We start from the raw sequence: 98,437 nt of genomic DNA, 5'->3' as shown, positions 1-98,437 counted from the left end.
TTAAAATGGCCGCCACTCCGCCTTCCAGCTTGCAGATCTTGTCCGCAACCGCATCATTTGTCGGATTGGCAAGCCTTGTATAGAAATACCCCGACTCCTTTAAGTCAAAGAGGTCACCCATCTGCTTCGACGACTCGTACTTGTAAGTTGTCGACTGCACAATGGGAAGGACCCTGGGTTCTCCATTTTTCGGCTCATAGCCTCCCTGTACACAGATTGTATTGATATGATAATTTTCCATTCACGTTTCCTCCTTATCCCAATACATATACTCCTTCTTCTTGCCCTGTCAAGCGAAGGAGCCGGCTTCCTGTTCCGATAAAGCGGGGTTACCCATCTATGTTTCATCACACCATATTTTTACCTTACGATATTCTTTGCTTTTGGCGTAGGCAAAGGCTTTTGAATTTCGAATATAGTCAAATATATTTTCGCTTAAATCCTCATCCCATATTGACTCACTCATCTTTTTATTCTCATCATCCGTTTCATAGAAAATATCGACATGGACTTGATAAAATTCTTCATCTTCATTTGGAAATTGTCTGACTAGGGAAATTTGAAACATGGACGCATCTGCAAAGGATGTAAATGTTCCTGTTTCAAACAAAATCATATCCTCCTCAAGCGGTATGCTGCACATCCGCTCAAATACATTGACGATTTCCTCTAATGAACTTCTCTCCCTTATTTTATTTTTCAAAAAACCAATCAGCTTATCCATTCGTCTCCTCTTTTTGTCCCTGTAAACCTGGATTTATTTCTTCTCTCGTCGCTGTGTTATATTCCGACTATCGTCTAACGTTATCGATGCTCTTCTAATCTTATTAACAACTCCTCATCCGGTTCTGTGATACCGCTTGTATCTTTTGAATCATATCTGCTCCCCCATACTGTCGCCATTTATATCATGGAATGGCTGTAGACAAAGCTCGTAAAATACCGTCTCTGTCAACCGTTTTGGCATAACTTATTTCCCTGCGATTTCTAAAATATCTCCCGAGAGAATAATTTGATACTGAAACTCTGGGTACTCCCGCTCTATTTCTTTCAGTTCTTTTTGAATCTCTTTTTCCTTGCGATGAGCTGTATTCAATAATACACCGGGAATGCCACAAGATGCCGCAACCTGCATATCACTGGCAACCTCATTGCCAATCATGACACAATTACTTGCATTCAACGCATTGTCATCAAGCAATTTTTGCATAAACGCCTTCTCCGGCTTACGCATTCCATAATCAGCAGAGATATACATATCATCAAAATACGGTGTCAATCCACAGATTCCCATCTCGACTATGACGAAGGAACGCTGGGCATTGGACAGTAAGATCACTTGATTTCCCTCTTCCTTCAACATTTGCAACGCACGTACTGTATTTTTATATGGTTTGCAGCGAACTCTTGTCAGACGTCTGAACTCTGTCTCTACAAATAAAAGCCATGTATCAAAATCCCGGATTGCCAATCGGTCTCCTTCGCGCCTAGGAGCTTCATCATACAGACGTTGAAATACATTTTTAAACTGAATATCAACATATGTGCCGGGATGAATCGCTTCAACACGTTCCCATTCCTCTTGATCAAACTTCAAATATGCTTGTTTGAACTCTTCCGGTGTATAGATGGCGCCATAGCATGCATACATATCTGATAGTGTTTTCCATATCTTATCATTCTGTAATTCGGTATGAATATCAATCAAAGTTCCATACAAGTCAAATATATATGTTTTCATCTGTTTCCTTCCGGGATATCCCTATGCGTCTCTCCTCCCTCCATGCCTTCCTATCATAGCAGATTGCCGACAGACCATCAGACAGCGCTCCGTATTTTCATGCCCAGTGATAATAAAGTTTCCATGTCGCTTGAACTGCTTGTACCAAAGGGATTGAACGATGAAAATCCGTTGATTGTCCTATACTCTTTTGGTCTGGCTCGAAAAGATATCTTGCCAACATCAGAAAATATATCTATTCTAATCACCCTGTCCCGGACGGTATTCATTCTGCAATGCAAAATCGGTCCGGACACAATTTGCCTTCCATTCTCCCAAATCTTAATATCGGCACCGACAAGTTCAACTATATAGTCTTTCACCAGGTGATTTCGCATTCTTTTCATAAGAAAACATGTCACAAATAATCCCGGTAAAAACGCAATAAGCCCTGACAGTCTGTGTTCCGAAAACATATTCCCTCTTGTGTAAAACAAGATGAGGTATGTTATCAAAGCCGGCATCCCAACAATTGCCGGAAGCCCTAATCCCATGATCATGTCAGATTTTGACGTTCCTGATTTGAATTTATAAGTTAACACGCTCGACCTCTATACCAACAAATCAAATATCTCTGCACAGGACGAACGATGCCATTATTTTTATCCGCAACTGTTTGCAATCATCTATTCTATGCAGCATCTATGCCGGACCTTCTTAAATTCGTCCGCACCTATAATTTATCATATCATTTCTCAACTCCCAAGATCGTTTTGGGGAACATGTGCTCATCTATATTAAAGTTGTCTGCAAGCAGATGCAGAAGGGGGGGTGCTGGAAGTCACTGCTTCAAACTGGAAGTTCGTTTTGCAATCGACCTCACTAATCTTCAGCACTTTTACTTCTCGGACAACATCTAAGATTCGTTTCACACAGTAATGATATTATCAATATTGGCGACCAGTAATTTTCACATCAAAGCACCTTCCAGTATCCGTTTTTCTTTGCGCCTACACGTTCTACATATCCATTTGCCTTCAGGAAAGTAATATTGTTTTCTACTGCCGTCTCGCTTATCCCAAGCATTTTATGAAGCTCAGCTGTCGTCACATTGGGGTTATCCCGCATCTCGGCGATAATTTTCTTTCTTCTGGCATTGAGCGGTTTTTTATTCCCAACATCATTCACAACTTTATTACCAACCTGCTGATCACCAACACGAGTGAAGGGAATCGTTACAACGATTGAGTTTTCCCTAAAGGTAAAAGCATCCTTGCCATAAACCTCAGTAATTTTCGGTACACCTCGTCCTGACTTCTCACTGATATGCAATTGAAGGAATATTTCGGAAAGCTTCTCGTTTACTGGAACAGATTCACCAAGATAAAATCCTTCCACCGTTTGAGCAGGAGGAATCGTCCCTCTCGACAATATTTCTATCCTGTCGGAAAAGACTGATATCATTAAATGCAGTCGGAAGTTCTGTAGCTAATGCATTGGGAATAAAGTTGGGAATAATTTTCAATCGAGTAGGAGGCGGTGATTAGCCGCCGTCCTCTCACACCACCGTGCGTACCGTTCGGTACACGGCGGTTTCAACAGTTGACGTGCATGCATACCTACAAACTGGGATTTATTTCATCATCTTATATCCTCGCGACTAACAAACTCCTTTTCAATTTCTTCCACTGTCATTTCTGTGTGCTTATCTGATTCTTTATCATATACCGCTGTCAACATTTTTTTAGCATGCAATTGGAACTCCACCACTTTTTTATCATACTCAAAATGATTATAAATTCCGGAATTACATTCTCCCCAGTCTGATAAATATCCTATAATCTCAAAGAAAGAATCATTGTATGGTTCAAATTTCTTGGTTGATCTTGCGGTCAGATATTGAGCGATACAGTTGTTAAAGCAATAATAGAACTTAGCACGCCATGGATCGGAGTTCTGTTCGGCATTATGAAAATTGTGATCTATGATGTATGACTTAAGTACATCATTCATAGTAGGTTTATCTATCGTCTTCACGGTCGTTTGCACAAAAGCATAATGAGTTTCTTTATCGAAAAATTTTCCGTTTAATGCAATTAAACTCCCCCACATACCGTCTTGATATTGAAAGACCATAACCGCTCCATTTCTGTACTTGCTCTCTACAGGAACAGGTGGAGCAACTCGTTTTTTCGGTCTGGGCTTTTTCACACTGATTTTCTCTAAAAATTTTGTCAAAGCAAGCTTTCTTTCCTTCAAAAAAACATCATCCGCACCAAGTCCTTTTGCGATGTATAGATCCTCTCCACTTTGAATCGCTTGTTTCACCTCAATAAGAAAATCATCACCTAAACTGCCTGTTTCCCACATGCAATACGCCAGACTGAACATCACGTCAAATCTATCCTCATCATCTATATCCAACATCAAATCATTCTTGATATCGTTCGGCTCTTCGCCTTGATTATATCTTTCAAAGAATTCATCTTTTGTATCACACGAAGTATCGTTACCAAAAATGGTCGCATTCCAAGTTCCCATAAACCTTCCTCCACAAAATTCAAATTTGCTCACATCATATAGCGATTGCTTCTTTGTCATCTACTCAAATTACTTTTTCAGCCTTTCAAGAATGCCTTTTATTGTATCAGAATCCTGTAGTTTGGTAACTCCAAAGCATTTCTTCCCTGCATCTTTAAGTGATGCTCCTATCAGATATCCTTCTTTCTTGTCAAGGATGATAAATCGATCATGGAAAATGTTCATATAGTTCAATGTGAGGTCAGGATATTGCGCATTAAATTTATCAATATCCCCTTTTGTAAGCTTTGTATTTTTGAAAGTATAGAGATCAACTTTTATGCCTTTCTGTTTCTTTGCCAGGATATTCAGTGTTCCCAGATCCACGTACCCGTCAACAAGCACTATTTCTTTTTTTGCTCTGGTTCCGAATGGCCAGAAATATATTCAAATACCTCGTCAAACCGCTCATCAGTCTTTTTTTGATATTCAATCTGCCTCAATTCTATAGCATTAAGGTGCTCAAACATCAAACCATTGCTTGCAATAAACCGTCGCATCGCCACAAACGAATTCATAATACGAATGCTTACTTCCACTGCGGTATCGCTGTTTAAAACTGCTGACAGCATTGCTATACCTTGTTCTGTAAAAGCATATGGAAGATATCTGCGCCCACCATATTCACTTGAGGTCGCAAATTGCGACCTCAAACGGCTGCGACCTCAAGAAGGCTATACCATATTCCCCCAGAACTTCCAACATCAAAATCAGAATTACACTCAGACCATATCAAAATCACGTTCATATCTGAGATTGCTATCACCGTCAGAAAACAAAAAACAGGTGCTGCATGAGAAGTGAATTCTTCATGCGATACCTGCTCTTTTGCTGTAAACTTAAATTTAATGTTGACATCCATCTCCTATACTCAAATTCATGACATCTAACTCACAGCCTCGAGTCTCTGACATATATCTGCCAGTCCCAACCTTAGGAAGTATAGGATTGGATGTATGTTGGATCAGTTCTGATAGAGCGATTGCCTTTTTTCCGGAACTGATCTATACAAAGGCTAATATTCTTTAAAAAGCCCGCAATTCAGTTGTTTCCGACTACTTCACTCCTTAACCCTTGACATCAAACACACCGTCTCCACATGCCCCGTCGCCGGAAACATATCCACCCCCCGCATCCGCCGAACCTCATAGCCTCTGGCCATGAGAATCTCCAGATCTCTTACTAGGCTGGTTGGCTTGCAGGAGATGTAGATCATGGATTCAACTCCATAGTCGATGATTTTATCCAGAGCCTTGGGGTGAATTCCGTCCCTGGGGGGATCCAGGACAATGAAGTCCGGCTTGTCCTCAATATCGTCAATGACCTTTAAGACATCACCGGCAATAAACTCGCAGTTATCAAGGCCGTTTTTCTTCGCATTGGCCCTGGCGGCCGCAACCGCTTCTTCTACAATCTCAACTCCAATCACATGACCTGCTGCCGGAGCCAGAATCTGGGCGATGGTTCCGGTACCGGAGTATAAGTCAAAGACGGTCTTTCCTTCAATGCAGTCAAGGTTATTTCGATTCTTCTTCTGACCGTCAAAATGGTCTCGCTTCTTCGCTTTGCCGTCGGAGTGACTTTGTTCCTGCTCTTCATCTGCCCCCTCCGGGAGGCTCAGAACCGTCGACAAGTCGATATTCTCCCTTCCCCTTTCGTTCCCGCCGATAAATTCTCTCACTGTTTCATAGAGAACTTCCGCCCCAAGCGAATTGGTCTGAAAGAAGGAGAATGGTGTAATGTCAAAGCGCAGGCCCAGGATCTCTTCCGTCAGGAAATCTCTGCCATAGAGAAGCTCCGTCCCCTGGTCTTCTATGGCATCCGCCATAGAATCATTTTTTGTGTGTAGGATGCCCGCCAGTTCATCATCCCAGTTGTGACCGAGCAAAAGCTGCTTCCAGTCACCAAGCAGCTTCTTCTCCTCCTCTTCTGTGAAAGGCCTGCCCTCCCGATCAACCCGGTCTGTTGAAGTCACAAGATCGACCATCAGCATACCGGTTCTCTGCGCCCGGCGAACCAAAAGGTGACGCAGGTAGCCTTCATGGTGTATCTTGTGGTAAAAACCCAGTCTCCTCTCCGTAAAGAAATCCAGAGTCAAACGCAGAAGATCCCGCATATCCTGGCTGATGATACGACACCGGTCTACGGTAACAATATCATAGAAGGATCCCCGCTTGTGCATCCCCAGTGCCAGCTGGCCTCCCTTTGTTTGATCTCCAAAGGAGAATTCCATCTTATTACGATATTCCTGACGGGCCGGTGAAGCTGTCACCCCCTCGAAAATCCGATCGACTCCCTCTCCGAAAAGAGGCTGCATCAGATGCCGTATCTGATCCTCCTTGAGCTTCCGCTGATCCTCATAAGGCAGATTCTGATAGCTGCAGCCCCCACACCCTGCAAAATGCGGGCAGGCCGCCTGCTCTAACTCGTTGGGAGCCTTCTTTAGAACTTCAAGCAGAATTCCCTGCCTCTTGCTGCGGCCGGCTTTCTTAAGGCGAAGGCGGATCTTCTGCCCGGGGAGAACATGCTTCACAGTTACCATGCGGCTGGGCTTTACCCCCTGGCCAACGGACTCCTCAGACTCTGCCAGCTCCACCTGCCCCTTATTGGGAAAATCGACTCTCCTTACGATTCCCTCTGCTTCCTGTCCTCTCTTCACTGCGCAATCCTCTTACACACAAACACAAAATACCATTGTCTTCTATAATCCATGGCTTCTTTGAACGGATCCTTCCGGAGGATTTTGCTGAAACAGGCATCCCTCCTGCATCAAAGAACGCTCAGAAAAACACAAATGAGGCTATGCTCTCTGACGAAGATACCGGCCTGTTCCTGCTGAAAAAGTGAAATTCAGCGTTTGCCTTCTTCTTATCTTATCGAACCGGATCGGTCAGAAGCTCGAATCTGGTCATAAAATTCAACTCATCAAAACGGATATAAGAGTAAAAATTATTGAAAAAGAAATTATCGGACCTGCAAGTCCACTGTATTCCATAGACCAAACTCGTAACATCGGCATTCTTGCGGTCACCGGGCTGAAGCCATAGCTTCTTCCCGAAAACACGAGCCAGTTCTCCCTGATCCAAAGACCGCATCAGATTAATCCCCTCAAGTTCAATCTGCAGGCCCTTCTCTCGATCAGACTGACTTCCGTCTTCTTCAATGCCAAAACCGATTACTGTGCTGTTCTCCAGAATCTTATCCTCTTTCCTGCCCGCATAGAAAATCAGACTCCCGATAATCTGGCCGTTTTTAACCAGCAGGTAATCCGGATAAGCCCCATCAATATCTCTGTGCTCATATCCCCTGGGGATCGTACGGCTTTGATCCCAGGCATATCTCTGATAATCCCCACTGGTCAGATAGTCCCGGTACTCGGCTCTGCCCGCATTTTTCCGTCTGCAGTAGATGTCATAGCCCTCCGTGTGCAGATCCTCTGCCGTCGTCTGGTCCATGACAATCTGTGTCTGATTGATCTTAAGTCCCGGCGCCTTGGGAGGCAGACCAATAAAGAAAAAGAGCAGCATAAAGTAAAAGACTATAAAGAAAGCGGCCAGAAGAGCCATCAGAGAACGGCCTGTTCTCTTTCTCGCATTGAAGATGGAGACGGCAATCGGAATGATCACCGCCCTGCCGATATAGGAGAGTTTATCTCCCCCCCGATAGACGGCATCGTAGATGATGAGACCTGCGATGACAATCATTCCCCCGTAGATCAGGATCTCCGCAACCGATGGTCTTCCTGTCTTTGTCTGGTCATTGACCGCGTCATCAATCGCCCTCGTTCCATCCGCCCGTTTTCGTTTCATCTGGTAGACTAAAAACAGATAAATGGCGATATAAAAAAGGGCCAGACCTACATAGCTGGCGATCAAGACACTTCTTGCATCCATCTTTTCCCCCTCCTCCGGTGTTCGCGCGCTTCCTTGTCCTTGGCCGCAGGTCAAATCTTTCCTGACCGATCGTCATCGGGTCCTCATCCTGCTCATGCACCGAATTCGCCCCTTATTAACATGGAAAAAGGATTTCCCATCCCATGGATCGGAAATCCCTCAGTATAACATATACTGTGATCCGTTTCTCACACGCCCTGCCCTGTGAGCTTACAGATAGTATACATCGGAATGCAGGCTCCGCAGGGATTTTGGTGCCGACATTCCACTGTCACAAATCAAAGTCGGATCAGTCAGCGAAGCTGCTCTCATCCTTGAGTTCCTCTTCTGCCTCCTTCTCGAGCTTCTCATCAGCATCATTCTTGGCGGCGAACTCCTCGCTGTCCTCATCCTCGAAGAAATCATCGTCATCGAACTCATCATCGATGTCATCCATGAACTCTTCTTCATAATCGGGCTTGAAATACTTATACACTGCATAACCGACACCGGCAACAAGAGCTGCTAATGCGGTCAAACCAAACAGAGTCTTAAATGCCTTCTTCATAGCGATATACCTCCTGTATACGTGCACAACTTTTTCTTATTCCTGATTATAGCACATTGCCTGATAAAGCAATGATTTTCAGAAAAATTTAAGATTCCATCCGAATCTGAGTCTACATCAAACCCATAGGAACATTCTCCGAATCCATATCTGAGTCTGTTTCAAATCCCTATCGCTTCTATCTCCATCTCCATCATCACATCCCCCTTGCGTTCCTCCCCGCTCATATCCTCTGCAATTTCGCAAAGGTCGCGAACATCTTCTTGCTTCCGACCCGGTCGAAGTCGACGGTCACCTCATAGTCACGTCCACCATCCACAAGAGAAGTGACCTGTCCCTCCCCGAACTTCAGGTGAAAAACACGGTCTCCCACCTGGTAATCCAAAGGCTCCTTGCCGCCATCTCCGAAATTCTTCGCGGCGGCCGCGTACTTCTGAGCCGATGTTTTCTTGTGAACCTCCGCCGCGTTGCCGCGGGCATAAGCGACGGAACCGTAACAGGGGCCCTCGGCGTTCTCCCACGCAAAAGCGTCTGCCCGATTCCTGTCAGGCAGATTTCCGTCAATGGCCTCGGCAGGGATCTCCTCGACGAATCGACTCAAAGACGCGTACTGCATCTCTCCCCGCACCATGCGCATGCGGGCCGCTGTCACCGTCAGATGTTCTTTGGCCCGTGTAATTCCCACATAGGCCAGGCGACGTTCCTCCTCAATCTCCTCATCCGCATTCTCTGCTGTGATTGACATATAACTGGGAAAGAGTCCGTCCTCCATACCGACCAGGTAGACATTGGGAAATTCCAGGCCCTTGGCGGAGTGCAGAGTCATCAGGGACACATAGTCGGCGGCTTCGTCCAGCTGATCAATATCAGCGACCAGAGAAACCTGCTCTAAAAAGTCATTTAAGCTCGGCTCTTCTGTCTCCTGCTCGTAGAGAATGACCTTATTGATCAGCTCATCGATATTATCGATTCTGGCTCGGGCCTCATCCGTCCCCTCCGCTTTCAGCCCTTCCACATACCCGGTCTGATCGATGATATAGAGAAGACTCTTGCTGATGCCCTCCTGCGCCAGAACCTGTCTGGCGCGCTCAATCAGAGATATGAAGGCAAGAATCTTAGCGGCCGCTCTGGCCAGTCCCTGGATCTGTCCGGCCCTGCTCATAGCCTGGTAGAAGTCGAGGCCATTGGAATTGGCATAGGCCTGCACCCGATCCATGGATGTGGCCCCGATGCCACGGCGGGGAACATTTAAAACCCGCCGCACCGCAAGGTCATCCTGCGCATTGTCAATGACTTTGAGATAGCTGACCAGGTCTTTGACCTCCCGCCGGGCATAGAAGTTGACGCCGCCGAAGATCTTGTATGGAATGTTGTCGGCCACCAGCTTCTCCTCCAGGAGGCGGGACTGGGCGTTGGTCCGGTAGAGAATAGCGCAGTCCCTGTAGCTGTATTCCCTGCGGCGGACTAGGGATGCAATACTGTCGGCCACAAATTCCGCCTCCTCATAGGCGGAGTCAAACTGCTTGAGAAGAACCTTCTCTCCCTCCCCCGAATCCGTCCAGAGGGACTTGTCCTTGCGGCCGGTATTATTGGCGATCACTCCATTGGCCGCTGTTAGAATGTTCTGGGTAGACCGATAATTCTGCTCCAGTTTGATGACCTTGGCGTCCGGATAATGCTCTTCAAAGTGAAGGATATTATAGATATTCGCGCCGCGAAACCTGTAGATGGACTGGTCGTCATCTCCAACCACACAGAGATTGCGGTAGCCGTCCGCGAGGAGCCTGACCAGTTCAAACTGAGCGGTATTGGTATCCTGATATTCATCCACCATAATATAGTGAAAACGGCGCTGATAGTACTCTCTGACCGTGGAATCCCCTCGCAGAAGCTCGACTGTCTTCATGATCAGGTCATCGAAGTCCAGGGCGTTGTTGGCCCTCAATCTGGCCTGATACTCCCGATAGACCTGTCCCTGACGGGTCCGGTTGAAATCTCCCGCGGCCTCCTGCAAAAAAGCCTCCGGTCCGATCAAATTCTCCTTGGCATGTGAGATCACAGAGAGGAAGGACCGCTCCTTGTGGATCTTCGTGTCGATGTCCAGATACTTACAGACATCCTTTATCAGAGACTTCTGATCATCTCCGTCGTAAATGGTAAAGCGACTGTCATAACCGACCCGATCGGCAAAGCGGCGCAGGATCTTCACACAGGAGGAGTGAAAGGTTGCCACCCAGACAGCTTCTCCTCCAAAAGAAACCAGCTTGTTAATCCTTTCCCTCATCTCCTCAGCCGCCTTATTGGTAAAGGTAATGGCCATGATCTGGTAGGGGGCCACGCCCTTTTCATCAATCAGGTAGGCCGCCCGATGGGTCAGAACCCGGGTCTTTCCGGACCCCGCCCCGGCCAAAATAAGGACGGGGCCCTCCGTAGTGAGGACTCCGTCTCTCTGCTGTTCATTTAGTAAGTCCAATATCTTTGACATCTGATCTCCCCATCGACCATAGGATCCAGAATTCGCGGTGATCCTATCGTCCCGAGCAATGAAAGGCCCTCTCACAGATCAGAGCTGACTCTCTCCAACACTGTGTTATAGCCGCCGTCTCCATAGTTGAGAGCCCGGTTCACCCGGCTGATCGTCGCCGTAGACGCCCCGGTCTTCTCGGCAATATCCATGTAGGTATAGTTCCTGCGCAGCATGCCCGCGACCTCAAAGCGCTGGCTCAGAGAAAGCATCTCGTTGACGGTGCACAGGTCCTCGAAAAATAAATAGGCCTCTTCTCTGTCCTTCAGAGTCAGAATTCCGTCGATCAGGCGATCCGTATTTTCATCTCTCATCTTCTTACTCATGCTTATCCCCTTGTATTCCTGTCGCCCGGTTTTCTTTTTCGATAGAAAATCCCGGCGGTTGCCTTAAAACAACTACCGAGATTTTAGCACGCTAATACGTGACATTCAATCTGTTCGGCCGATCCGCCCTTAATCGCAGGACATCTCAGCGGAGAGCAACGTCCCTGTCAACTCTTAACCGAGCCCCCTGCTTGTAGTCACAGACTATTTCAGAGGAGAACCACTCCCCTGTCAGCCGCCGCCTTCAGGTCCTCCTGGGGCCAGATGGAGACCTGAACCTCGCCGATATGGCATTTGCGCAGGAAGAACATGCAGATACGGGACTGCCCGATCCCGCCGCCGATCGTATAGGGCAGCTTTTTCTCGAGAATCGCCTTCTGGAAAGGCAGCTCTGCTCTTTCCGGGCACCCCGCCTTAAGAAGCTGGCTTCTGAGAGCTTCCTCATCAACACGAATTCCCATAGAGCTCAATTCCAGAGCAATGTCATCGACAGGATAATAGACGATGATATCTCCGTTCAGACTCCAGTCGTCGTAATCAGGGGAGCGGCCATCATGCCTATCGCCGCTCTTTAGCTGATCGCCGATCTGCTCGATAAAGACAGCGCCGTGCAGCCTGGCAATCTTGTACTCCCGCTCCTTTGGCGTGCAGTCAGGGTACCTGTCCTCCAGCTCCTGCGTTGTCACGAAGCTGATGTCATCAGGCAGAAAGCATTTCACATAGTCATATTTATTGGCCACATACTTCTCCGTGACATGAAGGGCCTCATAGACATTTTTGACAATCTTATGCAGAAATTCCGCATTGCGATCCGACTTCTCAATCACCCGCTCCCAATCCCACTGATCCACATAGATGGAGTGAATATTATCGGTGTCCTCATCCCGGCGGATGGCGTTCATGTCGGTGTAGAGCCCCTGACCCGGGGCAAAACCATAGCGTCCAAGAGCATATCTCTTCCACTTAGCCAGAGAGTGAACGATCTCCACCTCGTGATCATTCTGCTCCTTGATTCCGAAGGCTACCGGGCGCTCCGTACCATTTAAATTGTCATTGAGACCGGAGGACGGCTCCACGAAAAGGGGCGCCGTCACACGCTGCAGGTTCAGCTCAGCGGCCAGCTGGTTCTGGAAGAAATCCTTGACCTTCTTAATTGCAATCTGTGTGTCCTTGAGACCAAGGGCTGACTTGTAGCCCTCGGGGATCTGAATACTGCTCATGTTTCCTCCTCCGCCGATTTGCTCAATTGATATGCCATATCATCCTGGACTTATAACTCACAGTTCCCAACGGTTCTCGGGAAGGGCAAAACATCCCTGATATTGGCTATCCCGGTCAGATACATCACCAGGCGTTCAAAGCCCAGACCAAAACCCGCATGACGAGTCGATCCGTACTTGCGCAGATCCAGGTAGTATCCGTAGGTCGACTCGTCCATTCCGTTCTCTCGGATGCGGGATAAGAGCTTGTCGTAATCATCCTCGCGCTGAGAGCCGCCGATAATCTCCCCGATCTCGGGAACCAGGCAGTCGACAGCGGCGACTGTTCTGCCATCCTCATTCAGCTTCATATAAAAGGCCTTGATCTCCTTGGGATAGTCTGTGACGAAGACCGGGCGCTTGAAGATCTTCTCTGTCAGGTAGCGCTCGTGCTCCGTCTGCAGATCACAGCCCCAGAAGACCTTGTATTCGAACTCATCATTGTGTTTCTCAAGCTCCGCAACCGCGTCCGTATAAGAAATGCTCCCGAAGTTTGACCTGACCACATGGTCCAGGCGGTCGATAAGCCCCTTGTCCACAAAGCTGTTAAAGAAGGCAATTTCTTCCGGACAATGCTCCATCACATAAGCGATGACATACTTGAGCATGGCCTCCGCCAGCTCCATAGCATCCTCCAGATCGGCGAAGGCGATCTCCGGCTCGATCATCCAGAATTCGGCCGCATGCCTCGTCGTATTGGAGTTCTCCGCGCGGAAGGTGGGTCCGAAGGTATAGATCTTCTTAAATGCCTGGGCGAAGGTCTCCCCCTGCAGCTGCCCTGAGACAGTCAGGTTGACGGGCCTGCCATAGAAATCCTGCGTGAAATCAACATTGCCCTTTTCATCCAAAGGCACGTCCTTTAAGTCCAGGGTCGTCGCCTGAAACATTTCTCCGGCTCCCTCGGCATCCGAAGAAGTCAGGATAGGAGTATGGGTATAGACAAAATCCCTCTCCTGGAAGAATTTATGAATGGCGTATGCCGCCACGCTTCTCACCCGAAAAGCCGCTTCAAAGGTATTGGTTCTGGCCCTGAGATGGGGCAGGGTGCGCAAATACTCTAAGGTATGGCGCTTCTTCTGCAAAGGATAGTCCGGAGTGGACGACCCCTCGACCTCGATCTCAGTCGCCTGAATCTCAAAGGGCTGCTTCATCTCAGGAGTCAGGATCACCAGACCGGTCACCCAGACGGCCGCCCCGACATTCTGGTGAGAGATCTCCTCGTAATTGGTAAGCTTATCCGCAGAAAAAACCACCTGTACAGGGGTAAAGAAGCTTCCGTCATTTAAGACCATGAAGGAGAAATTCTTGGAATTTCGGATGCTTCTGACCCATCCTCCGACGGTCACTTCTTTTTCTCCGTAATCCTCATAGTTCCGCTGCAGCGTACGGACATCCAACTTTTCAGCCATCTTCCTCTCCTTCATCTTGGAAAACATAAAAATTAAGCTATAGTTTAGACCATACCGGCTCCCATTTCAACCAAAGCCAAGCCCGCTTGCTCCCTTGCTCCGGCCTCGGTACTTTCTTCTCTCTGCCCCGGCCATTTCTTCTATACTCCGACCTCTGTCATACACCCTTGCTCAGATCCCTGTCGGCTCTGCTATTTTCTCTGCAGATTTCTATCCTTTTCCTTTCTGGTTCTTGTCTCTTCCTTTCTGGCTATTGCCATTCTCCCTTTCTGGCTCTTGCCATTCCCCCTTCCTGGTTCCTGTCACTTCCTTTTCCGACTCCTGCCATTTCCCCTTGACAATCCTCCCTTATGTGGTAGCCTGATTGATGTAAATATATCGCTGGGGGTGCCCTGTGGCTGAGAGAAGCATATGCTTCGACCCTTATTACTTGATCCGGATCATACCGGCGTAAGGAAGCAAGATTCCCACCCCCCGCGAAGCAGTCAAGGGAGGTTTTTTTATGTCTTTACTCGCAAATGTCGGCGCCGACGGAACTTATTCTCTCACGGTCTGGGGCTATACCGCCCTGGTCATCGCTCTGATTGCCATTCTTCTGCTGGGCAATCTTCTCTTTGGAAGAAAGAGAGCCTTTTCTGCCAGAGAGATCTCCTTTGCGGCCATGGCCATCGCCCTTGGCACGGTTGCATCCATGATCAAGATCTTCAATATGCCCATGGGCGGTTCCGTCACCTTACTCTCCATGCTCTTCATCGTCCTGGTCGGTAACTGGTATGGCATTGGCATGGGACTGTCCGCGGCTTTTGCCTACGGGATCCTCCAGCTGCTCTTAGGCCCTTACATCATCAGCCTTCCCCAGATGATCTGTGACTACATTCTGGCCTTCGGTGCCCTTGGACTCTCCGGGCTCTTCTCCAGGTCCAAAAATGGTCTCATCAAGGGTTATATCCTCGCTGTTCTCGGCCGCTATTTCTTCGCCGTGCTCTCCGGCGTCATCTTTTTCGGCGTCTACGCGGAGGGGGTCAGCTTCGCCGGACATGATTTCTCCGGGCAGCCCCTGCTCTACTCTCTGTCCTATAACGGTCTCTATCTCTTCACCGAAGCTGTCATTACCCTTCTGATCATCGCGATCCCGCCGGTTCGCAAGGGACTGATCCGAATCCGCGAGATGGCTCTCGGAGAGGCATAAGGCAAACGCGGGCCTCTTTTCCAAAAGCTTTTTCAGGCGGCCCGCCTTCTCAAAAGCTTTTCTCAGGCAAGCCGCCTTCTTAAAAGCTCTTCTCAGACAAGCCGATTCCCAAGGATCTTCTTAAAAGAGATAGTCCTCGCCGTTTAGTGTAGCCCGATCATCCGCTTCCAGAGGGATGATCAGGCATTTTCGTCCATCCACAAAGCTGGTCTCCACCTCGTCCAGACGCTCATCCGGCAGCTTGACGACAACGTCGATGGACTTGCCGTCCCTCGCAATGACGCCGGCGGCCTCCAGCTGATCGGTCAGTTCGACTACCTTTTTCTGCAGGCTCTTCTTCTCCTTGCGAACCTCATTGTCCTTGAGAAGCTTCGTATCCAGCAGGTCCTCTGCATTCGGCGTCTCCTCCTTAAAGAAGTCCTCAAACCTGGCGCCGACTTTCTCGGACCTGTCCTCTTCCATGCCGGACTCCTTTAAGATATCAAGCAGATCCTCTTTTGTCAGCGGCAGGGGCTCCTCATCTCCCCTGCGATCCTCCTCGATCGCAATGAAGTCACTCAGATTGGACTGAACATCTAAGAGCATGTCCTCCGCGGCATCCTGGTCAGCGGACAGATCGCGGCAGACCATATGACCGAAGGCGTCCCTCTTCTCAGCTGCCGTCAGCCTGGGCTGACATCCCATTCCATTCTCCCAGAATTCCTTATGTGGTTCTCTGGCCTTCTTGGCGTACATGAGGACATGGTGAATATCTGTCGCCCTATCATCAAAGGCCGGAAAGAGAAATCCGGTATCCACCGGCCCGACAACCCAGTCGCGAACTCTGGCGGCGATGGAATTGTCCTCCTCCCGGTAGCCTAAGCCCGGCTTGGACAGAGCTACCGGACAGATTGCGCAGAGAATGTAGTCAAAGGCCTCTGCGGACTCGTCCAGATCAATATTGTCAGAGCTTCTGCTCATCACATCATAGACGTCGTGAAAGAGCAGGATCAGATAGTTGCCGACAAAATCATAGGTCTCTATGACATGATCATAGAAGCGATCCAGGACGGTCTCCTCTTCGATTGCGGTATTGCGAAGAGCCATCAGCAGATGCTGACGACCACCCTCCTCTTCTTCCTCCAAAGGGAATTCCAATTCCAGCAGCTGATTTCCCAGTTTCCCGGACAGGACCTTGTTGGCGATCTCCAGGTACTTGGAGAACTCATCATCCTCCAAATTAAGAAAGGACTGGTTGAAGCTGGTCACCTTATTTTTCTGAGCATCGACATAACAGCCGGCCATACGGGAAAAGGACACCGTCTCCCTCTTTAATCTTCTCTTCAGCTCTGTGACTTCCTTCTGAATCATCTTGCATACACCTCAATTCTTATCTGCCAATCCCTATCCTGCTGTCACACTCCCAGTGACTGAAAGCAATTACTGAGTGTATACGCAAAACTTTTCCATCACAAGACTTGAAAAATACACTGAAATTCGCTAGTAAAAATATTCTGCTATTCGCCAGGGTTCCCATCGCCCGCGTTCTATCATTCTCCAAACAGAGTCGCGAGCAGAATTGCAGTAAATAAGACGGCGCAGCCCAAAATCTCTATGGCCGACAGGGCCTGATGGAGAAAAAACCAGCCGGCGACCGCGGAAATCACTGATTCAAAGCACATGAGAATCGATGCCAGGGTCGGATTCATTCCTCTCTGCCCTATGATCTGCAGGGTGAAGGCGACTCCACTGGAAAGAACTCCCGCATAGAGCAGGGGAAAGATAGCCAGACCGATATCTTCGATCCTGGGATGCTCCAGCGCCAGAGCAAAGACAAAACTGAGCGCGGACGACACGGCAAACTGAATCATGGCAAAGACCGCCCCATCACAGTAGGAAGAGCGGTGACCCACATACATGATATGAACCGCGAAACAAAGTCCCGAGACCAGCTCCAGTCCATCACTGACATTCAAAGAGAGATGTCCGCCCTTTATGGACAAGAGATAGAGACCAAGAACAGAAAGAAGCACACAGCCCCAAATCATCTTCCTGACTCTCTTGCCGAGGAAAATGCCGAGAACGGGCACAAAAATCACATACATGGCCGTAAAGAAACCGGCCTTAGCCGTTGTTGTGCCGGCAATGCCCAACTGCTGCACATTGGACGCGACAAAGACAATCACTCCCAGGATGGATCCGCTGATCAGCTCCCTCTTCGTCACGAGCGCCCTCTGTCCTCTTCGGCCTGGAATAAATACATTATCCGGCCGGTTCTCCCGCTCAGGGCGGACAGAAATGCCCCTGGCCCGAAAGAGAAGGGTCACAGGAATCAGAAAGAGAAAGCCAATCAGATTACGGACTGCCGTGAAACTGAAGGCGGCCAGATGATTTGCGCCAAGACTCTGCGCGACGAAAGCAGTTCCCCAAATCAGAGTCGCGGTAAAAATCAAGGACGCATTCCCAAATTCCGATTTTCTGACGGTCTGTGCGCCCGCTGTCTGTATTCCCGCCATTTGGATTCCAGCTTCCTGCATAGGTCCTCCTTTCATTTCCTGCCGCTTTAGCAGACTAAAATCTCCCTAAAACCACACGAAACGCATTCCCCGGATCGGAAATGCGTTTCGCTCTTATCATATGTCAGCCCCGTGGGGCTTTCGCTTTTCTATATCCTAACACAGGATTTGGCGCAGGGTAAGCCCTATTTTGCTTTTTGACAAATTTCCGGCAGATTTTCCCACTCAGCCTCTGGTCAGATTTTTAAGCCACTGATACTTCTGAAAGTGATAGCAGACCCACGGAATCTTACCCAGTTCATCCAGGCAGGTGCAGGCATAGACGGCAAGAACAGGCCAGTGGAAATAAAACGCACCAAAGAGCGCCACTGGAATTGAAATCCCCCACATGGCAACGACCAGAGAATACAGATCAAAAATGGTATCTCCGCCCGAATCAAAAATGCCATTGATCATGACGGTGTTGACGGTTCTCCCGATCATGTAGAAGGCCTGCACAAGCATCATCCCTGTCAGATAGGACTGAGCAAGCGGCGTCAGCTTGAGCCCCGCGACAACAGGGATGGTCAAAAGGAGAACCATTCCCATGGAAACAAAGCCGATGAAAAAGGAAATATCCCTCAGGCGAATTCCGATCCTCCGGGCCTCTTCCTGATTGCCCGCTCCCAATTCCTGTCCGAGAAGAATCCCTCCCGCGGCCGCGATCCCGTTGCAGAGACAGCAGATCAGATCCCTCACGACCGACGCGACCGAGTTGGCCGCGGCGGCATCCGCTCCCAGATGACCCACGATCGCTGTATAGGCGCTGAAGCCTGCTCCCCAGAGCAGGGAGGCTCCCAGAAGGGGCAGGCTGACTCTGATGAAATCTCTGCTGAGAACGGAATCCACTTTCAGGAGATTGGCGGTTCTCGGGTGCAGATATCCCGGTCGACAGGACAAAAACAGACAGATCACAAGCTCAGCCAGCCTTGAAATCACGGTGGCAATCGCGGCCCCCTCCGCTCTCAGCTGCGGAATCGGACCGATCCCAAAGATAAAGACCGCGTTAAAGGCAATATTCATGAGAACCGCCGCGCTTGATACATAGAGGGCAGATCTGGCATGATCTGATATTTTCATGAAGACCTGATAGCACTGGGAAATCCCCATCAGCAGATAAGACCAGGCGGCAATCCGCAGATATCTTCCCCCCAGTTCAATCAACAGCCCGTCAGAGCTGTAAATCATCATCAGCTGCCGGGGGATGAAAAAAGAGGCCAAAAAAAGACAAGGTCCACCAGAGCCATGATTCGCAGCATGATATGAAAGATGTGATCCAGGCTCTCCGGATCTTTCTTGCCCCAGTACTGCGCTGCCAGGACACTGCCCCCGCTGGCGATTCCAAGAATGAAAATGGACATGACAAATGAGATCTGAGCCGCCAGGGCGACAGCTGCCATGGCGTTTTGCTCCAGAAGTCCCAGCATAAGAGCGTCTGCCGCCGCGACAGAGGCAAGCAGAAGGCTCTGCAAGGCAATCGGCCAGGCCAGATGCCAGAGTCTGCGGTTAAATCTCGAATCCCCAAAAATCTCCCTGATTTTCATCTAAGCCTCCCAGCGAAGTGATCCCGGCTCATTTATGGGGACAGGGGATTTTGCCATCACAGATTGATTGTCACAAAAATATCGTAGATGGCCTTGATCGCCCCTTCAAAGTCCTCATTGGCAACGCCGATAATAATATTGAGCTCTGAAGATCCCTGATCCATCATGCGAACGTTGATGTGGGCATGAGCCAGGGCGGAGAAAATCCTGCCGGCGGTACCCCGCATCGACTTCATTCCCCGACCGACAACAGCGATCAGCGCCAGATCAGATTCGATTTCCACCTGATCCGGTCGGGTCAGACGGTGGATCTCAGAGACAACCGCCTGCTCCTTGTGGAGGAACTCGTCCTCGTGCACCACAATCGTCATCGTATCGATCCCTGAGGGCATATGCTCAAAGGAAATACCGTTGTCCTCGAAGGACTGAAGAACCTTGCGGCCAAAGCCGATCTCTGAATTCATCAGATCCTTGGTGATCGAAACGGCGCAGAAACCCTTCTTTCCGGCAATTCCCGTAATGGTAAACTGGGGCTTTCTTGCAGTGGACTCCACAATCCATGTGCCCTCCGCATCCGGGGCATTTGTGTTCTTGATATTGATGGGAATCCCCTTGGACCGGACCGGGAAAATCGCGTCCTCATGCAGAACAGATGCTCCCATATAGGAGAGCTCCCTGAGCTCCCGGTAAGTCAGAGTATCTATGGACACGGGATTGTGAATGATGCGGGGATCAGCGACCATGAAGCCTGAGACATCGGTCCAGTTCTCATAGACATCTGCCCCGGCAACAGCCGCGACGACAGAGCCTGTGACATCAGAGCCTCCCCGGGAGAAGGTCTTGACCCTTCCGTCGAAGCCGCATCCATAGAAACCCGGGATAACGGCCTTCTCAACGCCTGCCAGGCTTTTCCCCAGGACCCTTTCGGTCTTGTTCATATCTAAAAAGCCATCCTGGTCAAAGAAGATATTCTCCGCGGGTTCGATAAAGCAATAGCCCAGATAGTTTGCCATGAGCTTTCCGTTCAGCTGCTCTCCGCGGGAGGCGGCAAAGTCAAGACTGGGTTCTTTCTTTAGACTCTCCTCAATCTGATCGAAATCCTCGTCCAAACGAATGGATAAATTCAGCTGATCTATGATCTCCTGGTACCTGTCTTTGATGGCCATGAGCTGTCGGTGCGGATCTGACCCCTCCGCGGCAATCCGATAGGCCTCCAAAAGCATATCCGTCACCTTCGTGTCTCCCTCAAAGCGCTTTCCCGGCGCGCTCGGAACCACATAAGAGCGATCGGGATCGCTTTTGATGATCTCTCCCGCCTTCTCGAACTGTCTGGCATCCGCAAGAGAACTGCCGCCGAATTTTACAACTTTTTTCATGAAACCCTCGCGATCTTCTTTCCACTGCCCGGAATCTATTTTTCACAGACAGATGATTCATACTTTGTCCGCGTACAGCAAACAGCTGTGCGTCACTAGTCGAAATGGTAACACAAAAGGAGCGCGGATGCTACTCTTTTACAGTTTCTTCATCGCTTCTGACAGCCTTCTTACTGCTTCTTTTTGTATGCAAAGTCTCTTCTGACTATACACAGCTATACTGCATTTATGAGCTTCTCCTCTTCTGTCCGTTCACATTTCTTCGTTTTTTCCCTTGATCAGGTGAGCCTTCGACAATGTCGCGACAACGGGTCCGGTCACCACCGCCGCCACAAGCATCTCAAAGAGCGCATTGCCCGCGATGATCGACAGGATAAAGGCGAGGACATTTCTGCCCGCCATCATCTTCTGTAGGTAGGCTGTCTGTCCGAAGAGGAGAACAATCCCCGACATGAAAAACAGGGTGTTAAAGAAGGCGGACAAAAAGCCGACCAGGGAGCCGCTGATCAGGGGATTGGTCAGCTTGCGAAAGCCCCTGTATAAGAGACCGACGAGCACTCCGTCCAGGATACGGGGCAAAAAGCAGAGAAGAGCCGTCGCAAGCGGCGACATATTAAAGAGAATACTGGTCATCCCGCTGCTCCCCAGAAGCGCCTTGAGCAGGGAGGCCAGTCCCCAGACCGCTCCGGCGGCCAGACCTCCTGCCGGTCCTAAGGCCACAGCCGTCACAGAGACCGGCACCATGGCTAAAGAAACCGTGATCGCTCCCAAGGGCACCGTCACAAATTGCAGTACAAAAATCAGAGCCGTCATCAGGGCCATGATCGCCAGTGAGTTGCTTCTTGTCCTCGTATTCATCATTTTCCTCCGTTATCGTTCCCCGCTTTCACCTGGTCCTCGGCATGCAAAACGCACCGCTGTCGCTCCAATCCGGATGCAATGCGATGCGTCTTGACGCAGGCTTCAGACCAGGCTTCCACTTTGGGATACAACACATTGTCTTTACCTGTGCATTATAGTTTTCTCAGGCCCAAAAGGTCAACAAATGAATCCTCGGCGCCACATGCGATATAAACCTTGCGGCGCCATCAATTCTCAGCGCTGAACGCGGGCGCCTGCGCCGCCCATGATTGCTTCAACCTCGTCCTTTGATGCCATGGTGGTATCACCGGGCGTAGTCATGGCCAGGGCTCCATGAGCCGCTCCGTAATTGACAGCGAGCGCGGCGTCGCCGGTCGTCATCAGACCATAGATCAGGCCGGAGGCGAAGGAATCGCCGCCGCCGACCCGGTCCATAATCTCAAGGTTCTGATAATCCCTTGCCTTATGGATCTGTCCATCCGCCCAGCAGAGAGCCGACCAGTCGTTTACCGTAGCGGTCTTAACCGTGCGAAGCGTTGTCGCCACCGCCTTGAAGTTGGGATAGGTCTGAACCGCCGTCTCAATCATCTTCTTATAGCCGTCGACATTGAGCTCCTTGAGCGACGCGTCCTGTCCCTCGATCTGAAATCCCAGACAGGCAGTGAAATCCTCCTCATTGCCGATCATGACGTCGACGTAGGAAGCAATTTCACGGTTCACCTCCTGGGCCTTGGCCTGACCGCCGATCGCGGACCACATGGAGGGACGGTAGTTGAGATCGTAGGACACCAGAGTTCCGTACTTCTTTGCCGTCTTGATCGCCTCGATCACCGTCCTGGACGCCTGCTCGGATAGAGCCGCGTAGATACCGCCGGTGTGAAGCCACTTGACGCCAAGCTCCCCAAAAATATAGTCGAAATCGAAATCCTCCGGTTTCGCCTGCGAGATGGCGGTATTTGCCCGGTCAGAGCAACCCTTGGCCCCCCGGATCCCGAATCCCCGCTCTGTGAAATTGAGGCCGTTGCGGCAGAGACGTCCGATTCCATCTGTCTTCTTCCAGATGACCAGAGAGGTATCAACACCTCCCTGCAGCATGAAGTCCTCGACCAGCTTACCGACCTCGTTGTCGGCAAGAGCGGTAAGTACCGCCGTCTTCAGGCCAAAGCACTTGCGCAGGCCCCGGATGACATTGTACTCTCCGCCGCCCTCCCAGGCGCGAAATTGCCTGGCCGTGCGGATCCGGCCTTCTCCCGGATCCAGACGAAGCATTACCTCTCCCAGAGACACCGCATCAAAGGTCGCGTCTTCTCTTAATTTCAAATCCATACTATCCTCCTAAAGAATGTGCCTGATTTTAGAATGTGCCTGATTCTCCTGCTCAAAAGTACCCACCAAAGGAATATCTGCCCCTTAAGCAGTGTACTTTTTCAATGTCGCGCGGACAGCGCCGGGACCCGCAATCAACTCCTCAAAATAGGAAATCACCGTCTTGTCCATGCCGATTTCGGACAGATCAAGACCAAAGATCTGCTCATTTGTAAGCAGAGGCGCCACCCTGGAGGCAGCATCCTTATCGCCCAGGCGGATGTCCTTTACATATTCCGATGCCGAGGCAAGGAGGGGATCGGGAGATGGCTCAAAGGCTCTGCCCTCATCGTCAAGGGCCATCAGGTAGCGAAGCCAGCCTGCGAATACCAGGGGGATCAGCTTGAGATCAGCGACATCCAAAGAAGGATCCGCCAGATATCTCTTGATCGTCTCTCCAAAGCGGATAGCCAGCTTCTGTGATGTATCCGTGGCAATTCGCTGTGGCGTATCGGGCATAAAGGGGTTGGGAATTCGAACCTTCAGCACCGTATCGATGAACTCTCTGGGATCCAGTACGCCGGGATCAACAACCACCGGAAGCCCCTCTTTGTAGCCGATGATCTCAACCATTGCCTTGAGCTGCGGATCCTCCATCTCCTCGGAGATTTTCTGGTAGCCGAGCAGACAGCCATAGACAGCCAGCGCCGTATGGAGGGGATTCAAGCAGGTGCAGACCTTCATCTTCTCCACCTTGTCCACAGTCTCACGATCTGTAAAGATAACGCCTGCCTTCTCAAGCGCGGGACGACCGTTGGGAAAAGAATCCTCTATCACCAGATACTGGGTCTCCTCCGCGTTGACAAAGGGAGCAACCCAGGTGTTTTTGCCGGTGACAACCGGGTCGAGTCCGGACAGGTCATCCTTTCGAAGGATCTCCTCCACAGAAGCGTCTGGCCTGGGCGTGATTTTATCAATCATGGACCAGGGGAAGGAAACCTTAGACTTGTCATTGACATAGTCGTAAAAACCGGTCTCTGCCCTGCCGTTTTTCGTCCACTCCCTGGCAAACGCAGAGATCGCCTCATAGAGCTTGTCCCCGTTATGAGAGCAGTTGTCGGTAGAAACCATAGCAATCGGTCTGGCTCCGCTCTGATAGCGGGCATAGAGCAGGGAGGCAACCTTTCCCATGTAACTTTCCGGCGCCCCGGGGCCGGCCTGATAATCATCCGCGACAGCAGGGAGTAAGTCCCCCTTGCCGTCTACCAGCGAATATCCCTTTTCTGTAATGGTGAAGGTGACCATCTGCAGAGAATCCTTGCTGAAGATCTCCCTGAGGCGCTTATACTCTGCCTGATTGGAAGAATCCAAAATGCAGGACTCCGCAATGGATCCGACCACCGTCTTATCTACTCCGCCGTCTGCCTTCAAAGTTACCAGGATAGAATAATTGTCATGGGGGCGGTACATCTTCTCTATAATTTCAGAGTCAAAGCCCTCCGCGACAATCAGTCCCTGGTCGCTGGCGCCGGTATTCAGCAATTCCTGGGCCAGGTTGGCCTGAAAAGCACGAAAAATATTCCCTGCCCCGAAATGAATCCAGCTGGGATTTGCCTTTGTTGTCTCAATCATGGCCTTTCGATCATACCGAGGGAGCTGATAGCCCTTGCTCTCCCACTCGGCGCTTTTTGCCAGACCCTTCTCCGTTAATTCCATATCCTTTCCTCCTTCCGTCAGCGTCTGCTCTGACTCTTATTGATCGCCTCCCAGAGACCGACAAGATAGGCAGCTCCTAAAGCCCGATCGTAGAGACCGTAACCCGGCATGGCCTTCTCTCCCCAGATCATGCGGCCATGATCCGGTCGAATAGGACCATCAAATCCGATATCATACAAAGCCTTCATGATTTCATACATGTCGAAGCTGCCATCCTCAGACAGGTGCGCCGCCTCTTCGAAGTCGGTCGGGCTGTTGAACTTAAGGTTTCTCACGTGGGCAAAATGAATCCGTCCCTTCAGAGAGCGGATGATATCGGGAAGGTCATTTTCCAGATTCGTTCCCAGAGATCCGGTGCAGAGCGTCACCCCATTGTGGACGTCATCCACCATCTCCATCAGGCGAAGGAGGTTCTTCTTGTTGGTGATAATGCGGGGAAGCCCGAAGACAGACCAGGCGGGATCATCCGGATGGATCGCCATCTTAATGTCATACTTGTTGCAGACCGGCATAATTCTCTCGAGAAAATATTTGAGATTGTCAAAGAGCTTGTCATCGTCAATCTCATACTCCCTGTAGAGGGCAAACATCTCCCTGACATGCTCCATGCGCTCAGGTTCCCAGCCTGGCATCACGGAACCATTCATATCTCCGGAGATGGATTCGAACATCTTCTCAGGATCCAGAGCGTCAACGGCCTCCTGTGTGTAGGCCAGGACTGTAGAAGCGTCTGCCCTCTCCCTGGCCAGCTCCGTTCTTGTCCAGTCAAAGACGGGCATGAAATTATAGCAGACCAGGTGGATGTCCTCCCTGCCCAGATTCTCAAGACTTGCAATGTAGTTGTCGATCAGCCGATCTCTGTTTGGCGTTCCAAGCTTGATTTCCTCGTGAACATTGACAGACTCAATTCCGGCGACGTGAAGCCCCGCGGCCTCTACCTCCTCCTTCATGGATCGAATCGCCTCCCGGGTCCAGACCTCCCCCGGCTGTGTGTCATAGAGCGTCGTAATAAGACCTGTCACATAGCGAATCTGGCGGATCTGTTCCAGGCTGACGGTATCAAAACTGGAGCCATACCAGCGCATCGTCATTTCCATATCCTGCTTCCTCCTTGTTATGAATATATGTTCTAGTTCTCATTATATCGGCCAGATGGATTTGATACATTACAGTGCTTGTTGCTGTCTTTGCAAATCTTGTGATTCGTGCTAGGATATCATCTGTAGTCTCCCGCGGGCAGGCGGCCTCATATTGCGATCGCTTCGCTCAGATCGGTCATCAGGCCCGTCTCTTTTCTCCCCTCTCAAGGGGAACGATAGGAACCAGCATTGAAAGAGCCACTCCATTCTCCCTTTGTCAACAGACAGTACATGCAGTCCAGAGATTTTGAGATCTTCTATTACAATGACTGCAATCTGAAATCCGTCAGTAACCACTCGCACTCCTATTATGAGTTTTATTTCTTCCTGGGCGGCAGTGTCAGCATGCACGTCGACGGAGTCGATTATCCTCTGACCAAGGGAGACGTCATCCTGATTCCTCCCAATGTCAGACATCATCTGATCAACCATGCCCCGTCCCTTCCCTATCAGCGCTTTATCTTCTGGATCAGCCGCAATTTCTGCAATGAACTGATGCAAATTTCTCAGGACTACGGCTATGTCATGCAGCAGGTCATCGTCAGCAGGCGCTATGTCTATCACTATGACGTCCTCTCCTTTAATACCCTGCAGGGCAAAATATACGCTCTTTTGGACGAGATCCACAGCAACCGTTTCGGCCGGTCCGCCAGGATCTCTCTCTGCGTCCATGACCTTGTCCTGCATTTAAACCGCTCGATCTATGAGATCGAGCACCCCCGCCAGGAGCAGGAGGTCTTCTCTCTCTACGAGAATATCGTCTCTTTTATTGACCGGCACTTGGAGCAAAACCTGTCTCTTGACGATATCGCAAATAATTTCTTTGTCAGCAAGTACCATATCGCCCATATTTTCAAGGACCATCTGGGGCTCTCCATCCATCAGTACATTCTAAAGCGCCGCCTGGCCATGGTCTGCGACTCGATCGCCTCCAATATGAATATCTCTGACGCCTATCAGCGCTGCGGTTTTAATGACTACTCCTCCTTCTTTCGCGCTTTCAAAAAGGAGTACGGAATCAGTCCCAAGGAGTATAAGGAGAGCTATGCCTTCCCCAAAGAAAACCCGTCCTAGATACAGGGCACGGGAAGATAAACAACGTGCTTTATCCTGTCACTTTGTCTTATTTTTCCCTCGCTATCGCTTATCCTTATCTTTTTCCACAGCTTAAAAAAGAGCCTCCGACAGGTGTCGAAGACTCTTATATTCCGGTCGTCCTTTATGCGTCAAGCGCCTCTAACCTCGCCTCCAGATCCTCCAGAGGCCCCTGCCCCGGATCCAGATCGGCAAGCATGTTGTAGAGCAGCTTATAGAGCGCCAGAAGCTCCTCGCGCTTGATGTGAAAGCACTCGCGCATATGAACGGGGACAGACAGGGCCCGCTCCCGGAGCTCCATCCCGCTCTCTGTCACTGTGACAATCAGTGATCTCTCATCCTCCTTGGACCTGGCGCGATCAATATAGCCCTTGCCCTCAAGCTTCTTGAGTACCGGCGTCAATGTGCCGGAATCCAGATAGAGAACCTGGCCAAGCTCCTTCACCGTCACCTTCTGCTTCTCCCACATAACCATCATTGTAATGTACTGTGTGTAGGTCAGCTGCAGCGGGTCTAAGAAAGGTTTGTATTTGCGCACAATCTCCTTGGAAACCGCGTACAGGGGGAAACAGAGCTGGTTCTCCAGTTTGAGTGCGTCATACTTATCGCTCATGCCAATCATCCTCCAAAGCCTAATCTATTTACAATGGAACACACGCTAGGCGGACATCTCATTATCATGAATGTAGGCAACCGCCGCGAGCGCTGCCACAGCGCCGTCGCTTGCCGCGGTCGTGAGCTGGCGCACGGTCTTGGTTCGCGTGTCACCCGCGGCGAAAATTCCATCAACATTGGTCTTGCAATCCTCACCGGCGACAATATAACCGCCCTTGTCAAGACCGACAACGTTAGAGAATATCATATTCTCCGGCGCCTGTCCAATTGCCACAAAGAGCCCATTGACTTTAATGATCCTCTTTTCTCCAGTGATCTTATCAGTCACTTCAAGGGCCTCCAGGCGATCCTGTCCGAGGAGGGCCGTAATATTGGCATTGAGGACAAATTCAACATTCTCCCTGGCCCGCAGCTTCTCGACCCGAACAGGCTCGCCGCGGAACTGATCTCTTCTGTGAATCACATAGACCTTCTCAACGATATTGGAGAGGAATTCCGCGTCCTCCAGGGCCGTATTCCCACCCCCGTTGACCGCTACGATTTTCTTGCGATAAAACATTCCATCGCAGGTCGCGCAGTAGGAAATCCCTCTGCCGATCCATTCCTTCTCATGCGCTAAGCCAAGCGGCCTGTTTTTAGCGCCGGTCGCCAGGATGATCGTCCTCGACGCAATGCGGTCTCCGTCCTCTAAAACCGCAATCTTATGATCGCCGGCATCCTCGATAGAGGCGACTCTGGCCTGGCGATACTCCACTCCCAGATCAATGGCCTGCTGATAGAGGCCCATGGCAAAGTCGAAACCGGAAGTATGCGCAATACCGGGATAATTCTCGATATCGGGAGTATTAATAATCTGTCCCCCAAAGGTGTTGGCCTCAAGAATCAACACGCTCTTGTTCTGGCGAACTCCGTAGATCCCCGCGGACAATCCCGCGGTACCGGCGCCTACAACTAAAATATCATACATATCGCACCTCATTTCCGACTGGCAAAGGCTCTGCAAAAGATACTCTCTTAAAAAAACTCTCCTTACTTAAGCAAGTCCAAAAGCTGAGCCTTCGGAACAACACCGACAGACTTCTTATAGACCTGTCCGTCTTTAAAGACGATCACGGTCGGAATCGACATCACATTGTATTTCTCTGCAATGTCCATCTCCTCATCAACATTGAGCTTGCCCACCTTGTATGAGCCGTCTGACTCCTCGGCGATCTCAGAGACGACCGGGCCAAGCATCCTGCAGGGGCCACACCAGGAAGCCCAGAAGTCAACCATTACCGGCACATCACTCTTTAATACTTCGCTCTCGAAATTAGCTGTGGTAACTTTTAACTCAGACATATGATCCTCCTATCATCCTGATACCAGCTTCCCTCACACGACAGTCATTGAAATTCATCTGTTATGGAAGCTTTTTGCATTGAAGTTCTCTTGAAGCGCTTCTGACTTTTGTCAAAACAAATTGTACACAACTAAATATCGCCTGTCAACACCCTGAACGATTTTTTTACGCGCCTCTGCCAGGGCCCCCATTCCTTTGGCGTAAATTCAGAATCCGGCTCCGCTACTGTCAAGGCCTTTTTCCCGAACATATCCAGATCCCTTCCTATCATTTGATCGAAAAAACCGACTGCAAATCGCATAAAAAAGACTGCGGATTATATAAAAAGAACTGCCGGGGCTGAGCCCTCTCACAGGTCAGCGCCGGCAGTCGATTTTATTCGAATGATTTCTCGGGTCCACTCTGCTTTGTACAGATTCTTCCATCTCCCATTTCAGCAGTTTTCCCACATGACTGATTCTCGCGTCTGTGGGTTTCTATGCCCCTGCCAGAGCCTCGACCAGCTCTGCCATCTTCTCTCGGCTCTCCTCATTTAAGGTGGAGCGAATGGTTACCTGCGGTTCGATGAACTCAATATTCTTCCAGCCTTCCATAATCTTCTTCATAGTGCGGGCGGCTGTAGGTCCCCAGGAACCATTCTCCATAATGGCGATCTTGCGGCCCTGGAAGGCCTTGTTTGCCAGGTGATGGAGAAAATCCTGCATGGGAGGATAGACCTGGGCATCATAAGAGGAGGCCGCCAGAAGCATGCGATCGAAGCGGAAGGCCTGGGCCACCGCCTCAGAAACATCCACCTTGGTCAAATCCATCAGTTTTATCTCAATGCCCTTGGACGCGAGCGCCTTTTCGGCCTCCCTGGCAGCCGCCAGCGTATGTCCGTAAATTGACGCGACGGGAATAAATACCCCCTTCTTCTCAGGAGCGTAGGAGGACCAGGTCTGATACAGCCCCAGATATCGGTCCAGATTCTCGGTCAACTGAGGCCCGTGCAATCCGCAGATCTTCTTGATTTCAAGACCGGACAGCTTCTTGAGCAGGGTCTGCACCTGGGGACCATATTTGCCGACAATGTTGAAGTAGTAGCGTCTGGCCTCTGTCACCCAATCGTCCTCGACGTCGCCGCAACCAAACTTGCCGAAGGCATCCGCAGAAAAGAGCACCTGATCGGTCATATCATAAGTCATCATAACCTCGGGCCAGTGCACCATAGGGGCAAAGAAAAATTGCAGCTTGTGGTCCCCCAGGTCCAGGATGTCCTTATCCTGCACCATCAGCTTCCGATCAATGGACAGGTCCAGCTGGGGAAAGAAGGCATGGATCATGTTGAAGGTCTTATTGTTCCCGACAACCTTCACATTGGGATACTTGTCCAGGGCGACCGCCAAAGAGCCGGAATGGTCAGGCTCCATATGCTGCACAATCAGATAATCCAGCGGGCGGCCGGCCAGAGCTTTCTCCAGGTTATCAAGCCACTCCCGTGTCTTCCTCTCATCCACAGAATCCATTACAGCTGTCTTCTGACCATCAATCAAATAGGAGTTATAGGACATGCCCGCCGACAGTGGGTACTGATTCTCAAACATCTTTAAATCTCTGTCGTGGGTTCCAATAAACCTGATACTCATCTTTTTTCCTCCATAGATTCCTTTCGTCGGAATAGATTATAGCATAAAAACAGGAATCATCTCTCTGCGGCAGAAATGATTCCCGAAATTGATACTCCTGGTACAGCTGATCACTGATCCTGTTTTTCAGAAAGAGGCAGGATCAGATGATATTCAAGGCATCTGACGCTGCATCTGGCGCTGGTCCTTATTTATCCTGCTTTTTTGCGGGCATAGACAGATCCAGCTTGCCCAAAATTTCCTTTAAGGTATTGGCGGAATTCTGCAGATTGGTCAGTTCCTCATAGCTTAAGTCAATATGCACCTTGGTCTCTACGCCGGAGGATGTGACAACAGCCGGCATGGACAGGTAAATGTCGCTGATCCCATACTCTCCCTCCATCAGGGAGGAAACGGGCAGAATCGACTTCTCGTCCTTTAAGATGACCTCGGCAATCCGGCGAACCGCGGACGCGACGCCATAATAAGTAGCATGCTTCTTCTCGATGATCTCATAGGCTGAGTTCTTCACGTCGTCCGCGATCTTCTTCATGGAAGACTCATGCTGAAAATGTCCGCGGATCTCACAGAACTGGTTTACATTCACGCCCGATACATCGGCGGAGGACCAGGCCACAATCTCTGAATCTCCGTGCTCGCCAATGACATAGGCGTGAACATTTCTCGCGTCCACATCCAGATGCTCGCCCAGCATATACTTAAGGCGGGCGGAATCAAGAACAGTTCCTGACCCGATGACGCGCTCCTTTGAGAAGCCGGAGAGTTTCCATGCCACATAGGTCAGAATATCAACCGGGTTCGATACAATCATCAGAATGCCGCCAAAACCGCTGTCTCTGATCTGGGGAATGATGGACTTGAAAATCCCTACATTCTTATTGACCAGGTCAAGGCGGGATTCTCCGGGTTTCTGGGCGGCGCCTGCCGTCACAATCACAAGGGCGGCATCCTTGATATCCCTGTAGTCTCCCGCATAGATATGCTGGGTTGTAGAGAAGGGAATGGCGTGGCTGATATCCATGGCCTCCCCCTCTGCCCGATTCTGATCGGCATCAATCAAGACGATTTCTGAGGCGATGCCGGACTGCATGATGGCGTAAACGCTGGTAGATCCAACAAATCCGCATCCGACCATGGCAATCTTACGGGGATTAATATTGGCATTTTCCAAAATATTGGACATTGTATTCACACTTTCTCTGCAAAAAGGGAGTTACAGTTTCTCTACCGTAACCCCCTTCTGATTCACCGATCAGATTCTAACACAAATCCACCAGCTTTGGGGAATTCAAAGAATCAATTGTTAAAGACACGGCTTATCTCTTAACCTTAAACGCCCCCATCTTGGGATAGATCGCGGAATCTCCAAGATCCTCTTCAATCCGAAGAAGCTGGTTGTACTTGGCGACACGCTCGGAACGGCTGGGAGCGCCCGTCTTGATCTGGCAGGTATTCATGGCAACAGCCAGGTCGGCGATTGTCGTATCCTCAGTCTCACCGGACCTGTGGGAGGTAATTGCGGCGTAACCTGCCTCATGGGCCATCTTGATCGCCTCAAGGGTCTCTGAGATAGAGCCGATCTGGTTAAGCTTGATCAGGATCGCATTGGCGACGCCCATATCAATACCCTTCTTCAGGCGCTCTGTATTGGTGACAAAGAGATCATCGCCTACCAGCTGCACCTTGTCGCCAAGACGAGCTGTCATGCGCTGCCAGCCCTCCCAGTCTTCCTCATCGAGACCGTCCTCAATGGAAATAATGGGATATTTTTCAACCAGCTTGGCCCAGTGCTCAATCAGCTCATCAGACGTAAACTTGGTTCCAGCCTTGGGAAGGATGTACTCTCCCTTTTTGGATCCCTTCCACTCAGAAGAAGCGGCGTCCATGGCAATCATGAAATCCCTGCCGGGCTCATATCCAGCGATCTTAACGGCCTCCAGGATCGCTTCAATGGCCTCCTCGTCAGACTTGAGGTCGGGGGCAAAACCGCCCTCATCTCCGACGGAGGTAGCGAGTCCCTTGCCCTTTAACTCACTGGCCAGAGCATGAAATACCTCGGCGCACCAGCGCAGCGCCTCTTTAAAGGTGGGAGCTCCGACAGGCATGATCATGAATTCCTGCGCGTCAATGGTATTGGCTGCGTGAGCGCCGCCGTTGATGATATTCATCATGGGAACAGGAAGACGATTTCCGTAGATCCCGCCCAGGAAACGGTAGAGGGGAATCTCAAGAGACTGGGCGGCCGCCTTGGCGGACGCAATCGAGACAGCCAGGATGGCATTGGCTCCCAGCTTGCTCTTATCCTTTGTCCCATCCGCCTCAATCATAGCGCGGTCTACCGCGTAAATATCCGACGCGTCCAACCCCTGCAGGACATCATTGATGCAGGTATTGATATTCTCAACTGCCTTGGTCACTCCCTTGCCCAGATAGCGGTTCTTATCGCCGTCACGAAGTTCAAGCGCCTCGAACTCGCCGGTGGAAGCGCCGGAGGGAGCCGTGCCGCGGCCAACGGTTCCGTCTACAAGAGTCACCTCTGCCTCGACGGTCGGATTCCCTCTGGAGTCCAGAATCTCACGACCCACAACCTTCTCAATCTGAAGATACTCGTTCATTGCATTTTCCTCCATGCCGTTAGTCTTTACTTACAACTGCGATTCTATCACAGACAACCGCCTCCGTAAACCGAATTCGTCCCTCTTGCCGGGTTCTGCTCTTGTTCCTCTTACCAGGGTTCTGCTCCTGAAATCGAATCTGCTCATGCCGCAGGGTTTCGATCCCAAAAAGCCCTGTAAATCAGACTCTTCCTTACCATGAATCTCCCGCGTCAAATACCCAGCTTCTCAGCCTCTTCGTTGAGGAAGTTCACAACGGGATCAACCGGAAGATTATGCACCTTACAGGCCTCCTCCAGGGTCTCCATACGGGAAACGGAACAGGATGTACAGTGCATTCCCAGTCCCAGCAACACCTCACTCATATCCGGGCTGTCCGCCAGAATATCTCCCAGAAGCGTATCCTTGTCCCACATTGCCTCGTCACCTCCTTCCGGTCTGCGCTTGTCCTACGCCTATAAGCATAGTCTATTTCAGATTGCTTTCTGTTGTAATCACAACGTTTTTGTAGTAGTTATAGGTATATAGTTTAGAAAACAAACAATAACATAGGAGACAAGATCATGGTCAAATATGAAGAATATCTTCCTGTACTCAAAAAATCGAATCTCTTTCTGGGCGTATCCGAAAATGAGATTCACCATATGATGTCCTGCATGAATCCGCAGAAACGCTCCTATGAGAAGAACGAAACCATTCTCCGGGCAGGGGAACAAATCCATAGCTTTGGTCTGCTCCTGAGCGGAACCGCTCTCATTGAGAAGGAAGATTTCTGGGGCAATGTCGCCGTCATGTCCGCCCTCTCCTCCGGCTCCATGTTCGCCGAAGTCTATGCGGCTCTGTCCCAGATTCCGACCGATGTCACCGTCATCGCCACCTCTCACTGCGAAATCATGTTCTTCGATCTCTCCGCCTTCACAAGTCTCTGCGGGGAATCCTGCAGCTACCACAGCCGCATTATCCAGAATGTCATGACCTCGATTGCCCGGAGGACCCTTCAGCTGAATCAGAAAATCGACTGCATCTCTAAGAGAACCATTCGCGATAAGCTCATGGCCTACTTATCCTCTGAGAGCATGCGCCAGCACAACAACACTTTCGACATCCCCTATAACCGCCAGCAGCTGGCGGACTATCTCTTTGTCGATCGCTCCGCCCTCTCCAATGAAATCAGCAAACTGACCAGGGAGGGACTGATCCGAAGCCAGCGGAACCATTTTGAAATCCTCAGAGAAATCTGAGCCCCCTCAACTGGCGGCTGACGATGCCATTTGGCAGTCATTGACGCCATTCCCCATCAAAAGGCCTGATGCCGCACGATCTCGTACTCGTCATTGCTCTGATAGTAGGGACAAGATCTTGTGTTCCCCTGTAAAAAGCGCACCATATCATCCTCATCCAGGTTCAGATCACAGATATAGCACTCCTCTTCATCGTCCCAGAGATAATTATTGCAGAGTTCACACAGGTCCATTTTGCCTCCGCTCAGTGCAGAAACAGGCCCAGGAGGCCATAGCTGACAGCTGACATGATGACTGTCGCAATGGCGACCCCAACCAGTTCCGCAATGACAGCCTTCTTGATATCCATCTCCAGAAGCGCCGCAATCAATGATCCGGTCCAGGCGCCGGTGCCCGGCAGAGGAATTCCGACAAAGAGGGCAAGCCCCCAGAACTCCGCGCTGGAAACCTGGCCGGACTTTTTCATGGCCCTGGCCTCCAGCTTCTCGACCAGCCGTCCCATCCCCTTGAATTTCTTCATCCATAGGAAAATCCTTCGAATAAAGAGCAGGATAAAGGGAATCGGAATGATATTCCCGATAATACAGATCGGAATCGCTGTCAGGAGGGGAATCTTTAAGAGACTTGAGGCCAGCAGTCCCCCGCGCAGCTCCAGAAGGGGAACCATCGATATGATAAAGACAACCGCCTCTTTTGATATGTGCTGTCCCAGTGTCAATGTAAACCAGCTGACAAGCGCCTCCATAAAATTTTCCTCTTCTCTCATCTAAAAGACCGAATGTTCTCTAAGCGCGCATCCGAAGATCCTGATCATTAATCCGCAGATACCGATTCAGAATCAGTGATTCGTCAGGCAGCGATTAAGACCAGTAATCCGCCAGACAGCAATCCAAGATCAGCAATCCGAATTCAGTGATCCGCCAGATAGTGATCCAGGAAGCGGATCATGTCCTGCATCTGCTGATCCGTTCCAATGCTGATGCGCAGGTAGTTATCAATTTTTGGCAGCGCAAAGTGCCTGACCAGGATCCCGGCCTCCTTTAACGCGTGAAATATCTCTATGGCCGGCAGCCGTCCATGTCTGGCGAAAATAAAGTTTGTCCTGGAGTCAGGAAAGTAAAATCCCAGCCTCCGAAGCTCCTTTTTTGTCCATTCCCGGCTGGCAACGACCCTGGCCAGCTGCGCCTGAAAGTAGTCCTCATCCTCTATCGAAGCGGCTCCCAGCTCCTGCGTGATTCGGTCCATGGTATAGGAGTTGAAGGAATTTCTGACATCCCAGAGCGCGCAAATCAACTCGGGATTGCCCATGGCAAAGCCGATACGGCTTCCCGCCAGAGCCCGGGACTTGGAGAAGGTCTGCACCACGAGCAGGTTGTCGTAGCGATCAATCAGAGGCAGGAGGCTGACCGCGCCAAAATCCACATAGGCCTCGTCAATAATGACAACCGCGTTCGGATTTGCCCTGATGATCTGCTCTAGTTTCTCCTGGCCCGCGTCAATGCCGGTGGGAGCATTGGGGTTTGGAATGATAATGCCCCCATTCTCTCCCTCGTAGTCCTCAGAATGAATCTCGAAGTGATCATCCAGGGGGATTTTACGATAGGGAATATCAAATGTCTCTGCCCAGACATCATAGAAAGAATAGCTGATATCCGGGAAGAGAAGAGGGCGATTCGAATGGAAAAAAGTCATGAAGGACATAGCCAGAACATCGTCAGAGCCCACGCCGACAAAAACTTCTTCTCTTCTCAGGTCATATCTTCTGGCAATAGCATCCACCAGCAGTGTGGCCGAGGGATCCGGATACCGGTTCAATTCCTCCGCGTCATAGCCGCGCAGAATCCGCTCGACCGCCGGGGCCGGCGGATAGGGATTCTCATTGGTGTTCAGCTTGATCATATCCTTTAATTCGGGCTGTTCTCCCGGAATATAAGGCCTGACCCTGCGAATATTATCCTTCCACCCGTACATATATGCCCTCCCTTGAGAACTCTCCCAGCCAGGAGCGCGGGAACAGTACGATCCGCTGACTCTTTTACATCAGTCGCATCGGCTCCCAGCCAGGAGTGCGGGAACAGCCCCCGGCTCTTATTCGTGATCCGTATTGACCGCCTGTTCGTGCTCTTCGACCTTAGCCGCGTCTGCCAGGGCGGCCGCGTACTTGTTCTGCGCCTCTTTCAAGGCAGACAGGTTATATACATCCTTTTTTTGCGCCGCGGACAGGGCCTGATAGGCATCTGTCGCCGCCTTGGCTGCCGCTGGTCCGGAACCGGCCTTGCTGATCTTGTTGATTACCGCCTGAACTGCGCTGTCAGTGCAGGAAGTCTCTGTCCCGGGCAAATTATAGACGATAACCGGCATGCCGACAGAGACATTGGCGAATACGCTTCCAGCGACAGATGGGGGGAGATTGACGCAGCCGTGGGATCCGTTGGTCAGATAATTCTTGCCCCCATAATTGGACTTCCAGGGAGCGTCATGGAGTCCGATACCACCATCAAACGGCATCCAGTACTTCACCGGACTGGCATAGGAGGAACCGTCGTCATTTCTCCCGCGAAGCGTTCGGTTGGCCTCATGGCTCTTAACCCGAAAGATCCCCACATTGGTCTGATGATGGTTGACAGGCTTGCCTGTTGTCACCGCCGTATCCACTACCTTCCTGCCATCCTTGTAGACAAAAAGGTGCTGGGCAGTCAGATTAACCTCAACATAGCTGGACCCGATATCATCGCCGGCACCGCCTGCCGCCTTCTGAGAGAAGTTCAGATCGCGGGTCAGGTCCCTGCCGTCTGTCAGGTTTCCCTTGAGGGCATTGAACTCAGCTTCCTGGTCCACCTTCCTCCCATAGTCCCCGGAGGAAATATTGACGACCGCCCCATAGGAAGAACGAAAGCTGCGGTTCTTGCCAACCGTATCGTATTTACCTGCCAGTTCCCCGACATATGCCCTGATCGCCTCATCATGCACGACCATATTGGCATTCTCATCGATCCCGATCCACGAGATGATTTTCTCCTGCGGAACCGTCTCCTGGTCTCCTCCGATCTTCAGAGTGATCTTCATCTGGGCGATCTGATTCATTTTCCCGATGAGCTCTTTCAGTCTGCTGTCATCCGCTTTGAGCGTCGGCTGTACCGCATAGTCAGCCAGAGAGATTTCCTCCTGTAAATTGACAATCGCGTCCGCCAGGGCATCCTTGAACCGATCGGTGTCAATGTTATTGCCGTATACTTCCTCCTGAACAAGGTAAGATTTCTGCTGCTGATCATAGACCAGGTCGGCATTCTTCGTCTGCACCAGGTCTGTCCGGCTGACCTCCGGAAGAGCGTCAACCAGGGCATTTAACTTATCTCGATTGAGCTTCCAACCGCTTGTCTTTTGTTCCAGCTTATCCCCGAGAAGATACCTTGGCCAGAGAAAGGCCTGCTGGTTTGCCAGTAAACGGCTCATATCACCTGGCTGAAGGTTGCTGGACAGATCGACCATATCCGGCGTGATCACCTGTTCGGTGGCCCCGTCAGCAGTCTTAATGACCATGTGATAGGCCTTCTCTCTGTCTGCAAGAAGATCTGCCATCTGCTGCGCCGTCTTGCCGAAAGAATCGATCCCATTAACCCTGCTGTTGGGAACAAAATGACTTCTAAAGAAGATTCCGACTCCCAGATAAGCGGCTGCCAGAAGGCCCACACAGGAAGCGGCGATCAAAAGCTTCTTAGGACCCCGCTTCTTCTTCTGTTCTTCCTCCATACTCTGCTCCCTGTCTTTTTAAACAAAATCGGACTCATTATAGCACAATCCCTGATATCTATCTCCGGCTCAGTCAATTCGCCCTCAGACTGCATCTGTCAATCTGCCTGCACGCTTCATCATTCAATCCGCCCTCGCGCTGCATCTGTCAATCCGCCCTCGCGCTGTCTCTGATTTCTCTCAGCTCCTCACTTGTAAAATGATAGGCCCGGCCACAGAACTGGCATTTGACCTCAATCGTCTTTCCCTCATCGATCATCTCCCGCAGCTCCCTGTTGGACAGGGAAATCAGAGTCCGCTCTACCTTGTCTCTGCAGCAGTCACAGCGAAATGCGGCGGGCAGCGTCCCCATCATCTCAGGTTCAAGGCCAGCCAGAGCCTGATCCAGCATATCCTCCGGCCGTCTGCCCGAAGCAAGCATCTCTGTGACGTCCGGAATGCGTGACAGATTTTGCTCCAGAAGATCAATCACCGCATCCTCCGTATTGGGCATGAGCTGTAGAATAAAGCCCCCCGCCGCGAGGATATTCTCATCCCTTCCCACCAGAACGCCCAGGCCTGCCGCGGAGGGAACCTGCTCAGATGCCGCGAAATAATAGGTCAGGTCCTCAGCGATTTCTCCGGTCTGGATGTCGACCGTTCCGACATAAGGCTCCTTGAGTCCCAGGTCCTTGATGACGCGAAGGATTCCCCCTCCTACCGCGCTTCCCACATCCAGGTGGCCGTCGGTCCTGGCCGGCAGATAGACATCTGTGTTGCCGACAAAGCCCTTGGCGTGTCCCCTGGAATCCGCTGTCACGGTGATATTTCCCAGAGGGCCGTCAGCAAGGAATTGCAGAGTCAGCTCATCGTCCTCTCCCTTCATCATGGCCCCCATCATGAGAGCCGCGGACAGGCTTCTGCCCAGAGCCGCGCTTGCGATCGGACTTGTTTTATGTCTCTCATGCGCCGTCTGAACCAATTCCCTCGAGCGAATGGCAAAGGCCCGGATCTGATCCCCGGCCGCCGTTCCCCTGACAATGTAATCTTTCATTTCCATCTCCTGAACGATGCAGTGTCTTTTGATCCGGCCTTGGCAATCTCCCTGGCCACAAAGTAATAGCGCTGGGTCCGGTCTGAAATCTCCCCCATGGTCTCCGCGTCCAGAACCTTCTCAAAGGCCAGACCGGACTCCTTTATCAGGCAAATGACCCTGTCAACCGGATAGGTCCTGGTCACATGCTCCTCATGACGGCGAAAGTATGCCCTCTCTTCTCTCCCCTCTCCTGTGGCGTCTCTTTTCTCCTCAGTGCCCTGCTCTTTGCCTGATGACGATTCCACCGACGACTCCACTGCCAGTTCCCCCGCGTCCTCGCGGATGAACATCTCCAGATCATAGTGATTGATCCGACGGGTCTCGTCGAATTCATTTTGCCAGATGAAGGCCCCGATATCCCTGCAATCGGCAATCGTTCTCTCTCCCATCTTTCGATAGGCCGCTTCCGAGACAAGATCAAATATGAAAACCCCTCCCGGGTCCAGGTAGTTGTTGACCAGGCACAAAACCGTCAGCAGATCCTCCTCCGTCAACAGATAATTCATAGCGTCGCAGACAGCGTAAATCCCCGCCATCGTACCATAGAGCTCAAAGGACCGCATATCCTGACACAGGTAGAGGATCTGCGCGGAGTCCGTCTTCTCTTCCGAGTCGGCTGCCGATTCCCTGGATAAAAGGCGGCGTATCTGCTTCTCCTGGGCAATCTGCAGCATGTCCGTCGACCGGTCAATCCCGGTCATGTCATAGCCGCTGGCCGCCATTCGCTCGGTCATATTGCCGGTGCCGCAGCCGAGTTCAGCGACAAGACCGGATCGAATCCCATACTCCTTAAAAATAGACAGCAGATGATCTCTCCACCGATCATAGGGTACGTCATCCATAAAGCGGTCATATATTTCTGCAAAGCTCTCATAACAGGCCATGCGTCTTCTCCTCTTTTTCGGGTCTCGTCAAATATCTTAGCATTGATCTGTGTTATACTGAATGCGCGTTTGACTGTCCATCCCGGGGATGTATTTTCAGGGAATAGAGCCCCTTCTTGTCCCCGATTTTTCAACAAAACAGGTAATTTTCATGAAATACAGGTTCCGGAGCCCTTTCCGCTGGCTCAGAAAGCCCAATGTCCACGCGCCTATGACCGACACCGAGGGCGGCACCAATGTCTCCGAGCGCTTTCATCACTATATTTCCCGCTCCATCGCGGGCTTCTACAGACGACGCGTGCTTTCCCCCGCTATTTATCTGCTGATTCTGCTGGGGCTTTTCGCGCTGTCTCCGGCCCGCTCTATGCTCTATCCCATGCAGGTGGAAGGATCCTTTGATCTGGCGGAGCTCTACCAAAATCAAACTCACTACGTGCATCTCACCCTGTCCAATCTCTACTTCACCGGCTATACCCGTCAGATGTTCGGCCTGACAACCGGATACTACTACTATACGGTCATGGATCAGAAGAGCTATATTGTCCTTCTCCGGCCGGATACATCCTCCCAGGGCCTGCCCCAGATTGATCAGGTCGAAGTCTTCGCCAAAATTATCAAAAACCCCGCCTCCCTTGACCGGATCAAGGTTCATCTGACGGAAGATTTGGGAGAGCACGCCGGTCTGGCTGGCGCCCTCTCCCCCTATATGGTCTCTGAGGCCGATGCCCGCGGTATCCTGCACCGGCTCCTGCTGATTTTTATCTGGCTGACAGGCATTTACGCCGGCATCAGTCTCCTTTTAGACCTCCTGTACATCTTCTTTCCCAAGCTGTCCGCCCCCGTGCGTCGGCTGGGAGCCTACGGCGATCCATGGAAGCTGCTGGACCAGGCGGAAGAAGAACTCGCGACCATGCCCCAGCTGGCCACCGAGGATATTTTTATCACAGAGCATTTCTTTATCGAAACATCTGTCTACGGCGTCGCCATTGTCCCTATCTCAGAGATCAAATGGGTCTATAAGTACTCTACCCTACACCGGATTCTCTGGCACCACTTCAGCATCTCATACACCCTCTATATCATGACAACCCATCGGCAGGCAATTCACTGCCCCAAGAATGCCAAGTCTGATATTGACGGAGTGATCGATTACCTGTCTGAGGCCAACCATGACATCCTGGTCGGCTTCACGGAGCGCAATCGCCTGCGCATGCAGTGGTATCTGCGCAAGCTTCCTCTGAGCGATCTCATCCCCTTCCTGCGCAGCCGCCCCGGTCATCGTCAGAAGATAGAAGCGATCAAGAAGCGGGAAAAGATATCCAAAGAAGATGAGCAGAGCTGACTGAAGTCATCGACCGGCAAGATGAAGATGCAGCGCCTTACTGTTCCTGTGAGTTTATCTTGCTCCCGTGCTCTTGCATCCAATCCCACAGGTCCTCATAGACCTGCTCACGATCTGTCTCATTTAAGATCTCATGCCGGTCATTCTCATAGAGCTTCATCCGCAGATCACAAAAGCCGGCCGCCGCGTATTGCCCTCTGACACGCTCAACTCCCTTGCCTAAATCGCCCACCGGGTCCTCGGCTCCGGAGACCAAAAGGAGGGGCAGATCCCTGCGTATCTTTGCGAGATGCTCCGGCCGATTGTCATAATAGCAGGCCTCCATAAGCCCCCGATAAGCGCCCAGACTGAAGAGATAGGTGCACTTGGGATCGGCGTAGTACTTTTTCACAATCTCCTGGTCCTTGGTCAGCCAGGAATTTCCGGTATCCCTTCCGCTTAAGTCATAGCGCTGATAAGGCCCCGAGAAGCTAAGCTTTTGAACCAACGAGCTGCGATAGTTCCAGCCCCTAAAGGCGGCGATCAGCTTGAGAACAGCCAGGCCAAAGCGCAGAGAGGAATCCGGCAGAGAACCGGTTCCCATGACAATTGCCCCATCCAATCCATCCAAATCCCCTGCTTTCTTCCCCAGAAACATGCGGACCAAATAGCTCCCCATGGAATGTCCCAGAAGAAAGAAAGGCGAACCGGGCCATTTCTCCTTCCCCAACTGATAGTTTCGGAAGATATCCTCAACCATGATATCGGCCGGGTGCTCGGGCGACATGATCCCCCATTCCTCAGGCCCTCTCACAGACTCCCCATGGCCGATATGATCGTGGCCGAAGACGGCGATTCCCCGCTCATTTAACCAGAGGGCAAAGGGCTCGTATCGCTCGATATACTCCTGCATTCCGTGAACAATCTGCAGGACTCCTCTGACCTTCCCTGAGTCGGGAACCCAGCGCACTGCGTGAATTTCAGAGTGTCTGTCTTTGGATTCAAATGTATAGCTTTCTCTCATCTTTTCCTCCCCTTCGATTGCAGATCTTAGATCTGCTTCCTTAAATTCTAACAGCTTCCATAGCATCTCTAATATTATCTCTAACAGCCCCTTCTTTCCAGCTGACCCTTCACAGGGAAGACTGGCTGTACCGGAGTCCGTCAGTCGCTTTCCGGCTCGATTTCCCGGATCACAAGCTGCAGACTCTTTCTGCCGCGGTAGAAATTGATCTGTGGCTCATAGACCATGCGAACCGCAAGGTCCCTTCGAATTCCATGGCAGAATTCCTCCCAGGAGCCCTGTCCATAGGCCTCTTCCACCGCTGTCGCAAATGCCCTCGCGTCGCCGAAATAGACTCCTTCCACTTCTGATGACCCTTCTCGCAGAGAAAATTTCAGGAATTGTCCCTCCCTCCCCATGGTTCGAAGAGAGCGAACCAAAACATTTCGAACCGCAAAGAGGGGCTTTGGATTCCCGTTTCCGAAGGGCTCCAGCCGCTTTAACTCCTCTACTAACGGAATCGTGATGTAATGCAGGGGCATAGGGACATCAATGTGGATCTTCGGCAGCAGGTCATCCTCTGTCAGTGTGCAATTCGCGTTGAGCGCTCTGCGCAGGGAATCGATCTTGTCCCGCCGCAGACTGAGACCGGCCGCCATGGGATGCCCGCCGAATTGGACCATCAAATCCTTACATCGGCTCATCTCTTCGAACATGGAGTAGGGGGGAATGGACCGGCCGCTCCCCTTGACCAGACCCTCTGCGCTGGCGTCCGTCAGGACGAAGCAGGGACGCCAGAGACTCTCCTTCACCTTGCCGGCCACAAGCCCCGCGATGCTCTCATGCAGCTTGGGCAGGTAAATGACCAGAACCGGGTCTTTTGCGTAGCCCCCTTCTTTGATCTGGGCAAAGGCATCCTCCAGGCCCCTGGCTGTCATGGCCTTGCGAGTCTCGTTCAAGGCTGCCAGGTCCTCTGCCAAAACCCAAGCCTTTTCTGGCTCTTTCTCCTCTAAGAGCCGTGTACTCTTTTCTGCCGTTTCCAACCGCCCGGCGGCATTGAGACAGGGCCCCAGGATGAAGCCGATATGATAGGCGGACAGGTGGTCGGGATCAATCTCTCTGACGCGCATCAGGGCGGCCATCCCCGGATTGGAGGTCTTTCGCAGGCGCTCTAATCCCAGGGAGACGATAGTCCGGTTTTCATCCACCAGGGGCATGACATCGCCGACTGTCGCAAAGGCCGCGTTTTCCAGAAAATCCATGGCGAGAGTCACAGAGACGCCCCGCTTCTCATAGAGGACAAAGACCAGCTTCCAGGCCACGACCGCCCCGCAGATTTCCTTGAAGGGATAGGGGCAATCCGCCTGCTTAGGATTGACAATCGCGTCCGCCGGGGGCAGCCTGTCAAGTCTTTTCCCATCGACCATGGCAAAGGGAACCTCATGGTGATCCGTGACAATCACCATCATCCCCAGGTCTTTGGCACGAGCAATTGCCTCCTTTGCCGCAATGCCATTGTCACAGGTAATGATCAGAGAAGCGCCGGATTCGTGGGCATCTTCCACCAGATGTAAATTGAGCCCGTAGCCGTCCTCGATCCGCTTGGGCAGGACATAATCCACATCGGCCTGGCAGGTCAGAAGCGCCTGGTGGAGGATATAAGTCGACTGGATTCCGTCGATATCGTAGTCACCGATAATGCGGATCTTCTTTCCCGCATCGATGGCTTCAGACAGCAGGTCAGCTGCCCTGTCCACATCCTTGAGATCATGGGGATTTCGGATCTGATCCAGGGAGGGATGCAAATAGGCGTCAAAATCTTCTTCCGCGACGCCCCGGTTGACCATAACCCGGGCCGTCACCTGGTCAATTCCGTTGGCCCTGGCCAGAGCCTTAAAATCTGCCTTTTTATTGGTCAAAAGCCATTTGCTCATCTGTCTTTCCCTTGTGCTAATTTATTGTCATGAATAAGAAAAGCCGACCCACTGGCTCTCCCGGGTCGGCCTTATGTTTCATCCATTTCCTTATCCCAACATCTCAATGATTCTCAAGGCAAGGAAACAAATCACCAAAACACTTCTATTGTTGTGAATCAAAGGGTCAGAGAGGGAGCGACATAAGCTCTTGCCAGAAGTTCCTGATTCAGCTCATAGAGCCCCTTGGGATCGTGGCCGAAGAGACTGAACTTCTTGATCAGATCGTCAGCATTCTTCTCCTCTTCTCCCTGTTCCTTGACGAACCAGTCATAGAACTGCATGGTGCGATAATCATGCTTCTCGTGAGCCGCCCCATAGATCTGATTAATCCGACCTGTAATGTAACACTCATGTTCCATCGCATAGTGCAGAGGATCCTCAGGGCTTTTGTATTCCTTAACGGGCATCTCGATATTGCTGAAATGAATCTTCTCCCCATTGTTGAGCAGGTAGGTTCGCATGAGCATAGCGTGATCACGTTCCTCCTGCGCCTGCACCTGATACCAGTTGGCGAAACCGTCAAGCCCCTGATCTTCATAGTAGTTGGCGAAATCCAGATAGAGGTAGGCGGATACGAACTCCGCATTGATCTGATCGTTGATCATCTCTGCAATCTTTGCATCTAACATATATTGCCTCCTTATCAAAAACCAGTCCTGATTATAGTTGATTTCGAAAAAATATAGTAGTCCCTAGCTCATATCATCACTCTGACCCTGTCACTGCCGATCACGGCTTCCTGCCAGATCCCGGGCGCCGGTCAATATTCTCCAGTCAGCTCCTAATCGCCACTCTCCCTCGCTGATATCGGGATCTGTATCGTCCATGTCCGTCATCGGCCTCAGATAATGCAGATAAAAAAGACCTCTGCTCTTAAGCCAGAGAAGCAGTCACGATCGCCATATCATATACCTCCTGGGAATTGCATCCGCGGGAGAGATCGTTGATGGGCGCATTTAACCCGAGAAGAATGGGGCCGTAGGCATCGAAATTACCCATACGCTGGGCGATCTTATAGCCGAGATTTCCGGCATTGATGTCCGGGAAGATGAAAGTATTGCAGTGGCCTGCAATCTGGGAGTCGGGAGCCTTCTGGCGGGCTACTGTTGGAGAAACAGCCGCATCGAACTGCAGCTCCCCTTCAATGGGAAGGTCCGGATACTTGACCTTGGCCTTGGCCGTTGCGTTCTGCATCTTGGTGACTGATTCTCCCTTGCCAGATCCCTTGGTGGAGAAGCTTAAGAAGGCAACCTTGGGATCGACGCCGAAGCGCTCCGCGCACTTGGTGGCCTGCCCGCAGATCTCGACCAGCTGATCCTCTGTGGGAACCAGGTTGATCGCACAGTCAGCCATGCAGAGAACCTCATTTCCGCCGGTTGCGGAAGGGCGAACCAGAATAAAGCAGGAGGAGACAATGCTGTTGCCGGGGGCAGCCTTGATGATCTGCAGGGCAGGACGAACAGTGTCAGCCGTGGAATAGGTTGCGCCTCCCAGCAGGGAATCAGCATAGCCCATGCGAACCAGCATCGTCCCGAAATAGTTGGCCTGCTTTAAAGTCTTGACCGCCTGCTCTCTTGTGCCTGCCTTGGCGCCGCGCAGCTCCATAAAGAGATCCACCATCTCATCCATGCGGTCAAAGTTGTTGGGATCAATAATAGCGGCGCCATTGATATTATCCCCGTCCACCTCGGCAACGCGATGGATCTCCTCCGGATCCCCGACCAGAACCGGTTGCAGCCAGGTACCGGCCAGCAGTCTGGAAGCAGCCTGAAGGATGCGCTCATCGCTGCCCTCTGTAAATACGATCTTCTTTGGATTCGCCTTCAGGCGATCGATCATTGCACCAAATCCGTAACCCATACTGATTCCCTCCTATGTCTGATGTGGTTTCGGGTAAATGCCCGCCCCTGCATTTCTCACAGATCCTTATGTCATTTTAGAACCCTTTTTTCACCGGCACAATGGATCTATGTTCGAAAGTTGATACATATTTTTTTGTATTCAATTGTGTGCAATTTTCCGTTAATCTTTTGTCAGAGAAGGCTCCGGAAAAGACTTGATAGAGATTCCGTCCCTCGCAATCCATCTTCTTGTGATTTTCGATAATGAAATGCCCGCGGCGCGAGAATTCTTTCTCAGTCGTTGACATGCCCTCTTTGTATATTTTGAACACTGTGTTTGATATTTTTATCTTTTGACACGGTATCTGATGCTTTGACACAGATTTTTCGATAGATGAACCTGTACAAATCAAGCCCTATTCAAGATAATAGGAAACAGGCTCTGTTCAGATCATTAACATATAAGGGAGACTTTGCAATGACAAACCTGCGTAAACTGATTCTGGCCGCTCTTCTGGCTGCCCTGACGACTGCGACAACCATGGTGGTGCGTATCCCCACTCCCACCATGGGTTACATCCATCCCGGAGACGCCATGGTTCTGCTCTGCGGCCTCCTCCTCGGGCCGGTGACCGGCGGGCTGGCCGCCGGGATCGGAAGTGCCCTTTCTGACTTCTTTGCCGGTTACCTCACCTATGTGCCCGGCACATTTCTGATCAAGGCCCTGACCGCCCTGATCGCCGCGCACCTGTCAGTCTGGCTGACCTCTGTCAGCAGGCACGCGCAGGAATCAGCCCATCAGGGATCCGGCCTCATCAAGGCGCATCGAAAAAATGTCATCGGGGCTGTCATTTGCGGAGGCGTTATCGGAGAAACCTTTATGGTGTTCGGCTACTTTATCTATGAGATTCTTCTGATCGGTCTGGCCGCCGGCAGCGGATTTACCTCTACGGTCCTCTCCTCCGCCATTGTCTCTTCCGCCGCGGGCATCCCCTTTAATATCGTTCAGGGAATCACAGGCGTCACCCTTGCCGCCATCCTCTACCCCATTCTCTATCCGCTGACCCAAAGGCTGCTTCAGACTAACAGCTGAATTCCCGGTCCCCAGGTAAAAACACAGAACAGGAGGCATCCATGCTTGATCTTCCGAGAGACCCCGTCCTCTTGCTCAGTTTCGTCAACACTGAGCTCCGAGACCGCTATCCTTCCCTGACCAGACTCTGCGCGGCCCATATGACCAACACAAAAGAGATCATTCAAAAACTGGCTTCCATTGGCTATGAATACGATGAGGAGCAAAACCAGTTTATATGATTTGCTTTATATAATTTATATCATTTACGTCATCAACCGGTTTTCTCGTCAGCCCCGTCTGTCCCGGCATCAGCAGTTCTCTATCTGGTCTCAGATGCCTCGTCAATGGCCTTTCCGATATCGTGCCGCATGTACTTGTTGGCGAATGAGATCCAGTCCGTCGCCCGATAGGCATTGTCTCTGGCTTCCCTGAGACTGGCTCCCTTGGATGTGATCCCCAAAACGCGCCCGCCGTTGGTCACAACAGTCCCGTCTGCGGCCAGCCTGGTTCCAGCATGGAAGCAGAAATCTCTGACATTGTCGAAGTGCTCAAAGCCACTGATGGGAAATCCCTTCTCATAGGAGAGAGGGTATCCCTTTGACGCCAAAACGACACAGACAGCCGCGTTGTCCTCAAATTCCAGGTCCAGATCCTCAAGTTTCCCGTCAATGCAGGCTTCAAAGGCATCGATGATATCTGTCTTCATTCGGGGGAGGACAACCTGGGTCTCCGGATCCCCGAAACGAGTGTTGTACTCCACGACCTTAGGCCCGTCTGCCGTCAGCATGAGGCCGAAATAGAGCACTCCCTTGAACTCACGCCCCTCCGCCAGCATGGCGTCCAGCGTGGGCTGAAAGATATGCTTGTCACAGTAATCGCGGATCTCATCTGTGAAGAAGGGACTTGGAGAGAAGGTTCCCATACCGCCGGTGTTCAGGCCCGTATCACCATCGCCCACCCTCTTGTGATCCTGGGAAGACGTCATCAGCTTGTAGTGTCTGCCGTCACAGAAGGCCAGGGCGGAGACCTCCCGTCCAGTCATGAATTCCTCGATGACAAGCTCATTGCCCGCAGACCCGAACTTCTTGTCTGTCATGATTTCCTTTACCCCAGCTTTGGCCTCTTCAAAATCCTGACAGATCAGAACCCCCTTGCCCAGAGCCAGGCCGTCCGCCTTTAACACAATCGGATAGCTCTCATGCTCCAGGTAAGCGCAGGCGGCATCCGGATCAGTAAAGACCTCATAGGAAGCCGTGGGAATCGCGTACTTCTTCATCAGGTTCTTGGAAAATGCCTTGGATCCCTCGATGATCGCCGCGTTTTTTCGGGTCCCGAAGATGCGGATTCCCGCCTCCTCAAAGGCATCTACGATTCCGGCGCAGAGAGGATCATCCTGAGAGCAGACCGCCAGATCGATTGCCTTTTCCCTGGCGAAAGCGACCAGCTGATCGAATTCCATCACGCCGATATCGACCAGTTCCGCCATATCGCGCATCCCGGCATTGCCGGGCGCGACATAGATCTTGTCCACCCTGGGGCTTTTGTAGATTGCGTGGAGTATGGCGTGCTCTCTTCCGCCGGCGCCGATCAGTAATACCTTCATAAAAACTCTCCTTATCACATCATGCTAACCCGGGTGGGGCGTCAAAAATCCTATCAAAGATCAGAGATCCTATCGCAGCTCAGAGCTCTCAGCATAGTTCAGAGGGCAAAAATATCCAGCTTCTCATCAATAGTCACCCTTCGCCCCTTTACCCTGACCTTATCGTTGGCAATCAGGTCAATCGCCTTAGGCAGGATCTTCCACTCCGCTTCTTCCATCACGCGCAGCTGCAGGCTTTTGGCATCGTCATCAGCGTGAACCGCCACCGGCTTCTGCAGGATAATCGGCCCCGAATCCGTCCCCTCATCCACAAAATGCACGGTCGCCCCGGTCACCTGAACTCCCCTGTTAAGGGCCCCCTCATGGACCTTAAGTCCATAGTATCCGCTTCCGCAGAAGGAGGGGATCAGGGACGGGTGGATATTAATAATGCGATTGGGAAATGCCCTGACGATAGCCGCCGGGATCACAACCAAAAAACCTGCCAGGACAATTAAGTCCGGCTTAGCCAACTGTAATGTTTCAAGAAGGATCTGATTGTATTCCTCCTTATCCGGATGATCTGCGCGGGAGACACAGACCGCGGGGATTTTTGCCTGCCTGGCTCTCTTTAGGGCATACGCTCCCGGATTGTTGGACAGAACCTGCACAATCTCTGTATTGCTGATCTTGCCGGAAGTCACGGCGTCAATGATGGCCTGAAGATTCGTACCGCCACCGGAAACGCAGACAGCTACTCTTAACATAAGGTCACGCCCTTCTGCCCGTCTTCAATGTGACCGACCACATAGGGCCTGTCCCCTGCGGACCGGATGGCTTCCACAGCGGTATCCACATCTGCCGGATCAAGGACCAGCATCATGCCGATGCCCATGTTGTAGGTGTTATACATCATCTTCTCGTCAATATTTCCGGTCTTTGCCAGGAGTTTGAAGATGGCCGGAATCTCATAGGAGTTCTTCTCAATGACCGCTCTCTTTCCCTCAGGCAGCATGCGGGGAATGTTTTCATAGAAGCCGCCCCCCGTAATATGACTGCAGGCCTTGACGGTCACTCCGGCCTGACGAATGGCCTTGAGGGCATGTACATAGATGCGGGTTGGAGCCAGCAGGGCCTCCCCCAGAGTCGTTTTCAGCTCTTCATAATAGGTCTCCAGGGACTCCCGGCTCATCTCAAAGACCTTGCGTACCAGAGAGAAGCCGTTGGAGTGAACACCGCTGGAAGCCATCCCGATGATGACATCGCCGCCCCTGACATGTTCGCCGGTCACAATGTCCTTGCGGTCAACCACGCCGACAGAAAAACCGGCCAGATCGTACTCATCCTCAGGCATGAGACCGGGATGCTCCGCTGTCTCCCCCCCGATCAGGGCGCAGTCGGACTGGCGGCAGCCCTCGGCAACCCCCTTGACAATGGCTGCGATCTTCTCGGGATAGTTCTTGCCGCAGGCAATGTAGTCCAGGAAGAAAAGGGGCTCCCCGCCGGCGCAGGCGACATCATTGACGCACATGGCCACCGCGTCAATGCCAATCGTGTCATGCCTGTCCAAGAGGAAGGCCAGCTTGATCTTCGTGCCGACACCGTCGGTTCCGGACAAAAGCACCGGGTCTTCCATGTTCTTGCAGCCGGCCAGGGAAAAGGCCCCGGAAAATCCTCCCAGGCCGCCCAGGACCTCGGGGCGCATCGTCTCCTTCACATAGGTCTTCATCAGCTCCACCGACCTGTATCCGGCTTCAATATCAACTCCGGCGCTCTTATAATCCATAATCTCTCCTTTGGCATCGATCAAATTTTTTTCTCATCAATAATTCAAGCAGGATATCCCCGCTTCCATCTCATCTGTCAGCCGATAAAAACAGAAGGCACTTTTCGTAAGGCAATATTCCAAAAAGAATACACTTTTTTCCGGGCAATGTTTTCGGGAAAATCCGCGGCATAAACAGCATAATCATCAGTATGCCTTATAACCTGACTCCTGCAGCCTGCGATCCTTCTCGACGACCTGATTCTTCAAATCCTCCGCGTACTTCTTCAGGCGCGAAAGAAGCTGCGGGTCTGACGTGGCCAGAATCTTGGCCGCCAGAATCCCGGCATTGGCGCCGCCGTTGATGGCGACCGTGGCAACCGGAATGCCGGAGGGCATCTGCACGATGGAGTAGAGAGAATCCACCCCTCCCAGATCCGATGTCTTCATGGGAATGCCAATGACCGGCATGGGAAAGAGAGCCGCACACATGCCAGGCAGATGGGCCGCTTTGCCGGCGCCGGCAATGATAACCTTGCAGCCCCTTTCTTCAGCGCTCTTTGCGTAGTCGAAAAAGACATCCGGCTCTCTGTGCGCGGAGATAATCCGCATCTCATAGCTGATTCCAAGCTGGTCTAAAATATCGGCTGCCTTCGCCATAATCGGCATATCCGAGTCACTGCCCATCACGATTCCAACCTGCGCCATACTCTCTTCCTTCCCAGGGCAAATTGCCCTATCATCACTGATCGTGGCACATCTATTTTACTATATAAAGCGGGCAGCAATTGTTAGACTTTCTAATCGAACCAATAAGCTCGGCCCTATCCGATCTTCCAGCCGATTGCCTGCCGTCTGGAGTCGACGAAGCGCCGATAGATTCCTTCCTGTTCCATCAGTTCCTCATGCGTGCCCCGCTGAACAATCTTCCCCTTGTCAATGACAAAGATCTGATCCGCGTTTCGCACTGTCTTTAAGCGATGGGCGATCATCAGGATTGTTTTCTCCCTTGTCAGAGCCTGGATTGCCTCCATAAGGTCCTTCTCATTTTCGGGATCGACATTGGCCGTCGCCTCATCGAGAATGATAATCGGAGCGTCCTTCATGATTGCTCTGGCAATCGACAGACGCTGTTTCTCCCCTCCTGACAGGGAAGCCCCGTTTTCGCCGATGATCGTATCGTATCCATCCGGCAGCGCCATGATAAAGTCATGACAGCAGGCTTTTTTCGCGGCCGCAATGACGTCCTTTATCGGCGCGTCCGGCCGGCCAAAGCGAATATTATTCGCAACCGTATCATGGAAGAGGTAGACATTCTGAAAGACAAAGCTGAAATTATCCATCAGAGAATCCATGGAATAGTCTCTGACATCCTTTCCGTCGAGGGACACCCTTCCCCGATCCACATCCCAGAAACGGGCGATCAGGTGGCAGAGTGTTGTCTTGCCTCCGCCGGACGGTCCCACGAAAGCTGCCGTCGTTCTCTCCGGTACCTTAAGCGACACATGGTCGATGATTTTCTTTGTGTCATAGGAAAAATCGATCTCGGAGACTTCAATATCATCTGTCTTTGGCTCATATGCCTGACCCGATATATCCATAGGCTTTAGGGCCAGTACTTCCTTTCCCCGCTCCACGCACAGGTCAACGACTCTCAAAAGCGCGGAATAAGCTCCCATGGCCTCAAGGCCCGCAAAGACCTGGAAGGACATAATCATCATGATAAACACCTCCAAAAGCCCCATGCTTCCGCTGAGATAAAAGGAAATTGAGAAGAGGAGGATCGCGACGCCGGTCAGCTTTAATACCATGTTCTGCAAGGGAACATAGCGGTTACAGATCATCTCCATGTCTGTATTGATATCCCCGGCCATCCGAATGGTATCATCCAGTTTTTTCCTGGATTGACCGACCAGATTATAGGCCTTCACCTCCGCGATCCCCTGAACATACTCCAGGACACCCGAAATCACCCTGGTATCCGTCTCTACCTTGGTCACGGATACCCTGGCATTCGCTTTTCGCATGGCCCGATTGATCCCGGCGAATAGCCCGATGCCAATCAGGCAGATCAGTCCGATTCTCCAGTCATAGATAAGAATCAGAAGAACAATGATCGCCGAATTCAAAATCCCCTGTGTTGTTAACATCACAACCCTGGTCGCCACGTCGCCAAGCTGCTCCATAATATTGGTCGTAACCGTCGTAATCTCACCGAGGCTGTTCTGATTGAAATATCCCATGGGCAGATATCTCAAATGCTCCGCGATTTCGATTCTCTTCTCAGCGCATTCACAGTAACCTGCCCTGCACTGCAGCATTGTTGACCTGCCCCGGGCCAGAGACTCCACCAGTGAGGCGATCAGCAAAATCACAAAGCCGGCCAGAATCATATTTTTCGATATGGACCCGGACAAAAATCCGGCCAACACCAGATAGATTGCCGGGAACTTGGCCGCTTCACAGGCAGCGATAATGACTCCGATGCCAAGCGTCCTGTAAAACATACGGCGATTCTGCACTCTGCAAAATTCAAAAAATTTCTTTAGCGTAGAAATCATGCGATTGCACCCCCTTCTTCATCGGCATCCTTTGCGTAAACATGGGCCTCCCACATATTCCGATAGAGAGGACAGGAATCTAAAAGCTCTGTATGCCTGCCCCTGGCCTCGATATTTCCGTCCCGGATCACAACAATCTGGTCAGAATCGATCACCGTAGAGAGTCTGTGCGCAATCACAATGAGCGTCTTTCCCCTGGAGAGCTCGGAAACAGACCTCTGTATGACGGCTTCATTTTCCGGATCCGTATAGGCAGTCGCCTCATCGAGAATCAGAATCGGCGCGTTCTTCATCATCGCCCGCGCGATGGAAATCCTCTGTCGCTCCCCGCCGGACAGGTGCGCTCCGCTGCCTCCCACAATTGTGTCAAAGCCCTTCTCGAGGCCCATAATAAACTCGTAGCAGCCGCTCTTTTTCGCAATCTCTTCCACTTCCATATCCGTGGCGGATGGTCTGCCCATGCGAATATTTTCTCTCACAGAAGCGTCAAAAAGGAAGCTGTCCTGCGACACATAGGCAATCTGCGCGCTGTAATCCGCTATCGACATATCCCGTATATCCGCTCCGCCGACCAGGATACTCCCCTCTTTCACATCCCACATGGAGGCGATCAGCCTCGCCAGCGTTGACTTTCCGCTGCCGGAAGGACCTACCAGCGCCGTCACGCTCCCTGCCCCTATGTCCAGGTCGATGCCGTGGAGCACTTCCTTTTCACCGTATCCGAAACGAACGCCCCGCAGTTGAATGCCGTGGTTTTGGGGCAGATTCCTGCTGACTTGCGGCCGCTTGAGCTCGGGCAGTTCTAAGATCGCGTCGATTTCTCCGAAAATTGAGGTCGCCTTAGTGATGTCATCGTTATAGCTCATCACGGTAATGAGCGGCGCAATCAGCCCGCAGGATAAAACCACAATCATAATATAATTGGAGAGCGAAAGAGAGCCCTGCATCGTGAATATCGCGCCGATGGGAAGAACAGACAAAAGAGTCGCCGGTGTGATCACCATGCCCAGCGAGAAGGGAACAATGCAGGCCATCATCCAATCGATGAAGCTGTTGGCATTCTCCCTGGCGGCATCCGCGAAGCGCTGATAGGAGCTCTCCGCCTTGCCGAAGGCCTTGATAACCTCAATCCCCCCGATATATTCCACCGCAGTATCATTCAGCTTTTTGGTGGTCTCCTGTGTCTTCTGAAACCTCTTGTCGCTGTCCTTAAACATCCACGCCATCGCGATCGCCGCAATCGGAAGCGTAGCGAGCGAGAGCAGGGCCATCCTCCAATCTATGGTCAGGATGTAAATAAAGAGCATGAGCGGCGCGCAGAGATTCGCTGTAAACTCCGGCACGACATGCGCCAGTACCGGTTCCATGGAATCCGTTCGCTCACAGATAATATTCTTCAGTGTGCCGGAGGCCATCCCCTGAACGGTTCCCAGGGGCAGACGGGACAACTTGTCGACAAGGGCGATCCGAACATTCCCAATCAGTTTGAAGGTTGTCCTGTGCGAGATTTTCGTGGAGACCGTATGGAAGGTCACACGCAGAATCCAAAAAAGAGCCATTGCAAGCCCTTCCGTCAGATAAACCTTGAATTCCCTCTCCCCCTCAAGGAGCTTTTTTACCATATCTCCCATCAGAATATAGGGGACGATGGAACAGACCACCCCAATCACGGCAAAGACCACACTTTTTATGTAGCTGCTCCTGTAGTCACCCGCAAATTGAAAGATGTAGTCGAAAATCCCCTTTTGCTTTTTCTTTTCTGTATCCATAAGCTCTTTCTCCTTCCCGAAAAATCCCCTTCTGCTATCCGCCAATGTCATACAAGCGCCTTTTTTCGATCTTTGTCGAAACAGAGCGGTCGGCTCTTTTCTCTGCTTTCGCTATGTTAGACTCAACTAACCTTTTTAAGTATAGCATGAAACGACTCGCCTGTCCCCATTTTCGCTGACACGCTCAATGACAGATTGCAAAGGTAAGATCCTAGGGCCTTTCGCGCGCATTCTGCTGCTGTAACTGTCGAATACATGCGTACGGACATTCCACATGAGCATTCCATCGCTGTGAAAAAAGCCTCCGGGGACAATTCCCCGGAGGCTGAGCTCTTCTCTTCTTCTTTCATTTCATCTGACACTCAATCTGACAGAGGAAGATTCAGTTCCTCTGTCCCGGGCACCACAAATTTGCCATCCCGTATGATATCGCGTCTCCTTCCATCCGCTGAGATCACTTCAATGACCCCCAGCTCCTCGAAGGGAACCGTAATATCCGTATGACAGCCAAAATAGGCCCCGATCGGGTCCTCTTTCCTTCGCTTCGAGATGGAATTCTCCTTGGCAACAATCTCCTTGCCGTCGGGATTATAGACCCGATTATCCTCTTCATGAGAATAGCAGGTGTCACCCAGGGCAAAATGGGGGCCGGTCTTCTCCGCAATCAGGATGGGCAGCTTGGAGCCGATTCCATAATCCTTTGCCATGCGATAGGCTGTCGTATTGGTCCCGATCGCGAACTCTCCGATGGGCAGACTCTTGTGCTGATAGAGAATATTCTCCCTGATCAGCTGTCGCCCCTCCTCTTTGCTCTCAAAGTTGCCGCAGGAATAATCGACAAGCATCCCATCCCTGAAGGTCAGCCGCAGATCCTTGAACTCCATCCCGTCCAGATAGACATGCGAGACGTGAAGAATCCCATTTGTCCCCTCCAGGACAGGGGACGTGAAGACCTCCCCCACCGGAATGTTGACGTCAGCCACACAATTCTCGAACCTGGTCATGTGACTGGGATCCGCAGTCGGAAAAAGCTCTACTGTGATGTCCGTTTGGTTTCCCCCCTGACCCTGAACATGGACCCTCTCCCCCTGATCTAAGAGATCGATGATCTTCTGCTGCATCCTCTGATAGCTGTGATAGTCCAGGGTATTGATCTCCATGGTCCTGGCGAAAATCTCCTCGAACTGGTCTCCGATGGAGGGCAGGGGGAAGGCGATCATGGTGAAGCTTCTCTCCCTGCCGATGATGTAGCGGTTACTGATCTGCCCGGCCTGCGCGGCATAGCTGACATTTAACTCCTGCTGCCTTGTGCTGTAATGGTAATTGGCCTCGGAGTTGACAGGCTCAAAATCCTCCTGTCCGAAGACATCAATCACAGCGGGACCGCCCATGCCGCGGGCCAGCTTTTTATGTTTCTCAAAGGTATCCTGCATGACCTCCAGGCGACGCTGATTCAGCCCCGCGTCCAGATAATAGCCCAGGTCATTCTTGTGGTCGTAGTCAAACTGACGGTTCAAAGAGCAGGAAAAGACGCCCCGTTTCCCTTTGCCCCTCCCCTGCAGAGAGAGTATGCTCTCGCGGACTAAAACAGGAGCAAGACCCATCTTACAGAAATTACGAATCGCCTGGCGTACCATGCGTTCCATCCCGATCGGATATTCTATTTTGACTGCGGACTTGATCGAAATATCCTTGCCGGTCACCTGAAAGCCGATCCGGTAGCCCTCTGTATAGGTTGCCGCCATGCGGCGGACCTCCTCCTCAGAGAGGCGGTTGAGGTAAGCTGCCATGGCCAGCTCATTCTCCCCGATAGGACTTCCGTAAGAATAGAGATAGGACAGGTCGCTTAAATCAGACTCCATGACAATACGGGTCAGAAAATCGCGGCCCGGATCAATCAGGTTCATGACCGCGTCCCTGGTGAAGATCTCGCTGTAATCGCGGTAGAACCAGTAAATACTGTCTCTGACAGCCTTTTCCGCCGCCCCCTCGTCCTTTGCCATGGCCAGATCCCCGTGTATCATCACGAAGAGCTCCGCGTAAATGGTCAGCAGGTCCAGCCTTCCCTCATAAACCCAGGGAATCAGAGCCAGCAGATCCGCGGCAAAGGCAGACAAAATCCCGCCAAGTCCTGCTCCAAGCCGTCTGACCGCATAGTCGGGGCAGAGATAGGAGCTGCGATAGTGATCCTCATGCAGGGCAGCATAGATATCTTCCTGCCATTTTGCTCCCTCCTCCCGGGTCAGGCGGGGATATCCCACTCTCTCAATAAAATCCGCAGTGGCCGGGTCCTGCCCGACGTTCTCTCTTTTCTCCTCTAAAAAGGCCCTGTGCCGGTCGATCTTGAGGAAGAAACTGCCGATCTGCATCATATAATCGCAAAGGGCTTCTCTCACCTCAGGATTCGCCGCAATCCCGGCGATCCGCTCCATAGCCAGCTCGTAGCGCTCGCGAAAAATGATTCCCTTACCAGAATCCTCTTCTGTATGCTCTTTTCGTGTATCCTGATTCATATAACCTTCCCGCAGGCAGCGCTTCGTCATCGTCATCCGCCCTGCTTTCTATCGTCGCGCAAAATCGTTTTCTCTTCCTCTTTCACGGAGTCAGGATAAAATTCCCAGAATGTAGGTTCCCAACCAGAGAAAGCTGGCCACAAGGGGCAAGAGAAGGCCCGGCAGGCGGGAACTTCTGCTGTATGTCCCCAATCGGAACTCCCTGCCCCCATAATAGAGACAAATCAGTGAGAGAATCATAAAGAGCACCGCTGCTGCTCCCATGAGATTGGACGTATCGCCTCCTGAAACTGCCGCTTGATAGGCCATAAAGAGATAGGCGGCAATGGACAGGCTCGCCAGAACCGCCATGAGGATGGCCAGGTTGGATCGATTCTTTTTATGCATGCGCTGTCTGCGGCGCCGTCTTTCATCTCTCATCATTTATCTTTCTACCCACGACCTAATACCATGCGCGATCTCATAGCAGATCAGACCGACAATGACGCCCAGAGTATTCAGGATAATATCATCTACGTCGCAGGTCCCAAGGTCTGTGACAAGCTGGATGAATTCCACCAGGCAGGAGGTGAAAAATCCCGCCAGGATGACTCTTCCCCCCCTGGCCTTCCTTTGCATCAGCATAGGCAGGATGAGCCCGAAGGGGACAAAGGCCGCAATGTTTCCGGCCAGGTTGAGAATGACCAGCCAGACGCCGATCTTGCGCCAATAACGCAGATAGCGTCCGATCTCATGAAAGGGAATCAGGTTTTGCCCATTGATGCCGGGGTCACCGCGGCCAAAGCTCTCCGCGAAGAAGAGAAAATAGACCATGACGGCGACGTAGACGAGAAAGAGACACCATAAAATCCCTCTCTCCTTTTTGGATCTGCGTCTTGTGCTCAAGAGAAACTCCTTTCTCAAGCTCCTTTACCTATCCTGCCCTATGCGAAACTGCCGGAATTTCCCCCTTCTTCCTGTCAGGCCCCCTTACTGCGCGGCTCCATACTCCCTGTAATACGCGTCGATTGCCGCCTTGAGCTTATCATCAATGATGACCTTCCCTTTATAGGGCCGGTTATAAAGATGAGCGACGACCTCTTCCATCGTGACAATCGCGCAGGTTTTCATCTGATACTTCTCTCCGATCTCGATCAGCGCCGCCTTGTCTCCCTGCCCCCGCTCCATGCGGTCCACTGACACAACAAGACCTGCCACCTGAACATGTTCGGCCTGTGACTGAATCAGGGGATAGGTCTCCTTAATGGATGTCCCGGCAGTAGTCACATCCTCAATCATGACAACCCGATCATCCCTCTCGATGGGACTGCCTAAAAGGATGCCCTTATCCCCGTGATCCTTGATTTCCTTACGGTTAGAGCAGTAGCGAATATCCGCGCCATAGTTCTCTGAGAGCGCAATCGCTGCAGACACAGCCAGTGGAATTCCCTTATAGGCGGGCCCAAAGAGCAGGTCAAAGTCTGTACCGAAGTGATCTGTGATTGCCCTGGCATAGTACTCTCCCAGGCGCTTGAGCTGAGAGCCGGTGCGATAGAAACCGGTATTGACGAAGAAGGGGGTCTTTCTTCCGCTCTTCGTCACAAAGTCGCCGAACTTGAGGACCTGACAGTCAATCATAAACTCAATAAATTCCTGCTTGTATGTCTCCATATGGTCCTCCTGTCCTGACTCGGTGCTCTCTGCTTTCTTCGCCGTTTTCTGCTGTCTTTTGTTGTTTTCTGCTGTCTTTTGTTGTTTTCTGCTGCCTTTTGTTGTTTTCTGCTGCCTTCCGCCATTTTCTGCTGCCTTTTGCTATTCGCGCAAAACCGCAAAGAAAAGAATTCACACTTTGCAGATATCCATGATAAGTCTAAGATACCTTCTCGGCAAATATCATACTACATATACTCCTGCCACATATCCTCCTGCCAGATATCCTCCTATCCTCCTGCCTGGCGCACGGCTCCAATCAGCTCCCGGATGTCCTCGACTCCCTGGTCTTGCATATAGGTCTCAATCCCCTCTATGACATCCAGGGTAGCCCGGGGCCGATAGAAGTTGGCCGTCCCGATAGCGACAGCGGTCGCCCCGGCCAGGATCATCTCCAGAGCATCCTCAGCGCTTGCGATCCCTCCCATGCCGATAATGGGAATCTTCACTGCCTGCGCCGCCTCGTAGACCATGCGAACGGCAATGGGATGAATGGCCGGACCGGACATACCGCCGGTCTTGTTGGCCAGAGCAAAGGTTCGATGCCCTACATCGATCTTCATCCCTGTGATGGTATTAATCAGAGAGATGACATCTGCGCCTCCCGCCTCCGCCGCCCTTGCGACATCGGCAATGCTTGTGACGTTTGGCGTCAGCTTGATGATAATGGGCTGGGCAGCCCTCTTTTTAACACTTGAGGTAATGTACTCCACCATCGCCGGGTCCGTTCCAAAGGCCATACCTCCCTCCCGGACGTTGGGACAGGAAATATTAATTTCCAGGAGATCCACCCTCTTCTGATCGGCCAGGGTCTCTACCACGCGAAGATACTCCTCCTCTGTGTGCCCGCACACATTGACCACCACCCGGGTATCAAAGGCATCTAAAAAGGCCAGATCCCGTTGAATGAAGGTCTCTACCCCCGGATTCTGCAGGCCGATGGCATTGAGCATACCGGCGGGCACCTCCGCGATCCGGGGCGTGGGATTGCCCGGCCAGGGACGGTCAGCTACGCCCTTGGTGACCACAGCCCCCAGGCGGTTCAAATCGACAAACTGGCTGTATTCCATCCCGCTCCCAAAGGTTCCGGAGGCCTCCATAACAGGGTTCTTCAGGCAAATACCCGCTAAACTCACAGATGTATTCATGACAGATCCACCTTTTTTGCATCGAAGACAGGGCCATCAGCACAGACTCTGGCATTCTTCACCCTGGAGTGATCATCCGCATCGACTGTCCTACAGACACAGGCAAGGCAGGCCCCGATGCCACAGGCCATGCGCTCCTCCATCGAGATGAAGCAGAGCAGCTTATTTTGCTCGGCATAGGCCTTGACTGCCCGCAGCATGGGCTTGGGTCCGCAGGCGAAGACAGCGTCCCCTGTCACCCTCTGCTCTCTGATAGCGTCAATTACAGTTCCGTGCGTCCCGATACTGCCGTCATCGCTTGCGATGACAAGGCGGCCGGATGCCCGGCACTCCTCGGTTAAAAAGGTATCGTCGTCGCGATAGCCCATGACCAGGGTCGGCTCTACACGGACACGCTCTTTCGTCCCTATCAAAATCTGTTCCTCAGAAATGCTCTCGCCAGATCTGTTTGCGCTGTGCAGAGCCTCAGCCAGACCGACCATGGGGGGAATCCCGATGCCGCCGCCGATTAAGATAGGTCTCCTGCAATCCGGCAGTGTTCCCGCCTCCCTGGCAAATCCATTGCCCAGAGGCCCCAGGACACGAAGGCTCTCTCCCGCCTTAAGACGGGAGAATTCCTCGGTTCCCCTTCCGACCACCCGATAGACCAGGCGCAGGGTCCCGGCGTCCCGGTCTATCTGACAGATAGAAATGGGACGGGGCAGGAGTCTGGCCCCATCTCTCGAGTAGACAGAGACAAACTGGCCTGCGACAGCTTCCTCTGCAAACACCGTCTGAAGGAGCAGAGAAAAGACTCCCTCCGCCAGAGGTTCGTTTTTCAGCACGCGAGCCTGATCCATTTGCTTGCTCATCTTCCCAACGCTCCATTGATATCGGCCAACATGTCAAGAACAGCCTGTCTGGAGGCCTCCGCGAAATGCTCAGCCCCAAACCCTGCGTAATTATCCTTCTGATACGCGGCGATAATGCCGCGTGAGGAGTTGACAATCGCGCCCAATCCATCCCTGTCGAAGAAATGCGTCAGATCAGATCCCCTGCCGCCCTGGGCCCCATAGCCCGGCACAAGAATGTAGGTATGAGGCATGAGCTCCCTTAAACGCTCTCCCTGCCTGGGATAGGTGGCGCCGACAACTGCTCCCACGTCAGAGTATCCATCCTCTCTGGTCTCCTCCCCCCACTTCTCAACCATATAGGCGACAGATTCATAGAGAGGCTTCCCTGTCTCAGCCAGAATCTGATCCTGAAACTCCCCGGAGGAGGGGTTCGACGTCTTGACCAGGACGAAAATCCCCTTATCCTGCGCCTTGCAGACATTGACAAAGGGGCCGACCGCGTCTGTTCCCATATAGGGGTTGACTGTGGCGAAATCCTCTCCGAAAGGAGCATAGACCTTTTCTCCGACCGTAACCAGGCCCAGATGTCCATCCGCGTAGGCGGCGGAGGTAGACCCAATGTCCCCCCGCTTGATATCGCCAATCACAAGAAGCCCCTTGTCCCTGGCATAGGAAATGGTCTTATGGTAGACCGCCTCACCGGCCAGTCCCAGCCGCTCATACATGGCGGACTGGGGCTTTACCGCCGGAATCAGATCGCAGACAGCGTCAATGATCGCCCTGTTAAAGTCCCAGAAGGCATTTGCCGCCCCTTCCAGGGTCTGCCCGTACTGCTGATAATTTTTATCCAGCAGCTTCTGGGGAATCAATGCTATCTGGGGGTCAAGTCCCACGACAATGGGAGCATTCTTCTTCTGAATCTCTCTGATTAACCGCTTGATCATCTGTGTCTCCTCGTCTCTTTCAGTGATACCTGCAAATTGTCCTTCCGCCATCCTCTAACAAAATACATGACTGTCATTATGTCTTTGCCCTAGTCGTCTAAAATCCCATAGACTGCCAGAGGCACATAGGCTTTGATATGGATCCCATCTTCCTCATAGGACTCCTCTAAGACCTGGCCCCGCTCATGAATACAGGCGAGAAGCTGCATCTTCTGATAGCCCAAAACCCGCTCTACCAAGACCCGATCCTCTCTGAGAAAATCTGCCAGGGCCTGCCTGACCTCATGTAACCCCATTCCCGTCCGGGCCGAAATACACAGGGATTTGTCCGCCCGAAAATCATGCAAAGACAGGTCCTCTTCGAGCCGATCGCACTTGTTGAACAAGGTCAGGATCTTCTTATTTTTGACGCCGAGCTCATCCAGGGTCTGCCTGACCACATGCATGCGCTCTTCCATGTCCGGGTCAGACGCGTCCACCAGTTGAATGATATAATCCGCGTATTTCGCCTCCTCCAGGGTAGATCGAAAGGCATCAATCAGACCGTGGGGCAGCTTGCGAATAAAACCGACCGTATCTGTCAGCAGCATGGTCTCAGAGCCCCCCAGATCCACGATCCGCGTCGTCGTGTCCAGAGTGGCGAAGAGGATATCCTGAGCCAGAACTCCCGCTCCTGTCAGCGCGTTTAACAGGGTGGACTTGCCGGCATTCGTATAGCCCACAATGGCGGCGACAGGCATCTGCTGGCGCTTGCGATGCTCTCTGGTCAGTTGTCGGTGGGCCGCCGCCTCCTGCGACATGGCCTTCAGCCTTCCAATGCGGGACCTTATCCGTCTGCGATCTATTTCAAGCCTTGACTCGCCCGGTCCTCTCGTCCCGATTCCTCCTCCCAGCCGCGACATCGAAAGCCCCATGCCAGTCAAATGTGTGGCCCGGTAACGCAGCTGCGCCAATTCCACCTGGATTTTACCCTCCGCGCTCGCGGCATGAGACGCGAAGATGTCAAGGATTAAGATGGTCCGGTCCATGACCTTACAGTCCAGGGCCATAGCCAGATTACGCATCTGTGCCGGAGTCAGCTCATCGTCACAGATGATACCGTCGGCCCCTGTCATTTCCAGATAGCCGCGAATCTCCTCAATCTTACCTCTCCCCAGGTAAGAGGCTGTGTTGGGCGCATCCTGCTTTTGGGTGATCCTGCCGACCGACTGTCCGCCGGCCGTGTGAAGCAATTCCTCCAACTCATCCAGGAGGAGCTGTGTCTTGCTCTCGTCCTCAGTACAGACTGATACCAGAAGAAAGGACTCTGCCTGCTCTTTGATTCTCTGATTGTGCTCTAAAAGGGGCTGGTTCAATTTATTCTCTTCTTCCATATCCAGGTCAAACCGACTGTCTGTATCCAAAATCATGCTGTTCGCGAAATTTGCGCCAAATTCCCAATGAAGTCTATTCCTGTACGGGCATCCGGGCCAAGTTCTCAATGAAGTCTATTCCTGTACGGGTATTTGCGCCAAGTTCTCAATAAAGTCTATTCCTGTACGGGCTTTTGGGCGTACTCGATCAATTTCAATTCCCGGATCATCTGTCCGTCTGTCGGATAGAGCTTGAGATAGGCCTCAGCCCTGGTCTTCGCCTCATCGTATTGCCGCAAATGTTCCAGGCAGGCCACCTGGTCCGCAAGCAGCTTCCTCTTCTCCCCCTCCTTCAGGCCCTTGAGCTCCAGAGCCCTGTCTACATCCGACCTGGCATCCTCATAAGCCGCCCGATCCAGCTGAATGCCAACGATATTATGGTAGTCTTCTCCGGATAGCTTTTTCTGCCTGTATTCCTCCAGGGCAGTATCCGCCTCTTCTCTCTTCTGCTGCCGGTCAAGCAGGGCGATCAGGGGACGATAAGCCTCGTTCTTTCCGGCCCGGACGGCCGCCTGATAATCCGAGACCGCCGCGTCAGTCTGTCCAAGGTAATCCTTGGCTTTGGCCCCGTTCAAATAGTCCTCTCCCTCATGGTTAAGGACATACTGGAGCTGATCTTTGCCCTTTTCTTCCTGTCCATATTTCCTGTAAGACTCATAGATACAGATCCTGCGCGAGAGATCATTCGGGTCTATCTGAAGGGCCTGACCAAAATCAGTCTCCGCGGATCCTGCGTCCTGTTTCGACAGATAGACATTTCCCCGCAGAAAATAGGCATCCGCATTCTTAGCATCCGCCTTGATCAGCTCACTGTAAGTGGCTATGGCCCCGTCCTCATCGCCCGAATTGAACTGGGCGATCGCCTTATAGTAGTAGTTGTCCAGTCCGGATGAAGTCTTAGGATCAGAGCTTTTCTCAAGAGCCTGCTCGAAGAGATCCTGCGCCTTCCCGTAAGAACCCTGCGCCATAGCGCGAATTCCCTCTGTCCGATCCTCCTTTGCCTCCTGAGACTGGTTGGAGGAACAGGCTGTTACCACCATAAAAACGGCGAGTAAAAGCGCTGCTGACAGGATCCTCATTTTCTTCTTCTGCATCTTGTTAAACCTCTCCTGGAAATTTTATTCATTATAGCAAAAAGTTCCCCTCTCGAAAACGAGAGGATAGCTCTGCGGCGCAAAGGAAGCGTAAATGCCAGAACGCTCCTGCGACGCAAGGAAAGGCAAATGCCAGGACGCTCCTGCAGAGCAAGGAAGGGCAAAAGCCAGGACGCTCCTGCAGAGCAAGGAAGGGCAAAAGCCAGGACGCTTCTGCAGAGCAAGGAAGGGCAAATACCAGAAACGCTTATATGGCACAATAGCACCGCCTGGGCTATAATAGCTTCTACCACTTGGCCGCCTGCTGGAAGCTCACTTTCGGGCGGAGGGCCCTGTATTTCCGCAAGCATTTGCCTGCCTTAGATCACGGCGGGCTGTAAGGAGAAGAATATATGGACTGTGAAATCAGAGATATCAGCCTGGCAGCAGACGGAGCCCACAAAATTGACTGGGTCAAGAAAAACTGCCCCCTCCTCAGAGGTCTGGAGGAAGATTTTCGAAGAGAACAGCCCTTCGCCGGCATCCGCATCGCCCTCTCCGTCCACCTGGAGGCAAAGACGGCCTATCTGTGCAAAGTGCTTGCCGCAGGCGGAGCACAGATGTATGTGACCGGGTCCAACCCCCTCTCCACACAGGATGATGTCGCCGCGGCCCTGGCCCAATCCGGCCTCAATGTCTATGCCTGGTACAATTCCAGTCAGGAGGAGTACACCAGACACCTGCGGCGGGTTCTGTCCCACCACTGCAATATTATCATTGATGATGGCGGTGATCTGGTCGGCATGCTCCACAGCTCCATGCGAGAGGAACTCCCCTACGTCATCGGCGGCTGCGAGGAAACCACAACCGGCATCATCCGCCTGCGCGCCATGGCCGCTGCCCATCAGCTTGCCTTCCCCATGGTCATGGTCAATGACGCCGACTGCAAACACCTCTTTGACAATCGCTATGGAACCGGCCAGTCCGTCTGGGATGGGATCAACCGCACGACCAACCTGATTGTGGCAGGCAAAAACGCTGTGGTCGCCGGCTACGGCTGGTGCGGCAAGGGCGTCGCCATGCGCGCCAAGGCCCTGGGCGCCAAGGTCATCGTCACCGAGATTGATCCCATTAAAGCGATTGAGGCCCACATGGACGGCTTTGAGGTCATGCCCATGAATCAGGCCGCTCTCACAGGCGACTTCTTCATCACAGTTACCGGCTGCTCCCATGTCATCAACCTGGAGCATATGAAAAAGATGAAGAACGGAGCCATCCTCTGCAATGCCGGCCACTTTGATGTCGAGATTGATATGGCAGGTCTGCGGGCTGCCTCTCTCTCATCCATTGACCAGCGAAAGAATATCATCGGCTATGAAGTCCGTCCCGGAAGCTTCATCTATGTCCTGGGCGAGGGCCGTCTGGTCAACCTGGCCTGCGGAGACGGACATCCGGCGGAGATCATGGACATGTCATTTGCCGTACAGGCTATGTCCGCCCTCTATCTCGTACAACACAAGGATAGCCTGACGGACAAGCTGATTCCTGTTCCCCGGGAAGTGGACCAAAAGATCGCCCGCCGCAAGCTCGCTTCTCTGGGTCTTTCCATCGATGTCCTGACCCCGAACCAGGAAGAATACCTCCACTCGTCCGCAATTTGAACAAGTCCCCCGCCAACTCTCGACGACTTTAAACTCAACGGCTTAAAATAAGTCCCTTGCCGACTCTCGACGGCAAAGAAAGTTTCTCAAAATCATGCCTAAGGATTTAATCATTCAAATCATCATTCTGCCGGTTCTTTTGCTGGCTTCCGCCTTCTTCTCCTCCGCAGAGACAGCTCTGACCACCGTCAGCCGGATCAAGGTCAGAACGCTGGCCGATAACGGCAACCGCCGGGCTGAAACGGTCCTCAGGGTTACAGACCGTCAGAGCAAGATGCTCTCTGCCATTCTCATCGGCAATAATGTCGCCAATCTGTCCGCCTCCTCTCTGGCCACCATCATTGCCATCCGCCTTCTCGGAGATATGGGGGCCGGGATCGCGACAGGCGTTTTGACTCTCCTCATTCTCATCTTTGGAGAGATTGCTCCCAAGAGCATGGCCTCGATTAACAGTCTCTCTCTCTCCCTTTGCTTTGCCCCTCACATCTGGCGCCTGATGTGGATCCTGACACCGCTGATCTACATCGTCAATCTCATGGCAAACGCCATGATCCGCCTGATGGGGACGGATCCGCATCGGCGCAGAGAGAATCTGACAGAGGAGGAGCTTAGAACCATCGTCGACGTCAGCCAGGAAGCGGGCGTCATCGAGCACGAGGAGCGCAATTACATCCACAATCTCTTCGACTTCACAGACTCCAATGTCCGCGAGGTCATGATTCCGCGAATCGACGTGACCGTCGCCAATGTCAACTGGTCCTACGATAAGCTCATTTCCGTCTTTGCCGGCTGCATGTTCACCCGCCTGCCGGTCTACGATGAGAACAGTAATTCCATCGTCGGCATCATCAATATGAAAGACCTGCTCCTGGTCAAGGACAAGGCGCATTTCTCCCTGCGGGACTATCTGCGCAGCGCCTACTTCACCTTTGAGCTCAAGAATACCAGAGAGCTTTTCGAGGAGATGCGGCAGAACTCGATCGCCATGGCCATCGTCATGGACGAATACGGTGCGTTTGCCGGAATTATCAGCCTGGAAGATCTCCTGGAAGAATTGGTCGGCGAGATTCGAGACGAGTATGACTCCAATGAGGAGGACGATATTGTCCAGCTCAATGAGCGGGAATACCTTGTCGTCGGTTCCATGAATCTGGAAGACCTCATGTCCATCATTCCCTTAGGCTATGAGTCCGAGGACTACGACACCATCGGCGGCTATCTGACCGGTGAATTCGACCACTTCCCCAATCAGGGGGAAACCTATGTGGACAGCAATGGCGCCATCCTCAAGGTGGAGAAGGTCAGAAAGAACCGGATTACCAAGATTCTCATTCGCCTGCCTGAGCAGATCGCCAAAGAAGTCGACGAGGAGTCCCTCCCGGATTCTGATGAGGATGAGGAGCCCGGTATGCTGTCTACTCCCGCCTCCCAGAAGGTCAGCCAGGGTCCCTCTAAGCCGGCGCAAAAATAAGTTTCCCTGCGGCCGATACAAGAATATGTCTCTGCCCGATACAAAAATATGTCCCTGTTCCGCTTCGCATTCAGGAGGATTTTTGTTATCCTTATCAAAGATGACATCTTCTCTGAAAGGATGATATTCGCACTGCTGTATCCCTGAGATTGATAAAGGAGGAATTTACAATGGCACAGAATCCGATTGTCACGATCGAGATGGAGGACGGCTCCATCATGAAGGCGGAGCTCTATCCCCAGATCGCTCCCAACACGGTCAACAACTTCATCAGCCTGATCCAAAAGGGTTACTACGACGGCGTCATCTTCCACCGTGTCATCCCGGGCTTCATGATCCAGGGAGGCGACCCCCAGGGCACCGGTACCGGCGGCCCCGGCTACTGCATCCCCGGCGAATTCTCCCACAACGGTTTCGCCAACGACTTAAAGCACAGCAAGGGCGTTCTCTCCATGGCCCGCACCATGGTCCCTGACTCCGCAGGGAGCCAGTTCTTCATCATGCATGAGACCTCTCCCCATCTGGACGGTGACTATGCCGCTTTCGGCCAGGTGATAGAGGGACTCGATGTCATCGACGCCATCGCCAACGCAGACCGCGACTGGAATGACAAGCCGCTCTCGGAGCAGAAGATGAAGAGGGTCACTGTTGAGACCTTCGGCGTCGACTATCCCGAGCCTGAGAAATGCTAGGCTCCTCTCCTCTTCTATGACCAAAATATACGCCCCCGGGCACATCCCAAAAAACCCTGTCGACAAGAAAAGCAGCGTCGACAGGGCTTTTTATCTGCCCGGGTGCTTCTTCTCAGCACGCTTGCTAAAGGCATGGATCCGATCTGTAAGCATATGCTTCAGCAAAAGCAGGGGATGATACAGGAGCATCCGGGGACCGGAATAGCGCATTATCTCCCTGATTTTGTCTCGCATCTTCGGCTCATAGCAATGAACCTCACAGGCAGAGCAAAAGGTCTTGGTCTCCATGAAGGGGCAGCGCCGGCTTCGCGCCTGGGCGTAATCAAAAAGCTGCTGGCAGTCCGGGCAAAGCCCCTCTCTCCTCCCGTGCTTCTTATGGCAGTAGATCGCGATCATCTGTCCGATGACCTTTTTCTCCCGATCTCTTTTTTCGGCGATTTTCTGACTCTGATCTCCGCTCATTTCCCTCTCTTTCGCTCTCATGCAAAGCCCGCGTATCATTTTCCTGTGTGGGTCCCGCATCGCTGAATCAGGACTTTGAAATCTGAATCTCACCGGGATATTCGAATCCGAATCTCAATGTCTCCTCGCTCTGTTTGAACCCGGGTCTGCGCTCAGCTCAGTCGCCCGCTCTCAATGGAATATGACCGATCCGCGATAGCCAGGGTCGACTTGCGATGCGATACCAGAACAAGGGTCCGGCCACTGGCCTTGGCTTCCTCCTCTAAGGCCTTGAGAATCGCCCCCTCGTTGAGGCTGTCCAGGTTGCTGGTCGGCTCATCTAGGAGTAAGAGGGGAGCCCCGTGAAGAAATGCCCTCGCCAGACCGATGCGCTGCCTTTGGCCGCCGGAGAGATTGTCGCCGAGCTCCTCGATTTTGCTCTCATAACCCCTGGGCAGGGTCATGATAAAGTCGTGGATGCTGGCCTTTTGGGCCGCCTCCTCAACCTCCGCGTCGCTGGCGTCTACCCGTCCGATGCGGATATTCTCCCGCACACTTGTCGCAAAGAGGTCCGTGTCCTGGACCATGTATGACGCCAGTTTCCTCAAATGATCGGTTTCAATCTCTCCGATATCAAGTCCCGAGACTCTGACCGTCCCCTTCGGTGCCTGCCAGAAGCGCATGATCAGCTTGAGCAGGGTTGACTTGCCGCTCCCGCTTCGCCCGGTGACCGCGACGATCTCGCCGGGCGCAAAGTCCGCGGACAGATCATGCAGGATTTCCTCCTCGCCATAGGCAAAGGTCAAATGCCGGACAGAGGCGCCAGAGAAGTCCGGCCGAGCCCCCCTTGTCACATCCGGGGTCACAGGCTCTTCCTCCAGAAGGGACAGGACGCGCTCGCCGGAGGCCAGAGTGGAATCCATTGCTGCAGACAGATTGGCCAGGGCTAAAACCGGCCCAAAGGAAGCCGCCAGCATTACTGTTGCCATGACAGTGGAGGCAAAGTCGAGCCGCAGGCAGACAGCTGTCAGAATCATCAGAATGGGCCAGAGCATGACAAGTCCTGCGGACCAGGCGGAGACCGCGCCGGCATGATGGGCGATCTGCATCTGCAGATCATTGAGTTCCAGGGTCTTCTGCCGAATCTCCGCCTCCTTCTTCTCTCCCATTCCAAACTGCAGGACATCACGAATCCCCCGCAGGCTCTCGAGAAAGACATTGTTGAGGCTCCCCAGCTTGCTGCGCAGGTCCATGCCTCCTGACCGACCCATACGGCTGCTGGCGAGCGGAAGGAAGAGCCCCAGGCTCAGATAGGCCGCAAGGGCCAGAAGACCAAGCAGGGGGTGGAAGCCCCCGATCAGCAGGCTCATAATCAGACTCACAAGAAAGGCGATGCAGACGGGGGCAATGGTATGGGCATAGAAAACTTCAAGCAATTCAATATCTCCGGTGATCAGAGCAATCAAATCCCCTCGTCCTCTCCCCTCCAGCTTGGCCGGCGCCAGCTTGCGCAGGGCGGCAAAGACCTTGTCCCGAATCACAGCCAATAGCTTAAAGGCGATGTAATGGCCGCAGGTCTGCTCCCCATAGCGAAGGACGGCCCTGGCCAGGGCAATCACAAGCATAAGGGCGATCGTCGCCCCGAAGGAAATTTTCCAGGGACTCTCGCCGGTCAGCACCAGCAAAAGATGCGCCGCCAATACCGTGATAAAGATCGCGCAGAGATAGCCCAAAACGCCAAGGCTGATACAGGCCAGCATGACATGGGCCAGGGGGGACAGAAGGCGAATCAGGCCAGCCATGATTTTGATCCCGCTTCTTCTCATGCTCTGGCCTCCTCTCTCTGTCTCTTTGTCTTTTGCCCGAAGGTCTCCAGGCTCTCCTGCGCTCTGAAGAGCGCGGCATAGCCGGCGTCAGCTTCCATCAGTCGCGCGTGACTGCCCAGTTCCTTCAGATGGCCCGACTCCAGATAAGCGATGATATCAGAACCCACCACATTGGCCAGGCGATGAGAGATCAAAAGCACCGTGTGGCTGCCGTGCATGCCGTAAATGGCCTGCATGATCGCCTCCTCGCTCTCGGCATCGATGTTGCTGGTTGCCTCGTCAAAGATATAGACGGGGCTGTCCTTGAGCAGGGCCCTGGCCAAAGCCAGCCTCTGCCTCTGTCCTCCGGAGAGGTTCTCTCCCCGCTCTCTGAGCTGAAAGTCCAGGCCTCCCTGGCTCTCAATAAAGTCCCAGAGAGCGACCCGGCGCAGGGCGGCAATCATCTCGGCCTCCGAGGCATCTGCCTTTCCCTCGCGCAGGCTCTCGCGCACACTGCCCGCAAAGAGATAGGCCGCGGAGGGCACGACCGTCACAAGAGCACGCAGACTCTCTCGGCTGGCCCGCCGAAGATCCGTCTGCCCAAAGCGGATATCTCCCTCGTAGCCATCGCGAATTCCGGATAAGAGCGCCGCCAGAGTCGACTTGCCGCAGCCGGACGCGCCGACCAGAGAGACAAGGCTCCCCTTGGGAATCTCAAGACTAATATCAGACAGGGTTTCTTTCTGCCCGTCATAGGAGAAGGTCAGATGCCTGATAGAGATGCCCTCTCCCGCCAGCTCGCTTCCATCCTCCTTTTCCGGCAAATCCAAAAGACGGAAAATGCGCTCAGAAGCGGCGATTCCGTTCATGGCTGTGTGAAAGTAGCTGCCAAGAGCCCGCATGGCCAAAAAGAACTCGGCGGACAGCATGACCATGGCAATCGCCTGGCCGAAGTTGACCCGGCCGGCCCGGTAGGCCAGGGCCGTCAGAATGCAGCCGATCGCGCTGCCCCCGTAGGCCACGAAATCCATTATGGTGACGGAATTGAGCTGCATGGTCAGCACCTTCATGGTCACCTTGCGAAAGCGCTCTGACTCCGCGTTCATCTGCTCATGCCTCCTGGCATCTGCCCCGTAGACCTTGAGCGTTGTCAGGCCCTGCAGATTTTCCAGGAAACTGTCGCCAAGTTCCGCGTAAGCATCCCAGTAGCTGGACAGGAGCTTCTTGGCAAAGCGCTGCACCTTGGCGATCGCCAGAGGGATCAGGGGAACACAGAGAAAGAGAACCAGACCGGTCAGGGGTGACAGGGGCAAAAAGACAAGAAGCAGGGTCAGAGGGGCCAGCATGGCAAAAAAGAACTGGGGAATGTAGTTGCCGAAATAGGACTCCAGCTGCTCGACTCCCTCTCCCGCCAACTGCACCAGTTCCGCGGTCGGAAAAACATCCATATAGGATGGTCCCAGACGTCGTATTTTGGCGTAGATATCTGATCTCAGCTTAACCTTGACGCAGGAGGCCGCCCTCTGTCCCCGGTCCGCGATCCATCCGTTGAAAACAAAGCGCAGAAGGATGCAAAAGAGGGCAATCACAAGCAGAGTCGGCTCAATCGATGAGAGGCCGTTTCCTGTCCCCTTCTCCCGAATCAGCTGCAGCTGCCTTCCCAGGGCAAACCAGAGGACAATTCCGGCGACCAGACTCAACCAGTGACAGATCACCTTTTGTATCATGTATCTTCTGGCCTCGGGCACCAGGGCCAAGAGGCGCTTCTTGGGCATCATCTTTTATCAATCCTCCTGTATGATACTCTCGTTTGCTCTTTTCTCTTCATCCTGATCTGCCGGGCAGGTTCGGATCACCAGTCCAAAGGCAATCAGGTGAGCGACCCAGACCAGGCCCATAACAGAGGCTCCGATCAAGGCTCCCTTGGATCCTTTGATCAGGTAAGCTCGAATCATAAAGAATTCCGCAATTCCCATGATGAGGGTAACGCTTAAGATGATATGGCATTTGGCCGCCCTCGTCATACCCTCTCCCCTCTTAAGACTCGCTAGATGGCTCTGGTAGAGGCGACTGGATTGGAACCAGGCATTGAGTCGATCTGAACTCCTGGCGAAAAAGAAAGCTGCCAGGAGGAGAAATGGCGTCGTCGGTAAAATAGGCAGGGCAATGCCAATCGCTCCCAGGCCGACACAAAGGAGTCCCAGGAAGAGAAAAAGCCCCCGCAAGGGCCTTTTCCCCATGATCTTCTCGCTCTTTCGCTCTTGTCTCATATTTCTCTCAACTCTTCAGTAATTCTTCCTTGATTTTCCGTATTCCGTGATTTTTCGTATTCAGCGAGCTTTTCACATCCAGAGATCTTTTTCGTGCAGCTGGCAAAGCCCGTTTCCACGCGACAGAAAGTGCTCACTCATCCAATGCCTTCAGCACTTCTACGCCCTTGTCCAGGAAGTGATTCTGTATGGCAAAGACTCTCCCCTGGTCCACTGCCTCCGCATAGTCCGGATCAAGAGGGAGCTTGCCCAGAACGGGAATATGCAGCTCCTCTGCCACCTCGTCGACATGGGACGGACCAAAGAGACTGATATGCCTGCCGCAGTCAGGGCATTCCAGATAGGAGTAGTTCTCTACCAGACCAAGCACAGGGATCTCCATCATATTGGACATGTTATAGGCCTTTTTGACAATCATCTGCACCAGCTCCTGGGGCGAAGTGACAATCACAACGCCGTCGACAGGCAGGGACTGAAAGACCGTCAGGGGAACATCTCCCGTTCCCGGAGGCATATCCACGAACAGATAATCAATATCGCCCCAGTTGACCCCGGACCAGAACTCCTTGACCGTACCCGCGATGACGGGACCGCGCCAGACCACAGGCGTCTCCTCCTGGTCTAAGAGCAGGTTAACGGACATGATCTTGGTGGAATCCTCCGCCCTGACGGGGATCGTTCCATTATCATCCGCGTAAGCGGGCCCATGGACTCCATACATCTTGGGGATCGAGGGTCCTGTGATATCCGCGTCCAAAATCCCCACCTTGTACCCGGCCAGGTTCATCTGACAGGCGAGAGAAGCGGTGACAAATGATTTGCCGACGCCGCCCTTGCCTGAGATAACGCCGATCACATGCTTAATATGGGAATTGGGGTTGGCGTCCACATGAAAATCGGGCTTCTGGGGCTCCTTCTTATTCCTGGTAAAACGTTCCGTATCAAAATGAGGCTCTTGCATGTCTGCCATCGCTATCTCCTTTCCGCTCACTTAATAGATAGTAACATCATACAACATCTCTCCCACAAAATTGTTGCATGTCCAACTGTTTCTAATTCTGTACGAGGGGATCTCCTCCACAGGCCTCTTTTCCGGTAAAAATATTCCTGAAGCTCTCCGCGTAAGGAGCCCTCGCGATTCCATACTCTGTGACGATGCCTGCGATTAAGCTGTGGTCTGTCACATCAAATGCCGGATTATAGACCTTGATTCCCTCGGGCGCCATGCGCTCGGAATACCACATCTCAGTGACCTCCTCCGGCTTCCTCTCCTCTATGACAATGTCATCGCCGCTTGCCGTTCGCATATCAATCGTAGAAGTCGGCGCCACGACATACACAGGGATTTTGTATTGCCTGGCTACAGCCGCGAGAACAGAAGTTCCGATCTTATTGGCTGTATCGCCATTGGCCGCGACGCGATCACAGCCCACAAAAACAGCGTCTACCCAGCCTCTCTTCATGACAGAGGCCGACATGTTATCGCAGATCAGGGTCGTATCCACGCCTGCCGCCTGCAGCTCGAAAGCTGTCAGACGTGCCCCCTGCAGGAGGGGACGGGTCTCATCACAGAAGACCCGGTAGTGATTCCCCGCCTCCATACCCACATAGATGGGCGCTGTAGCTGTCCCATAGCGAACCGCCGCCAGCTTCCCTGCGTTGCAGTGGGTCAGAATTCCGTCCCCGTCCCGGATCAGGCTCATCCCGTATTCGCCCAGTCTGCGGCAGACTGCGATATCCTCCGCGTAGATCTTGAGCGCTTCCTCATGCAGGCAAAAAAGCCATCCTGCCCGATCATCCTCTCCCCCATTAAAGTGATAGATCTCCAGACATCGCTCCATCCTCTCAAGGGCCCAGGACAGGTTCACGGCCGTCGGTCTGGAGGAATTGAGATAATCGGATACCTTCTTTAACCTGGCCCAGAAGGCCTCATAATCCTCCTCTTTGATCTGCTCCGCGAGAACATAGAGTCCCAGAGCAGCGCAAACTCCGATGGCCGGCGCCCCTCGCACCTGCAGGAGGTAGATCGCCCTCCAGATCTCTTCTGCATTTTTCAGCTCCAGGAATTCAATTCGCCCCGGCAGCCTGGTCTGGTCAATAATAACAACTGCCTTCTTTTTCTCGTCCAGGCGGACGGTATCAACTTCCATGATGTTCATGATTCGCTTCTCTCTTGTACTCTGCTTTCGCTTCCTGTCGATTTGATACCCTTCTGATCAGCGCTTCTCCGCCAGCTTCCTTAACTTCGTCTTCAAATGTCCCTCTTCGAGTATGGTTTCCTGCTGATAGAAGCGATAGGCCATATCCTTATCGTCTAAAAGTCCCATGGCAAAGGGCATTTCCTCTGTGATGACAATACGGCGCTCGCCGTCCTTACTCTTATAGTGAGGAAATCGGCCAACCAGCCCCTCTTCTCTCAGAGAAATGTCGATGCACCTGCGCTCCTTCTGGGCCCAGGTCTCAATCCGGTTGGAAAAATGTCTGCTCGCGTAGGGCCTGGAAGCCAGTTCAATCTGACTCTGTAACTCCTGACAGAAGGCAAAGCCCCGATCCGAGGCCAGATAAGCGATCAGATATTCCCTGAGTTCTTTGCTCGGCAGCTTTTCAAAGGAAGACAGGAGCCATCCGAGGCGCTCATCTCTGGAGTCCGCTGCCAGCTTTTGCATTGCCCTGATTCCGCCCAAAGAGCTGACATGCCACTCAACCGGGTTTTCATGGACGGGAGAGAAATGCCTGAGCGGCCCAAACTCCGCCAATTCGACCAGTCCGGCCTCCCTCTCATTGATGGCCTCTCTGCCCAGATAGGTCATTTTCTCATGAATGATCCCCAGCTGATAGACCAGACGACGCAGGTGCTCTTGGCCACTGACCCAGTAGTGGCCCATCCGATGGTATTGGTAGTAGCTGCAGGACTCCCGGGCCTGCGCGATGGCAGTCTCCAGGTCAGTTCCTGCCCCCTCATCTGCCCCTTGCGTTTTCTGACCTCCTCCGAGAGAATCGGCAGGACATATGTCCGACCAGACCAGCAGGTCCTCCTTCAGCCGATCGGCATCTTCGCCGGTATATCGCGCCGGATCCATGTCAAGAATCAGATAGTCCTCGACCCCATCACTCATCATGTAGGGAATATAGTAGCGGTTGATCCGATTCGGATCCCGCACGGCTTCCAGGGCATCGACCTCAACTAATCTCCTCAGCTTCTCCCTTAGTTTTTCAGCGGTAATTGTCTGCATGAAACTCATTATAACAAAAGAAGTCCCCCGAAACGGAGGACTTCTCAAATTGGCTTATTACCCATCATCTTGACCTGAAGGTCAAGATGCAGCCCTTGCATCGGACCAAATTGGCTTATTGACGGTCATCTTGACCTGAAGGTCAAGATGCGGCCCTCGCATCGGGCTTAATTGGCTTATTGATGGTCAAGATGCCCGTTCGTGCTGATGCACTCACTTAGTCTGCCTTCTTGGCCTTTTCCGCCTTGATCGCCTCGGTTAACGCGGGAACAATCTTCTGATAGTCACCGACGATTCCGTAGCTTGCCACATCAAAGATGGGAGCGTCCGGATCCTTATTGATGGCGATGATCACATCCGACTCCTCCATACCGGCTACGTGCTGGATGGCTCCGGAGATACCGATGGCGAAGTAGAGATTGGGGCGAACGGTCTTGCCGGTCTGGCCTACCTGCAGGTCATGGGGCTGCCAACCGGAATCAACAACGGCGCGGGAGCAGGAAACCTCTCCGCCCAGGGCCTTTGCCAGATCCTCAAGAATCTTGAAGTTCTCGGGAGAGCCGACGCCGCGGCCACCGGACACAAGGATCTTGGCCTGCTGGATATCGACCGTCTGCGCGGCGCTCTTTACGATGTCAAGAATCTCAACGAAGCGGTCGTTCTCCTCAATATGCGCGTCGAAAGGAATGACCTCCGCCCTGCGCCCGGCCTCAGGAGCGATCTTCTGCATAACGCCGGGACGAACGGTTGCCATCTGCGGACGGTTGTCCGGACAGGCGATGGTAGCAATCGTATTGCCGCCGAAGGCGGGACGGGTCATGAGGAGCTGATTGTGCTTCTGCTCACCATTTGCGGGAGGATTGATGGGAAAATCACCAATCTCAAGAGAAGTACAGTCCGCGGTCAGTCCGGTCGCAACACGAGCGGAAACGGTAGGACCAAGGTCACGGCCAATCGCAGTCGCTCCAACCAGGAAGATCTCCGGCTTAAATTCTTTAATCACTGCCGCGAGGGCCTGCGCGTAGGGCTCTGTGCGATAGGTCTCAAGCTTGGGATCATCGACAAGAATTACCTTGTCAGCCCCGTACTCGCCCAGTTTATCCGTCAGATCTCCCACATGAGATCCAAGCAAAACTGCGGTGACTTCCTCGTTCAAATCTGCCGCCAGCTTCCTGGCCTCGCCCAGAAGCTCCAGAGAAATATTTGAAATCTTGTTGTCGACCTGCTGAGCGTAGATATATACGCCCTTGTAGGCCTCAATGTTAGCTGTCTTACCCATTTATTTCACCACTTTCTTTGCTTAGATAATGTGCTTTGTTACCAGCTTATCCATGACATAGTCAACGGAAGCGCTGGGATCCAGCTCAACCTTCTCGCCGGCGCCCTTGCGAACCTTGTCGGAAGCGCGGGCGATCTTGGTGGGAGAACCCGCGAGACCGATATTGGAATCATCCAGATCCTTCAGGTCAGCTCTGCCCCAAGTGGTAATCTCAGCGTCAACAGCGTCCCAGATCCCCGCGGGGGTCATATAGCGGGGCTCATTGAGCTCTGAGAGAGCGGTGATGAGAACGGGCATCTTAGCCTTAACCATGTGGTAGCGATCCTCATACTGGCGCTTGACAACAATGGAATCTCCCTCGACCTTCACCTCCTCAGCATAGCTGATCACGGGAAGACCAAGATGCTCGGCAATCTGAGGGCCAACCTGGGCGGTATCTCCATCGATGGCCTGACGACCGGCGAAGATGATATCATAATCCAGATTGCGAAGGGCAGCCGCCAGGGTGGAAGAAGTCGCCCAGGTATCAGCACCGCCCAGGCAGCGATCCGTCACTAAGACAGCCTTGTCAGCGCCCATGGCCAGGGCCTCGCGAAGAGCGTCCGCCGCCTTGGGAAGGCCCATGGTCAGCACGGTAACCTCAGCGCCAAACTGATCCTTCAGGCGAAGGGCAGCCTCCAGGCCAGCCTTGTCATCCGGATTCATAATGGTCATCATGGCCGCTCTGTTCAAGGTTCCATCGGGATTGAATACGACGCCGCCCTTGGTATCCGGAACCTGCTTAATACATACAACGATTTTCATGTATCTACACTCCTATCTCAATTCTGCAAATGTTCCGCTTATCCGAGCATGCCGGCAGAAATAACCATCCTCTGCACCTCAGACGTACCCTCATAGATCTCGGTGATCTTGGCGTCGCGCATCATGCGCTCGACCTCGTACTCTCTGGTGTAACCGTAACCGCCGTGCAGCTGAACAGCCTTGGTGGTGACATCCATGGCAGCCTCAGCGGCGAAGAGCTTGGCCTCGGCAGCCTCTTCGGAGAATCTTGACTTCTCAGCCTTGGCACAGGCAGCGCGGTATACCAGATACTTGGCGGCATCCATGCGCGTCTTCATATCAGCCAGCTGGAACTGGGTGTTCTGGAAAGCGCCGATGGGACGGCCGAACTGCTTTCTCTCCATAACGAAGGCAACGGTGCGGTCAATCGCTCCCTCACCTAAGCCCAGTGCCTGGGCAGCGATACCAATACGGCCGCCGTCTAATGTGTGCATTGCCTCCTGAAAGCCCTTGCCGCGTCTGCCCAGCAGGTTCTCCTTGGGAATCTTGCAGTCCTGGAAGATCAGCTCGTAGGTGGCGGAGCCGCGGATTCCCATCTTCTTCTCCTTGGTGCCGAAGGTGAAGCCGGGCGTTCCCTTCTCTACAATGAATGCGGAGAAGAGCTTCTTGGAGCGGCCGCGCTTATCCTCAACCATGTCGGTAACAGCGATGATGATGTAAATGTCAGCTTCCTTACCATTGGTGATGAAGCACTTGGAGCCATTTAAGACCCAGCCGTCCTCAACTTCAACCGCCTTGGTCTGGGCTCCCTGGGCATCCGTACCTGCGCCGGGCTCGGTCAAAGCGAAAGCGCCCAGCTTCTCCCCCTTAGCCAGGGGAACCAGAAACTTCTGCTTCTGCTCCTCGGTCCCGTAGTTTAAGATGGGGTCGCAGCAGAGGGAGGAATGAGCAGACAGGGCAACAGCGGTGGTGCCGCAGACCTTGGCCAATTCCTCAATTGCCATGACATAGGTCAGGGGATCGCAGCCCTGTCCACCGTACTCTCTGGGAACAGCGATTCCAAGAAAGCCGGCCTTGGCCATCTTCTCAATGGTCTCACGGGGGAAACGCTCCTCTTCGTCCACATCCTTGGCCAGAGGCTTTACCTCGTTCTCGGCGAAGTTCTTAAAGAGCTCGCGGGCCATCTCATGTTTCTTATCTAAAGTGAAATCCATGGATAATCTCCTTCATCCTTTATCTTACTTGCTGTAATCGTAGAAACCGATTCCGGTCTTTCTTCCCAGCTTGCCGGCGCGTACCATCTTGCGGAGCAGAACATGTGCCCGGTACTTGGAGTCATGGGTTTCATTGTAGAGAACATCCATGATTGCCAGGCAGACATCCAGACCAATCAGATCGCCCAGAGCCAAAGGACCCATGGGATGGTTGGCGCCCAGCTGCATGGCGGTATCAATATCCTCAACAGAAGCGACTCCGTCCGCATAAATGCCGACCGCCTCGTTGATCATGGGGATTAAGATACGGTTGACAACGAAGCCCGGAGCCTCATTGACCTGAACCGGAGTCTTGCCGATCCTCTTGGCTACGTCAACAGTGAAGTTGCGAAGCTCATCCGGCGTATTGCCGCCCTGGATTACCTCAATCAGCTTCATAACAGGAGCCGGATTGAAGAAATGCATCCCGATAACAGGACGGTCCAATCCCTGTCCGATCTCGGTAATGGACAGAGAAGAAGTGTTGGTGGCAAACTTGCAGGAAGCGGGGACAATCTCCTGCAGCTCCTTAAAGGTCTGGCGCTTGATCTCCATGTTCTCAATGGCAGCCTCAATGATCAGATCCGCGTCCGTGCAGATATCCTTGGTGCCGGTCGTGATCTTAGCCAGGATCGCGTCTGCCGCCGCCTGGTCCATCTTGCCCTTGGCGACTCTCTTAGACAGGCCCTTCTCAATCTTCGCCTTGCCATTGGCGGCGAATTCATTATTGATATCCGTCAGATACACTTCGAATCCATCAGTCTGTGCAAATGCCTGCGCAATACCACTTCCCATGGTACCGGCACCAATAACGCCTATTTTCATTTGTCATCCTCCTGAGATAAATCTCAATCTGAAACATCAGTGACTGCGAAATGCCAAGACGAATCGCACTCTATGCCATAGCTGAATTCAAATACATCCGCGGCATATCATCTGTGTCTTTCATTTTCACAGCCACAAGTTATCTTTTTTACTGGTCAAGAAACAAGGAGCCGAAAGGACTCATCGCCTCTGCCCTCCCGGCAGAAATTCAGCTCAGGCCTCGTACTTCTTGACGATGGCAGCGCAGCCCATGCCTCCGCCGATGCAAAGGGTTGCCAGTCCGGTCTTGGCATTGGCGTCATGATTCATCTCGTGGAGCAGGGTGACCAGAATTCTGGCGCCGGAAGCCCCTACGGGATGGCCAAGGGCAATCGCACCGCCGTTGGGGTTCACCTTGGACATGTCAAATCCAAGATCCCTTGCGACTGCAACCGACTGGGCGGCAAAGGCCTCATTGGCCTCGATCATATCCATCTGGTCAACCGTCATGCCGGTTCTCTTCATGACATTCTTAACCGCTGCGACAGGTCCGACACCCATGATGGTCGGATCAACGCCGCCCATAGCGCCGCCGATATACTCTGCCAGAATGTTCTTGACGCCGAGCTCCTTAGCCTTGTCCTCACTCATAACCACGATTGCCGCAGCACCGTCGTTGATGCCGGAGGCATTTCCTGCCGTCACAAGACCGCCCTCCTTGCCGGAGCAGCAGCGAAGCTTGGACAGACTCTCTGCGGTTGTGCCGGGACGGGGTCCTTCATCGGTATCGATCACATAATCGCCCTTCTTGCGGTCATGAAGGGTCACAGGAACAATCTCATCCTTGAATGCGCCGTTGGCCATAGCCTTCTCAGCCTTCTGCTGGGACTCGGCCGCAAAGGCGTCCAGCTCCTCGCGGGTCAGGCCCCACTGCTCAGCGACATTCTCAGCGGTAATCATCATGTGATAATGGTTGAAGGCGTCGGTCAAAGCGTCATTGACCATCGTGTCCACCAGAGTTCCATTGTTCATGCGATAGCCGAAGCGGGCATTGGGCAGGGCATAGGGGGCCATAGACATATTCTCCATACCTCCGGCAACAACAATATCAGCCTCACCTGCCTTGATCATGTTGGCAGCCTCGACAACGCACTTAAGACCGGAACCGCATACAACATTCATCGTCAGAGCGGGAACCTCCACGGGGATACCTGCCTTGATGGAAGCCTGACGGGCCACATTCTGTCCCAGGCCGGCCTGAATAACGCATCCCATCTTCACTTCGTCAACCATTTTGGGATCAACGCCAGCTCTCTTTAAAGCCTCTTTGATGACGATGGCTCCCAGATCCACTGCCGAGGTCTTGGCAAAAGCCCCCCCCATCTTGCCGATCGCTGTACGACAAGCACCTGCTAATACAACTTTCTTTGCCATAGTTTTCTCCTTACCTGCATGGGTTTCCAGTCTGCGAGAGCATTCTCCGGGAAGCATTTGGACTTCGTGAGATCCAATGTCCGCCTTGTTATTTTTTTAACAAGAAGGGTTAAAAAAAATAGAAAGTCCTCGCTTACTGTTTGAGGATAACACAAGAAAAATACCCAAACAAGGGGCAATTCCTCTGGCATAAATTATGACAGGTCAGCTGTCTCCCAAAAATAATTGGAAGACGACTGGCCTGTCAAAACACTTCTTCTTAAAAACACATTTGTATCAGAAACTTCACAAAAGTACATCCGCTTCAGGAGTTCTGGACAATACGGCCAAAGAAGACCGTCTTTCCCATGATGACAGATCCGACCGGTTTTGAATTTGACACCGCCCAGAAGAAGCAGAGATTGGTGTTTCTCTTCCCGTTCAAGACATCCAGGGCCGCCTGCCGACAGGTCTGGTACGTTCTTGATGTTCTCAAGAGCAAATCTCTCCGATCGTAAAAATACTGGAACATAACCTGGTCGTTCCACCTCCCCTTCATCCGGATCCAGGTCGGTTCAAACTGTCCGGAAGCGAAAATAACACTGTGGATAGAATTGGGGAAGTAGCTGCTGCGAACGCGGTTGAGAACCACTGAGCCGACGCCCAGCTGAACCTGATAGCCCTCTCCCCCGGCTTCACAGAAAATAATATTGGTCAGCTCATCTAAGTCCTGCTGCGAATAGCCCATCGCTTTTACCCAGTATTCCGTTCCCGCCTGTCCCTGGGCATGCGTTGTCTTCCAATCGGTTTTGCCGGAAGAACCTCCCTGATCTGAAGTTTTGCCGCTGCCCGACCCGGAATCCGTATCCTTTTTTCCTCCGGTCTGGCCCTTCTCCTGCTTTTGACCTTCCTTAGCAGCATCGGCCTCTGCCTGACGCGCAATCCGCTCGGCCTCAGCCAGTTTTCTCGCCTCGTTTCTCTTCTGCTCTGCCAAAAGGGCCTCCTGCATATCGGAAACCGCCTTGTTGGCGTCCTCCAATTCCTTCTGTGCCCCGGACAGATCTGCGTACTTTGCCTTGAGGTCATCGGACGCATTGGTAAGCAGTCCGTTTAATTCGTCACGCTGGCTGGATAATCTCGTCTGATTCTCCTGCAGAGCGTCCTGCTGCCCTGAGAGATCCGCCGACTTGGCGTCGATCTCCCTCTGAAGGTTCTCCAGTTCCCCAATCATCCTCTGCTCATACTTAGTCAGCTGGGCCGTGTAATTGAATTTGGCCAGAAAATCCGCGAAATTCTCGGAACTAAAGAGGATACTGATCAGCTCGTTGGTATCTCCAAGCTCATACATATAGCGGATCCGCAGCTTCATAGCTGCAAGCCGCTCAGATTTCTGCGCCTGCGCCTGTCCCAGTTCCTCCTGCAGATTGCTGATCTTCTGATTGTTATCATCGATCGTCTGCTGCGTCGAATGCATCTTTTCTGCCAGCGAGGACAGCTGTCCCTCCAGCCCCTGCTTGGTTTCGACCGCCTGATTTGCCTGGGACCTGGCGTCATTTACCTTGTCCTGGGCCTTTTTCTTCTCCTGCTTCAGGTCTTCCAGAGAATTCTCGGCATGAACCTGTATCCTGACAAGGGGAGCTGAGCTAACCGCAAGTCCGACTGCCAGAAGCATTGCCAGCGTTCTTGTTTTCCAATTGCTGTAAATCATAATCCCTCTCCTGTCATCTGATCCGATCATCAGACATTATACCCTATGCGAATGGGAAATGCTCTCACAGGCCACCGCTCCGCCCCTGACCACATGCAGTCTGCCGCGAAACTTGCTCTTTAAAAGGGCGATCAGCTCATTGTTGCTCTTCTCGGTCAACAGGCATTCCAAAATCAGCGAATCCTCGCCGATATCGTTGATGTCCACCTTGAAGACGCGGGCAATCTGAAAAGCCGACTGCATATCCTGAGGGCTGAGTTTGATCAGGGTCACATACATGATTTCCTTCATGTGAAGGGGCACATGGGTCAGATCCATGACCTTAATGACCTCAACCATGCTGTTAAACTGCTTCTTGATCTGCTCAAAAGTCACATCGTCAGCCAACACGGAGATGGTCATGCGGGACACATCCTCGTGCTCTGTCGTTCCGACCGTCAGACTCTGCATGTTATAGGACTTGCCCGCCAGAAGTCCCGACACCTTGGCCAGGACCCCGACCTGGTTCTCGACCAGGAGGGCAATCCAGCGCATCTTCATATCTCTTGTCATCTTGTCTCCTCACTTCAGGATCATGTCGGTCATGGGACGCCCCCCCTTGACCATGGGCAGGGCGTTGTACTCTCTGGCGATCACAAATTCAATGACCATAGGCTTCCCATCCTCCTGCGTCTGCCTTGCCTTTTTTAAGGCGGGAAGGATCTCTTCCTCTTTGGTCACCCGGATCGCCTCCACGCCATAGGCCTTTGCCCACCTGACAAAATCCGGCTCATAAGGGCCCCCGTCAGGATCGGCAAGGGTCTCGTCCGCGTGTACCCTGTGATTTAAGTTGACAATTGCGTATCTCTTGCCGTAAATGTACTCCTGCTGCTGGCGGACCATACCGAGATAGCCGTTGTTAAAAATACACACGATCACAGGGGCGTCCTCTAAAACCGCCGTCGCCATCTCCTGCATATTCATCTGAAAGCCCCCGTCCCCGGTCAGACAGATGACATTCTGATCAGGGCAGGCAATCCTGGCGCCGATCGCCGCCGGAAAGCCGAAGCCCATGGTCCCCAAACCCCCGGAGGTAAACATGCGCTTCTTCTCATTTAACGCAATGTAGGAATAGGCCCACATCTGATGCTGGCCCACGTCCGCGACAAAAATCCCCTCCGTAAATTCCCTGTTGATAGACTCCATGATGGTCTGGGGAGACATTTTCCCCTCCCGTCCGACAATCTGTAAGGGATGTTCCTGATCCCAGGACCTGATCTGCTCTAACCAGGAATCCGTGGCCAGGGGCTTGGCCCACTCCAAAAGGTGGTCTAAGGCCAGACTCGCGTCTGAAACCACAGGGACATCGACGACAACATTTCTGGAGATGGACGCCGTGTCAATATCGATATGCACAATTTTGGCACTGGGAACGAATTCCTTCAGATTGCCTGTGATCCGGTCGTTAAACCGGGTCCCGATGGAAAAGAGGACATCGCAATTGTAGAGGGCTGTGTTGGAGGCAAAGCTGCCATGCATACCGGCGTCGCCCACATAGAGCTCGTGGCCCTCGGGAAGAGTTCCCTTGCCCATGACCGTTGAGACGACCGGCACCCGCATCTTCTCCGCAAATGCCCGCAGCTTGTCACCGGCTCCGGCAATGTGAACGCCTCCGCCCGCGAGAATCACCGGCTGTTTGGCCCTCTCAAGGAGCTTGAAGGCCTTCTTGAGCTGTCCGATGTGAACCGTGTCATTGATCTTATATCCGCGGATATCCACCGCGTCCGGATACTCATCCGGGCCATAGGCCTGCTGGATATCCTTTGGAATGTCAATCAGGACAGGACCCGGCTTGCCGGAAGCCGCGATCTGAAAGGCCATTTTCAGGATCCTACCCAACTGCCTTCTGTCATGGACAGTAACGCCCCATTTGACGACAGACCGGGTCATACCGACAATATCGACTTCCTGAAAGGCGTCGTTGCCGATCAGGCTCTGAGCTACCTGGCCGGTAATGACCACAAGGGGAATGGAGTCATAGTGGGCATCGGCAATCCCTGTGATCGCGTTAGTCGCTCCGGGCCCGGAAGTCACCAGACAGACACCGACTCTCCCCTTTGCCCTGGCATAGCCCTCCGCCTCATGAACAAGCGCCTGCTCATGGCGGGGCAGAACCAGTCGAATATTGCCGGACTTATACAGCTCATCCAGAATATCTGTGATCATTCCGCCCGGATAGGCGAAAATGGTATCCACGCCCTCGTGTTCCATGGCTTTGACAAATAGTTTTCTTCCCGTGATATCCATGGTGCAGGATCTCCTTGTATCTCTTATCTTGTCAGGCTCCGCTGCGCTTTCTTTATCATCCGGCCTGTGACAGGCCCTTACGCCGACGTATCATCCCGCTGGCCTTATCCCGCGTGAAACAATCAAAATTATGACCACAGGGGATTATCGGTATGTGGTGATTCCATCGGCCTCGTCCCGCGTGAATCTGTCGTAACTATACCGGCGGATGGATCTGTATTCCTTTCCCTCAGGCTCTGCGGCGATAGCTGGTGAAATAGTACTCCGTGTCATAGTATGTCTGCTCCTCAGAAGCATCCGCGCACTCCCATTCCTCCATCTGATCGAGATTGGGAAAATGCGCGTCCGCGTCGTAGGAATAGTCTATTTTTGTGACATAGGCCAGGTCGCAGAAGGGTTCCAGCTGGCGATAGACGCTCTCTCCTCCGATGACGTAGACTTCCCGGCCGTCATAATCCTTCAGAACAGACTGCAATTCCTCAATGGAGTGGACAACGATGACCCCCTCCCTGTTAAAACGCGCGTCTCTGGTCAAAACGATATTGACCCTGTCCTTCAGGGGCATACCGTGGGGAAAGGAATCCAGGGTCTTTCTTCCCATGACAACAACCTGATGCAGCGTCGTCCTTCGAAAGAACTTCATATCCTCCGGGATTGAGATCAATAGCTTTCCCTTCTTACCGATCCCCCAGTTTCGATCGACGGCGACAATCATTTTCATACGCACACCTCTATTCTCAACGCCCGGACACCTGTTCTGTCAAAATGCTCTCTATCCATGGCCTCTCAGGCCAGATTCGCGTCGCGAGAATCCCTTTCTCCAACAGGGATTTATCCATCGGCGCCGATCCATCCTTTAACATAGAGGAATCCTTTAACACTGCTTTCGTCAGACAGCGATCGGAATGTTCTTTATCTGCGGCCCATACTGATAATCATCCAGACGGATGTCTTCTTCTGTAAACTGATAGAAATCATGAATTTCCGGGTTGAGCCAGAACTTTGGCGCCGGAAACTGCTCTCTGGAAATCAATTCCTGAACCAGGGGGATATGCCGGTCATAGATATGCGCGTCGGCAATGACATGTACCAGTTCTCCCACCTCCATATGACAGACCTGGGCCAACATATGGAGCAGGACCGCGTACTGGCAGACATTCCAGTTATTGGCCGCAAGGACGTCCTGTGACCGTTGGTTCAAGATGGCATTTAAAACCATCCTCCCGCTCTTGGGATTTTTCGTCACATTAAAGGTCATAGAGTAGGCGCAGGGATAGAGATGCATCTCATGCAGATCGTCAAAATTATACATATTGACCATAATCCGGCGGGAGAAGGGATTGTGTCTTAAGTCATAGAGTACGGCGTCGATCTGATCCATATAGACCGGACTTCCATCGGCATCTGTGTGATGCAGGTATTTTTTGCCGATCTGATATCCGTAGGCCTTGCCGATTGAACCCTCTTCATCCGCCCACTCATCCCAGACCGAAGATTTCAGGTCGCTGATATTGTTGGACTTCTTCTGCCAGATCCAGAGCATCTCATTGACGCAGGATTTGATCGCCGTGCGGCGCAGGGTGATGGCCGGAAATTCTCTCGATAAATCATAGCGGTTCACAACTCCAAAGCTCTTGATGGTATGCGCGGGCGTACCATCCTCCCAGCGGGGGCGGACTTCCATTCCTTGACTCCCGGTTCCCCGATTGATAATCTCCTCGCACATGTCGACAAAGACGCGATCTGCATAGCTCATAGACAAACCTCCTGGCCATTTGCTTGTTCCTAATTATATGGAGAAGCCGCCCTCCTGACAAGTTTTCAGGCTTCGAACCTTCGAGTGCAAAGTAGGGCAGGCGAGACCTCGAACCTTTGAGTGCAAAGTGCACTCGAATCATGAGAAAGAAGCCGTCCCTAAAGAGACGCCTCCGTCCTACAGGAGCGCGAGACGGCCCGCGGCGTCCAGTGGACGCCATGATTGCGGGCCGACCGAGCCGGCAGGCGAGACCTCGAACCTTCGAGTGCAAAGTGCACTCGAATAATGAGAAAGAAGCCGTCCCCAAGGGGGACGACTTCTTTCTCATTACCCGAGCGCGAGACGGGACTCGAACCCGCGGCCTCGACCTTGGCAAGGTCGCGCTCCACCAACTGAGCCACTCGCGCATATGCCGTCTGATCAACGACAAATGTTATACTAACGAACTTGCCCATTCTGGTCAAGCCCAAATTTTAAAATGGGAGCGAAAATGGAAGCAGTCAAGCAAGAATGCCCTCGACCAGCTTCTCTGAACAGGGTATTCTTGCTTGACATAGAGCCTGAATTTTTACTGCTGCGCTGTGTACTCTGCAAATCCACTACTCTTCAATTCTGCTTGAATGGACTCCAAATTTGCCCATTGACTACCGACGGATGTATAACCATAGGAATCTGTCTTCAAAATTGCTCTTTCGTCGACAACCTTCATATTCTCACATCCGAAATAGGTAAAGTAGGTCTTTGTGCTAGGATTATCGCTGAGGAAATACTTAACCGTCTCCGTAACCTTATAGACCGTTCTTGCACTGACAGAACCCTCATCTCCCTTTTCGCTCCTTGAACCGGAAGGAGAAAACTTGATGTAGTCCTTCTGCTTCTCCACCTGATAGGTTCTGTAATCGTCATTCTTCGTTTTTGCCTGCATATAGGTATTTGCTGCGTCAAACATATCTTTAAGTCCGGAAATTTCTGTGACTTCTTTCAGACCGCTCACCCTAACTACGATCTCATTTGTATCATCTTGAAGCTTTTTCCCCTGCTTGGCCAGATCCTCCAAAGCATCCTTTCGAATCCCGACCTTTACCGCAGTATCATTTGCCAGGCTTCCATCCAGATTCGCGTTTATATCGTAGATGGTGCTATCATACTGTACACTGCCAAACTTGTTATAGCCGATAAATTGAATGGGATACTCTTTCTGTAAATCCTCCAGAGATATCTGCTGAAATTCCTTTAATCCCTTAACTGTATACTCTTTTGTTTCACTGACAAAAGCCTTCTTGTCTCCCTCACAGACAACCGTAAATACGACTTTATCTCCATTTTTGAGATGATCCGTCTTGTCAAACCCATAGCTCACATTGTTCCGCATTACTTCTGCAGCGGCAATCTTTAGGTAATTGCCGGATCCGGATTCAAGATGCTTCGCTTGGTTCAGTGGGAGGCCTGCCTTCTTGTAAGACACCTCCATGATCTTTTCATCGAGCTTGCTCTTATTGTATTTAACCGTTCCATAACCGTCATAGCCCTCAAATTCAACCTTGAGCTCCTTGCTCAGCCTCACGGGTTGGGCGTCGATAAATGATTTCACACCCGCGCCAACAATGAGCACTATAAGGACGGCTATTATCGGAACTATAAATTTCCTGTACTTTCCAAAGAAGGTTTTTCCCTCCTGCGCATCCCTCTCTGCCGTCTGATCAAATACAGGAGGTGGCGCCGTCTTAGTCTCCGTCTGATCATCCTCAATCGGCTCTGAGCTTTCGCTTCCTTCCTTATCATCCTCTGCTATCCCAGAGTCAGCCTCCCCTGATTCAGGATTCTCGCCCTCCAACTCAGCATCCTTTGTCGGTTCCGTCTTTTCACTTTCCAACTCGCTGTCAAGCTCAGAGTCACTTGTTTTCTGCTCCGTTACATCCTCCTCAAAAAAATTTTGCTTACCCTCTTCCATATTACAACCCCTTTCCGGTCCCCTCTTGTAAAATCCATGGACCCTAAGATGAAATGTAAATAAGGAGAGTTAGTATGATTTCCCCACTTTTCACTCAAATTTGAAAAATCTCCTTCTCCCCCTCAACTCATGTGTATTTTATCACATTTTGGACATATTTTCACATTCTTTATACCGCCACCCCCTCTCATACCGGGGAGTATCCGATCGGCCAATCCAGTTGGCATTTCATAAGAAATATCCTGGCCCGTATTCCACACCGGCAGAAGAAATCTGTGGCCGGTGGACTAAAGTCCATTTGTCTGGCGCCCGATGACACCGTTGCCAGAGAAAGAGCCGAAGCCTTCATTGAAAAATACCGAAAACGTTTCTCAGAGGCCGTACACTGTCTGGAAGATTCGCTGACAGCACTGTTAAACCAAACCATCGCCTGAAATTCTACACACCTCAATGACGACTTTCGCAAACACTACTTGATACTATGTTCTCAAGGAGTGTTGCACTTAACCTGAGAATCTTACCTCAGATTTACTCAACAGATTTCAGTGACTCCACCATATCAATTTTTGTTGCCTTGCCCGCAACCAGTAAATTAATAAGCAGGGAGCTTCCAACTGCAATCACTGCAGCAATCAAATATGACTTCCACGAAATATAAGGAGAATATTCTATGGCTGTTGTTGAGACAGTCTTTACGTAAATTTTAAGAAAACACCATCCGATTATGGTTCCAAATAACCATCCAATTATGATGTGAATAACATTCCCCTTTATAATCAGCGACTTAATTTCCTGATTATAAGAACCCAGCACACGAAGTGTAGCATATTCTCTATAGCGTTCTGTAAAATTCAGCAATCCAAGATTATACAGGATAACCACACTAAGCAATATAGCCGCCGCAATCAGGAGAACAATCACTCCATGAACACTTTCAATAATTTTTTTTGCCTCGGAGTACTGTTCGTCAAGTCGAATTTTCCCATTGACAGCGACCATTTTTTCCACATTTTCGATATTACGGCTTTTACCAGCCAGCAACGTATTCGGCATAAATGAATTTCCCAAAGATTCCCAATAAGTTCTGGACATAAAAATACCCTGTGGACTATTTACATCCTCAATGCTGCTCACCTTCACACACATCTGCTTTCCGCCAGCCAATATACTGATGAACTGATTTGGAGATGTATGCAAATCTTTTGCAGCATTCTGTGAAAGAACAACTCCGTCCCCTGGAAGAGCAATCGCCCCCCCATTTTCAGCACGAAGCGTCATATAATATCCCTTATCTAAAACAACAACATTTTCCAAACAGGTAGCACCTGCATTCCCCGTCTCACAAGACAGTTCTGTAATCCACTGATATTGATTATCCAGTTCGTCTTCTACCTTTGCTTTATCTTTTTCAACCAAAGATGTATCTAATTTAAATTTTTCATAATAAGTATACTGCTGTCTATAAATTTTTCGATTCGTCTCATTAATCGAGTCCTGCAAGCCGAAGCTTGCCATCAGAAGTGTTAGACTTCCAAACACTCCTATAATCCCCACCATAGTGCGAATCTTATTATCTCCGGCATCGCGAAGAATCCAGCGCCAATCGAAGCTCAAACTATCCCATAAAAAACGGATATTTTCGAGCCAAACCTTCTTCCAGCTATGACCTTCATCATTTCTCAATAATGCGGCAGGTGCTTCTTTTACAATGGCCCCTGAAGATATCCAGGCCGCTAACGTACAGATCACGGCAAGAAGGATCACCAACCCAATGGACCAGACAGAATTCTGCGCCTTCCATTCAGGCAAACTAAAAAAATCCTTTTGTAAATCCAATAAAACAGGTGTAATGGTATATGGGGCAAGTTCATATCCAAGAATAGCCCCAGAAATACTGACCAGAAATCCATATAAAGCAAAGTGAATTTTTATCTGGATCCCATGAAATCCGAGAGCTTTCAAAGTACCGATCTGCGTCCTCTGTTTTCTCACAATTCTTGTCATTGTTGTGTAAATTGTGAGAAGTGCTAGCAGGAAAAAAATTATCGAAAACATAATTGACATTTTTCTAATCTGCTGAATTTTATTCCTAAACTGGGACACTGTGGCGAATTCGCCTCTGTCATAAGCACCAAGATATTTTCCACTCAATTCCGTATGAATATCTGCCTTCAACTGATGAATGTCCGAACCGGATTTTACTGTTATTTTCATCTGGTTCCACGAACCATTCGAAACAATCTGATCCATTGTATTTTGTGAGACAAACCCAAACGTATACTTTTCATGATCAGGAGCCATAGCCGTTGAGGATCCTGTATAGTAAATAAATTCCGGATCATATCCGATTCCCTTTACCTCGATTTCTTTTTTCCCCTTATCTCCATATAGACAAATCCTGTCACCAATTTTAATGTTCTTCTTTGAAGCATATTCCGCATCCAGCCAAATCCCTTCTGCATCACACTCATATGGTTCTCCCTGTACAATTTGGGGTTGAGAAACCTCGTTGCTCTCATCTGCGGTAAGGCAAATATGTACATCTGACTCCTGATCCAAATAGACGCTTTTTACCGTTGCGAGTTGTACCTGATCGATTGCTTCTAATTCTTGAATTTTTTCTGCGTCTCGTTTCTCGAGACCGGAGACATTCACCCAAATATCAGCCAGTTTACTGCCCGAGAAGTAAGATATTCTCTCCTGCTCCATCCCATTCCAGACACCTTCAATTCCAGAATAAATCAGCATGCCAAGTGCACACATGATAAAAATTGATATAAATTGAGCCTTCATGCGCCACATGTCACGCATCATTTTTTTTAACAGAATCCACATTACCACTTCACCTCATCAACTGTTAACGGTTTTTTATTCTGCTCTATAGACTCTATTTTCCCATCCTTTAAATGAATGACACTGTCCGCACAAAGTGCAATTGATGCATTATGTGTAACAATAATCACTGTCTTTTTATACTTCCTGGCCATTTTGACCATCAATTTCAGAATAGTCTGCCCCGTCATACTATCCAGTGCGCCTGTTGGCTCATCACATAAAAGAATATCTGGATTTTTACAGAGCGCCCTTGCAATAGAAAGCCGTTGCAATTCTCCTCCAGATAATTCACTCGGAAAATATCTGCTTCTCTTTCCAAGACCAACGTCGTTAATCATTTCCTTCGGATCAAAAGACTGATTATTCATTTTCTGAACAATGCTGACATTTTCCAATGCGTTCAGCGATGGAATAAGATTATAAAACTGGAAAACAAAACCTATTTTCTTTCGTCTATATTCAGTTAAAGCGTATTCCGAAAGTTTTGCTATGTTACTCCCGAATACTGTAATTTTTCCCTCAGACGGACGATCCATCCCCCCCATCAGGTTTAACAGTGTGCTTTTCCCAGAACCGCTTGGCCCAAGTACTACCGTAACCTTCTCGCTCTCAATCTCAAAACTCACATCATCCAAAGCATTTACGAAACCGCGTCCAACCTTATATGTTTTAGTCACATGTTCAAACATCAATGCTTTCATCTTCTTTGCTTTCCTTTGCTCTTGTGCGTTCTCTATTTCATAGAGCTAATACTTCCTCATTCACATTTTCACATCAAATAATCGCTTGATAATTTCTTTGATCATCGATGATTCCGATATCATATATTCAATTTTTTGTTCGGGAGCAATCTGGTTTATGTTGCTGAATAGACCTGCAACAAAAAGACGGGAAAAGAAAGCAGGATTCTCACATTTGCATTCACCACTCTGATTTCCCATCTCTATCATCTCTGCCACAAATGGGATCAGCTTTTCCCCAATCTCAATAAAAATCCGAGCGTGAATTTCTCCATTTTTCGCAGTCATCATTTCAAGAAACAACTTTGATTCACGATTTGCAGCTGTAATAAAAACATTGAAAACTGCATCTATTTTTCTCATCAGAGCATCATCTCTATTAACTACTTCTCTGATTGCTCCCATAATCTGATCAGCATACTGTTTCGCAACAGCTTCCATAACTTCCTCTTTAGATTTGAAATAATAGTAAAATAGCCCCTGCGCAACTCCAATCTGACTCACGATATCCTTAATCTGTGTTTCCTTATAACCATTCTGTTCGAACAATCTGCGGGCAGTCGATACTATTTCTGCTTTTCTTTCTTCTGGATCTTTCGTTACTCTCATTTATAATCTTCCTTTTTACTGACTGACTTAAGTCAGTAATAAATTATTACCTTTCATTCATTCTGTCAAGTCCCCAATTTATTTCCATGCATAAAATGGAATCGATATTATGCCCCAGTTGGCATTTCTTCCAGGTTATCAGATAATAGACGCATCCAAATGCACTGGCAAGGAGGTAACATGGCTGACTTGATTGAATACATCCGCTGGCGGGGGGATCTGACTTTTTCTGAAAGACCCTTTAATGACGTAGACAATCTGGTTCTCTCACAGATTGCCTATCATGCCTTCGACGGCATTATTCCCTCCCCTGGTCAGGGACAGATCTCCCTGCAGGAGGCGGCAGATCTCTTCCTGGAGCATCCGGAGCGGGGCGCCATTCCCGGTCAGGACCAGAGCCAGAACAACTGTTTCCTAAAAGAAACCGCTGCCTGTCCCCGCTTTCGCCAGGTTCTGGTCAGCGATTTTGTCAACGACATCTCCGACTATTGCAATAACCGAATGCAGTTTTCAGCCCTCTGCTACCATTTACCGGACGACAGTCATTACTGCGCCTTTCGCGGCACTGATGACACTGTCGTTGGCTGGCGGGAGGACTTCATGTTTTCCTATGAGATTACCAACGCCCAGAAAGAGGCGGCCTTCTATCTGGCATCACGCGTTACGGAAAATCCAGATGCTCTCTGGCGGGTCGGCGGTCACTCCAAGGGAGGGACTCTGGCTGTCTACGCAGCCACCAATCTCGTCGCAGACCTCCAGGATCGGATTGACTCTGTCTACTCGAACGACGGCCCGGGGATTCCGGAGGAATTCTCGAATCGAGAGGGACAGGCTCGCATCCAGAAACGCATCCATAAGTTCACGCCCACCTATGGCATGATCGGCATGCTCCTGGAAGATCCGGACACAATACGATATCCTGCCAAAGCACAGGAGGAAGGCTCTCTGACGATCGTCAAAAGTTCTGCCAGGGATATCGTTCAGCACTGGGCACTTTCCTGGCAGGTTGAAGGCGACCACTTCCAGACCGCACTCGATCAGCAGCCCAGGGTTAAACACCTGAACCGCGTCTTTGATCGCTGGATTCGCTCGGCCAGTTTTGAAGAGCGCCAGGCCTTCATCAGAACTCTTTTCGACTCTATGAATGAGGTCGGCTCCAATGTCTCCGACCTTCTCAAGAGCCCGATCCAGGTTGGCAATATTGTCCTCGGACATATGAGAGATGCCGACTCTTTGACACAATCAGCCATTCGAAAGTTCTTCGATAGTCTGGGCCACGAGAACCAGAGGCAGTTGTTGGAGGGCTTGCAGCAGACGCAGAAGAATCTTTTGAAAAGACTTGGCATCACGGGTGGCGACAACAATCTCTCAGATCAGCAGAAAAGCGACTAAATCATTTCCGGCGAATAGAGGATATTATTGCATCCGGTCTTCTCGTTCCAGACCAACTGGCAGTCAATTCCGAAGAGTTCCCTGATGCGATCAGGAAGCAGAGTCTCCTCCGGGCTTCCTGACGCGACGACATGTCCCTGCCTCATCAAAATCACCTGATCACAGTAGGTCGCCGCGATATTCAGATCATGAATGCTGGAGAGGACGGTCAGCTTCTGCCTCTTTAAGATGTTCATAATCTGATACTGATAGCCGATATCCAGATGGTTGATCGGCTCGTCTAAAATGATAAAGCTGGCCTCCTGCGCCAGCGCCCTGGCAATTAAGGCCCTCTGCTTCTCTCCTCCTGACAGGGACAGAAAGTGCCGCTTTTCGTACCCCTTCAGCCCCATCCCCTCGATACAGTCAAGAACCACTCTCTGATCTTCTGCGGAACTGCCTCCCAAAGCCTTCTGGTGGGAGAAACGCCCAAGCAGAACCATTTCATACACTGACAGGTCAAACTCGATATTATTTTCCTGCTGCATGACCGCCATGCGGTGGGCCCTCTGCCGGTTGGACATCTGATCGACTCTGTGTCCGTCCAGATAGACCACACCCCGATCCGCCTTAAGTACCTGATAGATATTCTTGAGCAGGGTTGACTTTCCACAGCCATTCGGCCCGACAATCCCGACGAAACTTCCCGGCCGAATCCGCAGATCAATATCCTCGATAATCTGCCTTCGATCCATGGAATAGGACAGTCCCTCCACCAGGAGCTTCAAATCCCCCTTGTCTGTCTCTCTCATTTCCCTTATCCTCCTATCCAGCTTCCTCGTCTTTTCTTTTTTGCTAGGACTGAGACCTCTTGATCAGGTAGAGGAAAAAGGGAGCTCCAAAGAAGGCGGACACAACGCCGATGGGCAATTCTTCCGGACGAATCAGTGTTCTGGAGAGCAGATCCGCCAGAACCATAAAAGAGCCTCCCAGCAAGATGGAAGCCGGAATCAGACGGCTGTGCTTACTTCCCACGACAGATCTGGTCATATGGGGAACCGTCAGACCGACAAAGCCGATCACTCCGCTGATAGAGACTATCACCCCGGTCAACGCGGTTGCCACAATAATAATCACGCGCTTGATCCGGGCCGTATTCACTCCCAGGGTTGTCGCGGTTTCATCTCCCAGCATCAAAGTATCCAGGCTGCGATGCATCATAAGGATCAGCAGGCAGCAGATGACAAACGCGCACATGGCGTAGGCAAGCCGGATCCAGTTGGCTCCGCTCAAAGATCCCATCAACCAGTACTGTGCTGTCTTCACCTTATCGGACCCGCTCTGGTGGGTATAAATCATCAAATTGGTCAAAGCTCCGAAGAGAGCTGACACGGCAATGCCCGCCAGAATCAGATTCGTCGCCGTAAGGACATTTTTCATCCTGGCAATGCCAAGCGCCAGAAGCATGGCCAAAAGCGCTCCGATGAAGGCACCGCACATAGTTGCATAATAACCCAGGAAGGAGAGATAGCCATACATAATGACGGAGACCGCCCCCGCAGACGCCCCATGTGAAATCCCAAGGACAAAGGGATCTGCCAGAGGGTTCTTCGTCAAGGCCTGCATGACAATCCCGCAGAGTGTTAAACCGGCTCCTACAATCCACGCTGTAAAGATACGCGGCAGACGGATGTTCCAGATAATTGACCTGGTGCTCTCCTCCCATGTGACAGGGACAACTGCATGTCCTGTCAGCTGATTTATGACAACTCCCCGAATGGTCGACGGATCAATAGATACGCTTCCCCACGCAATTGCGATAAAAATGGAAACTGCCAGGAGCAGAAGCATGACAACAATAAAAATCGAAAAAGCCACCCCTCCTTCCAGGGGAAATATCGTTTTTCTCTTGCTCATGACCTCTCCTCAACAGCAGCCAATCAATACATATGAATAAAAGATCAATGGAACTTATCCGGATAGAACTGCTTCGCCATAATTTTAATGGCATTTGCAGAGCCCGCAGAACCCTGCATATCGGCACAGCAGGCGCTGTATATCTTGCCTTCTCTTACTGCCCGCAGGTTCTTCGTAGCCTCATTGGTCTTCAGAAAATTGATCTTCTCCTCGGTATCATGGTTGTAGTCCAAAACCAAAATGACGTCTGGATCGCGCTGTACCACCTCTTCCCAGGAGGGAGTTGCCCAGCCCTTATTAATATCATCAAAGATAGACAGACCTCCAGCCTTCTTGATCATATCGCCCGGAATTCCCTGGCAGGCAGTGAAGGGAGCGTCCTGACCGGAGTCATAGACGAAGACGGAAACCGGCTTCTGATACGCCTCATTTCCCAGACTCGTATGAACCTGGTCGATGGTCTTTTTCATCTCTTCCACACGCTCTTTGGCCTTATCGGACACGCCGAAGACATGTCCCAGAACATCATAATCCTGATAGAGATCTTCCATGGTCGCAGAGTCTGAACAGCAATAGGGGAAATAAGGAATGATGTGATTTTGCAGACACCAATCCACTGAGAAATGGTTCTCCGAGAAAAGAGAATCCCAGCCCATCATAAAATCCGGTTTCAGATCCAGAATCTGCTCCTTGGAGGCACTGCTTAAATTGGAGCCATCTTCCAGGACCTTGTTGAGAGAGTCCCTGGCCGGGAACTCGCTGACCGTAGACAAGCAGGCCCCTCTGGTATATCCGGCAATGTGATCCTGAAGCCCCAGATCCAGGAAAATATCGGTCATCTGATCTCCGTCTAAAAGAACCCGCTTCGGGGCGGAAGTAAACGTTTCCTTGATATTCTGCCCGATGCCAGACCTCTCCAGATTCAGAGTGATCGTATAGGGCTCGTACTTGCGATTAGCCTCATCGGTAGAAACGGACTTCTCCTGATCACTGACCTGATAGCTGTCCCCTTTGGATCCGGTCACTGTCTTGCTGCCACTGCCGCAGGCAGAAAACAATAACATACTACCACAGAGCGCAGTAAGTCCAATCGTCTTCATAACTCTCATCTGATGAATCCCTCCTTATTAAAAACAGCTTTCCCTATTCTAACACAGGAAAGAATCTTTTGCGGAGACCTCGAACCTTCGAGTGCAAAGTGCACTCGAATCATGAGAAAGAAGCCGCCCTAAAGAGACTCCTCCGTCCTACAGGAGCGCGAGACGGCCCGCGGCGTCCAGTGGACGCCATGATTGCGGGCCGACCGAGCCGGCAGGCGAGACCTCGAACCTTCGAGTGCAAAGTGCACTCGAATAATGAGGAAGAAGCCGTCCCTAAAGGGGACGACTTCTTCCTCATTACCCGAGCGCGAGACGGGACTCGAACCCGCGGCCTCGACCTTGGCAAGGTCGCGCTCCACCAACTGAGCCACTCGCGCATATGCCGTCTGA

At 51.7% G+C, this 98,437-nt stretch carries 88 protein-coding genes, 2 tRNA genes, 2 pseudogenes and 1 riboswitch; of the genes and pseudogenes, 11 read left to right on the top strand and 81 right to left on the bottom strand.

What is annotated here, in order from left to right; genetic code table 11:
- The 14 genes and pseudogenes from HMPREF1508_RS06140 to asnS form a co-directional block, all read right to left on the bottom strand.
- A partial coding sequence (locus HMPREF1508_RS06140; RefSeq protein ID WP_044960368.1) for a PLP-dependent transferase occupies positions 1 to 241 on the bottom strand: 241 nt, incomplete at its 3' end.
- 96 nt (positions 242 to 337) lie between these two features.
- Positions 338 to 724 carry a hypothetical protein gene (locus tag HMPREF1508_RS06135; RefSeq protein ID WP_044960366.1) on the bottom strand — a complete coding sequence of 129 codons (387 nt, stop codon included), beginning with the start codon at positions 722 to 724 and terminating at the stop codon, positions 338 to 340.
- A gap of 246 nt (positions 725 to 970) precedes the next feature.
- Positions 971 to 1,741, bottom strand: coding sequence for an HAD family hydrolase (locus tag HMPREF1508_RS06130; RefSeq protein WP_044960364.1), 771 nt, complete (start codon positions 1,739 to 1,741; stop codon positions 971 to 973).
- A gap of 954 nt (positions 1,742 to 2,695) precedes the next feature.
- Positions 2,696 to 3,184: an ATP-binding protein gene (locus HMPREF1508_RS06120; protein WP_044960360.1), complete on the bottom strand. Its 489-nt coding sequence runs from the start codon at positions 3,182 to 3,184 to the stop codon at positions 2,696 to 2,698.
- Between the two features lie 177 nt (positions 3,185 to 3,361).
- The gene (locus tag HMPREF1508_RS06115) at positions 3,362 to 4,321 is read right to left on the bottom strand and encodes a hypothetical protein (RefSeq protein WP_242834516.1); all 960 of its coding nucleotides are present in this window, start codon (positions 4,319 to 4,321) and stop codon (positions 3,362 to 3,364) included.
- A gap of 9 nt (positions 4,322 to 4,330) precedes the next feature.
- Positions 4,331 to 4,627, bottom strand: coding sequence for a hypothetical protein (locus HMPREF1508_RS10570; RefSeq protein WP_242834515.1), 297 nt, complete (start codon positions 4,625 to 4,627; stop codon positions 4,331 to 4,333).
- Positions 4,628 to 4,644: 17 nt separating this feature from the next.
- On the bottom strand, positions 4,645 to 4,953 hold the full coding sequence (locus tag HMPREF1508_RS10565) for an ORF6N domain-containing protein (RefSeq protein ID WP_242834514.1): 309 nt from the start codon (positions 4,951 to 4,953) through the stop codon (positions 4,645 to 4,647).
- 407 nt (positions 4,954 to 5,360) lie between these two features.
- Complete coding sequence (locus HMPREF1508_RS06100; protein WP_044960357.1) at positions 5,361 to 6,959, bottom strand: class I SAM-dependent RNA methyltransferase; 1,599 nt, start codon at positions 6,957 to 6,959, stop codon at positions 5,361 to 5,363.
- A 214-nt stretch (positions 6,960 to 7,173) separates the two neighbouring features.
- On the bottom strand, positions 7,174 to 8,193 hold the full coding sequence (locus HMPREF1508_RS06095) for a hypothetical protein (RefSeq protein ID WP_044960355.1): 1,020 nt from the start codon (positions 8,191 to 8,193) through the stop codon (positions 7,174 to 7,176).
- Between the two features lie 289 nt (positions 8,194 to 8,482).
- Positions 8,483 to 8,695 (bottom strand): annotated as a pseudogene (locus tag HMPREF1508_RS06090) (hypothetical protein); the annotation flags it as partial.
- Between the two features lie 268 nt (positions 8,696 to 8,963).
- A complete protein-coding gene (locus HMPREF1508_RS06085) occupies positions 8,964 to 11,225 on the bottom strand; it encodes an ATP-dependent helicase (protein WP_044960352.1) in 2,262 nt (753 codons plus the stop codon).
- A gap of 71 nt (positions 11,226 to 11,296) precedes the next feature.
- Complete coding sequence (locus HMPREF1508_RS06080; RefSeq protein ID WP_006906355.1) at positions 11,297 to 11,590, bottom strand: YerC/YecD family TrpR-related protein; 294 nt, start codon at positions 11,588 to 11,590, stop codon at positions 11,297 to 11,299.
- A 209-nt stretch (positions 11,591 to 11,799) separates the two neighbouring features.
- Positions 11,800 to 12,810, bottom strand: a complete 1,011-nt coding sequence (gene asnA / locus HMPREF1508_RS06075) for an aspartate--ammonia ligase (protein WP_044960350.1) — start codon at positions 12,808 to 12,810, stop codon at positions 11,800 to 11,802.
- Positions 12,811 to 12,860: 50 nt separating this feature from the next.
- A complete protein-coding gene (asnS, locus tag HMPREF1508_RS06070; protein ID WP_044960388.1) occupies positions 12,861 to 14,258 on the bottom strand; it encodes an asparagine--tRNA ligase in 1,398 nt (465 codons plus the stop codon).
- A 373-nt stretch (positions 14,259 to 14,631) separates the two neighbouring features.
- Positions 14,632 to 14,732: riboswitch (TPP riboswitch) on the top strand.
- Between the two features lie 28 nt (positions 14,733 to 14,760).
- Between asnS and HMPREF1508_RS06065 the strand changes: the two genes are divergently transcribed.
- Positions 14,761 to 15,447 carry an energy-coupled thiamine transporter ThiT gene (locus HMPREF1508_RS06065; protein ID WP_006906359.1) on the top strand — a complete coding sequence of 229 codons (687 nt, stop codon included), beginning with the start codon at positions 14,761 to 14,763 and terminating at the stop codon, positions 15,445 to 15,447.
- 120 nt (positions 15,448 to 15,567) lie between these two features.
- Here HMPREF1508_RS06065 and HMPREF1508_RS06060 read toward each other — a convergent pair whose 3' ends face one another.
- The 9 genes and pseudogenes from HMPREF1508_RS06060 to uxuA all read right to left on the bottom strand — a co-directional run bounded on the left by HMPREF1508_RS06060 (position 15,568) and on the right by uxuA (position 25,880).
- Complete coding sequence (locus tag HMPREF1508_RS06060) at positions 15,568 to 16,797, bottom strand: DUF4317 domain-containing protein (RefSeq protein ID WP_006906360.1); 1,230 nt, start codon at positions 16,795 to 16,797, stop codon at positions 15,568 to 15,570.
- A gap of 179 nt (positions 16,798 to 16,976) precedes the next feature.
- Complete coding sequence (locus HMPREF1508_RS06055; protein ID WP_198015591.1) at positions 16,977 to 17,963, bottom strand: DMT family transporter; 987 nt, start codon at positions 17,961 to 17,963, stop codon at positions 16,977 to 16,979.
- 204 nt (positions 17,964 to 18,167) lie between these two features.
- The gene (locus HMPREF1508_RS10560) at positions 18,168 to 19,004 is read right to left on the bottom strand and encodes an MATE family efflux transporter (RefSeq protein WP_443018245.1); all 837 of its coding nucleotides are present in this window, start codon (positions 19,002 to 19,004) and stop codon (positions 18,168 to 18,170) included.
- A 39-nt stretch (positions 19,005 to 19,043) separates the two neighbouring features.
- Positions 19,044 to 19,408 (bottom strand): annotated as a pseudogene (locus tag HMPREF1508_RS10555) (MATE family efflux transporter); the annotation flags it as partial.
- A 173-nt stretch (positions 19,409 to 19,581) separates the two neighbouring features.
- The gene (locus tag HMPREF1508_RS06045) at positions 19,582 to 20,901 is read right to left on the bottom strand and encodes an aspartate kinase (RefSeq protein ID WP_044960347.1); all 1,320 of its coding nucleotides are present in this window, start codon (positions 20,899 to 20,901) and stop codon (positions 19,582 to 19,584) included.
- Positions 20,902 to 21,153: 252 nt separating this feature from the next.
- A complete protein-coding gene (locus tag HMPREF1508_RS06040) occupies positions 21,154 to 21,759 on the bottom strand; it encodes an ECF transporter S component (protein ID WP_049906914.1) in 606 nt (201 codons plus the stop codon).
- Positions 21,760 to 21,996: 237 nt separating this feature from the next.
- Positions 21,997 to 23,088, bottom strand: coding sequence for a sugar kinase (locus tag HMPREF1508_RS06035; protein WP_044960341.1), 1,092 nt, complete (start codon positions 23,086 to 23,088; stop codon positions 21,997 to 21,999).
- 84 nt (positions 23,089 to 23,172) lie between these two features.
- The gene (locus HMPREF1508_RS06030; protein ID WP_044960339.1) at positions 23,173 to 24,783 is read right to left on the bottom strand and encodes a mannitol dehydrogenase family protein; all 1,611 of its coding nucleotides are present in this window, start codon (positions 24,781 to 24,783) and stop codon (positions 23,173 to 23,175) included.
- 17 nt (positions 24,784 to 24,800) lie between these two features.
- The gene (gene uxuA, locus HMPREF1508_RS06025; RefSeq protein WP_044960337.1) at positions 24,801 to 25,880 is read right to left on the bottom strand and encodes a mannonate dehydratase; all 1,080 of its coding nucleotides are present in this window, start codon (positions 25,878 to 25,880) and stop codon (positions 24,801 to 24,803) included.
- A gap of 273 nt (positions 25,881 to 26,153) precedes the next feature.
- On the opposite strand from uxuA, the gene HMPREF1508_RS06020 reads away from it, so the two are divergent.
- Positions 26,154 to 26,996, top strand: a complete 843-nt coding sequence (locus HMPREF1508_RS06020; RefSeq protein WP_242834513.1) for a helix-turn-helix transcriptional regulator — start codon at positions 26,154 to 26,156, stop codon at positions 26,994 to 26,996.
- 145 nt (positions 26,997 to 27,141) lie between these two features.
- On the opposite strand, the gene HMPREF1508_RS06015 is transcribed toward HMPREF1508_RS06020, so the two are convergent.
- The 7 genes from HMPREF1508_RS06015 to HMPREF1508_RS05985 form a co-directional block, all read right to left on the bottom strand.
- Positions 27,142 to 27,630, bottom strand: coding sequence for a MarR family winged helix-turn-helix transcriptional regulator (locus tag HMPREF1508_RS06015; RefSeq protein WP_044960332.1), 489 nt, complete (start codon positions 27,628 to 27,630; stop codon positions 27,142 to 27,144).
- 45 nt (positions 27,631 to 27,675) lie between these two features.
- A complete protein-coding gene (locus tag HMPREF1508_RS06010) occupies positions 27,676 to 28,599 on the bottom strand; it encodes an NAD(P)/FAD-dependent oxidoreductase (RefSeq protein WP_044960328.1) in 924 nt (307 codons plus the stop codon).
- Positions 28,600 to 28,661: 62 nt separating this feature from the next.
- Positions 28,662 to 28,973, bottom strand: coding sequence for a thioredoxin (gene trxA / locus HMPREF1508_RS06005; RefSeq protein WP_044960326.1), 312 nt, complete (start codon positions 28,971 to 28,973; stop codon positions 28,662 to 28,664).
- A gap of 477 nt (positions 28,974 to 29,450) precedes the next feature.
- A complete protein-coding gene (locus tag HMPREF1508_RS06000; RefSeq protein WP_044960324.1) occupies positions 29,451 to 30,599 on the bottom strand; it encodes an FprA family A-type flavoprotein in 1,149 nt (382 codons plus the stop codon).
- Between the two features lie 187 nt (positions 30,600 to 30,786).
- Positions 30,787 to 31,782, bottom strand: coding sequence for an L-lactate dehydrogenase (locus HMPREF1508_RS05995; RefSeq protein ID WP_044960321.1), 996 nt, complete (start codon positions 31,780 to 31,782; stop codon positions 30,787 to 30,789).
- Positions 31,783 to 31,915: 133 nt separating this feature from the next.
- On the bottom strand, positions 31,916 to 33,214 hold the full coding sequence (gene eno, locus HMPREF1508_RS05990) for a phosphopyruvate hydratase (protein WP_044960319.1): 1,299 nt from the start codon (positions 33,212 to 33,214) through the stop codon (positions 31,916 to 31,918).
- A 212-nt stretch (positions 33,215 to 33,426) separates the two neighbouring features.
- Entirely contained in the window at positions 33,427 to 33,630 is a 204-nt protein-coding gene (locus HMPREF1508_RS05985) for a DUF1858 domain-containing protein (RefSeq protein ID WP_006906380.1), read from the bottom strand.
- A gap of 147 nt (positions 33,631 to 33,777) precedes the next feature.
- On the opposite strand from HMPREF1508_RS05985, the gene HMPREF1508_RS05980 reads away from it, so the two are divergent.
- The gene (locus tag HMPREF1508_RS05980) at positions 33,778 to 34,455 is read left to right on the top strand and encodes a Crp/Fnr family transcriptional regulator (RefSeq protein WP_006906382.1); all 678 of its coding nucleotides are present in this window, start codon (positions 33,778 to 33,780) and stop codon (positions 34,453 to 34,455) included.
- Between the two features lie 56 nt (positions 34,456 to 34,511).
- On the opposite strand, the gene HMPREF1508_RS10380 is transcribed toward HMPREF1508_RS05980, so the two are convergent.
- From HMPREF1508_RS10380 to HMPREF1508_RS05955, 6 genes are all read right to left on the bottom strand, one after another.
- Positions 34,512 to 34,688 carry a DUF6472 family protein gene (locus HMPREF1508_RS10380; protein ID WP_006906383.1) on the bottom strand — a complete coding sequence of 59 codons (177 nt, stop codon included), beginning with the start codon at positions 34,686 to 34,688 and terminating at the stop codon, positions 34,512 to 34,514.
- A gap of 11 nt (positions 34,689 to 34,699) precedes the next feature.
- A complete protein-coding gene (locus tag HMPREF1508_RS05975) occupies positions 34,700 to 35,200 on the bottom strand; it encodes a COG2426 family protein (RefSeq protein WP_044960316.1) in 501 nt (166 codons plus the stop codon).
- 164 nt (positions 35,201 to 35,364) lie between these two features.
- Complete coding sequence (gene hisC, locus HMPREF1508_RS05970; RefSeq protein ID WP_044960315.1) at positions 35,365 to 36,426, bottom strand: histidinol-phosphate transaminase; 1,062 nt, start codon at positions 36,424 to 36,426, stop codon at positions 35,365 to 35,367.
- Between the two features lie 117 nt (positions 36,427 to 36,543).
- The gene (locus HMPREF1508_RS05965) at positions 36,544 to 38,205 is read right to left on the bottom strand and encodes a L,D-transpeptidase family protein (RefSeq protein ID WP_044960313.1); all 1,662 of its coding nucleotides are present in this window, start codon (positions 38,203 to 38,205) and stop codon (positions 36,544 to 36,546) included.
- A 148-nt stretch (positions 38,206 to 38,353) separates the two neighbouring features.
- Complete coding sequence (gene hslO, locus HMPREF1508_RS05960; RefSeq protein WP_044960311.1) at positions 38,354 to 39,238, bottom strand: Hsp33 family molecular chaperone HslO; 885 nt, start codon at positions 39,236 to 39,238, stop codon at positions 38,354 to 38,356.
- Positions 39,235 to 40,164 (bottom strand): class I SAM-dependent DNA methyltransferase, encoded by a 930-nt coding sequence (locus HMPREF1508_RS05955; protein ID WP_044960309.1) that lies wholly within the window; start codon positions 40,162 to 40,164, stop codon positions 39,235 to 39,237. Before HMPREF1508_RS05955 ends, hslO begins: the two co-directional genes overlap by 4 nt.
- A 151-nt stretch (positions 40,165 to 40,315) precedes the next feature.
- Between HMPREF1508_RS05955 and HMPREF1508_RS05950 the strand changes: the two genes are divergently transcribed.
- The gene (locus HMPREF1508_RS05950) at positions 40,316 to 41,506 is read left to right on the top strand and encodes a DUF6709 family protein (protein WP_242834512.1); all 1,191 of its coding nucleotides are present in this window, start codon (positions 40,316 to 40,318) and stop codon (positions 41,504 to 41,506) included.
- Positions 41,507 to 41,543: 37 nt separating this feature from the next.
- Here HMPREF1508_RS05950 and HMPREF1508_RS05945 read toward each other — a convergent pair whose 3' ends face one another.
- The 4 genes from HMPREF1508_RS05945 to pta form a co-directional block, all read right to left on the bottom strand.
- The gene (locus HMPREF1508_RS05945; RefSeq protein ID WP_044960307.1) at positions 41,544 to 42,509 is read right to left on the bottom strand and encodes an alpha/beta fold hydrolase; all 966 of its coding nucleotides are present in this window, start codon (positions 42,507 to 42,509) and stop codon (positions 41,544 to 41,546) included.
- A gap of 140 nt (positions 42,510 to 42,649) precedes the next feature.
- Positions 42,650 to 44,422, bottom strand: a complete 1,773-nt coding sequence (recJ, locus tag HMPREF1508_RS05940; protein ID WP_044960305.1) for a single-stranded-DNA-specific exonuclease RecJ — start codon at positions 44,420 to 44,422, stop codon at positions 42,650 to 42,652.
- A 158-nt stretch (positions 44,423 to 44,580) separates the two neighbouring features.
- The gene (locus HMPREF1508_RS05935; RefSeq protein ID WP_006906394.1) at positions 44,581 to 45,093 is read right to left on the bottom strand and encodes a ferritin; all 513 of its coding nucleotides are present in this window, start codon (positions 45,091 to 45,093) and stop codon (positions 44,581 to 44,583) included.
- Between the two features lie 244 nt (positions 45,094 to 45,337).
- Positions 45,338 to 46,324 (bottom strand): phosphate acetyltransferase, encoded by a 987-nt coding sequence (pta, locus tag HMPREF1508_RS05930; RefSeq protein ID WP_044960303.1) that lies wholly within the window; start codon positions 46,322 to 46,324, stop codon positions 45,338 to 45,340.
- 459 nt (positions 46,325 to 46,783) lie between these two features.
- Here pta and HMPREF1508_RS05920 point away from each other — a divergent pair, with 459 nt between their 5' ends.
- Positions 46,784 to 47,398, top strand: coding sequence for an ECF transporter S component (locus tag HMPREF1508_RS05920; protein ID WP_044960300.1), 615 nt, complete (start codon positions 46,784 to 46,786; stop codon positions 47,396 to 47,398).
- A 41-nt stretch (positions 47,399 to 47,439) separates the two neighbouring features.
- A complete protein-coding gene (locus HMPREF1508_RS05915) occupies positions 47,440 to 47,619 on the top strand; it encodes a DUF4250 domain-containing protein (RefSeq protein WP_006906398.1) in 180 nt (59 codons plus the stop codon).
- 80 nt (positions 47,620 to 47,699) lie between these two features.
- Here the strand turns inward: HMPREF1508_RS05915 and purD are convergent, their stop codons facing one another.
- The 15 genes from purD to HMPREF1508_RS05840 all read right to left on the bottom strand — a co-directional run bounded on the left by purD (position 47,700) and on the right by HMPREF1508_RS05840 (position 64,690).
- Complete coding sequence (purD, locus tag HMPREF1508_RS05910) at positions 47,700 to 48,983, bottom strand: phosphoribosylamine--glycine ligase (RefSeq protein ID WP_044960298.1); 1,284 nt, start codon at positions 48,981 to 48,983, stop codon at positions 47,700 to 47,702.
- 98 nt (positions 48,984 to 49,081) lie between these two features.
- The gene (gene purN, locus HMPREF1508_RS05905; protein ID WP_044960296.1) at positions 49,082 to 49,729 is read right to left on the bottom strand and encodes a phosphoribosylglycinamide formyltransferase; all 648 of its coding nucleotides are present in this window, start codon (positions 49,727 to 49,729) and stop codon (positions 49,082 to 49,084) included.
- Positions 49,723 to 50,748 carry a phosphoribosylformylglycinamidine cyclo-ligase gene (gene purM, locus HMPREF1508_RS05900; RefSeq protein ID WP_044960381.1) on the bottom strand — a complete coding sequence of 342 codons (1,026 nt, stop codon included), beginning with the start codon at positions 50,746 to 50,748 and terminating at the stop codon, positions 49,723 to 49,725. The genes purN and purM overlap by 7 nt, the downstream gene beginning before the upstream one ends.
- Positions 50,749 to 50,934: 186 nt before the next feature.
- Positions 50,935 to 51,435 carry a 5-(carboxyamino)imidazole ribonucleotide mutase gene (purE, locus tag HMPREF1508_RS05895; protein WP_006906402.1) on the bottom strand — a complete coding sequence of 167 codons (501 nt, stop codon included), beginning with the start codon at positions 51,433 to 51,435 and terminating at the stop codon, positions 50,935 to 50,937.
- A 116-nt stretch (positions 51,436 to 51,551) separates the two neighbouring features.
- The gene (locus tag HMPREF1508_RS05890; RefSeq protein ID WP_044960294.1) at positions 51,552 to 53,288 is read right to left on the bottom strand and encodes an ABC transporter ATP-binding protein; all 1,737 of its coding nucleotides are present in this window, start codon (positions 53,286 to 53,288) and stop codon (positions 51,552 to 51,554) included.
- Entirely contained in the window at positions 53,285 to 55,057 is a 1,773-nt protein-coding gene (locus tag HMPREF1508_RS05885; RefSeq protein WP_044960293.1) for an ABC transporter ATP-binding protein, read from the bottom strand. Before HMPREF1508_RS05885 ends, HMPREF1508_RS05890 begins: the two co-directional genes overlap by 4 nt.
- A gap of 362 nt (positions 55,058 to 55,419) precedes the next feature.
- Entirely contained in the window at positions 55,420 to 57,606 is a 2,187-nt protein-coding gene (locus HMPREF1508_RS05880; RefSeq protein WP_049906912.1) for an aminopeptidase, read from the bottom strand.
- 54 nt (positions 57,607 to 57,660) lie between these two features.
- Positions 57,661 to 57,957, bottom strand: coding sequence for a hypothetical protein (locus HMPREF1508_RS05875; RefSeq protein ID WP_198015590.1), 297 nt, complete (start codon positions 57,955 to 57,957; stop codon positions 57,661 to 57,663).
- A gap of 36 nt (positions 57,958 to 57,993) precedes the next feature.
- Positions 57,994 to 58,455, bottom strand: coding sequence for a VanZ family protein (locus HMPREF1508_RS05870; RefSeq protein WP_006906407.1), 462 nt, complete (start codon positions 58,453 to 58,455; stop codon positions 57,994 to 57,996).
- Positions 58,456 to 58,539: 84 nt separating this feature from the next.
- The gene (gene pyrE / locus HMPREF1508_RS05865; protein ID WP_044960289.1) at positions 58,540 to 59,220 is read right to left on the bottom strand and encodes an orotate phosphoribosyltransferase; all 681 of its coding nucleotides are present in this window, start codon (positions 59,218 to 59,220) and stop codon (positions 58,540 to 58,542) included.
- 269 nt (positions 59,221 to 59,489) lie between these two features.
- On the bottom strand, positions 59,490 to 60,407 hold the full coding sequence (locus HMPREF1508_RS05860) for a dihydroorotate dehydrogenase (RefSeq protein ID WP_044960287.1): 918 nt from the start codon (positions 60,405 to 60,407) through the stop codon (positions 59,490 to 59,492).
- The gene (locus HMPREF1508_RS05855) at positions 60,404 to 61,258 is read right to left on the bottom strand and encodes a dihydroorotate dehydrogenase electron transfer subunit (RefSeq protein WP_044960286.1); all 855 of its coding nucleotides are present in this window, start codon (positions 61,256 to 61,258) and stop codon (positions 60,404 to 60,406) included. Before HMPREF1508_RS05855 ends, HMPREF1508_RS05860 begins: the two co-directional genes overlap by 4 nt.
- Entirely contained in the window at positions 61,255 to 62,184 is a 930-nt protein-coding gene (gene pyrF / locus HMPREF1508_RS05850) for an orotidine-5'-phosphate decarboxylase (protein WP_044960285.1), read from the bottom strand. Before pyrF ends, HMPREF1508_RS05855 begins: the two co-directional genes overlap by 4 nt.
- Before the next feature lie 89 nt (positions 62,185 to 62,273).
- On the bottom strand, positions 62,274 to 63,593 hold the full coding sequence (gene hflX / locus HMPREF1508_RS05845; protein WP_242834511.1) for a GTPase HflX: 1,320 nt from the start codon (positions 63,591 to 63,593) through the stop codon (positions 62,274 to 62,276).
- A 119-nt stretch (positions 63,594 to 63,712) separates the two neighbouring features.
- A complete protein-coding gene (locus tag HMPREF1508_RS05840) occupies positions 63,713 to 64,690 on the bottom strand; it encodes a tetratricopeptide repeat protein (protein WP_044960283.1) in 978 nt (325 codons plus the stop codon).
- Between the two features lie 392 nt (positions 64,691 to 65,082).
- On the opposite strand from HMPREF1508_RS05840, the gene HMPREF1508_RS05830 reads away from it, so the two are divergent.
- The 3 genes from HMPREF1508_RS05830 (at position 65,083) to HMPREF1508_RS05820 (ending at position 68,493) form a co-directional block, all read left to right on the top strand.
- Positions 65,083 to 66,330: an adenosylhomocysteinase gene (locus HMPREF1508_RS05830; protein ID WP_044960280.1), complete on the top strand. Its 1,248-nt coding sequence runs from the start codon at positions 65,083 to 65,085 to the stop codon at positions 66,328 to 66,330.
- 94 nt (positions 66,331 to 66,424) lie between these two features.
- A complete protein-coding gene (locus tag HMPREF1508_RS05825) occupies positions 66,425 to 67,801 on the top strand; it encodes an HlyC/CorC family transporter (protein ID WP_044960278.1) in 1,377 nt (458 codons plus the stop codon).
- 170 nt (positions 67,802 to 67,971) lie between these two features.
- Positions 67,972 to 68,493, top strand: coding sequence for a peptidylprolyl isomerase (locus HMPREF1508_RS05820; RefSeq protein ID WP_044960276.1), 522 nt, complete (start codon positions 67,972 to 67,974; stop codon positions 68,491 to 68,493).
- 90 nt (positions 68,494 to 68,583) lie between these two features.
- Here the strand turns inward: HMPREF1508_RS05820 and HMPREF1508_RS05815 are convergent, their stop codons facing one another.
- The 19 genes from HMPREF1508_RS05815 to HMPREF1508_RS05725 all read right to left on the bottom strand — a co-directional run bounded on the left by HMPREF1508_RS05815 (position 68,584) and on the right by HMPREF1508_RS05725 (position 89,475).
- On the bottom strand, positions 68,584 to 68,976 hold the full coding sequence (locus HMPREF1508_RS05815) for a nitrous oxide-stimulated promoter family protein (RefSeq protein WP_242834510.1): 393 nt from the start codon (positions 68,974 to 68,976) through the stop codon (positions 68,584 to 68,586).
- 131 nt (positions 68,977 to 69,107) lie between these two features.
- Positions 69,108 to 70,760 (bottom strand): amino acid ABC transporter ATP-binding/permease protein, encoded by a 1,653-nt coding sequence (locus HMPREF1508_RS05810; RefSeq protein ID WP_044960272.1) that lies wholly within the window; start codon positions 70,758 to 70,760, stop codon positions 69,108 to 69,110.
- Positions 70,757 to 72,517, bottom strand: a complete 1,761-nt coding sequence (locus HMPREF1508_RS05805; RefSeq protein WP_006906422.1) for an ABC transporter ATP-binding protein/permease — start codon at positions 72,515 to 72,517, stop codon at positions 70,757 to 70,759. The genes HMPREF1508_RS05810 and HMPREF1508_RS05805 overlap by 4 nt, the downstream gene beginning before the upstream one ends.
- A 6-nt stretch (positions 72,518 to 72,523) precedes the next feature.
- Positions 72,524 to 73,009 carry a YbaN family protein gene (locus HMPREF1508_RS05800; protein WP_006906423.1) on the bottom strand — a complete coding sequence of 162 codons (486 nt, stop codon included), beginning with the start codon at positions 73,007 to 73,009 and terminating at the stop codon, positions 72,524 to 72,526.
- A gap of 133 nt (positions 73,010 to 73,142) precedes the next feature.
- The gene (locus HMPREF1508_RS05795; protein ID WP_443018244.1) at positions 73,143 to 73,970 is read right to left on the bottom strand and encodes a P-loop NTPase; all 828 of its coding nucleotides are present in this window, start codon (positions 73,968 to 73,970) and stop codon (positions 73,143 to 73,145) included.
- A 91-nt stretch (positions 73,971 to 74,061) separates the two neighbouring features.
- Complete coding sequence (gene mtnA / locus HMPREF1508_RS05790; protein WP_044960268.1) at positions 74,062 to 75,168, bottom strand: S-methyl-5-thioribose-1-phosphate isomerase; 1,107 nt, start codon at positions 75,166 to 75,168, stop codon at positions 74,062 to 74,064.
- Between the two features lie 57 nt (positions 75,169 to 75,225).
- Complete coding sequence (locus HMPREF1508_RS05785; RefSeq protein ID WP_044960266.1) at positions 75,226 to 76,242, bottom strand: DUF3878 family protein; 1,017 nt, start codon at positions 76,240 to 76,242, stop codon at positions 75,226 to 75,228.
- Between the two features lie 217 nt (positions 76,243 to 76,459).
- A complete protein-coding gene (locus tag HMPREF1508_RS05780; RefSeq protein WP_044960264.1) occupies positions 76,460 to 77,521 on the bottom strand; it encodes an electron transfer flavoprotein subunit alpha/FixB family protein in 1,062 nt (353 codons plus the stop codon).
- Between the two features lie 21 nt (positions 77,522 to 77,542).
- On the bottom strand, positions 77,543 to 78,325 hold the full coding sequence (locus HMPREF1508_RS05775) for an electron transfer flavoprotein subunit beta/FixA family protein (protein WP_044960263.1): 783 nt from the start codon (positions 78,323 to 78,325) through the stop codon (positions 77,543 to 77,545).
- 38 nt (positions 78,326 to 78,363) lie between these two features.
- Positions 78,364 to 79,518 (bottom strand): acyl-CoA dehydrogenase, encoded by a 1,155-nt coding sequence (locus tag HMPREF1508_RS05770; RefSeq protein WP_044960261.1) that lies wholly within the window; start codon positions 79,516 to 79,518, stop codon positions 78,364 to 78,366.
- Positions 79,519 to 79,542: 24 nt separating this feature from the next.
- Positions 79,543 to 80,382: a 3-hydroxyacyl-CoA dehydrogenase NAD-binding domain-containing protein gene (locus HMPREF1508_RS05765; RefSeq protein WP_044960259.1), complete on the bottom strand. Its 840-nt coding sequence runs from the start codon at positions 80,380 to 80,382 to the stop codon at positions 79,543 to 79,545.
- A gap of 213 nt (positions 80,383 to 80,595) precedes the next feature.
- Complete coding sequence (locus tag HMPREF1508_RS05760) at positions 80,596 to 81,795, bottom strand: acetyl-CoA C-acetyltransferase (protein WP_044960258.1); 1,200 nt, start codon at positions 81,793 to 81,795, stop codon at positions 80,596 to 80,598.
- A gap of 304 nt (positions 81,796 to 82,099) precedes the next feature.
- Positions 82,100 to 83,482 (bottom strand): cell wall hydrolase, encoded by a 1,383-nt coding sequence (locus tag HMPREF1508_RS05755; RefSeq protein WP_044960256.1) that lies wholly within the window; start codon positions 83,480 to 83,482, stop codon positions 82,100 to 82,102.
- 36 nt (positions 83,483 to 83,518) lie between these two features.
- Complete coding sequence (gene ilvN / locus HMPREF1508_RS05750; RefSeq protein ID WP_006906434.1) at positions 83,519 to 84,034, bottom strand: acetolactate synthase small subunit; 516 nt, start codon at positions 84,032 to 84,034, stop codon at positions 83,519 to 83,521.
- Positions 84,035 to 84,043: 9 nt separating this feature from the next.
- Positions 84,044 to 85,768, bottom strand: a complete 1,725-nt coding sequence (gene ilvB, locus HMPREF1508_RS05745; protein WP_044960254.1) for a biosynthetic-type acetolactate synthase large subunit — start codon at positions 85,766 to 85,768, stop codon at positions 84,044 to 84,046.
- 229 nt (positions 85,769 to 85,997) lie between these two features.
- On the bottom strand, positions 85,998 to 86,489 hold the full coding sequence (locus HMPREF1508_RS05740; protein ID WP_044960252.1) for a dihydrofolate reductase: 492 nt from the start codon (positions 86,487 to 86,489) through the stop codon (positions 85,998 to 86,000).
- Positions 86,490 to 86,657: 168 nt separating this feature from the next.
- Positions 86,658 to 87,524: a thymidylate synthase gene (gene thyA / locus HMPREF1508_RS05735; RefSeq protein ID WP_044960250.1), complete on the bottom strand. Its 867-nt coding sequence runs from the start codon at positions 87,522 to 87,524 to the stop codon at positions 86,658 to 86,660.
- A 334-nt stretch (positions 87,525 to 87,858) separates the two neighbouring features.
- Positions 87,859 to 87,931, bottom strand: a tRNA-Gly gene (locus tag HMPREF1508_RS05730).
- Between the two features lie 161 nt (positions 87,932 to 88,092).
- Entirely contained in the window at positions 88,093 to 89,475 is a 1,383-nt protein-coding gene (locus HMPREF1508_RS05725; RefSeq protein WP_044960248.1) for a hypothetical protein, read from the bottom strand.
- 131 nt (positions 89,476 to 89,606) lie between these two features.
- On the opposite strand from HMPREF1508_RS05725, the gene HMPREF1508_RS10200 reads away from it, so the two are divergent.
- Complete coding sequence (locus tag HMPREF1508_RS10200) at positions 89,607 to 89,909, top strand: transposase (protein ID WP_198015589.1); 303 nt, start codon at positions 89,607 to 89,609, stop codon at positions 89,907 to 89,909.
- A 94-nt stretch (positions 89,910 to 90,003) separates the two neighbouring features.
- Here HMPREF1508_RS10200 and HMPREF1508_RS05720 read toward each other — a convergent pair whose 3' ends face one another.
- Genes HMPREF1508_RS05720 through HMPREF1508_RS05710 form a run of 3 tightly spaced genes read right to left on the bottom strand, consistent with a single transcriptional unit; the run spans position 90,004 to position 93,659 of the window.
- Positions 90,004 to 92,310: an ABC transporter permease gene (locus HMPREF1508_RS05720; protein ID WP_044960246.1), complete on the bottom strand. Its 2,307-nt coding sequence runs from the start codon at positions 92,308 to 92,310 to the stop codon at positions 90,004 to 90,006.
- On the bottom strand, positions 92,310 to 93,011 hold the full coding sequence (locus HMPREF1508_RS05715; RefSeq protein WP_006906441.1) for an ABC transporter ATP-binding protein: 702 nt from the start codon (positions 93,009 to 93,011) through the stop codon (positions 92,310 to 92,312). Before HMPREF1508_RS05715 ends, HMPREF1508_RS05720 begins: the two co-directional genes overlap by 1 nt.
- Before the next feature lie 60 nt (positions 93,012 to 93,071).
- On the bottom strand, positions 93,072 to 93,659 hold the full coding sequence (locus HMPREF1508_RS05710; RefSeq protein ID WP_044960245.1) for a TetR/AcrR family transcriptional regulator: 588 nt from the start codon (positions 93,657 to 93,659) through the stop codon (positions 93,072 to 93,074).
- Positions 93,660 to 93,839: 180 nt separating this feature from the next.
- On the opposite strand from HMPREF1508_RS05710, the gene HMPREF1508_RS05705 reads away from it, so the two are divergent.
- Positions 93,840 to 95,051 (top strand): Mbeg1-like protein, encoded by a 1,212-nt coding sequence (locus HMPREF1508_RS05705; RefSeq protein ID WP_044960244.1) that lies wholly within the window; start codon positions 93,840 to 93,842, stop codon positions 95,049 to 95,051.
- Here the strand turns inward: HMPREF1508_RS05705 and HMPREF1508_RS05700 are convergent.
- The 4 genes from HMPREF1508_RS05700 to HMPREF1508_RS05685 all read right to left on the bottom strand — a co-directional run bounded on the left by HMPREF1508_RS05700 (position 95,048) and on the right by HMPREF1508_RS05685 (position 98,424).
- Entirely contained in the window at positions 95,048 to 95,842 is a 795-nt protein-coding gene (locus HMPREF1508_RS05700; protein WP_044960243.1) for an ABC transporter ATP-binding protein, read from the bottom strand. The two genes, HMPREF1508_RS05705 and HMPREF1508_RS05700, sit on opposite strands and share 4 nt — an antisense overlap.
- Before the next feature lie 43 nt (positions 95,843 to 95,885).
- Positions 95,886 to 96,947 (bottom strand): FecCD family ABC transporter permease, encoded by a 1,062-nt coding sequence (locus HMPREF1508_RS05695; RefSeq protein ID WP_044960242.1) that lies wholly within the window; start codon positions 96,945 to 96,947, stop codon positions 95,886 to 95,888.
- Between the two features lie 44 nt (positions 96,948 to 96,991).
- Positions 96,992 to 98,056 carry an ABC transporter substrate-binding protein gene (locus HMPREF1508_RS05690; RefSeq protein ID WP_156923190.1) on the bottom strand — a complete coding sequence of 355 codons (1,065 nt, stop codon included), beginning with the start codon at positions 98,054 to 98,056 and terminating at the stop codon, positions 96,992 to 96,994.
- A 295-nt stretch (positions 98,057 to 98,351) separates the two neighbouring features.
- A tRNA-Gly gene (locus HMPREF1508_RS05685) sits at positions 98,352 to 98,424 on the bottom strand.
- Between the last annotated feature and the right edge of the window lie 13 nt (positions 98,425 to 98,437).

Origin of the sequence: Shuttleworthella sp. MSX8B (genome assembly GCF_000524295.1) — a bacterium.
GTDB classification, from domain to species: domain Bacteria; phylum Bacillota; class Clostridia; order Lachnospirales; family Lachnospiraceae; genus Shuttleworthia; species Shuttleworthia satelles.
This window is presented reverse-complemented; position numbering and strand designations above follow the sequence as displayed.

Bases quoted from the DNA above. Each gene is read 5' to 3' on its own strand.
- HMPREF1508_RS06135 (WP_044960366.1), bottom strand. From the start codon at position 724: ATGGATAAGCTGATTGGTTTTTTGAAAAATAAAATAAGGGAGAGAAGT.
- HMPREF1508_RS06130 (WP_044960364.1), bottom strand. From the start codon at position 1,741: ATGAAAACATATATATTTGACTTGTATGGAACTTTGATTGATATTCAT.
- HMPREF1508_RS06120 (WP_044960360.1), bottom strand. From the start codon at position 3,184: ATGATATCAGTCTTTTCCGACAGGATAGAAATATTGTCGAGAGGGACG.
- HMPREF1508_RS06115 (WP_242834516.1), bottom strand. From the start codon at position 4,321: ATGACAAAGAAGCAATCGCTATATGATGTGAGCAAATTTGAATTTTGT.
- HMPREF1508_RS06095 (WP_044960355.1), bottom strand. From the start codon at position 8,193: ATGGATGCAAGAAGTGTCTTGATCGCCAGCTATGTAGGTCTGGCCCTT.
- HMPREF1508_RS06085 (WP_044960352.1), bottom strand. From the start codon at position 11,225: ATGTCAAAGATATTGGACTTACTAAATGAACAGCAGAGAGACGGAGTC.
- HMPREF1508_RS06080 (WP_006906355.1), bottom strand. From the start codon at position 11,590: ATGAGTAAGAAGATGAGAGATGAAAATACGGATCGCCTGATCGACGGA.
- asnA (WP_044960350.1), bottom strand. From the start codon at position 12,810: ATGAGCAGTATTCAGATCCCCGAGGGCTACAAGTCAGCCCTTGGTCTC.
- asnS (WP_044960388.1), bottom strand. From the start codon at position 14,258: ATGGCTGAAAAGTTGGATGTCCGTACGCTGCAGCGGAACTATGAGGAT.
- HMPREF1508_RS06065 (WP_006906359.1), top strand. From the start codon at position 14,761: ATGTCTTTACTCGCAAATGTCGGCGCCGACGGAACTTATTCTCTCACG.
- HMPREF1508_RS06060 (WP_006906360.1), bottom strand. From the start codon at position 16,797: ATGATTCAGAAGGAAGTCACAGAGCTGAAGAGAAGATTAAAGAGGGAG.
- HMPREF1508_RS06055 (WP_198015591.1), bottom strand. From the start codon at position 17,963: ATGCAGGAAGCTGGAATCCAAATGGCGGGAATACAGACAGCGGGCGCA.
- HMPREF1508_RS10560 (WP_443018245.1), bottom strand. From the start codon at position 19,004: ATGAATATTGCCTTTAACGCGGTCTTTATCTTTGGGATCGGTCCGATT.
- HMPREF1508_RS06045 (WP_044960347.1), bottom strand. From the start codon at position 20,901: ATGAAAAAAGTTGTAAAATTCGGCGGCAGTTCTCTTGCGGATGCCAGA.
- HMPREF1508_RS06040 (WP_049906914.1), bottom strand. From the start codon at position 21,759: ATGAATACGAGGACAAGAAGCAACTCACTGGCGATCATGGCCCTGATG.
- HMPREF1508_RS06035 (WP_044960341.1), bottom strand. From the start codon at position 23,088: ATGGATTTGAAATTAAGAGAAGACGCGACCTTTGATGCGGTGTCTCTG.
- HMPREF1508_RS06030 (WP_044960339.1), bottom strand. From the start codon at position 24,783: ATGGAATTAACGGAGAAGGGTCTGGCAAAAAGCGCCGAGTGGGAGAGC.
- uxuA (WP_044960337.1), bottom strand. From the start codon at position 25,880: ATGGAAATGACGATGCGCTGGTATGGCTCCAGTTTTGATACCGTCAGC.
- HMPREF1508_RS06020 (WP_242834513.1), top strand. From the start codon at position 26,154: ATGCAGTCCAGAGATTTTGAGATCTTCTATTACAATGACTGCAATCTG.
- HMPREF1508_RS06015 (WP_044960332.1), bottom strand. From the start codon at position 27,630: ATGAGCGATAAGTATGACGCACTCAAACTGGAGAACCAGCTCTGTTTC.
- HMPREF1508_RS06010 (WP_044960328.1), bottom strand. From the start codon at position 28,599: ATGTATGATATTTTAGTTGTAGGCGCCGGTACCGCGGGATTGTCCGCG.
- trxA (WP_044960326.1), bottom strand. From the start codon at position 28,973: ATGTCTGAGTTAAAAGTTACCACAGCTAATTTCGAGAGCGAAGTATTA.
- HMPREF1508_RS06000 (WP_044960324.1), bottom strand. From the start codon at position 30,599: ATGAGTATCAGGTTTATTGGAACCCACGACAGAGATTTAAAGATGTTT.
- HMPREF1508_RS05995 (WP_044960321.1), bottom strand. From the start codon at position 31,782: ATGTCCAATATTTTGGAAAATGCCAATATTAATCCCCGTAAGATTGCC.
- eno (WP_044960319.1), bottom strand. From the start codon at position 33,214: ATGAACGAGTATCTTCAGATTGAGAAGGTTGTGGGTCGTGAGATTCTG.
- HMPREF1508_RS05985 (WP_006906380.1), bottom strand. From the start codon at position 33,630: ATGTGGGACAAGGATACGCTTCTGGGAGATATTCTGGCGGACAGCCCG.
- HMPREF1508_RS05980 (WP_006906382.1), top strand. From the start codon at position 33,778: ATGGTCAAATATGAAGAATATCTTCCTGTACTCAAAAAATCGAATCTC.
- HMPREF1508_RS10380 (WP_006906383.1), bottom strand. From the start codon at position 34,688: ATGGACCTGTGTGAACTCTGCAATAATTATCTCTGGGACGATGAAGAG.
- HMPREF1508_RS05975 (WP_044960316.1), bottom strand. From the start codon at position 35,200: ATGGAGGCGCTTGTCAGCTGGTTTACATTGACACTGGGACAGCACATA.
- hisC (WP_044960315.1), bottom strand. From the start codon at position 36,426: ATGTACGGGTGGAAGGATAATATTCGCAGGGTCAGGCCTTATATTCCG.
- HMPREF1508_RS05965 (WP_044960313.1), bottom strand. From the start codon at position 38,205: ATGGAGGAAGAACAGAAGAAGAAGCGGGGTCCTAAGAAGCTTTTGATC.
- hslO (WP_044960311.1), bottom strand. From the start codon at position 39,238: ATGAAAGATTACATTGTCAGGGGAACGGCGGCCGGGGATCAGATCCGG.
- HMPREF1508_RS05955 (WP_044960309.1), bottom strand. From the start codon at position 40,164: ATGGCCTGTTATGAGAGCTTTGCAGAAATATATGACCGCTTTATGGAT.
- HMPREF1508_RS05950 (WP_242834512.1), top strand. From the start codon at position 40,316: ATGAAATACAGGTTCCGGAGCCCTTTCCGCTGGCTCAGAAAGCCCAAT.
- HMPREF1508_RS05945 (WP_044960307.1), bottom strand. From the start codon at position 42,509: ATGAGAGAAAGCTATACATTTGAATCCAAAGACAGACACTCTGAAATT.
- recJ (WP_044960305.1), bottom strand. From the start codon at position 44,422: ATGAGCAAATGGCTTTTGACCAATAAAAAGGCAGATTTTAAGGCTCTG.
- HMPREF1508_RS05935 (WP_006906394.1), bottom strand. From the start codon at position 45,093: ATGTTAGATGCAAAGATTGCAGAGATGATCAACGATCAGATCAATGCG.
- pta (WP_044960303.1), bottom strand. From the start codon at position 46,324: ATGGGTTACGGATTTGGTGCAATGATCGATCGCCTGAAGGCGAATCCA.
- HMPREF1508_RS05920 (WP_044960300.1), top strand. From the start codon at position 46,784: ATGACAAACCTGCGTAAACTGATTCTGGCCGCTCTTCTGGCTGCCCTG.
- HMPREF1508_RS05915 (WP_006906398.1), top strand. From the start codon at position 47,440: ATGCTTGATCTTCCGAGAGACCCCGTCCTCTTGCTCAGTTTCGTCAAC.
- purD (WP_044960298.1), bottom strand. From the start codon at position 48,983: ATGAAGGTATTACTGATCGGCGCCGGCGGAAGAGAGCACGCCATACTC.
- purN (WP_044960296.1), bottom strand. From the start codon at position 49,729: ATGTTAAGAGTAGCTGTCTGCGTTTCCGGTGGCGGTACGAATCTTCAG.
- purM (WP_044960381.1), bottom strand. From the start codon at position 50,748: ATGGATTATAAGAGCGCCGGAGTTGATATTGAAGCCGGATACAGGTCG.
- purE (WP_006906402.1), bottom strand. From the start codon at position 51,435: ATGGCGCAGGTTGGAATCGTGATGGGCAGTGACTCGGATATGCCGATT.
- HMPREF1508_RS05890 (WP_044960294.1), bottom strand. From the start codon at position 53,288: ATGATTTCTACGCTAAAGAAATTTTTTGAATTTTGCAGAGTGCAGAAT.
- HMPREF1508_RS05885 (WP_044960293.1), bottom strand. From the start codon at position 55,057: ATGGATACAGAAAAGAAAAAGCAAAAGGGGATTTTCGACTACATCTTT.
- HMPREF1508_RS05880 (WP_049906912.1), bottom strand. From the start codon at position 57,606: ATGACGATGACGAAGCGCTGCCTGCGGGAAGGTTATATGAATCAGGAT.
- HMPREF1508_RS05875 (WP_198015590.1), bottom strand. From the start codon at position 57,957: ATGCATAAAAAGAATCGATCCAACCTGGCCATCCTCATGGCGGTTCTG.
- pyrE (WP_044960289.1), bottom strand. From the start codon at position 59,220: ATGGAGACATACAAGCAGGAATTTATTGAGTTTATGATTGACTGTCAG.
- HMPREF1508_RS05860 (WP_044960287.1), bottom strand. From the start codon at position 60,407: ATGAATACATCTGTGAGTTTAGCGGGTATTTGCCTGAAGAACCCTGTT.
- HMPREF1508_RS05855 (WP_044960286.1), bottom strand. From the start codon at position 61,258: ATGAGCAAGCAAATGGATCAGGCTCGCGTGCTGAAAAACGAACCTCTG.
- pyrF (WP_044960285.1), bottom strand. From the start codon at position 62,184: ATGATCAAGCGGTTAATCAGAGAGATTCAGAAGAAGAATGCTCCCATT.
- hflX (WP_242834511.1), bottom strand. From the start codon at position 63,593: ATGATTTTGGATACAGACAGTCGGTTTGACCTGGATATGGAAGAAGAG.
- HMPREF1508_RS05840 (WP_044960283.1), bottom strand. From the start codon at position 64,690: ATGCAGAAGAAGAAAATGAGGATCCTGTCAGCAGCGCTTTTACTCGCC.
- HMPREF1508_RS05830 (WP_044960280.1), top strand. From the start codon at position 65,083: ATGGACTGTGAAATCAGAGATATCAGCCTGGCAGCAGACGGAGCCCAC.
- HMPREF1508_RS05825 (WP_044960278.1), top strand. From the start codon at position 66,425: ATGCCTAAGGATTTAATCATTCAAATCATCATTCTGCCGGTTCTTTTG.
- HMPREF1508_RS05820 (WP_044960276.1), top strand. From the start codon at position 67,972: ATGGCACAGAATCCGATTGTCACGATCGAGATGGAGGACGGCTCCATC.
- HMPREF1508_RS05815 (WP_242834510.1), bottom strand. From the start codon at position 68,976: ATGAGAGCGAAAGAGAGGGAAATGAGCGGAGATCAGAGTCAGAAAATC.
- HMPREF1508_RS05810 (WP_044960272.1), bottom strand. From the start codon at position 70,760: ATGAGAAGAAGCGGGATCAAAATCATGGCTGGCCTGATTCGCCTTCTG.
- HMPREF1508_RS05805 (WP_006906422.1), bottom strand. From the start codon at position 72,517: ATGATGCCCAAGAAGCGCCTCTTGGCCCTGGTGCCCGAGGCCAGAAGA.
- HMPREF1508_RS05800 (WP_006906423.1), bottom strand. From the start codon at position 73,009: ATGAGACAAGAGCGAAAGAGCGAGAAGATCATGGGGAAAAGGCCCTTG.
- HMPREF1508_RS05795 (WP_443018244.1), bottom strand. From the start codon at position 73,970: ATGCAAGAGCCTCATTTTGATACGGAACGTTTTACCAGGAATAAGAAG.
- mtnA (WP_044960268.1), bottom strand. From the start codon at position 75,168: ATGAACATCATGGAAGTTGATACCGTCCGCCTGGACGAGAAAAAGAAG.
- HMPREF1508_RS05785 (WP_044960266.1), bottom strand. From the start codon at position 76,242: ATGCAGACAATTACCGCTGAAAAACTAAGGGAGAAGCTGAGGAGATTA.
- HMPREF1508_RS05780 (WP_044960264.1), bottom strand. From the start codon at position 77,521: ATGGGTAAGACAGCTAACATTGAGGCCTACAAGGGCGTATATATCTAC.
- HMPREF1508_RS05775 (WP_044960263.1), bottom strand. From the start codon at position 78,325: ATGAAAATCGTTGTATGTATTAAGCAGGTTCCGGATACCAAGGGCGGC.
- HMPREF1508_RS05770 (WP_044960261.1), bottom strand. From the start codon at position 79,518: ATGGATTTCACTTTAGATAAGAAACATGAGATGGCCCGCGAGCTCTTT.
- HMPREF1508_RS05765 (WP_044960259.1), bottom strand. From the start codon at position 80,382: ATGAAAATAGGCGTTATTGGTGCCGGTACCATGGGAAGTGGTATTGCG.
- HMPREF1508_RS05760 (WP_044960258.1), bottom strand. From the start codon at position 81,795: ATGGCAAAGAAAGTTGTATTAGCAGGTGCTTGTCGTACAGCGATCGGC.
- HMPREF1508_RS05755 (WP_044960256.1), bottom strand. From the start codon at position 83,482: ATGATTTACAGCAATTGGAAAACAAGAACGCTGGCAATGCTTCTGGCA.
- ilvN (WP_006906434.1), bottom strand. From the start codon at position 84,034: ATGACAAGAGATATGAAGATGCGCTGGATTGCCCTCCTGGTCGAGAAC.
- ilvB (WP_044960254.1), bottom strand. From the start codon at position 85,768: ATGGATATCACGGGAAGAAAACTATTTGTCAAAGCCATGGAACACGAG.
- HMPREF1508_RS05740 (WP_044960252.1), bottom strand. From the start codon at position 86,489: ATGAAAATGATTGTCGCCGTCGATCGAAACTGGGGGATCGGTAAGAAG.
- thyA (WP_044960250.1), bottom strand. From the start codon at position 87,524: ATGAGCTATGCAGATCGCGTCTTTGTCGACATGTGCGAGGAGATTATC.
- HMPREF1508_RS05725 (WP_044960248.1), bottom strand. From the start codon at position 89,475: ATGGAAGAGGGTAAGCAAAATTTTTTTGAGGAGGATGTAACGGAGCAG.
- HMPREF1508_RS05720 (WP_044960246.1), bottom strand. From the start codon at position 92,310: ATGTGGATTCTGTTAAAAAAAATGATGCGTGACATGTGGCGCATGAAG.
- HMPREF1508_RS05715 (WP_006906441.1), bottom strand. From the start codon at position 93,011: ATGAAAGCATTGATGTTTGAACATGTGACTAAAACATATAAGGTTGGA.
- HMPREF1508_RS05710 (WP_044960245.1), bottom strand. From the start codon at position 93,659: ATGAGAGTAACGAAAGATCCAGAAGAAAGAAAAGCAGAAATAGTATCG.
- HMPREF1508_RS05705 (WP_044960244.1), top strand. From the start codon at position 93,840: ATGGCTGACTTGATTGAATACATCCGCTGGCGGGGGGATCTGACTTTT.
- HMPREF1508_RS05700 (WP_044960243.1), bottom strand. From the start codon at position 95,842: ATGAGAGAGACAGACAAGGGGGATTTGAAGCTCCTGGTGGAGGGACTG.
- HMPREF1508_RS05695 (WP_044960242.1), bottom strand. From the start codon at position 96,947: ATGAGCAAGAGAAAAACGATATTTCCCCTGGAAGGAGGGGTGGCTTTT.
- HMPREF1508_RS05690 (WP_156923190.1), bottom strand. From the start codon at position 98,056: ATGAGAGTTATGAAGACGATTGGACTTACTGCGCTCTGTGGTAGTATG.